The 84,713-nt window shown below is 40.2% G+C and carries 93 protein-coding genes and 5 tRNA genes; 23 read left to right on the forward strand and 75 right to left on the reverse strand.

Annotated elements, in window-relative coordinates; genetic code table 11:
• The first annotated feature begins 4 nt into the window (after positions 1–4).
• Positions 5–430 (forward strand): EamA family transporter, encoded by a 426-nt coding sequence (locus HYT61_02155; protein ID MBI2063024.1) that lies wholly within the window; start codon positions 5–7, stop codon positions 428–430.
• Positions 431–448: 18 nt separating this feature from the next.
• Here the strand turns inward: HYT61_02155 and HYT61_02160 are convergent, their stop codons facing one another.
• Positions 449–1,456: a rod shape-determining protein gene (locus HYT61_02160; protein ID MBI2063025.1), complete on the reverse strand. Its 1,008-nt coding sequence runs from the start codon at positions 1,454–1,456 to the stop codon at positions 449–451.
• Positions 1,457–1,603: 147 nt separating this feature from the next.
• On the opposite strand from HYT61_02160, the gene HYT61_02165 reads away from it, so the two are divergent.
• Entirely contained in the window at positions 1,604–2,476 is an 873-nt protein-coding gene (locus HYT61_02165) for a hypothetical protein (GenBank protein ID MBI2063026.1), read from the forward strand.
• A gap of 404 nt (positions 2,477–2,880) precedes the next feature.
• Here the strand turns inward: HYT61_02165 and HYT61_02170 are convergent, their stop codons facing one another.
• From HYT61_02170 to HYT61_02275, 22 genes are all read right to left on the reverse strand, one after another.
• Complete coding sequence (locus HYT61_02170) at positions 2,881–3,420, reverse strand: hypothetical protein (GenBank protein ID MBI2063027.1); 540 nt, start codon at positions 3,418–3,420, stop codon at positions 2,881–2,883.
• A 199-nt stretch (positions 3,421–3,619) separates the two neighbouring features.
• Positions 3,620–4,075 (reverse strand): 30S ribosomal protein S9, encoded by a 456-nt coding sequence (rpsI, locus tag HYT61_02175; protein MBI2063028.1) that lies wholly within the window; start codon positions 4,073–4,075, stop codon positions 3,620–3,622.
• A 131-nt stretch (positions 4,076–4,206) separates the two neighbouring features.
• Positions 4,207–4,548 (reverse strand): 50S ribosomal protein L13, encoded by a 342-nt coding sequence (gene rplM, locus HYT61_02180; protein ID MBI2063029.1) that lies wholly within the window; start codon positions 4,546–4,548, stop codon positions 4,207–4,209.
• A gap of 5 nt (positions 4,549–4,553) precedes the next feature.
• Positions 4,554–4,904 (reverse strand): 50S ribosomal protein L17, encoded by a 351-nt coding sequence (gene rplQ, locus HYT61_02185; GenBank protein ID MBI2063030.1) that lies wholly within the window; start codon positions 4,902–4,904, stop codon positions 4,554–4,556.
• A gap of 11 nt (positions 4,905–4,915) precedes the next feature.
• Complete coding sequence (locus HYT61_02190) at positions 4,916–5,659, reverse strand: DNA-directed RNA polymerase subunit alpha (GenBank protein MBI2063031.1); 744 nt, start codon at positions 5,657–5,659, stop codon at positions 4,916–4,918.
• A 77-nt stretch (positions 5,660–5,736) separates the two neighbouring features.
• Positions 5,737–6,372 carry a 30S ribosomal protein S4 gene (rpsD, locus tag HYT61_02195; GenBank protein ID MBI2063032.1) on the reverse strand — a complete coding sequence of 212 codons (636 nt, stop codon included), beginning with the start codon at positions 6,370–6,372 and terminating at the stop codon, positions 5,737–5,739.
• Between the two features lie 110 nt (positions 6,373–6,482).
• Entirely contained in the window at positions 6,483–6,923 is a 441-nt protein-coding gene (gene rpsK, locus HYT61_02200; GenBank protein ID MBI2063033.1) for a 30S ribosomal protein S11, read from the reverse strand.
• Positions 6,923–7,309, reverse strand: coding sequence for a 30S ribosomal protein S13 (gene rpsM, locus HYT61_02205; GenBank protein ID MBI2063034.1), 387 nt, complete (start codon positions 7,307–7,309; stop codon positions 6,923–6,925). Before rpsM ends, rpsK begins: the two co-directional genes overlap by 1 nt.
• A 5-nt stretch (positions 7,310–7,314) precedes the next feature.
• The gene (gene rpmJ, locus HYT61_02210; GenBank protein MBI2063035.1) at positions 7,315–7,428 is read right to left on the reverse strand and encodes a 50S ribosomal protein L36; all 114 of its coding nucleotides are present in this window, start codon (positions 7,426–7,428) and stop codon (positions 7,315–7,317) included.
• 133 nt (positions 7,429–7,561) lie between these two features.
• Complete coding sequence (gene infA, locus HYT61_02215; GenBank protein MBI2063036.1) at positions 7,562–7,771, reverse strand: translation initiation factor IF-1; 210 nt, start codon at positions 7,769–7,771, stop codon at positions 7,562–7,564.
• A gap of 109 nt (positions 7,772–7,880) precedes the next feature.
• Entirely contained in the window at positions 7,881–9,578 is a 1,698-nt protein-coding gene (locus tag HYT61_02220; GenBank protein ID MBI2063037.1) for a hypothetical protein, read from the reverse strand.
• Between the two features lie 60 nt (positions 9,579–9,638).
• The gene (locus HYT61_02225; protein MBI2063038.1) at positions 9,639–10,235 is read right to left on the reverse strand and encodes a hypothetical protein; all 597 of its coding nucleotides are present in this window, start codon (positions 10,233–10,235) and stop codon (positions 9,639–9,641) included.
• An 18-nt stretch (positions 10,236–10,253) separates the two neighbouring features.
• Positions 10,254–10,856 carry a hypothetical protein gene (locus HYT61_02230; GenBank protein ID MBI2063039.1) on the reverse strand — a complete coding sequence of 201 codons (603 nt, stop codon included), beginning with the start codon at positions 10,854–10,856 and terminating at the stop codon, positions 10,254–10,256.
• A gap of 14 nt (positions 10,857–10,870) precedes the next feature.
• Positions 10,871–11,590, reverse strand: coding sequence for a hypothetical protein (locus tag HYT61_02235; protein ID MBI2063040.1), 720 nt, complete (start codon positions 11,588–11,590; stop codon positions 10,871–10,873).
• 110 nt (positions 11,591–11,700) lie between these two features.
• Positions 11,701–12,684, reverse strand: coding sequence for a hypothetical protein (locus HYT61_02240; GenBank protein ID MBI2063041.1), 984 nt, complete (start codon positions 12,682–12,684; stop codon positions 11,701–11,703).
• A 14-nt stretch (positions 12,685–12,698) separates the two neighbouring features.
• Positions 12,699–13,151: a hypothetical protein gene (locus tag HYT61_02245; GenBank protein MBI2063042.1), complete on the reverse strand. Its 453-nt coding sequence runs from the start codon at positions 13,149–13,151 to the stop codon at positions 12,699–12,701.
• 2 nt (positions 13,152–13,153) lie between these two features.
• The gene (locus tag HYT61_02250; GenBank protein ID MBI2063043.1) at positions 13,154–13,375 is read right to left on the reverse strand and encodes a hypothetical protein; all 222 of its coding nucleotides are present in this window, start codon (positions 13,373–13,375) and stop codon (positions 13,154–13,156) included.
• Positions 13,368–13,664: a hypothetical protein gene (locus HYT61_02255; GenBank protein ID MBI2063044.1), complete on the reverse strand. Its 297-nt coding sequence runs from the start codon at positions 13,662–13,664 to the stop codon at positions 13,368–13,370. Before HYT61_02255 ends, HYT61_02250 begins: the two co-directional genes overlap by 8 nt.
• A gap of 15 nt (positions 13,665–13,679) precedes the next feature.
• Positions 13,680–14,156: a hypothetical protein gene (locus HYT61_02260; protein MBI2063045.1), complete on the reverse strand. Its 477-nt coding sequence runs from the start codon at positions 14,154–14,156 to the stop codon at positions 13,680–13,682.
• A gap of 146 nt (positions 14,157–14,302) precedes the next feature.
• The gene (locus tag HYT61_02265) at positions 14,303–16,018 is read right to left on the reverse strand and encodes an alanine--tRNA ligase (GenBank protein ID MBI2063046.1); all 1,716 of its coding nucleotides are present in this window, start codon (positions 16,016–16,018) and stop codon (positions 14,303–14,305) included.
• The gene (locus tag HYT61_02270; protein ID MBI2063047.1) at positions 16,018–16,182 is read right to left on the reverse strand and encodes a hypothetical protein; all 165 of its coding nucleotides are present in this window, start codon (positions 16,180–16,182) and stop codon (positions 16,018–16,020) included. The genes HYT61_02265 and HYT61_02270 overlap by 1 nt, the downstream gene beginning before the upstream one ends.
• Positions 16,183–16,186: 4 nt before the next feature.
• Positions 16,187–16,260 (reverse strand) — tRNA-His (locus tag HYT61_02275).
• Between the two features lie 637 nt (positions 16,261–16,897).
• Here HYT61_02275 and HYT61_02280 point away from each other — a divergent pair.
• The 3 genes from HYT61_02280 to HYT61_02290 all read left to right on the forward strand — a co-directional run bounded on the left by HYT61_02280 (position 16,898) and on the right by HYT61_02290 (position 17,296).
• A tRNA-Arg gene (locus tag HYT61_02280) sits at positions 16,898–16,969 on the forward strand.
• A 3-nt stretch (positions 16,970–16,972) separates the two neighbouring features.
• Positions 16,973–17,185 (forward strand): hypothetical protein, encoded by a 213-nt coding sequence (locus HYT61_02285; protein MBI2063048.1) that lies wholly within the window; start codon positions 16,973–16,975, stop codon positions 17,183–17,185.
• A 40-nt stretch (positions 17,186–17,225) separates the two neighbouring features.
• A tRNA-Pro gene (locus tag HYT61_02290) sits at positions 17,226–17,296 on the forward strand.
• A gap of 118 nt (positions 17,297–17,414) precedes the next feature.
• On the opposite strand, the gene HYT61_02295 is transcribed toward HYT61_02290, so the two are convergent.
• Positions 17,415–17,485, reverse strand: a tRNA-Gly gene (locus HYT61_02295).
• Between the two features lie 4 nt (positions 17,486–17,489).
• Entirely contained in the window at positions 17,490–18,242 is a 753-nt protein-coding gene (locus tag HYT61_02300; GenBank protein MBI2063049.1) for a helix-turn-helix transcriptional regulator, read from the reverse strand.
• Between the two features lie 163 nt (positions 18,243–18,405).
• On the opposite strand from HYT61_02300, the gene HYT61_02305 reads away from it, so the two are divergent.
• Entirely contained in the window at positions 18,406–18,594 is a 189-nt protein-coding gene (locus HYT61_02305) for a GIY-YIG nuclease family protein (GenBank protein ID MBI2063050.1), read from the forward strand.
• 58 nt (positions 18,595–18,652) lie between these two features.
• Here HYT61_02305 and HYT61_02310 read toward each other — a convergent pair whose 3' ends face one another.
• From HYT61_02310 to HYT61_02330, 5 genes are all read right to left on the reverse strand, one after another.
• Positions 18,653–18,979 carry a hypothetical protein gene (locus HYT61_02310; GenBank protein ID MBI2063051.1) on the reverse strand — a complete coding sequence of 109 codons (327 nt, stop codon included), beginning with the start codon at positions 18,977–18,979 and terminating at the stop codon, positions 18,653–18,655.
• 204 nt (positions 18,980–19,183) lie between these two features.
• On the reverse strand, positions 19,184–19,834 hold the full coding sequence (locus tag HYT61_02315) for a sigma-70 family RNA polymerase sigma factor (GenBank protein ID MBI2063052.1): 651 nt from the start codon (positions 19,832–19,834) through the stop codon (positions 19,184–19,186).
• A 225-nt stretch (positions 19,835–20,059) separates the two neighbouring features.
• Entirely contained in the window at positions 20,060–20,341 is a 282-nt protein-coding gene (locus HYT61_02320) for an HU family DNA-binding protein (protein MBI2063053.1), read from the reverse strand.
• Between the two features lie 72 nt (positions 20,342–20,413).
• Entirely contained in the window at positions 20,414–21,946 is a 1,533-nt protein-coding gene (gene rny / locus HYT61_02325) for a ribonuclease Y (protein ID MBI2063054.1), read from the reverse strand.
• Between the two features lie 201 nt (positions 21,947–22,147).
• Complete coding sequence (locus HYT61_02330) at positions 22,148–22,525, reverse strand: hypothetical protein (GenBank protein MBI2063055.1); 378 nt, start codon at positions 22,523–22,525, stop codon at positions 22,148–22,150.
• Between the two features lie 114 nt (positions 22,526–22,639).
• On the opposite strand from HYT61_02330, the gene HYT61_02335 reads away from it, so the two are divergent.
• Positions 22,640–24,217, forward strand: coding sequence for a 2,3-bisphosphoglycerate-independent phosphoglycerate mutase (locus tag HYT61_02335; GenBank protein ID MBI2063056.1), 1,578 nt, complete (start codon positions 22,640–22,642; stop codon positions 24,215–24,217).
• On the opposite strand, the gene mnmA is transcribed toward HYT61_02335, so the two are convergent.
• Entirely contained in the window at positions 24,210–25,286 is a 1,077-nt protein-coding gene (gene mnmA, locus HYT61_02340; GenBank protein MBI2063057.1) for a tRNA 2-thiouridine(34) synthase MnmA, read from the reverse strand. The genes HYT61_02335 and mnmA overlap by 8 nt on opposite strands.
• A 537-nt stretch (positions 25,287–25,823) precedes the next feature.
• Between mnmA and HYT61_02345 the strand changes: the two genes are divergently transcribed.
• Positions 25,824–26,021: a DUF1059 domain-containing protein gene (locus tag HYT61_02345; GenBank protein MBI2063058.1), complete on the forward strand. Its 198-nt coding sequence runs from the start codon at positions 25,824–25,826 to the stop codon at positions 26,019–26,021.
• 43 nt (positions 26,022–26,064) lie between these two features.
• Here HYT61_02345 and HYT61_02350 read toward each other — a convergent pair whose 3' ends face one another.
• From HYT61_02350 to HYT61_02360, 3 genes are read right to left on the reverse strand one after another with little or no spacing between them, the layout of a single operon-like run.
• The gene (locus HYT61_02350) at positions 26,065–27,345 is read right to left on the reverse strand and encodes a hypothetical protein (protein MBI2063059.1); all 1,281 of its coding nucleotides are present in this window, start codon (positions 27,343–27,345) and stop codon (positions 26,065–26,067) included.
• The gene (locus HYT61_02355) at positions 27,342–28,655 is read right to left on the reverse strand and encodes a lytic murein transglycosylase (protein MBI2063060.1); all 1,314 of its coding nucleotides are present in this window, start codon (positions 28,653–28,655) and stop codon (positions 27,342–27,344) included. The genes HYT61_02350 and HYT61_02355 overlap by 4 nt, the downstream gene beginning before the upstream one ends.
• 42 nt (positions 28,656–28,697) lie before the next feature.
• Complete coding sequence (locus HYT61_02360) at positions 28,698–29,123, reverse strand: hypothetical protein (GenBank protein MBI2063061.1); 426 nt, start codon at positions 29,121–29,123, stop codon at positions 28,698–28,700.
• Positions 29,124–29,171: 48 nt separating this feature from the next.
• On the opposite strand from HYT61_02360, the gene HYT61_02365 reads away from it, so the two are divergent.
• Positions 29,172–30,551 (forward strand): hypothetical protein, encoded by a 1,380-nt coding sequence (locus HYT61_02365; GenBank protein MBI2063062.1) that lies wholly within the window; start codon positions 29,172–29,174, stop codon positions 30,549–30,551.
• Between the two features lie 4 nt (positions 30,552–30,555).
• Here the strand turns inward: HYT61_02365 and HYT61_02370 are convergent, their stop codons facing one another.
• From HYT61_02370 to rocD, 16 genes are all read right to left on the reverse strand, one after another.
• Positions 30,556–31,338 carry a C39 family peptidase gene (locus HYT61_02370; protein ID MBI2063063.1) on the reverse strand — a complete coding sequence of 261 codons (783 nt, stop codon included), beginning with the start codon at positions 31,336–31,338 and terminating at the stop codon, positions 30,556–30,558.
• Positions 31,335–32,294, reverse strand: a complete 960-nt coding sequence (locus HYT61_02375) for a bifunctional phosphoglucose/phosphomannose isomerase (protein MBI2063064.1) — start codon at positions 32,292–32,294, stop codon at positions 31,335–31,337. Before HYT61_02375 ends, HYT61_02370 begins: the two co-directional genes overlap by 4 nt.
• A gap of 78 nt (positions 32,295–32,372) precedes the next feature.
• Positions 32,373–33,998: a chaperonin GroEL gene (gene groL, locus HYT61_02380; GenBank protein ID MBI2063065.1), complete on the reverse strand. Its 1,626-nt coding sequence runs from the start codon at positions 33,996–33,998 to the stop codon at positions 32,373–32,375.
• An 82-nt stretch (positions 33,999–34,080) separates the two neighbouring features.
• Positions 34,081–34,368 carry a co-chaperone GroES gene (locus tag HYT61_02385; protein MBI2063066.1) on the reverse strand — a complete coding sequence of 96 codons (288 nt, stop codon included), beginning with the start codon at positions 34,366–34,368 and terminating at the stop codon, positions 34,081–34,083.
• Positions 34,369–34,567: 199 nt separating this feature from the next.
• Positions 34,568–36,280, reverse strand: a complete 1,713-nt coding sequence (locus tag HYT61_02390) for a hypothetical protein (GenBank protein MBI2063067.1) — start codon at positions 36,278–36,280, stop codon at positions 34,568–34,570.
• Positions 36,281–36,359: 79 nt separating this feature from the next.
• Complete coding sequence (locus HYT61_02395; GenBank protein ID MBI2063068.1) at positions 36,360–37,343, reverse strand: hypothetical protein; 984 nt, start codon at positions 37,341–37,343, stop codon at positions 36,360–36,362.
• A 69-nt stretch (positions 37,344–37,412) separates the two neighbouring features.
• The gene (locus HYT61_02400) at positions 37,413–37,928 is read right to left on the reverse strand and encodes a hypothetical protein (GenBank protein ID MBI2063069.1); all 516 of its coding nucleotides are present in this window, start codon (positions 37,926–37,928) and stop codon (positions 37,413–37,415) included.
• A gap of 141 nt (positions 37,929–38,069) precedes the next feature.
• On the reverse strand, positions 38,070–38,372 hold the full coding sequence (locus HYT61_02405; GenBank protein MBI2063070.1) for a hypothetical protein: 303 nt from the start codon (positions 38,370–38,372) through the stop codon (positions 38,070–38,072).
• A gap of 60 nt (positions 38,373–38,432) precedes the next feature.
• Positions 38,433–39,503, reverse strand: coding sequence for a VWA domain-containing protein (locus HYT61_02410; protein MBI2063071.1), 1,071 nt, complete (start codon positions 39,501–39,503; stop codon positions 38,433–38,435).
• Between the two features lie 2 nt (positions 39,504–39,505).
• A complete protein-coding gene (locus HYT61_02415) occupies positions 39,506–40,255 on the reverse strand; it encodes a hypothetical protein (protein MBI2063072.1) in 750 nt (249 codons plus the stop codon).
• 80 nt (positions 40,256–40,335) lie between these two features.
• Entirely contained in the window at positions 40,336–41,547 is a 1,212-nt protein-coding gene (locus tag HYT61_02420) for a VWA domain-containing protein (GenBank protein MBI2063073.1), read from the reverse strand.
• Positions 41,514–42,620, reverse strand: coding sequence for a hypothetical protein (locus HYT61_02425; GenBank protein ID MBI2063074.1), 1,107 nt, complete (start codon positions 42,618–42,620; stop codon positions 41,514–41,516). The genes HYT61_02420 and HYT61_02425 overlap by 34 nt, the downstream gene beginning before the upstream one ends.
• 176 nt (positions 42,621–42,796) lie before the next feature.
• A complete protein-coding gene (locus HYT61_02430; GenBank protein ID MBI2063075.1) occupies positions 42,797–43,735 on the reverse strand; it encodes a hypothetical protein in 939 nt (312 codons plus the stop codon).
• Positions 43,726–44,871: a MoxR family ATPase gene (locus HYT61_02435; protein MBI2063076.1), complete on the reverse strand. Its 1,146-nt coding sequence runs from the start codon at positions 44,869–44,871 to the stop codon at positions 43,726–43,728. The genes HYT61_02430 and HYT61_02435 overlap by 10 nt, the downstream gene beginning before the upstream one ends.
• A 105-nt stretch (positions 44,872–44,976) precedes the next feature.
• Positions 44,977–45,837 carry a hypothetical protein gene (locus HYT61_02440; GenBank protein MBI2063077.1) on the reverse strand — a complete coding sequence of 287 codons (861 nt, stop codon included), beginning with the start codon at positions 45,835–45,837 and terminating at the stop codon, positions 44,977–44,979.
• A gap of 12 nt (positions 45,838–45,849) precedes the next feature.
• The gene (rocD, locus tag HYT61_02445) at positions 45,850–47,073 is read right to left on the reverse strand and encodes an ornithine--oxo-acid transaminase (protein MBI2063078.1); all 1,224 of its coding nucleotides are present in this window, start codon (positions 47,071–47,073) and stop codon (positions 45,850–45,852) included.
• Between the two features lie 331 nt (positions 47,074–47,404).
• Here rocD and HYT61_02450 point away from each other — a divergent pair, with 331 nt between their 5' ends.
• The 7 genes from HYT61_02450 (at position 47,405) to HYT61_02480 (ending at position 54,165) form a co-directional block, all read left to right on the forward strand.
• Entirely contained in the window at positions 47,405–48,742 is a 1,338-nt protein-coding gene (locus HYT61_02450; protein MBI2063079.1) for a GIY-YIG nuclease family protein, read from the forward strand.
• A gap of 326 nt (positions 48,743–49,068) precedes the next feature.
• Positions 49,069–49,404 (forward strand): phage holin family protein, encoded by a 336-nt coding sequence (locus tag HYT61_02455; protein ID MBI2063080.1) that lies wholly within the window; start codon positions 49,069–49,071, stop codon positions 49,402–49,404.
• Between the two features lie 11 nt (positions 49,405–49,415).
• Positions 49,416–49,625 carry a preprotein translocase subunit SecG gene (gene secG, locus HYT61_02460; GenBank protein ID MBI2063081.1) on the forward strand — a complete coding sequence of 70 codons (210 nt, stop codon included), beginning with the start codon at positions 49,416–49,418 and terminating at the stop codon, positions 49,623–49,625.
• A 107-nt stretch (positions 49,626–49,732) separates the two neighbouring features.
• The gene (locus HYT61_02465) at positions 49,733–51,544 is read left to right on the forward strand and encodes a peptide ABC transporter substrate-binding protein (protein ID MBI2063082.1); all 1,812 of its coding nucleotides are present in this window, start codon (positions 49,733–49,735) and stop codon (positions 51,542–51,544) included.
• Between the two features lie 141 nt (positions 51,545–51,685).
• A tRNA-Leu gene (locus HYT61_02470) sits at positions 51,686–51,769 on the forward strand.
• Positions 51,729–52,259, forward strand: coding sequence for a hypothetical protein (locus tag HYT61_02475; GenBank protein ID MBI2063083.1), 531 nt, complete (start codon positions 51,729–51,731; stop codon positions 52,257–52,259). The genes HYT61_02470 and HYT61_02475 overlap by 41 nt, the downstream gene beginning before the upstream one ends.
• A 148-nt stretch (positions 52,260–52,407) precedes the next feature.
• Complete coding sequence (locus HYT61_02480) at positions 52,408–54,165, forward strand: ribonuclease J (GenBank protein ID MBI2063084.1); 1,758 nt, start codon at positions 52,408–52,410, stop codon at positions 54,163–54,165.
• Positions 54,166–54,231: 66 nt separating this feature from the next.
• Here HYT61_02480 and HYT61_02485 read toward each other — a convergent pair whose 3' ends face one another.
• The gene (locus HYT61_02485; GenBank protein MBI2063085.1) at positions 54,232–54,498 is read right to left on the reverse strand and encodes a hypothetical protein; all 267 of its coding nucleotides are present in this window, start codon (positions 54,496–54,498) and stop codon (positions 54,232–54,234) included.
• 61 nt (positions 54,499–54,559) lie between these two features.
• On the opposite strand from HYT61_02485, the gene trpS reads away from it, so the two are divergent.
• On the forward strand, positions 54,560–55,543 hold the full coding sequence (trpS, locus tag HYT61_02490) for a tryptophan--tRNA ligase (protein MBI2063086.1): 984 nt from the start codon (positions 54,560–54,562) through the stop codon (positions 55,541–55,543).
• A gap of 112 nt (positions 55,544–55,655) precedes the next feature.
• Here the strand turns inward: trpS and HYT61_02495 are convergent, their stop codons facing one another.
• Positions 55,656–56,438 carry an HAD-IIB family hydrolase gene (locus HYT61_02495; GenBank protein ID MBI2063087.1) on the reverse strand — a complete coding sequence of 261 codons (783 nt, stop codon included), beginning with the start codon at positions 56,436–56,438 and terminating at the stop codon, positions 55,656–55,658.
• On the opposite strand from HYT61_02495, the gene murC reads away from it, so the two are divergent.
• The gene (gene murC / locus HYT61_02500; GenBank protein ID MBI2063088.1) at positions 56,437–57,789 is read left to right on the forward strand and encodes a UDP-N-acetylmuramate--L-alanine ligase; all 1,353 of its coding nucleotides are present in this window, start codon (positions 56,437–56,439) and stop codon (positions 57,787–57,789) included. The two genes, HYT61_02495 and murC, sit on opposite strands and share 2 nt — an antisense overlap.
• Before the next feature lie 2 nt (positions 57,790–57,791).
• Entirely contained in the window at positions 57,792–58,889 is a 1,098-nt protein-coding gene (gene ychF / locus HYT61_02505; protein MBI2063089.1) for a redox-regulated ATPase YchF, read from the forward strand.
• A gap of 84 nt (positions 58,890–58,973) precedes the next feature.
• Here ychF and HYT61_02510 read toward each other — a convergent pair whose 3' ends face one another.
• The 9 genes from HYT61_02510 to HYT61_02550 form a co-directional block, all read right to left on the reverse strand.
• The gene (locus tag HYT61_02510; GenBank protein MBI2063090.1) at positions 58,974–59,525 is read right to left on the reverse strand and encodes a YdcF family protein; all 552 of its coding nucleotides are present in this window, start codon (positions 59,523–59,525) and stop codon (positions 58,974–58,976) included.
• A gap of 367 nt (positions 59,526–59,892) precedes the next feature.
• Positions 59,893–60,753, reverse strand: a complete 861-nt coding sequence (locus HYT61_02515) for a class II fructose-bisphosphate aldolase (GenBank protein MBI2063091.1) — start codon at positions 60,751–60,753, stop codon at positions 59,893–59,895.
• Positions 60,754–60,882: 129 nt separating this feature from the next.
• A complete protein-coding gene (locus HYT61_02520; protein ID MBI2063092.1) occupies positions 60,883–62,094 on the reverse strand; it encodes a hypothetical protein in 1,212 nt (403 codons plus the stop codon).
• A gap of 902 nt (positions 62,095–62,996) precedes the next feature.
• A complete protein-coding gene (locus tag HYT61_02525; GenBank protein ID MBI2063093.1) occupies positions 62,997–63,980 on the reverse strand; it encodes a carbohydrate kinase family protein in 984 nt (327 codons plus the stop codon).
• A 4-nt stretch (positions 63,981–63,984) separates the two neighbouring features.
• Complete coding sequence (locus tag HYT61_02530; protein ID MBI2063094.1) at positions 63,985–64,620, reverse strand: ribulose-phosphate 3-epimerase; 636 nt, start codon at positions 64,618–64,620, stop codon at positions 63,985–63,987.
• Positions 64,617–65,609: a D-glycerate dehydrogenase gene (locus HYT61_02535; protein MBI2063095.1), complete on the reverse strand. Its 993-nt coding sequence runs from the start codon at positions 65,607–65,609 to the stop codon at positions 64,617–64,619. Before HYT61_02535 ends, HYT61_02530 begins: the two co-directional genes overlap by 4 nt.
• The gene (locus HYT61_02540; GenBank protein MBI2063096.1) at positions 65,609–66,061 is read right to left on the reverse strand and encodes an RpiB/LacA/LacB family sugar-phosphate isomerase; all 453 of its coding nucleotides are present in this window, start codon (positions 66,059–66,061) and stop codon (positions 65,609–65,611) included. Before HYT61_02540 ends, HYT61_02535 begins: the two co-directional genes overlap by 1 nt.
• A gap of 53 nt (positions 66,062–66,114) precedes the next feature.
• Entirely contained in the window at positions 66,115–67,089 is a 975-nt protein-coding gene (locus tag HYT61_02545; protein MBI2063097.1) for an FAD-dependent oxidoreductase, read from the reverse strand.
• Between the two features lie 42 nt (positions 67,090–67,131).
• Positions 67,132–67,524 (reverse strand): hypothetical protein, encoded by a 393-nt coding sequence (locus HYT61_02550; protein ID MBI2063098.1) that lies wholly within the window; start codon positions 67,522–67,524, stop codon positions 67,132–67,134.
• Between the two features lie 38 nt (positions 67,525–67,562).
• Between HYT61_02550 and HYT61_02555 the strand changes: the two genes are divergently transcribed.
• Positions 67,563–68,969 (forward strand): phospholipid carrier-dependent glycosyltransferase, encoded by a 1,407-nt coding sequence (locus HYT61_02555; protein ID MBI2063099.1) that lies wholly within the window; start codon positions 67,563–67,565, stop codon positions 68,967–68,969.
• A gap of 3 nt (positions 68,970–68,972) precedes the next feature.
• Here HYT61_02555 and HYT61_02560 read toward each other — a convergent pair whose 3' ends face one another.
• The 3 genes from HYT61_02560 to HYT61_02570 form a co-directional block, all read right to left on the reverse strand.
• Positions 68,973–69,593, reverse strand: coding sequence for a superoxide dismutase (locus HYT61_02560; GenBank protein MBI2063100.1), 621 nt, complete (start codon positions 69,591–69,593; stop codon positions 68,973–68,975).
• A gap of 5 nt (positions 69,594–69,598) precedes the next feature.
• Entirely contained in the window at positions 69,599–69,835 is a 237-nt protein-coding gene (locus HYT61_02565; GenBank protein ID MBI2063101.1) for a thioredoxin family protein, read from the reverse strand.
• Positions 69,836–69,898: 63 nt separating this feature from the next.
• Positions 69,899–70,804 carry a hypothetical protein gene (locus HYT61_02570; GenBank protein MBI2063102.1) on the reverse strand — a complete coding sequence of 302 codons (906 nt, stop codon included), beginning with the start codon at positions 70,802–70,804 and terminating at the stop codon, positions 69,899–69,901.
• A 111-nt stretch (positions 70,805–70,915) separates the two neighbouring features.
• Between HYT61_02570 and HYT61_02575 the strand changes: the two genes are divergently transcribed.
• Positions 70,916–71,302, forward strand: coding sequence for a hypothetical protein (locus tag HYT61_02575; GenBank protein MBI2063103.1), 387 nt, complete (start codon positions 70,916–70,918; stop codon positions 71,300–71,302).
• A gap of 35 nt (positions 71,303–71,337) precedes the next feature.
• On the opposite strand, the gene HYT61_02580 is transcribed toward HYT61_02575, so the two are convergent.
• The 4 genes from HYT61_02580 to HYT61_02595 form a co-directional block, all read right to left on the reverse strand.
• Entirely contained in the window at positions 71,338–71,682 is a 345-nt protein-coding gene (locus HYT61_02580; protein MBI2063104.1) for an RNA-binding protein, read from the reverse strand.
• A gap of 218 nt (positions 71,683–71,900) precedes the next feature.
• Positions 71,901–72,518: a DUF3105 domain-containing protein gene (locus HYT61_02585; protein ID MBI2063105.1), complete on the reverse strand. Its 618-nt coding sequence runs from the start codon at positions 72,516–72,518 to the stop codon at positions 71,901–71,903.
• Positions 72,519–72,669: 151 nt separating this feature from the next.
• On the reverse strand, positions 72,670–72,879 hold the full coding sequence (locus tag HYT61_02590; GenBank protein ID MBI2063106.1) for a hypothetical protein: 210 nt from the start codon (positions 72,877–72,879) through the stop codon (positions 72,670–72,672).
• The gene (locus HYT61_02595) at positions 72,876–73,724 is read right to left on the reverse strand and encodes a hypothetical protein (GenBank protein MBI2063107.1); all 849 of its coding nucleotides are present in this window, start codon (positions 73,722–73,724) and stop codon (positions 72,876–72,878) included. The genes HYT61_02590 and HYT61_02595 overlap by 4 nt, the downstream gene beginning before the upstream one ends.
• A gap of 88 nt (positions 73,725–73,812) precedes the next feature.
• Here HYT61_02595 and HYT61_02600 point away from each other — a divergent pair, with 88 nt between their 5' ends.
• Positions 73,813–75,684 (forward strand): 4Fe-4S dicluster domain-containing protein, encoded by a 1,872-nt coding sequence (locus HYT61_02600; protein MBI2063108.1) that lies wholly within the window; start codon positions 73,813–73,815, stop codon positions 75,682–75,684.
• A 2-nt stretch (positions 75,685–75,686) separates the two neighbouring features.
• Positions 75,687–76,124 carry a hypothetical protein gene (locus HYT61_02605; protein ID MBI2063109.1) on the forward strand — a complete coding sequence of 146 codons (438 nt, stop codon included), beginning with the start codon at positions 75,687–75,689 and terminating at the stop codon, positions 76,122–76,124.
• Positions 76,125–76,198: 74 nt separating this feature from the next.
• Here HYT61_02605 and HYT61_02610 read toward each other — a convergent pair whose 3' ends face one another.
• The 7 genes from HYT61_02610 to HYT61_02640 all read right to left on the reverse strand — a co-directional run.
• Positions 76,199–76,915 carry a hypothetical protein gene (locus HYT61_02610; protein MBI2063110.1) on the reverse strand — a complete coding sequence of 239 codons (717 nt, stop codon included), beginning with the start codon at positions 76,913–76,915 and terminating at the stop codon, positions 76,199–76,201.
• A gap of 88 nt (positions 76,916–77,003) precedes the next feature.
• Positions 77,004–77,444: a vitamin K epoxide reductase family protein gene (locus tag HYT61_02615; GenBank protein MBI2063111.1), complete on the reverse strand. Its 441-nt coding sequence runs from the start codon at positions 77,442–77,444 to the stop codon at positions 77,004–77,006.
• Entirely contained in the window at positions 77,444–78,178 is a 735-nt protein-coding gene (locus HYT61_02620; protein ID MBI2063112.1) for a thioredoxin domain-containing protein, read from the reverse strand. Before HYT61_02620 ends, HYT61_02615 begins: the two co-directional genes overlap by 1 nt.
• A gap of 76 nt (positions 78,179–78,254) precedes the next feature.
• A complete protein-coding gene (gene typA, locus HYT61_02625; GenBank protein MBI2063113.1) occupies positions 78,255–80,081 on the reverse strand; it encodes a translational GTPase TypA in 1,827 nt (608 codons plus the stop codon).
• A 217-nt stretch (positions 80,082–80,298) separates the two neighbouring features.
• Positions 80,299–82,428 carry a copper-translocating P-type ATPase gene (locus HYT61_02630; GenBank protein ID MBI2063114.1) on the reverse strand — a complete coding sequence of 710 codons (2,130 nt, stop codon included), beginning with the start codon at positions 82,426–82,428 and terminating at the stop codon, positions 80,299–80,301.
• 170 nt (positions 82,429–82,598) lie between these two features.
• A complete protein-coding gene (locus HYT61_02635) occupies positions 82,599–84,326 on the reverse strand; it encodes a hypothetical protein (protein MBI2063115.1) in 1,728 nt (575 codons plus the stop codon).
• Between the two features lie 22 nt (positions 84,327–84,348).
• A partial coding sequence (locus HYT61_02640; GenBank protein MBI2063116.1) for a hypothetical protein occupies positions 84,349–84,713 on the reverse strand: 365 nt, incomplete at its 5' end.

Consider the following 84,713-nt stretch of genomic DNA (forward strand, 5'->3'; position numbering starts at 1 on the left):
AAGAATGCCAGCTTGGTTGTCATTGGCGATGTTGGTAGCTATATTTTTTGGGGTTGTTCCGATTCTGAGTAATAAAGCGATACAGATACACGGTCCCATCGTTAATTTCTTGATTTTAAACGAAGTCATGTTTGTTTTGGCTTTAACCTGGCTTTTGTTTTCCGGATATCAAAACATATTTCTTGTGACTAAAAAGTCTCTAAGCTTTTCTTTGATTGGCGGTGTGCTGTCATTTTTTGGAGTAGCTTTAATCTACTCTATTTATGAAATGTTCCCCAGGGAATTATCGCTGATTGCAATTACGACAAGTTTTTCGGTGGTAATTTTGGCAATAATTAATAATTTTCTTGGCGAAAAATTATTTTTCCACCAGTGGCTCGGAGCGATTATCGCCTTTTTGGGCATAGTTCTGGTTAACTGGAAAAAATAAAGCGCGCAAGCGCTTTTTTTATTTTTTCGCCATAATATTCTTTTTGTAAACTTCCAAGTTGTCCAGCACGATTCCCGTTCCTTTGGCCACACAAAGCAGTGGGTCATCCGCAGTACGGGCCGGTACGCCAGTAATCCGCGTCATGAGGATATCTATATTTTTTAATAATGCTCCGCCTCCGGATATAACAATTCCACGATCCATTATGTCGGAACAAAGTTCTGGCGGAGTTTCTTGCAGAACATTTTTTACAGTTTGTACTATTTCTCGTAATTGTTCTTGCGTGGCATCTGTAATTTCATTTGAAGTCAACTCGATGGTTTTTGGATAGCCAGTAGTCAAATCACGTCCGCGTACATTAATTTTTTCTTCATTTGTTTGTTTTATTGCGTTACCAATTGCTATTTTTATAAGTTCTGCAGTTCTCTCACCTATTGCTAAGCCATGTTTCTTTTTTACATACTCAACAATTGCTAGATCTATTTTGTTGCCACCTACTCTAGCCGACGACCAAGTAACTATGCCTCCTAAACTAATAACCGCAACATCCGAAGTGCCACCGCCGATATTTAAGATTAAGTTGCCAATGGGGCTATTGATGGGTATTTTAGCTCCAATTGCGGCCAAAACCGGTTCCTTGACCAAGTATGCTACTTTGGCCCCAGCATTAATTGTGGCCTCAATTACAGCTCGTCGTTCGGTGGAGGTGATACCTGCAGGTACCGAAACTAAAATTTCTGGTTTATAAAATCCAAAACGTCCAATTGCTTTGTTTATAAAATATTTCAACATTGCTTCCGTAACCCTATAATCAGCAATTACGCCATCCTTAAGCGGTCTAGAAACAATAATACTATCAGGCGCTCTGCCTATCATTTCTTTTGCATAGTTACCAACAGCAATTATTTTATTGTCCAACACAGAAATTGCGACAACAGACGGCTCATTTATTACAAGTCCTTTGTTTGGCACGAAAACTAAAGTGCTAGTTGTCCCAAGATCAATACCTATTTTTTTGACAAACAATGGTTACGCAGTTAATGGCTTTTGTTTCCAAGTAACTAACTAGGAAACAGAAAGCAATAAAAAACCACAAAGAATAACAAAAGATAGCGATAAAAATCATTATTGACAAGATTTACAAAAAAATAATTTTAGTTTAAAATAAACGATATGAGTAAAAAAACTAAAAAGCTAGTCTTTTACATTGCAGTGCTTGTTTTTATTATACTTAGTTTTTTGGTAATGCTTTTTGCGTTTGGGTATAGATATGATTTTGTGCAGCACAGATTTTTTAAGACAGGGTCATTGGAATTAAAAACAAACGTGAGAGCGGAGGTATACATCAATGATAAATTAATTGGCAATACCTCATTTTTGAGCAATTCTTTTTCTAAGGGTCAGTTTTTGCCAAGAACATATAACCTGCGGCTTGAGAGCGACAAATTTCAGCCGTGGAAAAAATTGGTAAAGATTGAAGCTGGATTTTTAGTCAGTTTTCCGAAAATTGTACTTTTGCCGCAAAACTTTGAATCTGAAATAATAGCTTCCAGTTCAATAAACAATATAACCATTAAACGTTTTGATGCCGAAAATAACATTGCAATAATTGGTAATAAACAAAAGTTAGACTCCATTGATCTAAAAAGTGGAAAAAAAAATTCCATTAACATTTTGCCAAGAGTTAATCTGCCAGGTGCTTTAATAGTTTCTCCTGATGGGAACAAAAACGCGTGGATTGGAGAACGTGAAATTTGGGTTAGATGGGTTAACGATTCCAGTTATCAGCCCCTTAAATTGGCCGGAAATACGGAGTTAATTACTAGATTTTCACAAACCGTTGAAGATTTACAATGGTTTAAAGACTCGGAACATTTGGTAGCCAATGTAGGCGGTATTTTAAAATTTATAGAAATAGACGATCGTGGCGAAGTAAACATAAATGATATTTCCACTATCAGCGGGCCATTTTATTATGACCGTAATCAAGATGCGATATTCAAATTTGAAGGGAATAGGTTGATTAGGATTATTCTTACAAAATAACCACTCGCAACTGCAAAAATTACAAACCCAAACTTACCCCCGATTTTCTTACAACTTCATATCTGTCTACAAACATACGCAAAGCTCGCTAAATTGTCGGACACAAGTTGGTTCCCCTATCGGCTTGTTTTCTGCGCGTTTTTCGACCAGCCGTTGTGTTACCAGACAATTTTAACACTCGTTTTGCTAATTTGCTTCGCCCCGTAGCGAGCTTCGCTCTGCTACTAGGGTTAGTTGACATATGAATGACGAAAATCAGATGGCTTCGCTTGTTCCCGGTTTGTAATTTTTGAACTTGATGCTTCATTGCGTTAGTCACACGGATTAGGGTAGAGGAATTTATATTTTATAGCAAAAAAACCGAGTATTACTCGGTTTGGGAGCCTTTTATTAAAAATTACAGTTTAAAGGTTTACCCTTTCTTTTAGGTGTTTGATCATTCTTGTAAAAACGTTCGATACGGTCGTAGCTTCATCAATTTTTTCGAGTGCAGTATAAGCACTGTCGTACTTATCAAAAAATAATTGTTTCCGTAACTCTAAAAATAAACCCGAAAATACAATAGCCACAGAATACACACAAAATATGATAAGTACTACAAAATTTTCAGTACGATTTTGTTTTAAAATGGTAGGGAGAAAGAAAGACGGAATGAGAAAAAAGGAGAACAAATAACTCAACAAGCCATAGCCCCTCAATCTAATTTGATTATTTTTTAATTCTTGCAAAAGCCCGCACTCAAGCCGTACTCGGGCAGAAGGTTCAGCTAATATCTCAAAACATTGTTTTTTGGTGTAATCAAATTTACGAACTAAATAATCTTGTAACATACTTTCAACAGCCTCATCCAGCGCCATTTTTAGATTTAGGGTTTTTGTTTGCTGGTTTTTTAGTGTGGTGATTGCCAAAATATCCTGCCTAATCAAGCAAGATTCTTGTTCCATATTGTCCATTTCTGCCCCCTTTTTTTTAAAGACCCCAATATTTAACACAAGTGTAACACGAGAGCTGATAATAGTCAAATAATAAAAAACCCGACTCAATAGAGCCCAGTTGAGCCGGTTTAAAATTGTTGCGGTTAAAAGACCAAAGTTTGGCCCAATGCGGGGTCGCGACAATTCTGACTCGCAGGCTAGCGTTGACTTAACGCTTCGCCCATTGTGGGGCTTTTCGGGCTTTTTTGAGGCCGTATTTGCGGCGTTCTTTTTCGCGTGAATCACGAGTAAGATAGCCTGCTTTGCGGAGTTTTTTAGAAAAATTTTGATCAAACATAACTAATGCTCGGCTTAAACCGAACTTAGCCGCATCGGCCTGGCCATGTATGCCGCCGCCAAATAGTCGTATTGTGGCCTTAAACCTGCCAAGAGATTTTAGTTTTTTAAGTGGAGATTCAACTATGTTTTGCAGTTCCTGGACCTTAAAATATTCATAATATGGTTTATCATTAACTGTGATTAGTGCCTTATCCTCAGCAGTTTGAGCATCGGTTGATTTTTTGGTAAATACGCGTACTCTCGCGACAGCTCTTTTCCTGCGGCCTATGGATTCATAATATTTTTCTGGGCCGTTTTTTATTGTTTTTGTCGGTTCTGATTGCATTTCTGTTTCTTTCATTTTTATCTCCACATCTTTTATAATTTTAGGCTCACCCTTAAGAACGGTTTTTTTAACCGTTTTTTCTTTGACAGTTTTTGTTAGCTTGACTGTTTTGGTTGTTGTTTTTTTAAGCATTATTCAATTTCTAGATTCTTTATTATCTTACTTCTTAATTTATTTGGTGCAAGCATTCTATAAACCGCTAACCACAATACACGTTTCGGGTTTTGCTCAAATAGCGTTTTTAATTTTTTGGATTTCATTCCGCCTGGATAGCCCGAATAATGATAATATGTTTTTTGGTCAGTTTTTTTGCCCGTAAATTTAATTTTATCTATATTCGTGATTAAAACCTTTTCTGTTGGCAAAATATTGGGTTTATAATTGGGATTAATTTTGCCACGCAAAATAACGGCAATATTACTTGCCAAACGTCCTAATGATTGATTTGCGGCATCGATGTTATGTATGGCCATAAATTTTAACTTACCAATTCTATAATTGCCATTTTGGATCCGTCGCTTAAACGCGGTGGCAGATTCCTGATCCTGGTGTACCCCCCGCTTCTTTCGGCAAATCCCGGGCCAATTTCTTGGGTTAATTTTTTCGCGACAAGCGTTCCCACTTGTGAAGCAATTGTTTTGAATGCCGCAAGATTATTCGCTTTACCCTTTGTTATCAGCTTTTCTATAAATGGCCTTAAACTTTTTGCCTTGGCTTGTGTTGTTGTTATTTTTTTGTTTGTAATTAGGGCCAATGTAAGGTCACGCAATAATGCCTTGCGTTGCTTAGTTTCTCTCCCAAATTTACGATTTTTTTTACCGTGTTGCATGTGTTAAATTATTATTCTTCTGATTTTTTCTTGCGGCTCTTTTTGGGTTTTTCTTTTGCCGCTTCTTCCGTGGGTAATTCCACATTTTTAATTATAGTAAAATGCTCAACTAGTATTTGGGATGCTTTCTTTAGCGCTTCTTCAGGACTGATACTACCATCAGTTTCTACGTCTAGCAAAACTTTATTGTAATCAGTTCTTTGGCCTACACGGATGTTTTCTACGGTGAAATTAACATTTCTAATCGGAGTAAAAATACCATCAATTGCAATTTTACCAACACTCAACTTTTCTTTTTGTCTTTGTTCGGCTGGGACGTAACCGATACCCCTCTCAACAGTTATTTCCATTTCAAACTCTATTTTCTTATCGGTTACTGTCGCAATATGCTGGTTTTTATTTATAATTTCAACATCAGAGGTGCTTTTAATGTTAGCAGCTGTAACCTCACCTTCTCCCTTTGAACTAAGCACTAGCGTAACCGGTTCATCAGAAAATAATTTAAATCTTACTCTTTTTAAGTTTAATATAATTTCAATTACATCTTCTAAGACTCCTGAAATTGCAGAAAATTCATGGTCAACTCCTTTTATTTTCATAAAAGTTATTGCCGCACCGTCCAAAGATGACATTAAAACGCGTCGAAGGGTATTACCAATGGTGGTTCCATAACCCGGAAAGAGAGGTCCAATTTCAAAAACTGCCTGGTTGCCATTTTTGGAAACGACCTTTGGTTCTGTTGGTAGTTGAAACATGCAATTAGATTTTAGATTTTAGGTTTTAGGTTTTAGAAAATTATCTAGTACCTAATACCCAGCATCTAAGACCTTTTTTAGCGTGAGTAAAATTCAATTAATAGTTGTATGTCTTTTACTTCAAGACCGCTTTCTTGTATTGTTGGTAAACCTACGATTTTGATGGTCAGCGTATCTTTATCAAGTTCAATCCATTTGGGTGGTTCACATTTTTTAAGCCACTGTGCCAACGAAACAGAAAAATACTTTGTTTTTAAGCTGCCCTCTCTGACTTTCAATATGTCCCCGATTTTAACTTCGCAAGAAGGTATAGACACCTTTTTACTGTTAACTTTGATATGGCCATGATTTACGAGCTGGCGCGCTTGGTCACGCGACTGGGCCAAACCAGAGCGGAACACTACGTTGTCTAGTCTTGTTTCAAGTTTTTTTATCAGAGTATCGCCCGTTTCCTGTTTTGATTTAATGGCATCTTTTACCCAGTTCTTAAATTGCCTTTCCATCATACGGTAAGTATTTCTTATTTTTTGTTTGGCCTGTAGCTGGGAGCCGTATTCGGAAATGCGGTTCCTGAAACTTTTGCCATGCATTCCTGGTGGATACATCCTTTTTACAGTAGCTGATTTGGGAGAATATGAACGCTCACCTTTTAAAAAAAGTTTAGTTCCTAATCTTCGTTCTATTTTTTCTCGTGGGCCAGTATAGCGTGCCAAATTAGGAATTAATTTTTAATTTCCAATTTTTAAATAAATCTTAATGTTTTTAATTTTTAAACATTAGAAATTATTTATAAAATTATAAATTATAAAATTATGTTTAAAAGTTACACTCTTCGGGGTTTTGCCGCCCTTACTCCATTATGCGGCATGGGTGTGGCGTCTATGATTGAAGTGATGTTTATACCAGTGCTAGCGATACCACGTATTGCTGCTTCACGGCCAGGGCCAATGCCTTTTATTGAAACCTTTGCTTCCTGAAGCCCTAATCTTTTTGCTTTTTCTGATGCGTCCTTGCCAACAAGCGTTGCAGCATAAGGAGTTGATTTTCTTGCGCCCTTGAAACCCAGCATACCCGCAGAAGAAAAAGCAAAGATGTTACCATTCGGATCTGTCACAGACACGATGGTATTATTGTATGAAGAAGAAATATTGATTGTCCCTTTAAACACCTGTTTTTTAGATGACTTTTTGGCCGTTCCAACATCTGCCGTGTTTTCGGCAGTCGTATTCTGTCCAGAAGTTGTTATGATTCTTTTTTTACCCATTATGTTTTTTGTGCCGTTGGTTTCCTACCAGAACCCATGGTCTTTCTTACATTACCTCTTGTGGTGCGGGAATTGGTTTTTGTTCGGCCATGGATTGGCAGGCGCCTCGCGTGTCTTACTCCGCGCCAGACACTGATTTCTTTCAATCTTTTTATGTTTTCTGAAACTTCGCGTCGTAAATCCCCCTCAACTTTATAGTTGCGATCAATAATGCTTTGAATGCGATTGATTTCCTCCGAAGTTAGTTCTTTGGCGCGTTTATCTTTCGATACGTTTGCTGATTTTAAAATTATTCGACTATTGGTCGGACCAATGCCGTATATATAGCTCAATGAGTACTCTATTTTTTTGTTGTCTGGAATATTAATTCCTGAAATTCTAGCCATGATAGTTAGCCCTGACGTTGTTTGTGTTTCGGATTACTGCAAATACAATACAACTTGCCTTTGCGGCGTACCAATTTGCAATTATTACATATTTTTTTTACAGAAACTCTGACTTTCATCCCGTTAGAAGTCGCTGCTACGCAGCCTTACGCATAAGTTACAGCTGCACAATAAGACTTTTGATTATTTATTAGTTATGACTGCAAACCCGTTAGGGCGACTTCTAACGGGATTCATATTTGTGCTTATGGCTTACCTGCGGTAGATGATTCTTCCTTTTGTCCCATCGGGGCTTAGTTCCAGTGTTACTTTATCGCCAATTATCACCTTTATATGGTTCATTCTCATTTTTCCCGCTAAATACGCCAAAACTTCTCTACCATCGTTGAGTTTGACCTTAAATTTTGTGTCGGGCAAGGCATCTATAACAATGCCTTCTTCTTTTAATTTTTGATCACTCAAGCTTTTATTTAAATAAAGAAAAAACCAGATTTCACTTGGAAATCAGGCTATTCTTAACCTTATTCCATTGTTTTTAAGTCTAGCAGAACGCTATTTGCATGTCAATCCCCTATTCTTTTTCTATGCTTATTTTAATTCTTGTCTGATCCTTCGGGATGCTTTTGACCCAAAATGGCGAAAGAGTAATACGGGCTGATTCAACTTCTTTCATGTTTTTAAAGTAATCACGTATGGCATCTTCTTTCATTCCCTGTATATCTTTGAGTATTTTTTCTTGATCTACTTTAACGGCTGCTTGTCCGGAAACTTGCATGTCAAAAGTCATTGTTGTGTTGTCAGTATTATTTTGGGGGTTGGTAGAGTTAAGTGTCAGGTTTTTTTCCACTAGTTCCAAATTACCCTTTTGGGAGATATAGTTTTTAATTAATTCTAAAATGTCAGATTCGCGAAAAGCTAGAGTACTAGCTGTCCCGCCAACTGTTATTTGGAAGTTTTCTACCGCCTCACCAACTTTGGCATTTGATATTGGCGGATCAAATTTTATCATGATTGAATCCAGGATTTTTAGTTCGCCTGCCTGATCATTGAGTGATTGTAATATCTTTTCTTTAAGTTTTGCAGTAACAGCTTCCTGTCCCTTGATAAAATCTTCTTCGGTAACCACTTTTGAGAGTCCGATGACGCCGCCAGTCATTGGTTTTTCAGATTCAGCGTAGAAATCTTCAAACTTCGGTGTTCCTTCTAGACCGGGCACTGAAAAGGTGGTAGGAGCGATATTATATTCCGGTCCCGGCCTATCGGCATAAACTGCCGATTCAATCACGCCTTCTGTTGCTACGGTGCCCGTCTTGGTCGCGGCTGGTACGGTGATAGTCTGGGGGATTCTGAAAATCAAGCCATCTTGTGATTTAAACCTGGTAGTGGCAACAAGACGTTGGGTCGTGAACCCCTTGTTGTATATAGTGATTTTACCGCTTGCTTTTTGGGCCACATCTTTCTGGCCGGTAGCCTCGAATGTACCGGACTCGCTGTCCTTATAGCCAAAGCGCTGGCCGGGTATGCGATTAAAATCAAAATCTACTGATGTTGCCAAACTTGAGGCCGAAATCTTGAGTGGAAAGTTAAGGTCTTGTTTCTGGGGGCTGATTATTATTCGAGCGCTGCCAAGCGTAGTGTAGAGAACAAGAATTAAAACCAAAACCGCTCCGCTGGCTAGAAAAAATGGAGTTTTCCTGAAAATTCCCGAAGCTTTTATTTTTTTTATTCGAGCAGTGTCTTGATTTGTCCGCGCCCAAACGCTTGTTATGTCGCCGGCAATTTTTTCTTCCTTAATTCCTCTTGTAATCTCCACGTCAAACGGGTTTGTTGTTTCTTCTTTAATTTTTATTGGCCGTTTTGTTTCATACTCTGGTCTTACAATATCTTTTATTACTTTGGGCATGGTTGTTGTTTTAACGGCTGCCAATTGAATGTCTGGCTCCGATTCAGCGTATTGTTCTACTGTGGTTTGTTCTGATGTACTTATCACTGTTGGACTGTCGTGTTTTTTGATTTCCGGAGACTTAATCAGCTCTATCTTATTTTGTGAAGCAAATTGTTCAACGATAGGATCGCTGGTCATTATGCTGACATGTTTGCCGGATGAATCCGCCTCGCGCTTGATGGCGGTGAAATGCTGGGATTGTCTTGCAAGCTTGGAACCCTTGGGAAAAATAAAAATTACCTCTTCAGACTCTGTATTTTTGAACAAATCAAAAACCTCGTCAAAATTTTCATTTTTGAGGACATGGATTATTTTGGTTGACATTAGCCAACCTAATTATAACACTTTTAATATAAACAATAAAAAAAACCGCGTATATGCGGTTTAACTTTGTCCAATCAGTTTTTGGTCGGGTTTTTCCATATCGGAAATATCTTGCCTTAAAACTCCAACTGTTTTTCGGAATTCATAAAACGTTAGAGGCTCGTTGTGAAAAGATGTCCATCTTAAAAAGCATGACTTAATACGAATATAAATGAAAAAACAAACAAGGAAACCCATTGTTCCTGCAAAAAATTTAAAACCAAGATACCCAAGAGTATAAGTAGTATCACTTACTAACATCAATGAGCGTATAAATGACCAAAGAGAGATAGCCGATAACCCCAAGAGATTTAATTTTACAAAGTAGCGTAATGCCATGCTTAAAAGCAAAGATTTAAGAGTCATTTTATACACCTGCAGCTTCGTATTTTTGTTTTCCACAATGTCTTGGATTCTATAACTGGCTATGCCCAGTTTATTTACCAAAAAAAGTTCTACGGTACGTTTGGCTATTCCTCTGATATGCTCTAACTTAGTTTGTCTTTTTTGTTCCAATTCCGATTTTTGTTTTTCTAATTCAAGCCATTTTTTCTCTCGGGCTTCCATTAATGCCAAAGCCAACGGGTCCTGCTTAAACAAGCTTGTTGAGTTTTTCATATGATCCCCCTTTTATCCTTATTCAACAAGTTTCTGGCACTTGACTTCCAATTCGGCAATATTTTTTATACAGCAAGCGATAACTTTAGTCACGAGTTTGCCTAGCGGGGGTATGTTTGGATAAGAGTTCTTGAACAAAGTTTGTAAAACTTTACCTATTGAGTCTGTATTACAAACCCAATCATAAGCCACGGTAAGCATCGTCATGATTGTAAATGACATAAGCGGAATAACCGGGCTGATTAATCTGGATATTGCCATCCATCCGAGTAAGAAAGTTAGAGGGAGGGTTAACAAGGTAAATGGTTTTGTCATCCAATATATTCTTCTCCATTTTTTTAGGTCCATGATGACAGAACGCAATACTTTGATTTTTGAGTGAGTATCGTTCAGTACCCTATCAATATGTTGTGGTGTCATGTCTGCAAGTTCTTTTAAGTATTGCCTGCACAACTGATCAGGCAGGCTATTTAAATGGATAATATAATTTTTTTCTTGTTGTTCAAGCTCCTCTTTTTTTTCTTGCTTTTTTAACTCTAATTTTTTGATTTTTTCTTGTTCGGCTTCTTGTATGGCAGTGGCCAATACGTCTTGACCGATTAATCCAGTTTGATTTTCCATTTTCCCCTCCTTTTCTATGCAATTTGTAATGAGTTAAGCATGCTCTGGAATTTTTCCAGATTGAAAAGTTCTGCTTTTTCTGTTTTGACTTCCTTGGTTTCCAGCTCGCCATCCTTGACCCGCAAAAGCCACTCTCGGCTTAAAATAATCATCAGACCGTCAATGACTTTGCTTGGCCGTCTGAAGTCAAAATAATCCCGCAGTTCTTGATGGCTGATATCGTTTGACTCAACCCCGATCAACTGCCGGAAACTTAGCCAGCCGTCCTCGGTTTTCAAAATGTGATTCAGTTTTATGTCCATCCTGACGGTTGTCAATTTGGACATTGACCCGCAACAGCGAATACTAGTTTCTTGAACCAGGTGTTCCCAATGAGCAAATGAGCGCAGTACCGTCATCAATGTTGCATCGCGCGGTTTGAAAATTTCCGCGTATTTCTGCAAGTCGGCAATCAATGTGGGATGTGAAGGAAAACAAGTCGTTTCATCCCAGGCAGTCGGACAACTTATGAGTTCGTCATTGAGATGGCTAATTAATTTATGTTGAGCTTCAAGAGCAATGGCTACAACATTAAGAAAATCAGAATTTTTGGTCAAAAGTTTCGAGTTGCCGATGGCAATTTTTGCGCGTATGGAATTGATTAGTAGTTGTAACTTCTGCAGGCAGTCCGCATAGTCAATAAATATTGTGTTACCATGTTTCGTAAGCGCAAGTTCCTGGTTCACTACTGTCATTCTTGCTCCCAAATTTTCAAGGATCTTAGGTTGGTTTAACATAGCACAGATAATTGTTTCCGTCAAATTAAAAACTCTGGATTTCCAGAGTTTAAGTAAAAGAACAAAAATTAAATGGATTCTGCCGTTTGTGTCGGTTTTAGAGCAAGTTTTTCGGTGGTAGCTTGCAGGGTCTTGAGTTTGCCCATAATTCGGCTTTGGCCGGTTTGGAGCAGTTTCTTTAGGTCTGATGAAGCGATTCTGTAATTGTTAACCAAAGTTGCCGCATCTACCGCCGTTTCAATGGCGTTGAGCGAGGCCTGGAATGTCGCCACTACCGCATCCTTTGACGCGTACATTGACTGGTTCATGTCAACCATCGTCTGCGCCGAATCACGGATTACCGCAACCGGCCGGTAAATATTAACATAGTCAAAGTATTGGCCTACGCCGCGGTGGAAAATTTCCAGTCCGGCGGAACAAACCTTGCTTAAAGTATGTATCAGCTCTTCGCCGATGATAATGTTAGATAGTAATTGTTCCAACAACTGAATCTTGCGTTTCTCCCGCTCTTCAGGATCTAAGATGCTAAATTCTTTGTCCAGAAGGCGCGCTACTTCTTCATAGATTGGCACGCCGGCCCGTTCGGCCATATAATGCTGTAACTGTTGGGCATCCCAGTTTTCTTTTTGCGCCGTTGCGATATCAGCCGCCAGATTATCCAGATCTTCAGCTTTGGCTTGGGCACAGGCAGCAATGTTACGCAATGCGTCCTGCGTATTGTTGACGTTGGTGCGCATTAGTCGTTCAATTAGCTCAAGAACGTCGTATTCCTCGGCTATGAATTTCACCATGCCATCGGGCAGTGAGTCGTAGAATTTTCTGGGAATTATGAAATGCAATACCTGTGCCATTAAACTCCTTGTTCTGTCAGTCGGCAGGTCAAGAGCTTTCTTGACCAGTTTGTTGTTATTCGCCAGTTCTTCTTTGCTAGCGTTCAATGCCTTCATATTTTCTTTCAAAGACCTGTCGTTGGGTGATTGGAAGTTTCTCTTATAACTTGAAACGGAAAACTTAGAAGATTGTCTGTTGCTTGGTACAATCATGTTTGTCATGGTTTCCTCCTTTTTTAGTTCGGAAAATAATAATTATCTTTGCCGTATATTGATTTTAATTTCTTTGTATGAATACGATACCAGAAACTGTAAAGCAAAAATTCATCGTAGCTGTTGTTTCTAGTATGTAGGTTAACAAGGTCTATAGCCATCGTTATTAATCCTACCGGGTTGCTGATCACAAAAATAATTTGTATAATTGACCAAAACTTAGAGCGGTCGTAAATCTTTTCAGCCAATAATTCTTTTTCTCTTTTTTCCAGACTGTCTACTTGATTTTTAGACAAGCCCTCAAACTTGTAAGCGAGTACGTAAAAAATATTTAAAAATTCACTTTTTCTATTTTGTATTTGAGTAGCTTGTTTAGCAGTCCGATGTTTTTCTTGCAATTCCCCTAACTTTTTCAAGAATCTTTCTTTTTCAGTATTTGCAATTAATTTATTATCCATTGTGGCCCCATTATCCATGGCTATCTCCTAAAATATTTCTTGGCTATCAAATATACAGTTCCCACAACTACAGTCGGCAAGATAAGCCACGACGCGACTATCCACGCAATCCCGATCAGTCCGAAGGTGACTTTTAACGCCACATATCCGCCGATTGCCAATGCGCCAACCTTAGCCAATCCAGTCCATCGGTTTCTCGGAAAAGATATTGTCCAAGTTTCTCTTTTCGCCAGGTTATTCATCGTTTTTTCCTAGTTGATTCTTGTTTTTTACGTTTGCTAATATATTTTCTACTAACAGTTTTATGTTTGAAGTTGCTTGTTCGTGCGTGAAACCCATACTTATCAATTTGTCATATTGATCAAGCAGTTGTTCTTCAAAAACTTGATAATTAATTTGGGCATTGATTTTGGTTTGGATAAATTTACCCACAGCAAACATTCCAGCCGCAATTTTGATCAGGGGTTTAGCTTTTCTAAACAGCTGTTCCATATCAACGTCAGTTTTTGAAGTCGTGTTTTTTGGTGTCATGGTTCCCTCCTTTAATTAGTAACCGTCGTAGTCATATTCCCCATTTATGGCCTTATTTAATATTTCGTGGCAAATAAAATCCTCGCCGCACATTTTTTGTAGTTTTTTATAGATGCGGCAGTAATTAAAATTGGTAAACCGGGTTGCCAAATAAATCCACCCCAAGATAGGGACAAAACCAAATAGAATTTCCAATTTTGCCCGTGGTTTAGCTTTCGTAAGAATCAATTTGCTTAAAATTTTTAGTTTTTCAGGGGTATAGGTTTCTAACTGCTTACGGTCAAGACCATAAAAAGCATAAGCAAACCTGACAAAGCATATTGAAAAATTGATTCTTAAATGGCATAATTTTTCGGCTTTTTTAGCGGTTGGGTTTTGTCTCTGCATGTTCATTATTTCTGCCAGAAGTTGTTCTTCAGGTTTATTTGCAATCATTTGTTCTCGTTGGTTGGTCATCGTTTGTTCTTGGACAGTAGTATTAGCATCTGTCATAATTGCCTCCAAAGTAGAGATTTTTTGAGTATTTTAAAGGTTCAAAACTCACGGTTGAAAGTATAACTAAAACAATACAAGATGTCAAGTTAAATGGGGTATGGTAACAAAAAAACGGGTTTACCCGTTTTTTTTGATGAAAATTGTTAACTAATGTCTGCCCTTATCCGCCGAGTACCAGCGGAGATTGATTCTTCTTTTTTTATTTTAAATTTGCCGATTTCGCCGGTGTGAGCAACATGAGGCCCTCCGCAGAGTTCACGGCTGAATGGCTTATCATCGGAGCCAATTGTGTATACCTTCACAATCGGCGGATATTTGAGTTTGAAGAAAGCCAAAGCGCCTTTTTTGAGCGCTTCTTCGTATGGCATTTCCCGCGTAGTTACCGGGAGGTCTTGATCAATGGCTTTATTCACGATTTCTTCAACTTGTTTGATGTCTTCGCTAGTCATTTTGCGTGGGAATGTAAAGTCAAATCTTAAGCGTTCTGGGGTAATGTCAGACCCGGCTTGATGCACTTCTTCGCCCAGTACTTTGCGCAATGAAGCATGCAGAAGATGTGTTGCGGTATGCAGACGTGTAACCTTGGCCAATTCTTCCTCGCTGCCGGCTTTTAATTCCCCGGTGTCCAATATTAACCCATGTCCGCCAAATTTTTTTTCTGCGCCGGCACGTGATTTGGCCTGGTGTTTTTTAAATTCCTCATCAAACGCTTCACGAGTTAGATTTTTGGCTTTTCCTGAATCTTTAATGCTTTCGTAAGGTAAACCGTAACTCTCATAAAGTTTAAAAGCGGCTAACAAATCAACAATTTCTAATTTATTTAATTCTGCCAAACCACGCGACATCGTTTTCCAAAATTTTTCGGCTTCTTCTTTGAATACCTCCCGTATTTTATTCTCGTCCAAATTGGCATAGAAATATTTATATTCGTGAATGACAGAGTTCAATATCTCATAAAGATTGGCGGTATCATTTCTTTTTACTATGATTCGACGTATCAAACGTCTCAAAACATAGCCCTGATCTTTATTTGAAGGTAAAACTCCGTCAGAAATAAGAAAAACAACTGCCCTAGCGTGGTCAGCAATGATTCTCGGTAGCCCATTTCCAAAAGCAAAGAGGTCTGTTTCAAAAATATTTTTTTTGTTTTGGACTGCCATTGCCAGCCGCTCTAGCCCCATACCGGTATCCACGCCCCGCTTCTTTAGGGGTTCAAATTTAAAATCTTTTGTACAATTATATTCATTAAAAACAATATTCCAAATTTCAACACCTTTAACATATATTTCTGTTGTCGGTCCGCAGGGACCCTCGTCTCCGGTGGGACCCCAAAAATTATCACGCAATCCATTTATTCCTTTTCTCGCCTCTATTTTTATGTTTGGGTCAATTTTCTTCCAAATTTGTTCCGAATCTTTATCTGTTGGCACGGGGTCGGCTTTAATTTTTTTTAATTCAAATATCTCATGCGTGTCTGCTCCGCCAAATACCGAGATATAATCAATCTCTAACCCCATTTCCTTGGTGATAAATTCATGGGCGTATTCAATCGCTTCTTTTTTCCAGTAACCGCCGAAACTGAAATTCCCGAGCATTTCAAAGAAAGTAAGGTGCGATTCGTCCCCCACCTCGTCTATATCAGAGGTACGGATGCATTTTTGGATGGATGCGGCGTTGAGAGAACCAAAATCTTTCATCGGATCGGCTTCGCCGGTATAGTATGGTTTGAACTGCTGCATGCCGGCGGTAGTAAAAAGCACCGATGGATCATTCGGCAAAAGCGAGCTTGATGGAACAATCTTGTGTCCCCTATCTTCAAAAAACTTTAGGAATTTTTTGCGTATCTCAAGGTGTGTCACTATTTGTAATTAAACTTTTTAATAAATCGGCGTACAGTTTTTACAACAAGCAAAATAATAGCCAAAATCAAAAACAGCCACATCAACCAAATGGTCAAACTTAAAACCAGACCAATCAAAAATAAACCGATAAAAATTGTAATTAAAGTTTCTAAGATACCCATTTTTTGGGGGGATCTAGGGGATTCGAACCCCTGACCCTTCTGCCACAGAGAAGTGTGTTGCCATTACACCAAGATCCCCATGAATTTCTTATGTTCGACTTTGTCGTGGTGGATAAGATAGTGACAATTATGGCAAAGCCAAACCAAGTTTTCTATTTTATTGTTCATCCTATTCTCGTCTAAATGATGCACTGCTAAAATTCTCTTATCTTTTAACTTACAAAATTTACACGCCTGCTTGGCATGACTTCTTAAGAGAATATGTCTGTATCTATGCAGGCCGCCTTTCCAAAATGGATGTTTTTCTCCAGAGAAAAAAACATTTCTCCATATAGTCTGACATCTCTTTGTACAGAAAAATTTACCACTTTTCGAATGCCTTAATTCTTTAGGCATTTTCCATGCTAATTTATTGCATGTGGAACAATTTATAAATTTACCGCGACGTTGTCCTATCGTTTGGCATTTACGCGAACAGTATTTCCCGCCGCCAATTTTTAAGTGATATGGTTTGATATAGGATTTATTCTTACAAATGTGGCATGTGATGGTGGGCATTAACTAAATTATATCTGTTTCTGCCTATTGTTGCAAGACTGCTCTGTGGATTAAATCCTCTCTCTACCATTGAGCTACGGCCACCATACGGCAAAATTATAACAAGTTTTTAATTTACTTTCAAGCTGAAATGCGATATAATTAGCACTAATAAACACCGCCCGTAGTTCAACGGACAGAACGAGGGACTTCTAATCCCTAAATCGAGGTTCGATTCCTCGCGGGCGGACATATGAAAATTTGGAAATGGCTTTTATATATTACTAATAACGAGGAAAAATCACGGCACGAAGAGCTTTTTGATGTTGCCTTTTTTAGTCTCAATACCATTGCGGTTGTTTTTGGAATTGTTATGTTTATAATCCACAACGAACCACAGTGGATACCGATTCTTGTTATTGAGTATACTTGGGCATTAGATAGTATGAGACACAATAGGCCATAAATATTTAGAAAAGGGTATTCTACAAATTTATAAATTTATACGGGCCGTGGTGTAACGGTAGCACGAGACGTTTGGGACGTTTTAGCCCGAGTTCGAATCTCGGCGGCCCGACAGTTAAAATCGCGGGTATCGTATAGTGGCAGTACGGCAGTTTTCCATATGTTTTGGTAATTAATTTGCTATATAAAACAAAAGGCCTCCGGGGTATGGAGACCTTTTGTTTTATATGAGCGGGTAACGGGATTTGCACCCGTGTCTACTCCTTGGAAGGGAGTCATACTGCTGCTATACTATACCCGCAATTTTATTGCGATAACACACCATATATCCAACCCTTTATTCTCCTAAATAGTTTTACCCCAAAAGCAATATTTCCATTTGCCTTTATAGTAACATGAGCAGTACCAAAAGGCAGCTTTTTTCTTTTATAGATTTTTTTATTTTCTCTGCGATCTATTTGTACTTTTTGGAAGTTTTTATCAGACAAACCAGTTTCTTTTTTCCAGAATTTGATTGATTCATTAATGTTGTTATCAGGGTATAAATGAAGTCTTATGGCAAAGTTATCATCTGGCAAGCCGATTATTTCTTTAAACCATCTTATGGAGAGCCTTATTACTGCTGGATCAGCATTGATTACTCGAATAATATCATTATTTTTAGTACCCTCTCCTATATAAATGCCAAGTCCTAAAAGCCACAAGTCTCGGTTGCTAAGTTTTCCGATTTCTTTAGCGCCAGCTTCAAGTAATTCCTTAGTTTCTTGTACTTTACGATTGTGGCTTTTTTCGGCTGATTTCATGGGCCCGCGGTATATTCTATCTAAAACTTCTATGTTAGGAGTAAACTTACGATCTCTAAACCAGTCACTTAGAGTACTTTTTGATATTCCTATACTTGCCGAGATCATGTTATAGGAGTATCCCCTATCTCTTAGTTTTGTTGCCTGATTTTTAAGTTTATTAATTCTGGTCATAGCCTCATTATACCAGACTATAGTCACGGGTTCAATAAAATCGGAATTAAAAAGTGTGGCAGTTGTAGAATTTATCTGCATCTAATTTTCCCTTCAATCAAGCAGTTTATTCTCATTGCCCCCTACCCGCTCCCCCAGTCCAACTGGGACCCCCTCACCCACAGTTGGAATGGGGAGTCGAGTTTGACTCGCCTCCCCAACTATATAATTATATTAAGAATAAAAAGTCTGACTTTTTATTCTTATGAATAAGTATTACGTATACACATTGCTCTCACTTAAAGATAGGCGATTTTATGTTGGTTTCACCGCCAACCTAAAAAACCGTCTTCAGCAACACGCTCACCAAGATGCCAAAGCCAGAGAAGTGTTTCTCAAAAGTGGTTTTGGCAGAAACCAAATGAAGCAGGCATTAAAACAAACACTTTTGTAGCCTATTTCCTATACTCGCTCCACAATAAAAAAAAGCTGATTTTTATTAATCAGCCTATCTACTGCTTTGAGTTTTTACGACTCTTCGTCATCTGAAGTAATAACTTTAAATCACTAGTCGGCTCTTTTTTATACATTGAAAGCAACTCATTTCTTGTAATAATTTCTGCTTTATCACGAATAAGGTCATTGATGTGTCGACGAGTATACCAATCAACGCCGTTTTCTCTTATGAACTTTTTGTCACCTGGACAACTATTGAGTGCATAAAAACCTGGCTTTTCGAGAAAACTCTCGTGCCTAACTACAATACCGAGCACTCTTCCGAAAACACAAACAATATCCCCACGCTTTAGTTTTGTTTGTGAAGTAATCAGTGTTGCCACAAAAACTCCCTCATATGCATAGAACTGACTCCCAATTTAACTCATTTGAATTATCTCTGCAAGTAATTAATCCTAACTACTTCTATTGCCAAGCTAGGTATATAAAATAAGTCTGTAGCTGATTCCCAATAGGTTCTCCCTCGGGAATACTCGGGACAGGTAACGTCATCTACTAACCCGCTCCAAGAAAAATAAAACCACTTCTTAAGAAGTGGCTAGAGTCTGCAATTTTTGAAGGGCTTTATGGCGTTGGGATTTTACATTTCCCAATGAACACCCGAGTATGCGGGCGATTTCTTTATATTCAAATCCTTCTAAGTCGCGTAACGCTAGAGTTTCTTTATAACCCGGGGGCAAACCACGCATAAGTTTGTTTACAGATAATTTATTTGGCACGTTTTCTAATGTGCGATCAGGTTCGCCAATTTCACTTTTTCTGAACACACACCGATCGCCATGCGTAATAACTTCACCTCGCAATGTGCTTACTATTCTGCCTTCGTCTGTAACCTGACATTCTTGCAGTTCTTCAATTGAAAAAACGTAATATTTCTTGCGGCGGCAAGACATAAGAAAAACATTAACGGCAATTCTATGAAGCCAAGTATAGAAACCGGCGTTTCTTTTAAAAGTGCTTAGTTTGGAAAAGGCCAATATAAATGTATCCTGAAGAAAATCTTCAGAATCGTGCACGTTACCCTTTGTTAGTCGCATAAAAACCAAAAAAATTCTTTGCTGGTATTTCTCAAAAAGCTCGCCAAATGATGATTTATCTCCTGATAAAACTTTATCTATAATCTGAAAATCAGCCGTGTTATTGTTGTGGCTTTTTATTTCGTAATCGTTTTTTGGCATTTTGCCATCCTCCCCCAATTTGTTAAAAAACACTTCACATAGCTTAGCATAAACATTTTATTTAGTCAATCTTGTGCGGTAAATTAAAAACCGCTATTACGCGGTTTTTAATTTAATAATACCTTAGACCTGTCCCATTAGAGAGTCCGATATCGGAAACAGTGCTCATGTAATTCACCGGTGAGTGATTTGAGCGTACTCTCTAACGGGATCCAAAGTACTATTTTATAAAACTGCTTCTTTGAGCGCTTTAGCTGGAGTAAATTTGGCCTTTTTGGATGCTTTTACTTGAACCTGCTCTCCTGTTCTGGGGTTACGTGCCATACGGGCTGGGCGGTCAACAACCTTAAAAACTCCGAAACCGCTCAAATTTAATTTCTTGTCTCCGCTTTTCATTGCCTTAACGACTTCTTCCAAAACAATGTCCAGATATTCTCCGGCTTGTTTCTTGGAGACATTCCACCTGTCGGCTAAAGTTTGAACAAATTGATTTTTCTTGACTGGCATAAGACACCCCCTTTCTTTGATAGAGATGGTTTTAAAATCATCTCAAACTTTTAACTTTAAATTAAACTATAATTAGCGCGCATATTCAATAGCTCTTGTTTCTCTAATCACATTCACCTTAATTTCTCCAGGATATTTCATTTCCGATTCTATTCTTTTAGCGATATCACGTGCCAATTTCATGGCTGTAAGGTCGTCTACCTTAGTTGGAGTTACAAAAATTCTCAATTCCCGTCCTGCCTGGATCGCATATGATTTTTCAACGCCCTCAAAGGAACTGGCTATTTTCTCTAAATCCTCTAAGCGTTTTAGGTAAATTTCTACCGTATCGCGTCGTGCTCCCGGTCTGGCTCCAGAAATTGCATCAGCCGATTGCACTATTCTTGATTCAAGTGTTGAATACGGGTATTCCTCGTGGTGTGCTTCCATGGCCGCGACCACCTTCTCGTCCGTGCCAAATTTTTGTAAAAGCTTGCGGCCTATCTCAACATGTGTTCCTTGAACCTCGTGATCTACTGCCTTTCCTATATCATGGAATAAAGCGCCTTTTTTTGCAACCATTACGTCCGCGCCAATTTCAGCTGCAAGCATGCCTGATATGTGAGCCATCTCAATTGAATGCAATAATACATTTTGGCCAAAACTTGTCCTAAATGCAAGACGTCCAAGTAGATAAGTCAATCTGGGGTCAACAGTGCCAGCGCCCACTTCAAATAATGCCGCCTCTCCCGCCTGTTTTATTTTTTCATTTATTTCGGCTTTTGCTTTTTCTACCGTTTCCTCAATTCTGGCTGGATGAATACGTCCGTCAGCAATAAGTTTGTCTATTGTCAGTTTGGCAATTTGTCGGCGTACAGGGTCAAAACCAGAAACAACCAGTACTTCTGGAGTGTCATCAATAATTATATCAACTCCGGTTAATCGTTCAATGGTCTTTATATTTCTTCCTTCCTTACCAATTATTTTGCCCTTTACCTCGTCAGACGGCAAGGCCACAACAGTAGTCATAGCGTCGGAAATATGGGATCCAGCGTACCGCTGAATGGCAGAGGTCAAAACCTCCCGTGCCTTCTTATCCACCTCTTCTTTGTTGGATTGTTCAAATTTACGTATTTTTTCAACTAATTCGTTTTTGTACTCATCTTCGAGGTTTCTGAAAAGTATATCTTTTGCTTCATCTTTTTTAAGGCCGGCTATCTTTTGAAGTTCTTGATTTTGGGTTTGTAATTTTGTTTCTAACTCTATTTTTAATTCGCTGACCTCTGCAACTTTGGAGGTAACAATTTGCTTTTCTTTGTCCATATCTTTTGCTTTGGTATCAAGTTCTGCCTCACGTTTAGCCAGCATGTTTTCAATTCTTACCAATTGCTGATGTCGTTCTTCCTCTACCCTTTTGGCTTCTTCCAGAGTTTTTAAAGAATTATTTTTTGCTTCCAAAATTAAATCCTGAGCCTTATTTTTGGCTTCGGTTAGGAGATTTTCAGCACGAGTACGTGCTGAACTTATTTTCTTGTTTGTAAGAAGGAGACTAAGTAAATAACCTACCGCGAGACCAGAAAGTAACGCTAAAACCCCTCCAATAACGGAGTAGATGCCAATATTCATTGTGTTGTAGTAGCATAAACATTACGTATACGTAGTACGTAGCGAGTAATATGTAGAAAACTCCATATTACTTTCCGCTTGCTGCGTGCGTATTGCTTAGAAAGTTAAGTTTAAGATAAATAAGACCTGATTTAATTATAGTCTAAATAAACGCGGCCGTCAAACAAATGTAAAAGCGGGCTACTTGGCCCGCCCGAACTCCTAATCGGCTATTTTATGTTTTATTTTCTTACTTTCGTCTTTTTTAGAACAGGTAAGGCATTCCGTTGCCCAAGGAATTGCTTTTAGGCGTATTGTGGGAATCTTACTTTTGCAAGAGAGGCAGAAGCCATAGTTTCCATTTTTAATGTTCAAAATTGCCTGACTTATTTTAAAAATTTGCTTTGCGCAGCCATTGGCAAGGTGCAGATTGACTTCTTGATCCAAAATTGTGCTGGCAAGATCCGCGGAATCCCTTAGTCCATCTTCTCCGATGGCAACAAGGCCCCTAAGTGCTTGTTTTTGTCGGTCAAGGCATTCTCTTAATTTTAACCCAAGAAGTTCTTCCCGTTTCTTTAGAAAGCTTTCTGTTAAAGCCATATTATTCATCCTCCAAGTAGTAAAAGAACGCCTAATACCCGCCTAAATTGATAATAGTAAATCAAAACATATATGTCAATAAACAATAAATATCCTTTTTGTTATCATGGTGAGATGGCAGAAAATAAAAAACCACTAGTTTTGGCGATTTTGGACGGTTGGGGTTTCAACAAAAAAGAAGTTGGTAACCCGATTGCAATGGCAAACAAACCCACCCTTGATAGACTCGTCAGCCAATTCCCAATGTTGCTTTTGCAGGCATCTGGTTTGGCGGTAGGTATGACCTGGGGTGAATCCGGAAACAGCGAAGTTGGCCATTTGAATATTGGCGCAGGACGAGTTATTGAACAGTATCTTTCGCGCATTAACCGTGCGGTTAAGGACGGTTCTTTTTTTGTCAATGACGCATTAACCGGTGCGTTTGATCATGCCAGAAAAAACAGTGGACAAGTTCATCTTGTGGGACTGTTAACTTCCGGCACGGTGCATGCCGACTTTTCGCACATTGTTGCCTTGCTTGAGTTCGCCCGCCAAAAAACCACCCTGGATGTTTATTTGCATTTATTTTTGGACGGTAAGGATTCCGGTTTACAAGAAGCGCCAGCATTGTTGGAAAAACTAAGTTTAGAAATAACAAGCAAAGGTTGCGGCAAAATAGCAACTCTTATTGGGCGTAATTTTGCAATGGATAGGGACAATAATTGGGGCTCAACAGAGCGTTCTTATCGTTTATTGACTGCCGGCGAAGGCGAAATGAGTGATGACTATATAAAAACGGTAAAGAATTATTATGCATCGGGCAAGAATGATTCCACCATGGAGGCCATAGTCAATGCCAAGTCAGGATTTAAGATCATAAACGAAAACGATGCCGTTATTTTCTTTAATTTCAGGGAAGACAGCATGAGGCAAATTTTGAAACCGTTTGTTGAGGAGGGTTTTTCACTATTCCAAAAAAAGGACTTAAAGAATGTATTTATTTGTACCATGACCAAATATTCGGAAAACCCTATTGCTCATGTGGCGTTTGCGCCGCCAATAGTTATTAACAGTTTAGCAGAGGTGTTGGAGAATAACGGTATGAACCAGTTTCATATAGCCGAAAGTGAAAAATACGCCCACGTAACCTATTTTTTTAACGGTTTAAGAGAACAAGGATTTAGTAAAGAAGTTGATGTTTTTATTGAATCTGATAAAAATAGTCCGCAAGAACCCGCAATGAAAAGCAAAGAAATTGCTGAAAAAGTTATTGGGGAAATCAATAAAAATATTTACGATTTTATTATTTTAAATTTTGCTAATGCCGATATCTTAGCTCATACTGGTGATTTTAAAACTGTAACTAAGGGCATTGAGGCGGTTGATTCGGCGCTTGGTTTGGTTGTAAATAAGATTCTTGAATTGGACGGGGTTATGATCGTTACTTCCGATCATGGCAATGCCGAATCACTGGTTTACCGTAGTAGCGGTGAAGCGGAAACGAGGCACAATGATAGTCCAGTGCCGTTTTATTTGGTGGGTCAGCAATACCAAACCAATAAAACCACGGAAAGAATTGCTCAAGAAACAAGTGAGATAGCGGGCATACTCGGCGATATTGCGCCGACAATTCTGGAGCTAATGGGCATTTCCCAACCCGAAGAAATAACCGGGAAGAGTCTATTGCCGCTACTGGTAGCAAATACTACTTAATTATTCCTCCGCCTAGAGCTTCTTGACCACGATAAAATACGGCTGATTGGCCTGGCGTTACAGCTTTGGCGGGATTTTTGAAACTCACAGTCAATCCTTTACCATCGGCAGTAATTGTTGCCGGAAGTGATTTACTGCGGTACCTGATTTTAACAAATACTTTTGCGGGTAATTTGGGTTTGTCGGTGACCCAACTTAGTTTTGTAACTCGCGTATTTTTAGATAGGAGTTCTTTATCACCTGTTTGTTTGGCCACATAAATAATATTTTTTTTGATGTTTTTACTGACTACAAAATAAGGTCCTTGCCCGTCCTTTATGTCTAGACCGTGACGTTGGCCAATAGTGTAATAAAAAACGCTGTCATGCTGGCCAAGAATTTTACCTGTTTCAGACAATATAATATTTCCCGGTTTAGGCTTTATGTAATTTTTCAAAAACTCTTTCATATCCAACTGGCCCACAAAGCAAACGCCCTGACTATCTTTTTTATTGTGATTGGGCAATCCGAATTTTTTAGCTAATTTTCTGACTTCCGGCTTTGTATAATCTCCAATTGGGAAAAGGCAATATTTTAATCGTTTTTGTGTTAGCGTCCATAAAAAGTAAGACTGGTCTTTGTTTTGGTCTTTGGCAGTACGTAGCACGTAGTCCGCAGTATGTGACTTACTACGTTCTGTCTTTCTGATATAGTGTCCTGTCGCAATATAATCCGCTCCTTCGGCCAATGCTTTTTTGAGGAATAAGCCAAATTTGATTTCCTTATTGCACATTACATCGGGATTGGGGGTTGTGCCTGTGCGGTAAGAGTTAATCATGTAACTAACGACTTCTTTTTCATATTCTTTTGAAAAATCCCAAGTTTTAAACTCGATGCCGATTTTTGAAGCCACCCTCATGGCGTCTCTCCTGTCCTGTTCCCAGTTGCAGTAATTGGAAGCTGGCGGAGCCCATGGTTTAAAAAAGACCCCAGTCACATTATGGCCTTGTTTTTTTAAGAGTGCAGCCGCGACAGAAGAGTCTACGCCTCCCGACATTGCCACATAAACTTTGATTTTAGCTACTTTCATAATTAAATTATTTTACAACTTTTAATTAATTTTGTCACTTTATGCAAAATAAAACGGCTGTTTGCCGCTTTTTGTTACTCTTTCTGGTTGTGGCAGTTTTTTAAATGATCGTCTGTAGAGCCATGCCTTATATCCCTTCCACAAAGTCCGCACCTAGAACAGCAGGCCATCACGTGTTTAATCATATTACTACTCCTATGGCAACCGCACCAGCATTGGTGCGGACATGATCCAGTAGCACAAACTAATGATTCTTCAGACATTCATACCCCTGTTTTTTTAAACATCTTTAACTCCAGTTAAATTATAGTAATTTTTGGAAACAACAACAAGACCTTGCATTTCTTTTGGGTTTATGTTATAATGATTTTGGTCGAATTAAAACAGATTATATATAGTCTATTTGAACAAAATACAAATTATGAATCCCGTTAGAAACAGCCCTAGCGGGTTCATAAAGATAAAGTATATTTTTAACAAGCCAGTACGGTAAAATATAAGCCAAACTTATGTTTTACTGTTACTGTCTCTAACGGGATGAAAACTTTAACATGCAAGGATTTAGATCCTACTTTGGCTTGTGATTATAAAGCCACGGGTATGGATGAAACAGAGGTCATGCAAAACATGATGACTCATGCCAGAGAAGCTCACGCCGACAAAGTCGGCGGCCTGACAGATGAGCAAATGACTGATATGATGACGCCGCACATCAAAGATGAAGCTGCGATGTAATCTCAAATCAAAACCCGCCGATGAGGCGGGTTTTGATTTGAGATTACAAACTATTACCAATATCTGCAAAAAGATTTAAATTTTTGATTGCCTGGAATTTTTTTAAATAATTTAAGGTTTCCAGCCTGAATATTTTCGTGGTTTGCGGAAAATCTAATTGTCTGCTTAACCATGCCAGGCCATATTTATTAACCGATTTAATTACTCTGCCTGGCCCGCCATTGTAAGTAGCGGCTAACATTTCTTCGGTAATGCCAAAGGATTTTATAACATCCTGTCTTGTTGTTTTATCTGCTATTTCTTTCCTGTGGCTGTCAAAAAAAAGTACCATTGCTTTGATTGCGTTAATATGATTCGCCATACCCGAATTATAGTTTTTGATTAATTTTGCTTTTGGATATCTACTTACCATGTTGTCATATGTTGATTTAATAAACTGGGCCAATCCGGATGCTCCGGCCGGAGAGCCGGTATAACGGTAAGCAAGCTCTTGGTTGGCTCCGATTACTGCAAGTACGCGCTCGCTTAATTCCTGCCCGCCGTCTGTAGCACTTGAAAAAGAATCGGGGTCAACATGCTCAACAACGATGATGTTTCTTACTAAGTCTTTACTTATGTTTTTCGTTACTAATGTTCCGGGTAGGAATCGAGACGTAACTTTATCTGTTTCTAATTCTGCGAAAGCTTGGTCAATATTTTTCTCGAGGTATATTTTACCAGTCTCAATAGTTTCAACTATATGAAGCCGTTTGGAATAAGGGGCGTAAACTATATCCGTGTACTGACTTTTTGATTTTTCCGGCAAACTAGCGAGATATTTGCTAGGAAAAAGGTATTTATTGGCTACCACAATTAATTTTGGATGATCCGGTATCTCATAAAAAGTGTTAAAACTGTTCCACCATTTTACGTTGATGTTGATTTTTTTATCGTTATTAATCGGCGCAATGTAGCACGTCACGCAGGGTTCAAGCGTGATAACTCCGGTTTTTTTATAATTTTTAATATCTTGCTCCCTGACCCATACTCTTTGTTCAAAAATATCGCCGCTTTCGGTGTCTAATAGCGCAAACGCTATTTGTTTTCGTACCAGTTCGCTGGTTGGTTTTTTATTTTTGGTTTCAAAAATAAGAGGCGGCGACTTCCTCAATAAATCCATTCCTTCTTGGATTTTTTGTAAAATAGAAAAACGGGGCGCATGACCAGCAGGAAGTATTACGGCCGGTTTGTTTATAACCGTTATTTCTCCGGCATAATCAAAATTTATCCAGCCAAAAAAACCTGAAAGCATTACTGCCGCTACTAAAAAATAAAAATACCTCATAAATTTTGTTCAATAATTGCAGCTTTTCTTTGGACGCTATTAGCATAATTGACACAACCTGATTTTGTGCTTGCACTATTTCCGCAGTAATATCTTTTTGATGCGGCTATTTCACCGGCCCGAGTTTTACTGTCAGCTCCGTCGCGAGCAAGCTTGGCTGCCGCCGCAACAAATGCGTCTTCTATGCTCCAGGGATTCGCAGGATTATGACCGGTCAGTCTGGATACTTCTTCCCTATATCCCATCCAGGTAGACGGAATAAACTGGGCCGGACCCATGGCGCCTCCCCAACTAGAGCCGCATGAAATAGGGGTTTGAAAAGGATCTTTACCTAGTTCCGTGGTAATATTTAGAAATAAAGCAAGGTCTCTTGTTGGATGTATGCCCTTAGTGTAGATTTGGCCATTTGTAATCCTGCGCGTAGAACCGCTTGTCTTGTCGATTATATAACATTTCCCGACATTGCCTCCTAGCACGCTTTCCTGTTCAAGTTCAGCAAGTAAAAAAGCTGGACGGATGCCTGCTCCTATGGCGGCAAGATTACCATATTTGATTGCTTCTTCTACTGAAATGCCATTTTGTATCAAGTATCCAATCTGGTCTTTTATTGCTTGAATATCTTTTTGGGATTTTTTCACTAATTCCTGGTATTTTGACTCCTGACCCTTGGTATCTTTTAAGAGCTTGTTTTTTTGATTTTTTGTTTGATCTAGAGTATTCTTTTCCGCCTGTTCAAGATTTTTTAATTTTTCAAGATCATTTTTTTTACTGAGCAAAGCTTCCTCTTTTTGTTCCAGGTCAGCTTTGAGGTCTTTGGTGCCGACGATTGTTGTCCGTAAATTATTTTGAGTGTCCTGTAGATTTTTTAAATTATCAAAAAAATTGGAGAGCGTCGCGTGCTTGAGAAGCACCTCGGTGAGATTTTCCTGGTCAGCCTGATAAAGTATTCTGATATATTTAGCCAGAGCAATTTTGTGAGTATTAAGTTTGCCTTGAGCAATTTCAATTTGTTCCTGTGTGTTGGCGGTTTCTATGCCGGTCTGCACAATGGCTATTCCAAGGCTTTTGATTTCAAGTTGGACCTTGTTTATTTGGGCGTTAAGACTGCTTATCTCACCGGACAAAGTTCTTGCCTTCTGACTGTTTGCGTCAATCTGTCGCTGGTATTCGTCAATCTGGCGCTGTATTTCTTCAATTTGTCGATTTCGCGCGTCAATTTCTTCCTGTAAGTCGGCGCTGGTATCTGAAAATGGCCAAAAAATGGCCAATAGCAACATGATAACTGACAAAATAATAACCCTTTGGGTCATAGGGTTATTATAACAAATTCAGGATAAGTTTTTAAGTGTAAATTAAGGATTGATCACAATCTGACCGTTAACGGATGGTTTGAGGTGATCGTGCCAAGGACAAGTTTTGGCTTCGTTGAAAGTAAAAGAATACGACTCGCCGTTGTTTATGCCGTGAAGCGCGTCAAAGCCGGGGCAAATTTGGTGTGTCGGGTGCATGCCCGATGCTGGCCAGTGCGGAATACTATTGTCATTGATAAATTTAATCGTGTCACCAACTTTTATATTAATCGTGTTTGGAGTAGCCGTCCCGTTAGTAAAAGTGATAATGACGGTTTGACTTGATGGCATTATACTAACCGTCGGGGTGGTATTTGCGCTGGTCATAGGCATTTCGGTCGTATCCGGCGCGATTGTAGGTTTTTGCTTTAAAATTAAAACAGCCAATACTAGACCAATTCCTATCACAATTATTAGTGCAGTTTTCATTATTATAGATTAGCATGAAACAATACAAAATGCTAATCTGATTATACTGTGATTATAAAAATAAAAAAATATCTTTTTGGATCAATTTTCCGACGCGGCGCAACACTTTTGACGTTCTTAACCTTGGGCAGTTACGTCCTCGGATTGTTGCGGGACATATTGTTTGCAAGAGTTTTTGGCGCTTCGCGCTTACTGGACGTTTATAACGCGGCTTTTATTATTCCCGACCTTCTTCTAAATATATTTGTTGCCGGTGCCTTGACGGCGGCATTTGTTCCCATATTCACCCACCTTTATGCCCACAATGAGGATGCTGAAGCTGAAAAAGTCGCGACCACAATGCTGGTTGCCGCGCCGTTCATTCTCTTGATTTTAGCCATTCCGGTTTTTATTTTTATGCCGCGTTTGGCAGACATCATTACTCCCGGATTCGCTTTTGAGGATAAAGAATTGTTAGTGTTAATGGCACGTCTTTTATTGCTGTCACCTATAATTTTTGCCGTTTCCAATACGTTGGGCAATATTCTCATTTCTTTTGAAAGATTTTGGGGTTATGGGCTAGCGCCAATTTTTTATAACCTGGGTATTATTATCGGCATTCCGCTTGCCAAAATGTTCGGGCCACTAGGTTTAATTGAAGGCGTAATTATAGGAGCATTATTACATCTTGCTGTTCGTTGGACCGACATCGCGAAGAGCCGTTTTCAGTGGAGATTTACGACTCGCCCCGCACCACAATCTTCATGGATTTCAAGATTGTGGTGCGGGGTACAATGGCGCCATCCTGAATTCCGTAAAATTCTCAAGCTTATGATTCCACGCATGGCCGGTCAGCCGATTGAGCAAGTTACTTTTTTCATTTTTACAAATATAGCTTCAACATTGGCCGTAGGTTCAATTGTGGTGTTGAGTTTTGCCCGTAATTTTCAAAGCGTTCCAGTTAGCTTGTTTGGCATAGCATTTTCTACTGCTGTTTTTTCTTCTCTTGCCAAAAAAGCCGCCCTTGGAGATCGGGTCGGCTTTTTATACCATTTACGCGAAACTGCTAAAGTTTTGGGGATCATGACTGGCTTATCCGTTTTATTTTTCTTTTTCTTTGGGGAATGGGTAGTGCGCCTACTTCTTGGCGGCGGTCGTTTCCTTGAATCAGATGTGTTACGCACCGGCCAGCTCCTTGCCATCTTTGCTTTCGCAATCCCAGCCGAGAGCTTCATGCACCTCATCGCCCGCTCATTTTACGCGCTTAAGGATACCTGGACTCCGCTTTTTGTTACCCTGCCGGGCTTGGCCATAATTGCTATCTTGGCTAAATTACTGCTTCCCGTTATGTCACTTAATGCATTGCCGTTTAGCTATTTTATAGTGCTTACTGTTGAGGTGGGGCTATTAACTTTGATACTCTTACAGAAACTGCGCAGATTAAACTGAAATTTTAATTGGGATAAACAACGACAATGGTTTTTCTGCCAGTTTTAACGTATTCTTCCGGGTTTGCAACATCCCAGCCGTCACCTCCGGTAGGAGCATCGTGAATTGCATTAAATAAAACCTCGTCATCGTAAACATAATTCTGCCCTCGTTTTGTTCCTACGTCATTAGTAATAAAATCGCCGTCTTTGGTGACGCCTTTGATTACAAGCATATGATAAACAGGTCCAGGCTGGCGATAATAAGGATTTCCAGCCATTTGCCCGGCAAGTGGCACTATAACAGGCCTGCCGGCCAGAATATGCGATTTAATGGTTTCTATAGATATATCATTCAAGACATCTACCTTTTTATAACCAAAATATTCACGCAACATTATTGATGTTTCTTTTGCGGTGGTATGAAAGTAATAACCGAATCTCTTTTTCTGCCATTCAACCAGTTTGAGTATCTCTTTGTCTGCAATTTCGGGCGTAATCGTTTCATTTTTATAAAATTTGTCCACCAAAATCGCCGAAGTTTCTTCGCACGACTCTTGATAGGGCAAACTCCAGTCGGCATATGGTGCCTGTGGTGAAAACGGCACGGCAAGATTTATGCCAGCAAAATCAATAATGGTTCCTGAAGGTGAGACCAAAGGAGTTTGGGTTATAACAATTCTTGTTTCTTCTGGCAAACTTTGTTTTTTAACAAAATCACTAAAAGTCGGCCAAAATAGATGTTTAAAGGAAATAAACGCAAAAACCGCTAAGATAAAAATTGTGGCAAACAAGATGTATTTTTTCATTTTATTGGGTTTGTTTTTTTAAAATTTTCAATCATAGAAATATCACTGGGGTCTGTGCCGTAGTCTTTGGCAAGAAAGTACGAGGTCCACATGGCGGTCAGTACGCTAGCGAATGATTTGTGCCACAAAGACGGGCCGGTAACACTGGCCGCCAGAATAGTGAATCCCCTATCCTCAAAAATTTTCTTTGTTGCCGTTATTCTTTTTTGAATTTGGGGTGCATCGTCGGGGTCATCAAGAAAAATAAAAGCAAAATCTTGGTTTAATTTGCCGCTGAATCCTACCATTTCGTTATGATTTAGCTCCGGCACAAAATTATAAAATGCCGGAATTTTAGCCGTTTCATTAAAACTGATTTTCCAATACCTTGCCAATCCGGCATTTGTCCCTGAAGAATAAATGAGAGGCATTTTATCTTGTAATTTTTCTGCCAATTTTTTACCTATTGTTTCATAATCTTCAGTAATAAGAGATTCGACCAGTTCGCTCATATCATTCAGTATAGATTCTTCACCCATAGCTTTAAGTGTTGCTCTAATACTATAGCCAATCGCAAAACGCGGATTATTATTAATTGAAGGAAAATTAATGTATGGGACATTGTTTTTTTGCGCTAGTTCCAATAATTTGCCGCCCGTTGCAATCACAATTAAAGGCAATTTTCTCGCCAGAGCTTCTTCAAAACCAGATATCGTTTCTTCCGTGTTGCCTGAATAAGAACTCGCTATAACCAGATAATCTTTTAATTCAGTTTCTTTAATATCTGGTAATCCGTAATCCCTATGAATAATAATATCCAGCTTGGGCTTCCAGCTTTTGATAATTCCCGTCGCCAAATTAGACCCGCCCATCCCGCAGATAATGTATTTATCATGTTTCTGAAAACTGCCGGCGTTTTCAATAAGCGGTTCGTAATCTAGTTGTTGCGGCAAGTTTTTGATTATTTCTTTTAACATAATTTAATTTTATCAAAATTATTGAAAAGTAAAAGGGGCAACCAGTTGTCGGTTGCCCCTTAAGGGAAAATGCAGAAATTAGTATTCCGGTGATATCGGCGGCATTTTTTCTTCTTTGGGTTCAGGCAGGTCGGTTACAATAGCTTCTGTGGTTAATATCAGCGACGCAACCGAGGCCGCATTAGTAAGCGCTGTTCTAACTACTTTAAGCGGATCAATGATGCCCGATTTTATCATATCAACATATTCGCCTTTGTTGGCGTCAAAGCCTAGTCCCGATTGGAGCGACATGACTTTTTGGATTACTTCATTTGAATCTTTGCCGGCGTTTTCAGCAATTGCTCTCAATGGTTTTTCAAGCACCGCTTTGACAATAGCCACGCCCTTGGCTTCATCGCCGAATTCGGCAACTTTTGCCGTTTGCGGCGTAAGTTCTTTGGCTGTTTCAAAAAGCGCGATTCCCCCACCGGCGACAATGCCTTCCTCAAGCGCTGCGCGCGTCGCGGCAATTGCGTCCTCAATTCTGAATTTCTTTTCTTTCAGTTCTGTTTCCGTTACGGCGCCAACGCGTATTACTGCTACGCCACCGGTAAGTTTTGCCAAACGTTCCTGCAATTTTTCTTTATCAAATTCTGAAGTTGTCTTGGTGATTTGGTTCTTGATATTAACAACTCGCTTGTCTATTTCCTGTTTCTTTCCTTTGCCTCCAACAATGACTGTTTTGTCTTTATCGGCTACAACCCTATGAGCTCGCCCTAGCATGGCCAGATCAACTGATTCCAGTTTTATTCCTTTCTCTTCTGCTATTAGTTGGCCGCCTGTAACGATGGCGATGTCTTCAAGCATTTCCTTTTTGCGGTCGCCAAATCCCGGGGCTTTTAACGCTAGGGCGTTAAAATTGCCGCGTAGTTTATTGACTACGAGCGTGGCAAGGGCATCACCATCCACATCTTCAGCAACAATCACTAAATCACGCTTGCCGGCCTTAGAGAGTTTTTCAAGTAGCCCAATAATGTCATGGATAGACGAGATTTTTTTATCTGTTATTAAAATATACGGGTCTTCATAAACCGCTTCCATTCTTTCAGGGCTGGTTATCATATAGGGCGAGATGTAGCCACGGTCAAATTGCATTCCCTCCACTAGTTCGGTTGTCATATCAAATGTTTGTGATTCTTCAACAGTAACTACCCCGTCCTTACCGACTTTCTGAAAAACATCGGCGACTAGCTTGCCCAGTTCCGGGTCATTTGCCGAGATTGTTGCCACTTCCTTTATTTTCTCATACCCTTTTACCTTTACACTTTGGGTTTTAAGCTGTTTTGTAACCCATTCTACAGCCTTATCTATGCCGCGCTTGAGCACCATCGGATTAGCTCCAGAATTGACCGCGCTAAAACCCTCGGCCACGATCGCTTGTGCTAAAACTGTTGCCGTAGTCGTGCCATCACCGGCGATATCACCGGTTTTGGAAGCAACTTCCTTTATAAGTTCGGCGCCGATATTTTCAAATTTATCCTTGAGTTCTATTTCTTTTGCTACAGTTACGCCGTCCTTAGTGATGGTCGGTGTTCCAAAACCTTTGTCCAAAACGACATTGCGGCCTTTTGGGCCAAGAGTCACTTTTACAGCGTTGGCTATTTTATCAACGCCGCGCTTAAGAGCCTCGCGTGCCTGTTCTTTGTATTGTATCTGTTTGGGCATAGTTAATTTTTAATTTCCAATTTTTAATTTTTAAACATTAGAAATTATTTATAAAATTATAAAATTAAAAATTATAAAAAAATTATTCTATAATCGCTAATATGTTTTCTTCTTTTGCTATCAAGTATTCCTTGCTGTCAATTTTAATCTCGTCGGGTCCGTATTTGGTAAATAAAACTTTGTCGCCTTTTTTGACGTTCATTTGAATTTTTTTGCCACTCTCATCCATGCGTCCCGATCCGACTGCAATTATTCGGCCTTTTTCCGGTCGTTCCTTGTCTACGGTTTCAGGTAAAATAATCCCGCCCTTCTTTTTTTCTTCATAAAGCGGTTCTATTAGAACGCGGTCTCCCAATGGTTTAATTTTCATGCAAATTTGTCAAAGCGCGGTGGAGCGTAGCGGAACGAGCATCGGCTAACAAATTAATATCATCTGTTACCATGCTCGGCTTCGCTATGCTTGTCTGCGCGTGGACAGCTATTTAGCACTTAAGGCTCTAAAGTGCCAATACACTATAATTGCAAAAAACAAAAACCCCGTCAAGGGGTCTTATTTATTTGCTGCAGTTTCAAAAAATCCAGAATTTTTTCTTATTTTTTATTTTTTGTTCTGCAACTTTTGGAGTAAATTCTACTTCTCCTTTTATGAGATGTGCATTGTCCGGCAGTTCAATTTTTGCCAATATTTCAATTTCGTATTTTATCGGCTTGCTTGTCCAGACATTCCTCTTTTCGTCAGATTCTACCGGCAGTTCGTCCAGAGATAGATTACTGGCGGTAGCCGGTATTTTGGCGTCTATGTTTGGGGGTTTTGTGACGCTTGAGCCAAATATTAGCTGGATATTTAAGACAGGCGACTCGTTAGGCTTAACTTTTTCGGGGTCGGCATAGTATACATAAAGCGCGTTTCTGTCAGAAATTTTATTTAGCAATTCAACGCTTTCTGGTTTCGGTTTTAAATAAGGCAAGATTTTGGCTGCCAATTCATCGCCACTAGTGATATGTAATTCTTTGTCCAAATATTTCTGATCTAAAACCAGTAAATTCTTAGAAGTCCACTCTTCGTCGCCCACGGCAACTATAGAAAACTCCAGCGCTATCTTGTCATTTGCCCTTTCTGTTTTTACCAGTGTTGCTTTCTGAAGTTCAAGAGTTTTGTATTTTGGTCTTGTTTTTAATGTTATGCGTATATTTTCAACAACAGGATTCAAATCTTCTTCCGTAAGCATTTTGACGACAGAGCCTACGGTAGTTCCTGTTCCGGTGGCACCCGTATAGTAGATTTGTGCTAGGCCGGTAGTATCTATGCGAACTTCGGCGTCAACATCCAACAGCCTGTCTATCAACTGCACATCGCGCATTATTACCGACGCGATGTTTCCATTTGTGCGCGGTGTGTATGCAAAAAAATATTGGCTTACCATTTTTCTTGAAAAATAATTTTCTAAAACCACATCCATTTCAAAAAATTTTGGCATAATACCCAGTTTGGCAGCTTGACCATATGGGCTTTCAAGAAATACCGTTCCTAGCATCGGTCCGATCGGCTCAATAATTTTTGAAGATATGCTTTGTTGCGGAATTGATGCGAGGACCCTGGCTTTCCAGAACGGGAGTGCGGTAACACCCGCTGGATTGGCACGATGCCCCAAGGTAAATAAAAAGTTTTTATTTTGAGGAAAGGCCAGTGTTACTGTTCCGCCACCGCACGATGCACTACTACCCCAGTAATCACAAAAAGCGTACATTTCGCCGGCGTTAATTTCGTTTATGGCCGGCTCTAGAGTTAAAAAGCGCGTGGATGGCGGTTCTTGGATAAGTTTGTTCGGTAGTCTGACAACTTCCGGTCTAAACCCGACCATCAGTTCAATCGGCGTAACCAGAGCATAAGATTTTTTTTGAAACGTTGGCGCCGCGGCTATGGCGCCGATAACCCTGCCCTTAATGTATAAAGGGCTTCCGGACATGCCCTGCAAAACAGCGGCTTCTTTTATAATTTCATTGCCGTCACTGTCCTTAGGACCGCCTGAAAGTAAAACTAAAATATAATAATGGTCGTCCCAAGTGCTGTGTATGTCTACGACGTCAAAATCAAATTTTTCAGCTTCTATACCGCGAAATACGGTTAAACCGTAACCCTTGTCACCCGGTTTGATCTGGTTTAAGGGCAAGATTTCTTGTGCTTGAATAAAAGGTGAAAATGACAAAAATAGAATTAAGATAAAAGCTAAAAATAATAGCAAGAATCTGTAGAAACTTGCTCTCAAAGACATTGTTGGCATTTCATATCCTTGTTTGTGAATGAACCAATATGGTATAAAATTACTCCCAAGATTCAGTCTTGTCCAGCCGGCATGTTTGTTACCGAGTTAGCCCTGAGTCTTTCTCGATTGCAAATTCCGACAGACCCAGAGAATTTAAACGTTCATTGTAGGCAAGGACTGTTCTTGCCTCTATTGAGTGCGGATGAAACTCCAGTTGCAGGTTGTTAAATACTACTCGTCCTCCGGCTTGATGTGTGGCCGGGTTGTTCGCGATACGTTTTGATTGATATTTTTGCGCCGAATATTCAAGCCAATCGCCAAATTTTGTATTTAAAATTATTTCACAGGTTCCGCTTAAATTTGAGGTCAATCTCCGTTTTGTTTCGATGCAGTTTTTTATGTTCCAATAATAAGAATAATCCAATACCCATCCGTTTTCTTTCATAAATTCACTTACTATCTCGGCATTCTTTAAATATATGGGTATCAAGTTGGCGTATGTCTGCGCATTGTAGATGCTTTTAAAAGGTATGTTCAAGGACCGTTCAGTTACGAAATGATTAGTGCAAATTTTGTCAGGGGCTATGCGATCGGTTCCTCGGCGGCGCATTCCCAACAAAAACAGTGTTCCCAAAATTAAAAATCTGTTTAACCAAATCCGGTCGTATTTTGTCACAACCAAAACATCAAGATCGCTAAGCTCGTCGGTATTGTTCATGGCTAGCGAACCGGATGCGAAAATGGCCCGTACGTATGGAATCAGACGCAACCATCGGACGGTACGCCTGGCCATATGCCATTTGCGCGCGGCAATCTTTTCGCGTTTCAGACGTAATGGCAGCAGATATTCGCGATCAAATAAAAAATAGTAGCCGTCCACGCAACTGACGATCTGCTCAATAAACAATTGGTCGAGTTCTTTCTTTATTTCAACATAGCTACAAGGCTTTGAAACTTCTGAACTGTTGAGATGCTTGAAGACTATTAAACGAGCAAAAATCTCCTCTGCCTTCAGAGGAAAATCAAAAATATCGTAATAGGCCAATGTTGCAAGGATATTTTTTTTAAGTTCTGGCACCATCAAAACACTATCAAATAAACGGGTCAGTTTCAAAATTGTAAAAATAAAACCGCGTATCGGGCGGTTGTGCTATTTGGTTTTTTTGATTTTGAAAACCACTTTGGCTTTTTGCGGGTCATATTTTATTTTTTTTGAACGTTTGGTCCAAAAACGGGAAGTGGCCGGTTCAATATTGTATGACTGGTTACCGTCTAAATTAACCGGCTTTGGCGCTTTGCTTTTTAAAAATATAGTCCCCAAAAATGGTTTAAAGCGATTCGGAATTTTTAAAGGAATAAATTTGTAATCTATTTTTTCAACCGTTTCCACTTGAGGTATCCCATTGTTACTAAATACGTCAAACATCTCATAACGGCCTTCCGGAACTAGCCATACCCAGTTCTTGGGTTCCAATACAATATAATATTTGTCCAAATAAATATAATGCGTGTGCTCCGGATAAGGAGTATGCCTGACGACCAATAACCACTTAAACTTTCCGTGCGGTTTTGGCGGATTAACAATTTCCTGTTTTTTTGCAAAACCACTTCCAACGCTAAACAAAACAATCCAAGTCCAAAAAAACAAAAAAGGCATTTTTTTCATTTTTCACCGCGTTTTTTAAAAATAACTTTGTAAGATCATTCTTGCACGATTAGGATTACCACGCAAATTATTGTCGGAAACCTAAATAAAAAGCCCGTTTTTACGGGCCTGTCTAACAACTGTCGTCTGGCACCAGATTTTTCAGCTCTGGCACTTTGGCTTACACTTGCAAAGTTCTTTCTTGCAGTGGTTGGTACACCGTGGATCTTCGCCTGCCGGTGGCTTGCATTCCGAATTTGGCGGGTTGCTGGGATTATTTTGTCCCCAGCATACACAATTGGCTTTTTTGCCGTTTCTTTGAAAATTGTGGCATTCAGCCACACCGTCTGGCTGCGCTTGAGCGACTTCTTTTGATTGAGGCGATTGTCCCTGTAAAATCATTGAACCGACAATCGTGCCGGCAAGAAACAATATCATAACAGACACATTTATTCGTTGTCTCATGCTCCCCTCCCTTTGTTATAAAGAACTGCGTGAATTAAACATAACAAATCTATTTCAAGTTTACAAGATTTTTATTATCAGCAATAGCAATACGACTCCGGGTAAGGCCAAAATTTCCCACCAGACATTCTTACTTTCGCTGAAAGCAACCAGGCGCGGTGTAAAGGTGCGGTTTGTATTAACCGCATTTTTGAGAAAACCTTGAACACCGCTGACTGTGGCGGTGGAATCAATGGCGTAAAGCTCGCCGCCTGTTTTTACCGCTATTTCGTTCAGGCGCTGTGTTTTAAGACCGGTTTGAATGGTTGTTTTTACGGTTTTGTTGTAATCGTTTGGGTCGTAAGCCTCGATAACCGTCTTTTTGCCGTTTTTTGTGCCTACACCAATTGAATAAATTTTTATTTTTCTTTTATTCAACTCTCTAATTCCTGGATTCAGATTTCCCCCGTCGTTATCATCCCCATCGCTGAACAAAAACATGATCCTGTTATTTTTAAACCATGAACCGCCGGTAGAACCGGCGCTCTTTTTAAAAAAACCGTCCTGTTTATCCATGGATTTAGACACGTGTTCAATCGCGTTTGCCATATTGGTATTAAGCTGCGAATCTTCCTGATAAACTGACGGGTGTGAAATTTCCGCCAGTTGCGACCTGAAAACATTAAAATCATCGGAAAGCGGCATCCGCCAGACGGAATGTGTTCCAAAGATAAATAATGTTACCCTATCTCCCTGTTTAAGCGTGCCGCCGTCAACAAATTCGGCAATTGATGCTTTCATAATATACAGCCGTGTTTTTTCCCCAATATCATCTGTTTTTGTAGAAAACGAGTGATCTACGATAAACCCAACATCAATGTTACCGCCTGGAGTTAATTTTACGCCCTTGTTTATCCTTGGGCCTGCCAAGGCGATTACAGATAGGCCGCAAACGGCCAATACCACAATCAGGGACAAATCTTTGCCAAAAAGTTTATATTTTGAATACTTTGACTTTTTGGGTCGATAAATAACCTTGAGAATTAAAGTGGCGATAATTATCGCCACCAGCAGCCTCAAAAGATTAAAAAAAGAAAAATAGATTGGTTCTGAAAAATACAAATTTTCAAGCCAGTATTGAATGTAGCTCATATTCAACCCTCTCTTCTTGTTCCGGGCTTATTGTTCGGGTTGGGCTTATCTCCGCTTTTTCTATCCAAATCCAATGTGCCCTTACCGGGAGCCTCGCCTTCAAGATCACCGGGGTTTTTGCCTTTTTTGCCGCCCTCGCCAAGCATTATCCTAATCTTAATTGGTTTTGGTTCCAGCGCGCGTGCCGCTGCTGACGGGTCAGTAGTCAAGTCGTAATTCCACTTGGGCGGTAATGTTGAGAACGGATCTTTTTTCACGGCCTGTTCGTAATCATCTTTAGTGGAAGCAGACATTTTAATCGCTTGTTCTTGCATTGTTTGGCGTGTTTTTCCGCCCATTCTTAAGGATTGTTCGTAAAGTCCCTGCGCAAGACGCCACTTTGAATTGGATCTCATGTAATAAGACCTATAATCGTCGTTGTTGCTAAGTTCTTGTATAACTCTTTCGTAGTTTCCCGTTAAGTAATCGTAAGCCGATTTGAAATATTGGGCATCTTTGAAAAAACGTTTATTGATCTGGCCGTCCAATCGCAGTGGATGCAATTTTTTATTTAACTCGTAAAAATTTTGAAGATTTTGCAAATTTTCCCTTGCGGCTAATTGATCGCCGCGCGAAACTGCCCCACTGAAAGCATCGGCAGTTCTATAAAATTCTTTGCCGTTAAAAAGAAAAGCCTCCACAAAACAAAAAATAAACAATATTATGGTTGCCAAAACAATCCGGCCGAATGTAAATCTTCTGATTTTTTCCATTTTGACCTGCCTCTTCAATTGGAAAAGAACGTTTATGTCAGATTATAACTAAATTAAAAAGCTGTCTAGTGACAGCTTTTTTACACCACCCTCTGGAATTTCCAGAATATCAATCTGGTCAATATCGCAAGGGCGTAAAATACAAGCGAAACAACCAGCGGCAAACGATAGATATGCTGTTCAACGGTAAGACTTTTTACCGCGATTACTGCGGGGTTGAGCCGGTCGAGACGCTGACGGATCTGGCCAAGAGACGGTCGGTTTGCGGCTATAAAATACTCGCCGCCGTATTGTCTTATCTGCCTTAACAGTTGTTCCGGTAGTTTTACCTGCGGTGCGTCATCGCTTCCGTGGATTTTTCTTTCCGCGTCTTTGTCGGGGTCTATATAAACAAGAAACGGAACAATGCCTCTCTTTGCCAGCTCTTTAAGCTGTGGCTCCGGGTCTCGGCTGGAGGCGCCATCCGTAGCTATTATAATTGATCTTCTTTTGATTGAAGGATTTTTCTTAATTTCCTGGGTAATTTTAGGGTCGCCCTTTTCGTCAAAAAGTTTACTTCCGGCTTCAAGACCCAGAAAAAGATCAGACTCGCCGCCGAATGGTTCTGCCATGAAATCTTTTACGATGAACATCCCTTTGTAGAAATCGATTCTTGGCGTATCCGGATCGGCAATAACCAAAGGACCGTTTTCAACGCTGAAAAGAAGACTGTCGGTATCTGTTGTAAAGTCCGCTATTCTGTAAGGATTGGAGGCGTAAACGATAAAGGCTGCCCTGTCATTTTTGTCCCCGCGTTCGGCAATTAATTTCAAAATGAAGTCGCGCACGATTTCAGCCCTGCTTATCTGCTGATTTTTAAACTTGAAACCCATTGAAACAGAACTATCCTCAAGATAAATTATTTCCCTAGATTGAGTAGATTTTACCTCTCTGCTCAAAAGAACATAAGGATCCGCAATGGCCAGCAGGAGACAACTCGATGCCAGTAGAATAAATGTTGTCGGGCTAAGGTCCAATACTCGGTGCCAAAATCCAGGTTTGTCACGCGACTCAAAACGATATCCAGAATGTTCGTAATAACTTTTTTCCCGCCTTTGACGAAAGTAGGGCCACGATATTTTTAACAAAAGAGCCGCTCCCAGTAATATCGCGGCCCAAACTGTAAAATTCGCCTGCTTGAACTGAACAACAGTCCAGTCGGTATGTAAAAAATCGTAAAAATTAACCCCAATCAATTCACGGAGTTCGTAATAAAAATTCATTTGCCCCTCCGGAATAATTTTGTAAGCCATTCAGCCAATTCCCGCTTTCTTTCGTGTAACTTATACCTGAAAATCCTGACTGGCCTCAATTCATTGGCCCCATATTTCAATAATTTTATTTCTTGTTCTAAAAATTTTACATTAGTTTTTTTATGGGTGAACAACATGTCATCGTAAATTTGAAGGTTTAAGCTCAATAAACGCAGCAACTCATTTACCCTGCTTGAGGGTTCCATTTTAAAAATTTTGGCAATTACTTCTTTGGTCGTGTCGGCTTCTGATAGGTCTGGGATGGATGACAACAATAATCGTCGCAGTTCGTTATACAGATGTCCTATTGCTTCTTCTGTTTTATCAGAACTTGAATCTGTTTTTACATAAACCAGTAACCTGTCAAGGATATTGCAAAATTGTTTTAATGCTTCTTTGGGAACAAGCCGTTCTTCATGTGCGGCGATTTCTACGCCAAGATGCGCAGTTTTGGATATGCCGGTTTTCCTGGCGGCGTAAACAATCGGTTTTCTGAACAATAAGAATAAAACCGTGCTGAACATAAAAGCTAACCCGCCCATTAAACCTTTAAATATATTCTCCTGTCTTTTAAAAGATCCGAAATCAATTTGGTCCATAATGTCATTGGCGTCCTTAATCAGAACGCTGTCGTAGCGCAGTTTAACGCCGGGTGTTTTAAATTCTTTTGTTTCCAAATTTTCCAGTGTTTTGCCGGCCTCTTCCTTTACATAAAAAAATGTTTGTTCCGGAATGATCATCTCGCCTTTTTTTTCACCAATGTGTCTAAGATAATAAATTAAATCCACGTAATTTTCTTTTTTGTATTTGCGCTGATTGCGCAATTCGAGGTTGTAACCCTTTGCCGGATCAAGCTCAAAGGGACTGAAAGACATATTTTCAGGTTTGGCTAGATCGAATAAAGGCCGATAACCGTCCAGCCAACGGACTGTGTAGATTAACTGTATTTCTTGCCAGTTTGTAAAAGCCGTCATTGAAACCCGCGGAGGGTCAATAATGACCGGCATTTCTTCTTGGGCCAATAATGCTCTGGCGAATAACATGAATGATAAAATCATTACTTTTCTGAACATCCTAATCCCCAATTTGTCAAAGTTCTTTGTTGCAACAAGGATAAATAAAATATGTTTAACCGTCAACCCCGTTAGAAGTCTCACTCGTGCCGAAAGCACGAGTCTGTTTGACCTCGGCGAGGCTACTTCTAACGGGGTCAATCCTTCTCAAATTAAAAAGTCGAGGTAAACCTCGACTATTTATATATCTGTTTTCTTTGTAACAAAAATTGCGCCAATTCATTAAAATGATTACCAAAATTTAAAATCGTTGAATCAACACCAGATTTTTTAAGTTTCCTTCTGAACTCTTCCCTTTTCTCAACAAATCCTCGCCTGATATTGACCGCGTTTTTACTTTTAATTTTTTCAAAAGCACCTGTTTCAGCGTCTTTTACCAAAACTGTACCGGAGCTGTTTTGCCAAGAAAATTCATTCGGCTCGTCAAGAAAAATGGCAATCACGTTCCAGTTGTGTTTGGCAGACAAAGCTTCCAAGAGTTTAAAATCAATTTCAAACCTTCCGCCAACTTCGTCCGTAAAATCGGACAGTATTATTATGGAACATTGGCGTTTAAATCTGGCTACTAGCCAGGTCAGGATCGGATTGATGCCAGATTGGTAAGTTGAGGGTCCATTCTTACTCTTGGCATCAGCAAATTCACTTTCTTTTTCCAGCAACATTTTCATGGCAAGAAATATTTCTCCCTGACCGAGTTTGGGCCGCAGATAAAATTCTATTTTGCTTGAAAATGCCACAATGCCCGCCGGATCATGAAAATAATTTGCCGCCAATCCCAGGGCGCCAACCAAGTGGAGCATGAGCTTGAACTTGGAATTTTCTTCATTGAAGCCAACAAACACCGATGGCGAAAGATCAGCCAAAATTATAGCCGGGGCGTTCTTGGTTTCTATCCTATCAACCTTATAAACTATCTTCGGCCATGTACGCATGCTTAATGACCAGTCAATGTTTAGCATTGGTTCACCTGGACGCCATGCGTTTATGCTGTGCATTTCATAACCCGCACCCTTAAAAGGACTAGCATGCTCCGCCATCAGGAGATTTTTAACCTTTCTTCTGAAAATCTCTTGTTTAATCTTCATTAATTCGCTGAATAGTTTTTCTATCTCCATTTTGGCTGTTCCGTCATTGCCAAAATTTCTTCAAAAACAATTTCTTTGGTGGTGGTGTATTCTTTGCCCGGCGCTAAAACTAATCTGTGGACTATCACATTCCCAGCAACTTCTTTAACGTGTTCGGGTCTTACCTCCATACTGCCATCAAAAAATGATCTAACTCTTGCAGCAGCTTCAAGATGAAAATTAACTCTCGGACTGGCGCCGACTGCAACGTTTTCTTTAAGGAATTTGCCAAGCAGAGTGTTTGGGTCAGTAACTTTTGGATTGGGGTCGGTATTACGCAATAAACGTGTCAGATAATCGCTGGCCATGGAGGAAGTCTCAACGTGCATATTGATCCAGTGAGCACAAGCCAAGACTTCTTGCAAATCGGTGACCTGTTCAATTTTCTTACCGATTACAGTGGCAGCCCTGATTTTTTTTTCCTCTTCCAGCGTGGGCCTATCTATAGGAATAGTTAAAGTAATCCTATCTAATTCGGCCATAGGGTTAGGATATGATCCCTCTTCTTCTCCAAAAATGTTTTCTGTAAGTAAAACCATGAAGAAGCGTGGCGATTTAATGTCATTGTAATCTCCTGATAGCGGAAACAGGGGAAGTGTCGGCATAACCTGTTCACTATCGTCTATGTAATCACTTTTCGGACTTATTGCCCTTTCTTCCATTGCTTGTATTAGAGCGGACTTTGTCCTTGGCGGCATGCGGTTGCCTTCGTCTATTAATATAATGTGGTTAAAAATCGGGCCGGGTTTGAATTGCACCCTTCTTTCGCCTTTTGCATTTTCTATCATGACTTGGCCGCCTAAAATATCATAAGGAAGAAGATCTGGAGTGCCTTGGATGACTTTGAAATTTGCCTTGATAGATTTAGCCAAAGATTTTGAACCGTCAGTTTTTCCGATTCCGGTGCCACCCCTGAACATTATGTGTGGCTGGCCAACAGATTTGATGCTTCCTATCTCATCTGAATAAGGCACAAGTATAAAAAGGTCTTCGGTCAGTAGTCCCAATGGCTTTTCAAGGCCGATAAGCCATCGGATTGTCTGTTCATAAATTTTGTTTCTTACGTTCCTGATGTAGTCTGCTGTAATTTGACTCAAATCAATACCTTGCGGCAAGTTATAATTCATAAATCCTCACTTCTTTTTAAAGTTCTTAGTTGATTGGATAATAGTTGAGACCCATAATTCAGTCAATGGTTCAGGGTTAAATAAAAAGCCCTCTTTTGTGAGGACTTATTGTGTGTTTGCAAGTTGTGCCATTAGCTTTTTAAGTTCTGACGCGGGCACAAGAAAAAGTGTATTCCACGGCTTCTGGATTATTTTACCTTTTCTAAACTCCAGTCCGCCGGGCAACTCGTTTGAGTTGATGCCCACTATTTCATTTCTATTATTGACCGTGGGGCCGCCGCTTAGGCCGCTAAAACCCCTATCTACGGCAAGCCTATGCTCTTCCGTTGTATTTATTTGAGTAAATATGTTCGTGGCTTCGGCTAATATTTTTGACGAACCGCGTATGGTTTTATTTTGCATCAAAACGTTTAGATTAGTTATTTTTCCTTCCAGACTGTCATATACGAATTCCCCGTTGTTTCCTAATATATCATAATAATTACGGTATATCGGCAAAATTTCTTTGCCTTTTTGATGCATTGTTGGATGCGGGTGTATACCCCTTACAAAAATTTGGTCGCCAACATTTACTTGCTCGGCTATTTTATACGGTTCCGGAAAAGTTGTCGGGTCAAAATTTCCGCTTATTTGAATAACCACCAAATCGGTAATTGGCGGGAGTTTCAAAAGAAAACCGTCGTATACTCTACTGTTGAAAAATATTTTGCACTGGCCGTCGCTTTCACTGCCGACAAAATGTTTTGCTGAAGCAAAGCGTCCCTTTTGCTTGTCAACCAAAAAAGCGGATGCTGAAATAAATGGCGCGCCGTTCCTCTCCCTTATAACCAGCGCCTCTCTAACGGTAGAATTTTGCTGATATCGTCTTGCTTCCTGATAAATATTCAATTCATTTGCGGAGGGTCCGCAACCATAAATACTTAGGAAAATAAGCATAAATAAAAAAAATGCAATTCGTGTTTTCACTTTGCCAGCCTCCTATTCATTTAAGACCGACTCAATTTTTGGCAACGCCCAATCTATTTCTTCTTTGGTAACTATCAATGGCGGGCTGAATCTCAACGTATGTTCGTGGGCGATACCGCACAAAATTCTTTTCTCTAGTAGTCTGCCGCGATAATAATCAGTTTTAAGTAACGGATGCAGTTCCACTCCTATCAAAAGGCCTGATCCCCTGACTTCTTTTATAGTGTGACTTTTAAGTTTTTCAAGTTTTCTTAGAAAATATTCTCCTACTTCCCATGCTTTTCTGACAAAAAAGGGGTTCTCTTTTAGTATATCAAGGACTTCACAAGCTACGGCACAAGCCAGAGGGTTGCCGCCAAAAGTACTTCCATGACTGCCGGGGTCAAGAACACTCATCACATCTTTGCGTCCAACCACTGCAGAAATAGGCAAAAGGCCGCCACCAAGCGCTTTGCCGAGAATTAACAGGTCTGGCTTTGCTTCAAAAGCCTGATGGGCAAACATCATTCCTGTTCTGCCAAACCCGGTTTGAATTTCATCCAATACAAAAAGTGTGTTGTTTTTTTTGCATACACGTTCCGCTTGCGTTAAATAATCGTCAGGCGGAATATTGATGCCGCCCTCGCCCTGAATCGGTTCCACTATAAAGGCGGCTGTGTTTTTGTTTATGACACTTTCCAAAGCATTAATATTTCCAAAAGGAATGCTTAAGCATCCTGGCAATAATGGCCCGAAATCCTTGCGATAAGCTTCTTCTGTTGACAGAGATAAAACACCCTGGGTCCGGCCGTGAAAATTATTATAGCAGGAGATGATTCCAGCAGAATTGCGGGGTACGCCTTTGGTTCTATATGCCCACCTCTTGGCAATTTTCATCGCAGTTTCTACCGCTTCAGCGCCGGTATTCATTGCTAAAACTTTATCCATTGAACAAAATTCTGCCAGCTTGCTGCAAAACTTAGTGTATGGTTCAGTATAATAACTGCCGGTAACTAATGCTAGTTTTTGAGCTTGATTGATGAGGACGGACACAACGCGATCATAATATTCTCCGCTTCTGCCGAAGATAACGGCGGAATAACCAGCGATCATGTCAAGAAAATCAGTTTGATTTTCGTCGTTTCCCAGCCGACAACCCTTTCCTCTGTCCAAAACCAAAGGATAGCGTGTGTAATGATGTGCGCTGAATCTTTCCGTTAATTCAATGGTCTCCTCATTTGTCAAAGAACGTTCCATTTTTATCCTCACATCCCCATAAATAACTATCTAAAAATACGTTTGAAAAATACCAAGAAATATAGTAATGTGTCAATCCCGTTAGAAGTAGCCCTAACGGGTTCATGAACCAAAGTTGATGCTTAATAATACTAGTGCAGTGACCATAAGTAAAACTTATGTGTTGCCGTTACTACTTCTAACGGGATCAAGGTGGATCCCGAACGAAACAGCCTTTGCTGACAATAAAATAGGGTTACAGTGGCTATCTAAACGGGGATTAATAAACCCGACTTGTTAATAAGGCACGGAAATGATTTACTCGTGTAAATCATTTCCTGTCTCGTACGGGATGGAAATTAACCTAAAAACAATTCCCAAGACCGCTGGCGTGTATTTTTTCCGTGATAAACATGGCAATTTGTATATTGGCAAAGCGGTCAACTTAAAAAATAGGATTAGTTCATATTTCAATAAGCAGCCAAAAGACCCGCGTATCTCCAAAATGTTAGAAATGGCGGAGAAAGCCACGTTTAAAAAAACTGATTCCGAAATTGAAGCTTTGATACTTGAATCGCAGCTTATTAAAAAATATAAGCCGCCATTCAATGTAATGCTTCGTGATGACAAACAGTATTTTTACGTCGGATTTACCAAAGAAAAATTTCCCAAAATTTTTTTATCCCATCAAATACAAAACATCGGTCCGTTCACTGACGGCAACGCTTTAAAAGTAGCAATGCGTTTGTTACGCCGCTTATTTCCTTATTGTACCTGCGGGCAGGCGCACAATAACTTTTGCTTGAATTATCACATCGGTAATTGCATAGGGTTTTGCTGTCTGAAAAGTCAGAACCCGGAATCCAAAAAACAGAATCTAGAATTATATAATAAAAATATAAAAGCCATAAAAGAAATTTTAACCGGCAAACGAGATGTTTTGATTAAAAAATTAAAAAAAGAAATGTTGGGATTGGGCAAAAAACATGATTTTGAAAAGGCCATTGAATTCCGCAACAAAATCCAAAAACTGGAAAAGGTTTTTGAAAACGCCCAAGTTCTGCTTAATTCTAAATACACGATACTAAATACAAAAAAAGGGTGGAAACTGAATAATCCATTCGCTGAGCTTCAGAACGTTCTAAATTTACCACATCAGCCCAAAAGGATTGAGGGTTATGATGTTTCTAACATTCAGGGTAAGTTTGCCACTGGTGCAATGGTTGTTTTTATCAATGGCCATCCGGATAAAAGTCAGTATCGCAAGTTTAAAGTTGGGTCTGAAAGCGTGCCTAATGACATTGCCATGCTCAAAGAGATATTAACGCGGCGGTTTAATCACTCAAAGTGGCCGTATCCTGATTTGATAATCGTAGATGGCGGTAAAGCGCAACTTAATATTGCGGCTAAAATCATCTATGGTCATCGCAAGACCATAGATCTTGCGATGACGCAAAATCAGATTCCAATTATCGCTCTGACTAAAAATGTCAAACATCGCGGAGATCATATTTACACAACCAATCCAATAAAATTGTCTGCCAATAATTACGGGACAAGTAAAAAAACGGCTATGCCGCTTGAAAAATTACCCAAGTCTGTTAAAAATTTAATTTTGCAAATTGATTCTGAAGCCCATAGGTTTGCAGTCAGTTATTATAGAAAATTACATCTAGAGTCGGCAAAATAAAAACGGCCCAGTTTTGACACAAAGTCTCTGCTGAACCGCTGCGTGTTGTATTATGTTGCCGGGACGCACTTACACGCCGTAGCGCCCTCCGCTTCGGGGTTTTTCTCCCCAGGGTTTCCGCCTCCCCTTCATCATAAACCTGGCATGGCCAACAACCTTTCTTTGTCTCGTTATGGTCACGGCGTGACCATAACGGCCTCCTAATTAAGAACAATGTTTCGCTAGGCCGGAAACTTTCAGCCTATACGTATATTATACTCCTAAACAAATAAAAAGTCAAGGTTTGCATATGAATGGTACGATGCTATACTGGTAATTGCCTTAATATGGCTATTTTTATAAGGCTTTTTGCTAATATACTGGGTCTGTATTTAGCCAATCTCTGGGTAAGCGGTTTTGGTGTAATTGACGGCTGGCAAGCATATTTAATAGCCGGAATTACGCTTGGCATTCTTAATTTAATTGTTAGACCGATATTAAAAGTAATAACTTTCCCTTTGATTGTTATTTCACTGGGACTATTCTTGATTGTAATAAATGCCATAATACTTTGGCTGACAGCACAACTCACAGGCTATATAATTATAGAAAGTTACGTTTCCCTATTGTGGGCCACGATAGTCGTAGCGGCAGTAAATTTCATAGCTCATTGGCTAAAGTAGTAAATTCATAAATGCTAATTACCATTATTCAACTGATTCTCGCCGTTCTCTTAATTGCGGCAATATTATTACAACAGCGCGGTACCGGTCTCTCCGGCGCTTTTGGCGGTGAGGGAAGCGTTTATTCCACGCGCAGAGGTATAGAAAAAACACTTTTTGCTTCAACAATTATTGTCGCTATTTTATTTTTTGGTGTTTCAATAGCTAGGCTATTGCTCTAAATCGAGTTTTTGTGCTGAGTTGCGGGAACTATTTTTTTATTTAACCCAGACCTTGTCACAAAACCGTTAACCCAATTAACGACTATAACCAATTAGATAATTTTTTCGTGTCTCCAAAGAAGGAAAAAGACAAAAAACTATCGAACAGAATGAGTTGGCCAAAAGAGTGGTTATACTCCATTTTGCCTTCTAGAAAACAGCTCAGGCATTTACCCAAAGTACTTTCTCCAAAAGAAAGAAAAATTATTCTTGTTTTGTTTGTAATTACAATAGGGTCTCTAGTGGCTATGCCCCTAGCTGCATTTTATCATTTTACAAAACCAGTTCCGTCTTTTGGCGGTAGTCTGACCGAGGGTATTATAGGTGTGCTCAAGTATCTTAATCCGCTTCTTGCCCAAAACAATGACGCAGATAGAGACTTGGTCAGTTTGGTTTTTGACGGCTTAATGCGTTATGACGGCCAAGGAAAAATTGAGAATGGACTCGCACAATCTTATGAAATATCTACAGACGGACTGACTTATACTTTTAAATTACGTGACAACCTCAAGTGGCATGATGGCAAACCTCTTACATCTGATGATGTAGTATTCACAATCCTCACCGCGCAAAACGCTGATTACGGCAGTTCACAAAGAATCATCTGGCAAGGGATTGAAGTAAGCAAGGTGGACGATCAAACGGTAGTTTTCAAATTAAAAAATAAATATGCCCAATTTTTAAACAACACCACACTGGGAATTTTGCCAAAACATATCTGGGAAAATGTAAAACCAGTCAATTTTAGTTTGTCGGATTTTAATATAAAACCCATTGGTTCAGGACCGTACAAATTTTATAAGATTAGGCGAGACAGTTCTGGTAATATTATATATTTTGAATTAGCTCCATTCGAAAAATATTATGTCGGCAGACCGTATATATCCAGAATTACTTTTAAATTTTATCAATCTGATGAACAACTTTTAGTCGCATACGGCAATGGAGAGGTTGAGGGTTTGGGCTTTCTTTCGCCGCAAAAATTAAATTCAATCAGATTTCTAGGTCAGTTAAAAATTAGAAAACTTCAATTGCCAAGATATTTTGCGATATTTTTTAATCAGAATCGAAGTAAATTGCTAACTGATAAAAATTTGCGGCTTGCTTTAAGCTACATGACCGACAAGGAAAAACTTCTAGAAAACATACTGGAAAATAACGGCATGGCCATCAATTCACCAGTGCTTCCCGGCATTGTTAACATACCCGATAGCATAACAAAATATGATTTTAATCTAGAGACGGCTAATAAAATTTTAGAAGATGCGGGGTGGAAATATCCCGCCAGTTCTTCAGCTGATATTAATATTCGGGAAAAATCCCCTCCCCCGCCAAAAAACAAAAAAGAAAGTCCGGGGGAACCGACAAAATTGGAAATTAAACTGACCACATCTGATTGGCCAGAGCTTATTGCTGTTGGAAATGAAATTAAAAAACAATGGGAAGTCGCTGGCGTGCAGGTTTTATTGGAAATTTTGCCGTTGCCAGAGCTTCAGCAAGCAATAAAGAGCCGTGAATACGACGCATTGCTTTTTGGGGAAGTTTTGTCACTGGATCCTGACCCTTTTAGCTTTTGGCATTCTTCGCAAAAACGAGATCCAGGGCTTAACTTAGCGTTATATGACAATAAGGATGCCGATAAGTTGCTGGAAGAAGCCAGACAAATTCTTGATGATTCCGAGCGCTTGTCAAAATATGATGATTTTCAAAAAATTGTGGTCAATGATGTCCCTGTAATATTCCTTTACAGCCCGGATTATCTATACGCGCAACCTACCAAGATAAAAGGAAATGAAACAAAATTAATTTCTGTACCCTCTGATCGTTTTGATACGATTAATAAATGGTATATAGAAACAAAAAGAATCTTAAGGAAGTAACTAGCAACTAGCAATAAACTACGAAACTATTGACTACGGTTGCTAGTTTTGCTATAATGAAATTTCATATTTAGAAACTCGTCATTTTGGCTCAATGTGCTAAATTACATGGTTTTTAATCTTTTTAATTTAACCACTCAAGCTCGGGTGGTGGAATTGGCAGACACGTTAGCTTCAGGAGCTAATGGACGCAAGTCCGTGGGAGTTCAAATCTCCCTCCGAGCACAATAACTTTTTGAAAAAACAAGAAAAACCCAAAATAGTTTTATTTGATTCTTACATCAAAACTGTCAAAAACAGTATCGGTTCAAATTTATTTCGTAATTTTTATTGTAAAATTGGCAGTAAAACAGTAGACGTTCTTGAAGACGGTAATCTGTCATGCGCAAAATTTGTTTCCTCAATTCTTTATCTTTTTAAATTAATTTCCGATATGCATACCACTGTTTCTGGAACTGTGGCCGATCTTCAAAAATCAGGCTGGATTCAAACTGCAAAGCCGAGAGTGGGCACGGTAATTGTTTGGGAGGCCAAAAAAGTCAAGAACGGAAATTTTCACAAGCACATCGGATTTTATATAGGTAATAAACGGGTCATAAGCAGTAGTTACGAAAAACACCAACCGATAGTGCATCATTGGACTTACGGGACTAAAAATAGCAAGCCGGTGCGTAAAGTGGAACAAATATTTTGGAATAAAAGTTTAATTAAATAGAAGTCTTTAAAAAATGAGTGAAGAAAATATAACACAATTAACATCAGTAAAAACTCAAACCGATAAGCAAACGGGTACACAAAGGTCAGAATCTCAACGAGTGAGGCCTAGGCGCAGCAGAGCTCCACGATACAAGGATCGGAGGGACTTGCCGCGTTCCAGACGCCTTGCGCCTATTGAACGTCCACAACGTCAGGAAAGCGCTGGTTCACCGGATGAAACTGTCAAGATAATTCCCTTGGGCGGCCTTGGCGAGGTTGGCCGCAATATGTGCGTACTGGAATATAAAAATGACATCATGATAATAGATGTTGGTTTTGGTTTTCCGGAAGAAGATATGCCGGGTATTGATTATACCTTACCGAATATTGCCTACTTGGACGGTAAGCAAGACAGGATAAAAGGAATAGTATTAACACACGGCCACATGGACCACATTGGCGGCTTGCCATACCTGATTACACGGCTTGGTAATCCCACAATCTATGCGGCAAATCTTACGCGCGGACTAGCTATTAAGCGCCATCAGGAATTCCCTCACCTTCCAGAACTGGACATAAACCTTGTCCACCCAGGAGAAATAATTCATTTGGGTGAATTTGAGGTTGAATTTTTTCATGTCAATCATAACATTCCCGACGATACGGCGCTCATCATCACTACACCAGCAGGTCGGATTGTCCACACTGCTGATTTTAAATTTGACCCCCAGCCACTCAATGAAGAACCGGCCGATTTGAATTTTATTAAAAGTATCGGTGACCGTGGGGTTTCAACTTTGATGATTGATTCAACCGGCGCTGAAAAAGACGGCAAATCAATTTCTGAAAGCATAATTCAGGAAAATTTAGAGAAAATTTTCATTGAATCAAGCGGCGGTGGTATGATTGTCGCCGCTACCTTTTCTTCAATCATTAATCGAATCCAGCAGTTGGTAACGTTATCGGAAAAATACGGCCGCAAAGTTATATTTGATGGTTTTAGTTTGAAAAGTAATGTTGAAATAGCCAAGGAATTTAATCAGATTAAGATTAAGAAAGAAACCCAGATACATATTTCGGAAATAGACAGATATCCGCGTTCCAAAATCACACTTGTTGGCACCGGCGCGCAAGGAGAAGACCGCGCTGTTTTGATGCGTATTGCTTCCGGCGAACATCGCTATGTTAGGTTGCAAAAAAAAGATGCGATTATATTTTCGTCATCTGTGATCCCTGGAAATGAAAGGACTGTGCAGCGGCTAAAGGACTTGCTTTATCGCATGGGCGCCAGGGTCTATGACTATAACATGATGGATATCCATGCCAGCGGACATGCTTACCGCGACGATTTGAGGCAGATGATGAGTCTAATAAGGCCCAAGACCCTGATGCCGATTCATGGTCAATATTCAATGATGGTTAATAACGGTTTTTTGGGACAAAAAGAAGGAATAAAAGAAGAAAACACAATAATAGCTGACAACGGTTCCATAATTCATATTCTGGACCCCAAGTTTATTGATCGCAAGATACCAATTAACTGGTGGTTTGATAAAAAAACAGTTCCTTCAGACAGTATTATGGTAGACGGTCTTGGTATCGGGGACATCGGCAATGTCGTTTTGCGCGACAGACAGGTATTAGCAGAGGACGGAATGTTTGTGATCGTGGCCCTTATTGATTCTAAAACTGGCCGCGTCAGGGGCAGTCCCGACATTATTTCACGCGGATTTGTTTATCTAAAAGAAAACAAGGAACTTTTGATGCAGGTCCGCAAAAAGGTAAGATTTATCGTAGAACGTAAAACCATGCGCCCAATTAATTGGGTAGATCTTAAAGATTTAATAAGAGACGAGGTTGGGCTTTTCTTGTTCCAAAAAACCGAGAGACGGCCAATGGTTTTACCGGTGGTAATTGAAATTTAAAAAAACCGCTTGAAAAAGCGGTGTTTTTGGGACAGATATTCTCAAAATATGAAATAAAAGTTATAATCAGTTTGATTGCGCTGAATCAGACTGTTCATTTAATTTACAACAATTATTTGAATCGGCATGTTCACCCCAGCCCTTATGTATATCATGGAAACGTAAGCCATGTCTCATTCTCCAATGGAATTTATGTCCGTCCTCACATATTGAACACCTTCTGGGACACATGCAAGTTACAATAATCGGCGAGTCGCAACCAGGAATTTCGCATTTAAAATACGGGTATTGAAATTGCTGGAATTGATCTGGTTGGCCAGTCTGTTGATCCATCTAAATATCCTAAAATAACCTGAAAAAGATCCGACTCATAAACTACTACTAACTATATAATATGTCAAATAGAATCTTCTCCGGAATCCGTCCCTTAGGCAAACTACATCTGGGCAATTATCTTGGGGCAATAAAAAATTGGCTGGAACTACAAAATTCACCTGAAACCGAGCGAGCAATTTTTGCAGTAGTAGACTACCATGGCATTACTACCCCGTTTGACCCGAAAACTTATCATCAACAAACAATGGATGCTGTTTTGGATTTTCTTGCCGCGGGTCTAGACCCCGATAAATCACTACTCGTCCTTCAGTCGCACATTCCGCAGCATACTGAACTTGCTTGGATTTTTAATACAATTACTCCCATCGGCTGGCTGGAACGTTTGCCGACATACAAAGAAAAACTGGCAGAAACTGATAGTAAATATAATCATTTGGGACTTCTTGCATATCCGGTACTGATGGCCGCGGATATTTTAGTTTATAAATCAAATCTTGTGCCGATTGGAGATGATCAAAAAGCCCACATAGACATAACAAATGAAATAGCAAAAAAGTTTAATCATATGTTTGGTGAAACTTTTGAACCGGTTAAATCACACAAAGCTGAGGGCGAGCGTATTAAATCGCTTCAAGACCCAACCAAAAAGATGTCTAAATCAGGTGACGAAGGCATTGCTCTAAATGATTCAGCAGACACAATTCATGAAAAAATAAAAAAAGCCGTAACCGATTCCGGCCACGAGGTTATTTTTGACCCGAGTAAAAAACCGGCAATTTCTAATTTAATTACTGTTTACCATTTGCTATCTCAAAACAGTATTAGTGAGATTGAGAAAAAGTACGGAGACAAAACCTATGCCGAATTTAAAAATGACCTTGCCGAAGTTGTAGTAAATTTCCTTAAGCCGTTTCAACAGAAACGCAAAGAGCTAGAAAATAATTCGGCTTATGTTGAGAGGATCTTGCAAGAATCTGAAGAACGTGCTAAAATAATAGCATCTAGCACTTTGGCAGAAGTCAAAGAAAGGATGGGACTCTAAACATGGAAACGGTGTTGTTGGTTTTATTTATTTGGTTTTTCTTATCAATTCCAACCGCTTTAATTTGCGGCAAATTATTAGCCAAAACCCACAAACATTATCCGTTGGCGGACTAGAACATTTTGAGAAGGTTTTTAATTAAAGTTTTTGTATCTTGTGGTCCCTTAACCTTGAAACAATCAACGCCAGTACGGGAAGCGGCATAATCATTCCCGCCAGGGAAAAGAGCATCGCCCACAAACAACATCTCGCCAAATTCAATTCCGAGATGTTTTTTTATTTGCTTAATACCGTATTCCTTGTCAATTCCCTTGCGTGTTACGTCAATTGAGGTATATCCCGCCGCCCTTACTTCAAAATCCGGCAGATAACTCTGTAGCATTTCGGCTATTTTAAGTTTTAGTTCGCCCTGTTCCTCTTTCCACTCTTTTTTAATGTCTAATGGGGCATTTTGACCAAGAGCTGAAAAAGTTATTTCGGATCCTCTGTCTTCCACAACTTTCTGGTACACATCTTCGGGGTGGTAGTTAAGTTCAGCAAATACTTTATCAAAAGCGTCAAATATTTTTTTCTTTTCTTCTTCGGAAAAACTCAACACATAAACTTGTCGCCAATCACCGGTATCATATTTATAAAAAGAGGTAGCGGTAGTAGGGAATAAAAAAAGATTTATCAATTTATCGCCTGTGATATTTAGTTTTGACAGAAGCTGTTTTTGAAACATCTCGTACTTGCCTCCTCCAATTATTGCCACCAATTTTTTATCAAGCAATTTTTCAAGCAATTCCGCCATTTCTGAATCCATGTCCGACTTACTTTCCGTAAGGGTTCCGTCCAAATCAAAAATAACCAGTTTCACTTTTTTGTACTTTTCGTTTATTCTTTGGAGGGACATGCTATTTAGAAAATTCAAACACATCTATATGATTGGCATAAAGGGCACGGGAATGTCTGCCTTGGCTGTAAACTTCAAGCATATGGGTATCGAGGTTATCGGCTCTGATTGTGCCGAATCTTTTTTTACGGATAAATTGCTAAAACGCCAAAAAATAAAATTTTTATCACCTTTTTCTGCAAACAATATCCCAGACAATACTGATTTGGTCGTCGTCTCTACGGCATATAATAACAAAAATGTTGAAGTTAAAGAAGCGGAAAAGCGCAAGTTACCCATACTTATCTACCCTCAAGCAATCGGTCTTTTAACAAAACAATTGCCGTCGGTTGCCGTTTGTGGAAGCCACGGCAAAACAACGACTTCCGGAACTTTGGGCTTCCTACTTAGCAAAACAGCCTATAGGCCAATTATAAATGTGGGTTCAATTGTGCCCCAATTGCTTAAATATAAAGCGTGCAGACCGAAGCTCCTGATTTTTGAAGCCGATGAGTATCAAAATAAGTTTGAATATTTTTATCCTCAAACCGTAATTCTTACAAATATTGATTACGACCATCCAGATTATTTCAAAACCCCGGCACATTACAAGTTGGCATTTAAAAATTTTATCAAAAGAATCCCCCGCACTGGCCTACTGATTTACTGCGCGGATGACAAAAATTGTCGTGATGTCGCCCGCCTTGCCAAATGCAAAAAAATAAGCTACGGCTTCTCAGATCAGGCAGATTTTAAAATAAAAGTACTGGAAATATTATCCAACAGAATGGGGTTTGCGGTTAATGGCATCGGCCGGTTTGATTCTCAATTGATCGGCAACCACAACAGTTTGAATCTGACAGCGGCAATTGTCTGTGCCACTCATTTGGGTATTAATAATAAAACAATAAAAAATGCCATTACAAATTTCACTGGCACAAAAAGACGGCTTGAGATTGTTAAAAAAATTAACATTAACGGGAATGCCTGCGTCGTGATTGATGATTACGGCCACCATCCAACTGAAATTAAAGCCACAATCGCCACGATTAAAACCGCCTACCCCGATAAAACTCTTTGGACTGTCTTTCAGCCACACACATTTTCAAGAACCGAAGCCTTGTTTGATAACTTTTCCAAGTGTTTTACCAAGTCCGACAAAACCGTCATACTTGATATATATGCATCCAAACGTGAAACTGAAGGCAAAGTTAATTCACGAGACTTAGTTAAAAAAATAAATTCGTTGAATGTTGTTTATAAGCCAGATATTGTCACGGCTGTAAAATTCCTTAAAACCAAAATAAAAAACCCAAGCATTATCCTTACTCTCGGAGCAAGCAATGTTTGGGAATTAAGCAGTCTTTTATAAATATGCTATCTATTGGAATAGTCGGCCTTCCAAACGTGGGCAAAAGCACACTCTTTAAGGCGCTGACTAAAAAACAGGTTGACATACATAACTACCCTTTTACCACAATTGATCCAAACGTGGGTGTGGTTGGCGTACCCGATGAACGACTTGAATTATTGGCTAAAATGTCCCATTCAGCAAAAATCGTGCCGACAGCAATTGAGTTCATAGATATCGCCGGACTTGTAAAAGGCGCAGCTGCCGGAGAAGGCTTAGGCAACAAGTTCCTTGCCAATATACGCGAAGTAGACGCCATTGCCGAAGTGGTAAGGGTTTTTGAAGATGAAAAAATAACCCATGTTCACAAAAAAATAGATCCGACTAACGATATAGAAATTATAAATACCGAACTAATGCTTGCCGACTTGGAAACGGTCAATAAGCGTCTGGACAAAACAAAAACAAACGCCCCTGAAACGGTTATTGAAACATCGGCTTTGCGAAAATTAAAATTAGGCCTGGAATCGGGAATATTGGCAGTAAATATCACGCTTGAAGATAAAGAAAAAGAAACAGCCCGCGAGCTAACTCTGCTGACAAACAAAAAATTTATTTATGTGCTTAATGCTTCTGAAAAACAACTGAAGAACGGGTGGCAACCATCCTTCGTTAAAACTTCGGAGGGCAAGCCCGACGAAAAACTCAAAAAAGTAATAGGCGATAACGATTACGTGGTATTGACCAGCACTTTTGAGTTATTGCTTTCAGAATCCGCACCTGAAGAACAAAAAATATTTTTAGAAGAAGTTGGGCTAAAAGAAAGCCGCCTGGATGAGTTGATTAAAAATGCCTACCACACTCTTGGATTAATTACTTTTTTAACAACCGGCGAAGATGAGACACGTGCCTGGACTTGCCAAGCCGGCACCGCGATACCACAGGCGGCACGGGCAATCCATACCGACTTTGAGCAATTATTTATCCGAGCCGATGTAATAAACTGGCAAAATTTGCTTGCCGCAGGTTCATGGAGTAACGCACGCCAAACCGGTAAAATTCATACTGTCGGCAGGGATTACATTATTCAAGATGGCGATGTCGTAGAGATAAAAATCTGAAACAATACCAAACTTTACGAACCCCTCATCAAAATCATCCCCCGCTAGGGGGATTTTAATTAATAAAAAAGCCGATTATTTCGGCTAGATACTATTGGAACGATGGATGCGGTAACGATGTTCGCGCTCTGCCAGACCAAGAAATGGAAATTTGAGAGCTAGTTTATTATAAATTAAATTACGTGCTTGTTTAAATGTATCAGCACGTTCCCAGTTGGCCGTTTCTACAGTTATATCATCAATGCTATCTACAAAACTCATCAAGAAATATCGAGCCAGCATTATGACATTCGCTGCTCGAGTTGCCTCACAAAAAATCGTAATCCTAATAGTGTCTGGGAAGCCATGAAAATCCATATGCTCTGATGCTTTTTGAATATTTTTAAAAGTAGTGTAGGAATTTGTTTCGAGCATTACTACTTCTAAACCGATTTTACTTTTAACATAATCGTGCATTAAATCAGCTTCAGAAACATTAGGAGAAGTTTTCTTTTGAGTATAACCACCACAGAAAACTATGGCATAAGGTTTATTTTTTTGAATAAATCTTACAATACGATCAAGATATGATCTTAATGGAGTATCTAAATGACAACCATAACCACAAATGACAACAACATGCTTCTTTCCGGTCATTCTGGGCCTCCAATTGTGAAAAAACACTAACTAAATCATTATACGGTAATCTCCTAGATTTGTAAATAGCCATGCCATCAAATTTTTTATTTTTTGTTCCTGGAAATATAAGCGAGCTATAGTGCCTTTTGTAAATCAGCCAAGCGAAACCCCTGTCTAAGAAATCATTCATGGCAGGCTTTGGTAACAAATAAGGCGAGCGAGCAGCGGAAAGCCGAGACCGCAAACCCGTAAGCCCGGCCCTAAAGCGGGGTTAGTTTGCGCTTGCGCAAACTAAGGTTGAGGAAAGCTCGGAAGGATTCCGCGTTGCGAGCGAGTTATATTTGTCAAAGCCGAATGTTGATTTCGTGATAGGGGTTGAGCGGGATTAGATTTTTCCCACGGACCCGAAGAGTTCCAGATATTTTTTAATCATTCTCTTCATCTCTTCATAAGATGGCTTGAGGTATTTATAGGGCGTGGTTTGGGTGGGTTCTTTTTCAAGTTCTTCATGCAGGGTGTCACGATAAGCTACGCGAAGTTCAGTGTTAATATGAACATTGGCGATGCCATTTTGTATCGCCATTTTTATTTCTTCAACAGGTAAACCAGAGGCGCCATGCAATACCAGCGGTACTTCTGGAACGACTTGAGTAATTTTTTTAAGATGTTCTATGTCCAAATGCTCTTCCTGCTCTGTAACAATGCCGTGAATATTGCCAAAAACTACGGCTAGACGATCAACTCCAGTAAGTGTAACAAAATCCTGCGCTTGTTCGGGTTGTGTATAATCGAAAGGACTTATTTCAATCGCGGTTTGTACTTCAGAGCTTCCCCGCAGATAGCCAAGCTCGCCCTCCACCGCAATTTCGGAATTGATTGATTTGGCGTATTCTTTAACTTTTTTAGTAAGCTCTATGTTTTCTTCAAGTTTCAGCTTGGATGCATCTATTAATACCGTATCGTAACCACTGTCAATGGCGGCTTTGGCAGTTTCCCAGCTTTTATGATGGTCAGAGTTCAAAAAAACCGCGTGGCCTTCTTTCTGATACGATTCCACTAAAGCCACAGCCTGTTCTCGTCCAATAAAATCAGCTTCGCCCTCTGAAGTTCCGACCATAATCGGTGATTTCATTTCCGTCGCTGCCTCAACAAACGCCTTAAGCTGATCCGCCGTGGAAAAATTAAAATGCCCCAGCGCCCACTGGTCTGCCATTGCTTCTTGAAAATATTGTTTTAGAGTCTTCATGTATTTTATATTGCTTACTCCTCAGGGCAAGTCCTTTGTTTTTCGTCATTCATCCCGTTAGAAGTCGCTGCTATGCAGCTTTGCACACAAATTACAATTTACACAACAAAACTTTAAATTATTTGCTAGCTACGACCGCGAACCCGTCAGGGCGACTTCTAACGGGATAAATCCTTCTATTATATTTTTTTCTACCAACTCCTCAATCTTATCACGTCCTAGATATTCAATGAAAATTTTATTCCATAAAGCCTCCTGCTGGTGATAAAGATATTTTATCTCGCCTTTTTTGACCAATGACATCACCAAATCTATCAAGTCAAAACTTATCAATTCCTCATCTGTTTTACCACTAATACCATCAGAAAAAAAGTCACCAACAAAATCTAATCCCTGCCAATAGCCAAATGCTTTGCCCCCAGCACCAAGAAATGTGCCAATTTTACCCAAATCTCCTTCGGCTTTATACCAATGTTCCGCTTCAGGGTTAAAATGCGGCTCCAAAAGACGAAAGTCATTTGGGTCATCTTTTGCCAGATATCTTTGCACTATTCGCAAACTATTTTCGTTCGGTAATGGCGCCTCACTTACATCACCGCGCAAAAGCGATTTTAATTTAATGGTAAAATCGGCCTCGCTGGAAAATTTCCTGAATAATTTAGAATAAAATGGCACTTCGTTTAAATAGTGAAGAATAAGAGTGAAAAGTCTTAAGGTTTCACCGGGAGTATCAATTTTGAGTGGTATTACAAAAATAATCCCCAATTCTTTGAGATGGCTAACGTTGTGATATTTTTTCTCCAGAAATTTTTCGGCAACATCTAACCATTGCGGCTCAAGGACCCTCAATTCCACTTCACGTTCTTCAAAATCACCGGCAGTTAATTCATTATATGCTTCATCAAAAAACTTATGCATCCAAGCCTCATCTTGAGCAAAACGGAGCGCGCTAAAAACCTGCTCAAAACCCTGTTTCTTAACTAATTCAGCAACAGTCCCATAACCAAAATGGTTAAGAAGATTTTGCGGCGTAAACTTTTCGAGCATCTGGATTGCTTTTTCTTTTTTAATGAAGAACCCGGGTTTCGGCTTGTTGAGAGCAAAAGCTGTTTCGCAAATTTTTGCACAAACCAACGCGGTTTTTGAAAGATCTGGTTTACCCAAAAAATTATACAAGTGTTCATCCATGTGGGTTAGCCGTTTGATAAGAATATTATAAACATCCCCAGTACTGCATGAACCCAACGATAATCCCAATTCTTCCAATGTTCTCCTGGTTAAAATCGTATTTTCCTCGGCTATTCGTTCCATAACACCACTTTTACCAGTCAGTTTATTCATCTTTTGCTCCAAATCTAAAAGCACCTCCGGTGGGGTACGTAATATGCGAGCAAGTTTTGTATGGACTTCTGACATGTGTTAATAATTCTTATTTTTCAACGTTTTTTTAGCATTTTTACTTTTAAAACTTGACAAACACAAGGCAACTTTGCTATACTTAAGGTAAGGCTTAGAGATGAAGAGGTGAGGTTGTGGGATAACCCTCAACCGACACCATACTTTCGGTGTCACGTTAATTTCCCTCTGTCTATCTTTACACGTGTCTCCGGGCAGTAGGGATTTGAAACCGATCTCCATTTCTAAGCCCGGCTCTTTTACCAAATCTGCGAACACCGCCCCTACATTCCCGCCTTTGTTGCGGTGATCCAAGTAAGTCATTCGGGGAGGTTCGCATCAAGCTGGCAGTAGCTCATTTGGAAGTTTAAGTGTTGGGTGCACCCGATACTGCAGTTACTTTCAAGTAAAGTGCTGCCTGCAAGTTTCGGAGACCGATCCGGCGGGTTCTCGATTGTAAGGGCAACAGCTACCGGACGATCTTTGGGAAGCCCCGTTCCAGAGAAACCGACATAGAGGGGTGTTAAAACGGTCCTTGTCAGTTCCGCCTAGAGAACTGGCCGTAGCCTGGGGTAACGCACCCCAGGCTTTTTTATTTTAAAAAATTCTCTTCCAATTATTATTCCCAAGGCCCAAGGCCGTTTCTTTTAAATATCATAAACTTGTTTCAAATTACTAGAAGCCGATACCAATCAGCAATTTTTATCACTTTTATAATTGCTAAGGAGAGGATGTTATTTACCGGCGTAGGCGGACACTTTTTGTGAAAAATCCCAGCAGGGTGGATTGAACAAAAAGAGTCCGCGTAGCCGGTAGGTAAAGTGTCTTACTACATCCTTGAAACGAATTTATGATATTTTTATTTCAACCAACGGCCATGGGCCCCAATCATCTTTTTTAAGAATCCCCTCTTTGCTCCCCACTTTCGTAACAACCGATGACGAATTGGCCGTAGCAAACTGCATCGCCTTTTTGATGTCCCCGCTTCGCATATATTCTGCCACAAACCCAGAATTAAAAGCATCCCCCGCCCCCGTGCGTTCAACAACCGGCGAATCAGGCACTCCCGCACTATATGTAACACTACTTTTAAATACTTTGGAACCGTTATGTCCATCAGTCAGTATAATCATGCCGCAACAGGTCTTGGCCAACCTATTAAATGTTTCCGTTATATCATCGGGATTTGTGCCAACCAGTTGTGCGCCTTCTTCTTTATTGACTGCAAAAATATCAATATGTTTCAAAAACGGTTCTAATTTTTCAAAACCATGTTCTAGTTCTTTACCGCCAGGATTACAAGCAATTTTAATTTTATTTTTGACAGCATGATTAACTAAAGCACCAAAGAGGTCATAATGCCCGCCCAAAGAATCAATATAAAACCAGTCTGCCCTGAGCCTACTAAAGGGTATTTCCTTAACATTAAAATGCTGGCCCTCGCCTTTGTAACTTAGTATGGTGCGTTCTGCGTCAGGGTGGACAAGTATTGTTGAATAAGCGGTAAAACCATCGGCATGTTTTTGAAAAATTGGCCCAACTTTTTCTTTTTTTAATTCAGTCAAAATTTCCTCTCCTGCCATGTCGTTGCCTACAACGCCAACACAGGCAGTTTTTAATCCCTGTCTTCCAAAGGTAACCGCGGCATTAGTCCCGCCACCGCCAGTAGTAAAAATAATTTCTTTTACTTCGAGTTTGGAACCAAGCGAAAAACATTGTTCAACGCCAGTTGGAGAATCGGCATGTTTCCTCACCTCAACATTTTCCATTTTCAGGAAAACATCGCGTGTGGCCGAACCTACCACTACAACATTATATTTAGAATTAAACATTTTATTATTTTGTTATTTCTTTTAGTTTTTTTATAGCTTCGGCTTGATCTTTGCCTTCCCAAATATAACTTCCCACCACAAACATATTCACACCCGCTTCAATCAATTTGGGTGCTGTTTCAGGCGTTATTCCCCCGTCTACTTCAACTGTCTTGTCGGGATAATAAAAGTGAAAATCTTTAATTTTGTCTATCACAGTATCTACGAACTTGCCGCCATAGAATCCCGGCTCAACAGTCATAAAATGTACAAAATCAATTTGATCAATAAAAGGTTCGATTTTAGCAATTGGGGTTTGCGGATTTAGGGCAATGCCAATAGTTTTGTCTGCTTCCTTTACGGCATCAATGACTTCTTGAGACTTGTTTGTCGCTTCAATATGAAAAATGAACTTGTCAGCCGGAGTTTCAAGCCAACGCACTATGTGGTTTTCCGGTTTAGAGACCATAAGATGCACCTCAAATTTTAAATTAGTATCAAGCGACTCCATTTCTTCAAAACCTAGTATGGTCATGTTTGGAACAAAAATGCCATCGGCAATATCAAGATGAACCCTTTCGGCATGTGCCTCCATCGCTGCAATTTTTTCCAGCAGTTCCTCCCTGTTTTTTACAAGAATTGCCGGTATGATTTCAATCATTTAACTAAATTAGGCGGCGTCCTGCCTTCCAACGCCTCTATTATATTGTCTGCTGCAAGTTTTGACATCTTATCGCGAGTTTCTTTGGTTGCTGAGGCAATGTGCGGCGTTAATATTACATTATCAAGTTCTTTAAGTTCAGACGTAATTTCAGGCTCATGTTCAAAAACGTCAATTGCGGCCCCGCGAATCAAACCTTTCGACAAGCTTAGGGCAAGCGCTTTTTCATCAATTATTGGCCCGCGTGAAGTATTGATCAAATAAGCAGATTGTTTAATTTTTTTTAACCGCTCTTCGTTTATGAGGTGATGTGTTGAATCTAAAAGAGGTACGTGAATTGATACAAAATCGCATTGAGGCAAGAGGTCATCAACGCTAGCAACATAAACCGCACCGTATTCTTTTTCAAAATCGGAATTCTGGTTAGGGTCATAGTATAAAACTTTCATGTCAAATCCCTTAACAGCATGGTGGGCAACGCGAGAACCGATGCGGCCCAAACCAAGCACTCCAAGAGTTTTACCGGAAACATCTGTGCCAAGTAACAATTCCGGCCCCCAAGCACTATATTTACCGTCACGCGAAAACCTATCAGCTTCGGCAATACGGTGGGCAATTGCAAGCATTAATGCAAAAGTGTGTTCGGCGACAGTATCAGTCAATACACCGGGTGTGTTTGTTACCATAATCCCTCGCTGTTTTGCGGCTTCAAGATCAATATTATCAAAACCGACCGCATAGTTGGCGATTATTTTTAGCGTGGGCAAGCCGACATCCATTACTTCGGCAGTAACCTGGTCGGTTAAAATTGAAAGTAAGGCATCAAAGGGTTTCCCTTCGCTCTGAGCTTGCCGAAAGGCGGCAACCATCTCTTCTTTGGTCGCCGCTCTTTCTCTTGCCGCTTCATTAACGACGATATCGTAACCCTTGTCACGTAGTGTTTTAAGGCCGACTTCCGGAATTGGTCTTGTTACAAAAATTTTTGCCATTATTTTTCTAAGTCTTTTATTTTATTTACCCTTCTGATATGTCTCTCCTCGCCAGAAAATTTAGTTTCTAAAAATGTTTTCACTATTTCTTTGGTCAATTCTTCATTGATATAATCTGCCGATACCGCTAACACATTGAGGTCCTCATCCTTTACCGAAGCTTTTACTTGCTCGGCGCTTGAAGCCGTACCGGCACGCACGCCTTTGATTTTATTAGCCGCAATCGCGACCCCAATTCCGGACCCGCAAATCAAGATGCCTTTAGCGTCTTGACCCTGAGCTAGTCGAAGGGTTACCTTTTCTCCGACTGATTTTGAAAAATCCGGATAATCGTCATCTTTGTCATATTTAAAAGATCCTGCATCTTCAAACTCATATCCCCAATCCGAAAGGCAAGACTTAATCTTTTCTTTTAACTCATATCCACGATGATCGGCACCGAGATATACCAAGTAGAAAGTAGAAAGTAGAAAGTAGAATTTGATTCTAGATTCTATTTTCTAGATTATGTTTGTCTGTTTAAATACTGCACCGCGCTTAGTAGCGCTACGCAACCTTGCCCGGCGGCAATAACTATCTGTTTGAACGGAACATCAGTAACATCTCCGGCGGCGTAAAGACCGGGGATATTTGTTTCGCAGTTTTTATTAACAACTATCTCGTAGAATTTGTTTTTTTCTACTTCCGGCGGGACTAAACCGGAATTAGGTATCATGCCGATATGTATAAAAATACCTTCAGATTTTATTTCCTGCGCGGCACCATTTTTGTCAGTATATTTTAGCCCTGTCACAAATTCTTGGCCCAAAATTTCTGAAGTATTGGCATCATAAATTATCTCAACATTTTGCTTAGTTTTCAAATTGTCAATTAGGACTTGATCACCCTTAAATTCCGGGTTCTTGTTAATCACATAAACCTTGCTGGCAATATCAGCCAGCATCAAAGCTGATTCAAGCGCGGAATTACCGCCACCGATTGTAGCTACTATTTTACCCTTAAATAACGGCCCATCACAAGTTGTGCAGTAACTCACACCCTTGTTGCGGAATTCTTTTTCGCCAGGCACATTTAATTCGCGTGGATGAACGCCCGTCGTTACAAGGACGGCCCTTGTAGTATAGTCGTACTTGACCTTCGGGGCTTCTTGACTATCGGTTAATTTTTCTGCCGCCATTTTGAGTCCTGCCCCAGTTTTTGTGGTTATGCAAAATGTCCCATCGGGCATTTTGGTTATTCTCTCCACCTCCACGCCCTCTTCAATCTCAACCTTATACGAGTCAAGATGCGCGCGGAACTGTTGAGCAAGGGCTATACCGTCTGTTTTAATAATCCCCGGCCAATTAGCTATTTCGCCTGATGTAGCCACTTCACCGCCAAAATCCTTGGTGATTATCTTAAAATTCAAATTCCGTCTCGCAGCGTAGATTCCGGCAGTTGTAGCGGCGGCAGACCCACCGATTATAATCAGATCAAACATAAGAAAATTATAACATGTGTTTGAAAAAAATAAAAAAACAGGCTATGGGCCTGTGGGTTGGTGTGTATTAAAATCTTGCCAAAGTTCTTCCTCTTCTTTAGAACACCCTTGGAAACTGAAGGACATTGAAGCACCGGCAAATGCGTACAAAAGAATAAAAACCAACCATAAGTCGTTAGAAATGGGAAGCGTTGACACAGACAGTGGGGACACACTGAGTCCAAGAAGTAGAGCCAAAACCATAAGAAATAAGATGCCAATTGTTGCCCCGATAAAAGCCCGCTTGATTTTGGTTCTCTTTCTAATAGACACGAGCTGTTGACCATATTTTTCTTCGAAAAGTTTATTTTTCTTTTCTTCTCTTCTACATTCAACTAAATTCAATCCGCACTCTGGACAAAAATCTTCAGGATTCCCGCTTTCAATATCTTCCATGCTTCCCATCTCCCATATTTTTAAGCTACTATTGATGTATGGCTGAATACAAGAAAGTTTATCTTATAATTTTAATAATTACAAGCCTGGCCACTCATTTTTTGTTTTTCGGCCAGCCGCGGGAAACGGTGTTTGACGAGGTGCATTTCGGCAAATTTATCTCGGGATATTTCACCCATGAATATTTTTTTGACATTCACCCTCCGCTAGGCAAGCTTCTGATTTCCGGGGTGGGCTATGTGTCTGGTTTTGAGCCGGGTTTCAGTTTCGCCCAAATCGGCCAGCAATTCCCCGATAACACTTATCTCTGGCTACGTCTCTTGCCTACTATTGCCGGCATGCTCCTGCCAATTGTAGTCTATTTTCTGATTCTGCAACTAGGAATGTCGCGACTGGCGGCATTTGTAGGCGGAATGCTTGTTGTTCTAGAAAACGCCACGTTAGTCCAGTCGAGGTTCATCTTGCTTGATTCTTTACTGCTTTTATTCGGTTTCTCGGCTCTGTTATTTTACTTTTTCTACCACCCACCCGCACAACATCGCATGTCGTACAAGTGGGGGTATTTGCTTTTAAGCGGCATTTTGAGCTCATTGGCGATTTCGGTTAAATGGACCGGCGCCTCTTTCTTGGCAATAATCGGCATGCTCTATCTAATTGATTGGCTTAATTCAGAAAAAAAACTAATACATTTAATAAGGGGGGTGGCATTTTTGTTTTTTGTGCCAGTCGTTATTTATTTTTCAATTTTTGCTTTACATTTTTCACTTCTAACCAAATCCGGCCCCGGCGACGCCTTCATGACTCCAACATTCCGCAAAACTCTTACCGGAAGCACAGACAGTAAAAACCCGGATCTTAAGCCACTCAATATTTTTGAAAAATTCAAAGAACTTAATTTTCAAATGTATAGGTCCAATGCCGGTCTGGCTGCAGGCCACCCCTATTCCAGCAAGTGGTACACCTGGCCGTTTATGATTAGGCCCATATACTACTGGAACCAAAGTCCAAATGACAAAGTCCAAATGACAAACGGCGGCCAACAATCTAAAATATATTTTCTGGGTAATCCTGTCATCTGGTGGACATCTACAATAGCCATGTTTTTCTTAATCATCAGCCTAATCGCGCAAATATTTAGACGAGCACTATCAAAAATCATCAAAATGCGGATTCCGGTTTTGCTTGCTGGCGCATATTTTTTAAACATATTGCCCTTTGTCGGTATAAGGCGGGCAATGTTTTTGTATCACTACTTAATCGGTTTAATTTTTGCCATAATCGCTTTAGTTTATCTATTAGATCGGTTGCCAAATAAAAAAAGAGCTTTTATCGCTCTTTTGATCGTTAGTATCGCGGCTTTTGTTTTTTTTATGCCGCTAACTTATGGCCTACCGCTCACTGAAAAATTATACAATCTACGGGTTTGGTTACAAACTTGGCTATAAAATTCAAAAACTCACAGCCCTGGCTTTTTTATAAGCCTCTTCGGTAATTTCCCAATTCAAGTTTTTCCAAAATGCGGCAATATAAGCCTTGCGGTCTGAACCATGATCTATGAAATAAGCGTGCTCGTATACGTCTAAAGCAATGATAGGAATACAACCCCAGACGGCATGGTCGTGCGTGTCACCGTTGTATTGTTTGAGGTTTTTCTCATGTAAATCCCAAACTAGCACTGCCCAGCCGCGCGCAGCCATGGCACATTCGTTGAAGTATTTCTGAAAATTTTCAACCGAGCCCCACTTATCCGATATTGCCGCCGATAATTCCGGCGCTTTTTTGTGGTCCCCATCACCGCCAAGCGCGCCAAAAAACCACTCATGCAGATAAATACCATTGACGGCAAAACTCTCACCAAGCTTCAGCGCTCTTAATTTGCTGTAAGACGTATTCCCACCAGGAGCCGTACCCCCTATAATCTCGCCTCTTAGCTTAACTAGTTCCTCACCAACCTCATTGGCTTTGTCGACGTAACCCTTATAAAGTTTGCCGTGGTGGATTTCGTTGGTTTTTTGGGAAATGCCTTCTAAATCCTTATCAAATGGCAGAGGTTTTAATTCATATGACATGGTTTTTATTTTAACTTGAGTGATTCACTAATTTTTTCACGGTCAAAACCGATTATAATTTGTCCGTTTATAATTATGACGGGTACGCCCATCTGGTGGGTCTTGTCTAACATCTCCTGGCGTTTGGCCATATCGTTAGCCACATCGTGTTCAGTATACTCTACATTATTTTTCTTGAAAAATTCCTTGGCCATTTTACAATACGCGCACCATGGGGTTGTATAAATTTCTACCGTGTTCATATTTTAATTATACCAAAATTTTAATCAACAGCAAGGATTTTTTAGGATAAATAAAAAGCCCGCTTATTTATGCGAGCCCGATTGTTGACTTTTTAAGTGTAATCTCACCAAAAAAAGATTATCGCGAATTTCTTTATTATCAGGAAACCTTCGATTAAGCTCTTCCAATACGGGCAAAACTTCATTATCCATACGTCCGGCCTGTTTAACCAGAATATCCTGAAAAACAAATTTTTTATCCATTTCAACGTCCTTGGCCCACCAGTAGCCAGAATTGCAAGCCATTGCCTGCCTTAGCCAGCGGAAAACATCTTCTTGTTTAAAGTCATCTCCCAAGATCTCATAAGTCTTTGATTTCCAGGCAATCGCCCATCTTTTATAAAACCCCTCGTAAGCAGCCTTATTAAGAAGGTGCTTGCTTAAAGCAAAGACGTATTTGGCAGAGCACAATGATCCATCAAGTTCCATTGTCCTTTTGAGGATTATCAAACTTTCCGCAGTCTCACGGTCAGATTCCGCGTAGGATTTCAGGCCAGACTCAAATTTCGCTATAAAACCGGCGTAACGGATTTTTATCATTGCCCTAAGGAAAAGATTTTTAACGTCATTCGGATTGCCGGCAAGATTTTCTTGAGTTAATGCCAATCCCGCAAATACTTCTTCTTTAAACTTTTCCACCAAATATTGGGCATGCGTGTTTTTACGAACTGTGTCTATGTCCGCACTTTCAGTTCGTAATTGTGAGGGTAGGACTTTAGACAATTCTTGCCATAAAATTTCAGCTAACAATTGGCAAAAAAATGGTTCTTTAGGAAAAGCGGCTCGAAGTTCTTCCGCTTCTTTTCTGGCTTCCACGGTTTTGCCTGAATAGTAGAAAAAAAGGGCAGAATCTATTTTTTTATCTCTTTCTGACTCATCAGGCACAGCATTTGCCAACCCGGCTGAAAAAATCCAAATGAGCAAAAGCAAATAAACCCTCACAACACCCCCCTATTTTTAATGAAGCTATAATATATATTCTATACTAAAAGTTGTCATCAGTCAATTAATATATCTTGGGCTAAGAATTAAAATTAACTTATGGGTTTTATAATAAAAGCCGCGCTGGGACTATTAACGATCGCTGTTACCGGAGGATTTCTGATTAATGAAATTCCGTCTTGGAAACAACGGGTAATAGAAGTAATGAATCCAGCCGCAAAAGAGGCGCGTCTCTTGGGAGAACTGACAACTAATTTTGATGAACTTGAAAAAAACATTGGGGACGGCAAGAATAAAGACTTATTGGACAAATCACGTGGCATTTTGCAAGACATAACCAACTTGAACCAAAAAAATTCCGGAATAATCAAGCAGCAAGTCGGAAAAATTATAAACGCACTTATTGACCGCACGCCATATCCGGCGGATCATCTTTCTCCTGCGCAAAATACTGACACTCAAGTCTGTCCCACTCCAACAATCTAAAAACCCCTTTCGGGGTTTTTAGATTGGGTAAGCGATTAGTAATCGCGTCCGCCACCGCCGTAACCGCCTCGGCCACCGCCGAATCCGCCACGGCCACCGCCACCAAACCCGCCAGTGCGCGGAGCGCGCGGCTGCATCGGTCTGGCTTCATTTACGACTATCTGTCTGCCATCCAAATCCTGGCCATTGAACATTTCAACAGCCTTGGCGGCCTCTTCATCCGTGGACATTTCCACGAAACCGAAGCCCTTGGAACGACCAGACATTTTGTCGGTGATGACTGCGGCTGATTCCACTGTTCCGGCTTGGGAAAAGTGCTGTTTCAGCTGGTCATCAGTCGTGCTGTAGGACAAACTGCCTACATATAACTTTTTAGCCATTTACTCGTGCAAATAGACAAAAGAACGCGGATTCCCTTAAGAATCTGCGAAAATGAGTGAATTCGCACTATTTTAACTGTAGGAAGACCTATTCCCTAATGCCCAGCTTACGGTTTCCCTACAGCAAATGGCTATGAGAACACACACCTACAATATATTAAGTATAGCAAAATACGATTTTAAAGTCAAATTTTGCTAGTTAACATAGAATACGTAAGTTATTTTTTAGAACGAAAATCACCGAAACCGAAATCCGGTACATTGCGTTCGAGACCGGCAATGTTGCGATAAGCATTAACAAAAGAACGGATTTGCAATTCGGTTATCTGGTCTAATTTATCAAGTTTAAAAACATGCTCCCAAGCAACAATGGCAATCGGCGAATCGTTGGCCACACGCGGAGTCATAATAATGCGAAACCCGTAATCCTTGGCGATTTTGGCCAACGCTTCAATTTGTTCCGGCGCTAAATCCGGCTTATAAGCAAACCAAATATGGCCATGTTCAAGGTTGTGTATCAACTGCTCATCCGGAAATTCTTTATCATAAATTCCCGTTTGCACCGCCGCGGCATAGTGCCAACCGCCGCTGGGCGGATTGGAATTATAAGCGGAATGCGTCGCGCCTATGTCTATGTGTTCGCGCGATTGGGCCTCATAAAATTGCCCGGGAACCGGAGCCGATTCACGCATTACTAGTTTATAAATCCCCGATACGGCCAAAAATAAAACAACAATAAAAATGCCTCGGCGTAGAAGTTTTTTAATGTTCATATTTTTTTGCCTGATGGCTGTTTCTTTTTCTTTTTGCTCTTTTTTGGCAAAATATTCGTTCATCCTGTACGAGACAGGAAATGATTTATTGAGTAAATCATTTCCGTGCCTATTAATAAGTTACTTTTCATTAATCCCACCCGGATAGCCATTGTAACTCATCTTTGTTATTGGCAATGGCTATCTCGTTCGGGATTCATAATAAATTATTGTATCATAACTCTATGTTTTTGAAAATTTTAAAACTTTTTAAGAATGCCGAGATTTTTTTCTTGGTTTTATTCCACCATGACCATTTGCCACCAAAAAGCATATCTAAACCAATTAACAACAAAACTGAACCGGGTGTAAACGGGGTTAATAAAATTATTAAGCCCAAAATTATAAAAATTGTTCCCCAGAATTTTCTATTGAGATTCTTCATTGATTTACGCAGGCGTTGAAAATCCTCACTTGCTCATTGTATTGGTCAACTAAGCTTTTAAGTTGGGCGATGAGTCCGTTTATCTGGCTGACGATGGCATTATATTCATTTGCCTTTTGGTTATATGCTTCGCGATTACCTTTTCCTTTTAATTGTTCGAGTTCTGTTAAAATAGCATCGGCTTTAACTTTTAATTCAGCAATTTGCAATTCAAATATGTTTATTTGGGCTTTGAGCGTTTCGTCAGCTTGTAGACAAGCGGACAATGGTTTTGCAAATGCTTGCACCGCAAGCCAAGTCTTGCGCCCTTCAAATGTTCCCTGCATTACTGCTACTCCAATCTCACGAAAACGGTTATTTAAGATATTGGCACGATGTCCGGGGCTGTCCATCCATGCCTGTACCAACGCTTGGTCATTTTCATAATTACCAAGAGCCAAATTCTCACCTACCACTATGTATTGGTAGCCCACGCCGTCTAAAAGTGTGCTTATATTGTCTCCAGTAGGAGAAATGTGTTCAAAATATTGGCGATTGAACATATCTTCCACTTTTAGCCGTGCGGCGGTATTCAAATGTGGATTTTCAAGAAGAGCGAATAAACCGGCATTTGCCCTGTGGATATTGGTCCATTTGGTAACTCCTCCACGAGTAAGATACGCTTGCTCCGATTCGCGTATGGCCCTCAAGGGCGGCGGGGTTAGTATTTCTTTTTTGATACCCTCTAAGGCAATATTTGTGCTCTCTTTTATATTCGACAGCAGCAACAATGGACTATCTTTTATTAAAAACCAAACAACAGCAGCAATGGCTAAAATTAAAACGATGATTACAATTTTTCTCATATATTAATAATATATCTGATAATTGACTGTACACCAAGCAAGTGCTAAAACTAGTGTAAAATTTGTACTTTTACAAAGGAAATGGTCAATGGACAGGATTGTATTCATCGGTCTAGCCGTTATCAGCTTATATTTGTTCTGCAGGACTATTTACCGTCGTCTTTTCAGCAGGGCTCATAAATCCTGCGGACTGCCGCATGACAAAATAGGGAAACGGTTGTGGCGGGTAATATTGGAGGTTTTTCTCCAATATAGGGTTGTCAAAAACAGACCCCTGGTTGGTATACTTCACGCCGCGGTCATGTGGGGATTTATTGCTTTCGCGTGGGTAAGCATGGAACACCTTTATCTTGGCGTTATCGGCCTCAAGCAGGCTGAACCGATAGATGGTTTGTACCCCGCATTTGCGGCCGTATGGGCATTTGTAGTCATCATTGCCATAATTGGACTTTCTTTCCGGCGATTCGTTTTGAGACCCAAACCGTTGGGAAAAATTTCGCTAACTTCTGCCATCGTCGCGTTTTTAATCTTAATTCTTATGCTCACATACCTAATAAATTGGGGCATACTGCCTGTAGAAAGTTCCGCTTGGAAAATGACCTGGTGGATTCACACAGTCTCATTTTTCTCAATGCTTGTGATAATCCCAAGGTCAAAACATCTTCATCTATTATTAGCTCCGGTAGCGATATTTTTCCGTTCCGAAAAAACAAGTGCGATGCGGCCGCTATCCGAAAACGATAACGATGATGACTTGGGAATGGTAAATTTTTCAGACCTGTCTTTGAAAGACGTACTGGATATCAACGCTTGCGTAGAATGCGGGCGTTGCACCCAAGTTTGCCCGGCAAATGTTTCCGGAGGCTCTCTTAGCCCCAAAAAAATTATCCTGGACCTGCAAAAAGGATTATTACAGAATGGAGAAGTTGTTGCGGGCACAGAAGAAACAAAAAGCGGCAAAAGTTGGATAGCAGACAACGATCTTTTCCAATGTTTGTCATGCGGAGCATGCGAATCCGTCTGTCCGACTGGCATTGAACATGTAAGCAAAATTTTAGACTTGCGCCGAGGTCTTGTAAGCGAGGGACGTGTTGAAAATGATAAAATAACCAAGTTGTTCACGACAATGGAACGTTCACCAGGTAATCCATGGGGTGTCTCCCACGACGCGCGCGAAAAACTGATTTCGGCCAAGCAATTTCCTATTTTTGACGGCTCACAAGAATTACTATTTTGGTTGGGTTGCGGTTTGAGTTATGACACTCACGGACAAGCAGTAGCTACAGCCATGAAACAGGTCTTGGACAGGACTAGCATTTCTTGGGGGGTATTGTCAAAAGAATATTGCTGCGGAGAACCGGCTCGAAGAGCCGGTAACGAATACCTTTATTCACAGCTAGCCGAACGACTCATAGGAATACTTGAAGAAAAAGGCGTAAAAAAAATCATATCTTGCTGTCCTCACTGCACGACAATATTGGATAAAGACTATAGGCAAATTGCGTCTTACGCGGCTTTAGATATCCGGGTAACACATCATTCTGAATTTATTGCGGACATGCTGCCAAATCTTACTCTGGAACAATCACCACGGAAAATGAGTTATCATGACCCGTGTTATCTGGCCAGAGGACTTGGCATAACGGATTCACCGCGCGCCATACTTCGCGCTTGCGGCATCTCAATACTCGAACCAAAAAATCACGGTCAAAATACTTTTTGCTGCGGAGCCGGCGGTGCGCAACTTTTTATCGCTGACGACCTCAAGAGTAAGGATCGTGAAAGAATAAACCACAAACGTTTCGCTGAAGTAAAAGGGACAGGAGCATCCGCCATCGCGGTTGCCTGCCCTTATTGCCCGATTATGCTTCGCGATGCCGCTAATCATAGCGGATGCGAAATGGATATATTAGACATCGCTGAAATTACAGCTATGCACTTAAAAAAGGAGGTGAAATAGCCATGAACGAAAGGGTTATTTATTCAGGAAATGTCCTGGAAATAGACGGCGAAATATACCACCATCACCCCAAAGGTGGAGGACTGGTTTCAAGCACTGCTAAAGTAGATTACACGGTTTACATCGGTCCCGGAGTTATTGTTTCCGGCAAAGCAGTTATCCTTGATAAGGTTCATCTTGAGGGTTTTGTTCGTGTTTCCGGCAATGTCCGTATTGAAAATTCCGTATGCGCCCGCGATCATGTATCTTTTTGGGGAAATGCGTATATTTTAGGGAATGCGATGTTCTCCGGTAATGTTAACGTCCACGACAAATCTGAAATCAAAGGAAGCGTGTGGATATCGGGTGATGTCCTAGTAACCGGCGAGTCAAAAATTTCCGGCCGCGGACAGCTTATCGGCAATCGTTGGATACACGACAAGGAATTAGTACTTACTTAATTTTTAAACAAATTGCTAATTTATAAATTTAAAAGACACATTCAGTGTCTTTTTTAAGTAAGTAAACAGAAGCATTAAGCTCCAGCTAAGGTTTCTAGTATATAATTACGCTCCAGAACTAATTCTTCCGGTTTCAAAACGCCTTCTACGATAATCGGCACACTGGTATCTTGAATGCTTTTTATGATTTCGGCCTGTTTGTTTTGGAACAACGGTTCATGATAACCCGTGTAGCCGCTTAGATGGATTTGGACCACCTTGTCGCCAAGCTTTTCATAAAATTCAACCGTCAAAGCGGTACTTGGATCATTGGTATAAGCATGGTTTACATCCAGAACCATTTTAAAATTTCTGAACATTAGAGTTAAAAGCTGAATACTTTTAGGCAATTTAAATGATTTCTTGCGCTTATCCATATTCTCAAAAGCAAAAGGAAAGTTCTGGGTTAAAAAAATTGAGAAATCTTCAACCGTATCAGGATGAAAGACAATCAAATCTAGAGGTCTGATCAAATTCAGAATGCTTAACCAATTAAAAACATCGCGCGTTTCACTGTTAAAACCGTAGTTAAGCACCGGCGCATGAAAACTGACATAGTCAAAATCTCTAAAATCTTGGGCTGTCAGATTTTTAAATTCTCCGTCTAAAAAATCTTTAAATTTTACAAACCCCAGTTCTACTACGCGACAGCTGGTTGATCTTAACAGGTCTAGGCATTGAATTAAATTAAGGCCTGATTTATAAAGGCAACCCGTTGAAAACCCAAGACGTATGTTGGCTAGTTTTTCCATAACCCCCAATCCTCCGATTTTTAAATAACGCTTTTTTAGAATACCACAATTTAAAACAAACCGCAAGAGAAGTTTAACAAACAATTCGTTAGTTTACTTTTAAGTCCCGCCAAATTTTCATGAACCAAAGCGCCAAAACAAAAAGCAGGGTTGAGGTGATCGCGGAAATAACGCAATAAAAACAGATTGCCTTGATGATAAAAAGCTGAAGAAACAAGAGCCAAAGAGTAGCTAAAAAACCGGCAATTGGTAAGTGGACCAATATGCGCAAAACTTTTTTATTCCTGGTATCAAGATATAAAATCGCGATAACGAGAATTACAAGGTAGTAAATAGCTCCCAAAAGAGAAATTGGAACTCCTGCAATAACTGCGTAACTGCTTGAGATTACCTTGTCGCAACCGGTAAAAACATAACACGGCAAGATGCCGTTATTGTAATGCTGTATTGTAAGATATGCCGCATCAAGAAAACCAACCAAACTAAAAATGATAAAACCTGCTAAAATCCATTTGGATAATTTGGACATTAATTTTTATCCGTCTGACTGGCCTGTTCAATGAGAGATACGAATTCGTCGTAATCTCGCGGCTGTATTTTTTTGCCGTTCAAAAAGAAAGTTGGGGTCGCATTTACTTTATTAGCCACACCGGAATCGTAATCTTTTTCAACATCTTCCTTAACAACATCGCTATCACGATCGTTTTTAAATTGCTCTATATTAAGACCTAGCGTTTCAGCATATTGTAAAAATATGTCTTCAGCGTCTGTTCTACCAGACCAATCGTTTTGATGGACAAAAATCATGTCAAACATTTCCCAGAACTTACCCTGCTTGCCGGCAGCTTCAGCGGCATACGCGGCGGGCTTGGCATTTGGATGTTGTTGCAAAGGAAAATGCCTGTATGCGAATTTAAAACTATCGCCGTGCTCATCCATCAGTTTTTCAACCAATGGAAAATAGGCGCCGCAAGCAGGACACTGGAAGTCTCCATATTCAATCAGGGTTATTTGGGACTCCTTATTGCCTTCAACCCAATCTTCGGCGGTAACACCGCTTATAATCACCGCTTCCTGTATATCACCCGGATTATTTGAAAGTTTTGTCAAACCCCAAACTGCCCCAATGAGTACAACAAAAATACCACTCCACATTAAACCCCTCTTCAGTCCGCGAGTTTTTTGACTGCGAGCTTGCTGGCCTCGTTCCGCATTTTTATTGAGATCATACTCTTCTTTTTTTGTAAGATTTTGATCGAGCATATGATTATTTTATATATTCAAATTATAGCAAAAAATTATAGTTTTTTGCAATAAACATAGATCTTGCCAATTCAAACTAGTCGCCCCGACGCGCTTTGGAACGATCAATTTTAGTGAGAAGCTGCTTGCGGAGACGAACACTGACGGGGGTGATTTCAAGATACTCGTCTTCAGCCATTACTTCCAAACCGCGCTCAATGGTCAACGGCAGTGGCGGTGTAAGGTCAATGGCTTCATCCGATCCCGAAGCTCGCACATTTGTAAGCTGTTTGCCCTTGGTCGGATTAACATACATCTCCTCTCCCTTAGAGGTATTGCCTATAACCATACCCTCGTAGACCTCTGTTCCCGGCCCTATGTAAAGAGCGCCACGCTCCTGAAGACCCCAAAGGGCATAGCCAAGTGTTTTTCCATCGGCCATTGAAATCATAGAACCAACCACACGCTTGCGTATATCGCCAGCATACGGTTTAAATCCAATAAACCTTGAGGAAAGGATGCCTTCGCCCTTGGTATCTATAATAAATTGATTTCTATAACCCAAGAGTCCTCTAGTTGGTCCCTCAAATGAAATTCTGATCAACTCGTGCGTATTAGATAAATTAGACATAACGAATCCTCGCGTGCCAAGCCGTTCAATGATAGTGCCCTGATATTCAGATGGCGTATCAATTATCACCTCCTCAAACGGTTCAAGCTTAACTCCATTTTCCTCATGAATTATAACTTGCGGCTGTGAAACCTGAACTTCATAGCCGGCACGGCGCATATTCTCAAGCAAAATTGCAATGTGCAATTCGCCTCGGCCACGTACGGCAAAACTATCCGTAGAAGAAAAATCAATTTGAAGTCCGACATTTACCTCAACCTCACGTTCAAGATATTCACGCAGTTGTCGGGAAGTAACAAATTTGCCTTCGCGTCCGCCAAACGGTGAGTTATTGATAAGAAACATCAGCTTAATTGTCGGTTCATCAACCGCAATGGCCGGAAGCGGTTCGGCATTTTGATCACTGGTTATAGTTTCACCGATATATATATCAGGCAAACCGGCAATCATAGCAATATCTCCGGCATCGACTCTTTCTAATTCTTTTTTCTGCAATCCCTCAAACGTAAAAACCTTGGTAATTTTACCGGAACGAGTGTCTATCTGACCAGTCTGGTTGTTAATTTTTTTAATAAAAACCTGCTGGCCAGAAAAAACCGTCCCCTCGTATACGCGCACCACCGCCAGCCGGCCCAAAAAATTATCATAACCAAGATTGAATGGCTGCATTCTAAGAGGCTTATCTGCCAGCTCGTCAGATGAAGCCGGTTTTACATGCTCAAGTATCGTATCAAGAAGCGGAGCAAGATCAGAAAATTCATCCGTAAGTTTTTTCTTGGCAACACCCTGCCGGCCTATTGCATAAACAATTGGAAAATTAGCCTGCTCATCGTTGGCACCCAGTTCAAGAAAAAGCTCCAGTACCTGCTCCTCGCATTTAATTGGATCTGCGGCTGGTTTGTCTATTTTATTTATAATAACTATCGGACGCAAACCAAGCTCTAATGATTTTTTAAGCACAAAACGTGTTTGCGGCATCGGCCCTTCCTGCGCGTCCACCACCAAAAGTACCGAATCTATGGAACGCAGGACGCGTTCAACCTCTGAACCAAAATCGGCATGACCTGGAGTATCGACTATATTTATCTTGGTTACGGGACGTCCTGAACTTGCCGAAGGATATGAAATCGCCGCGTTTTTTGAATAAATCGTAATACCGCGCTCAAGTTCAAGCGCGTTTGAATCCATTGATACACCTTCGGCAAAAGCTCCGGTCTGACGCATAAGAGCATCGGTCAGGGTTGTTTTGCCATGATCAACATGGGCAATTATTGCAATGTTTCGTATTTCCATCCCGTTAGAAGTCGCTGCTTGCCCCGTAGCTCACCAAAGGTGACGGTTCGGGGCTGTGCAGCCTTATACATAAGTTGTGGCTACACAACAAGACTTTTGATTATTTACTGGTTGTGAACGCAAACCCGCTAGGGCGACTTCTAACGGGATAAAATGAATAAAAAAGGCCGTACGGCCGTCTAATTTAAGTTAATAATAGTATAAAAAGTTTTTTATGTCAAACTCTTAACTTTGGTTCAACACGTTTCAAGAGAACGGCATTTGTTGCAACTATTATGGATGATGCTGACATTAGAAGTGCAGAAATTTCCGGTCTTAAAGACCAGCCGAGTGAATTATAAAAAATACCGGCGGCAACAGGTATGGCAAGCATGTTATAAATCGCGGCCCAAAATAGATTTTGTTTCATCTTGGTAACCGTCGCTTTGCTCAAACGAAAAGCCGCTACAATATCATAAGGATCTGACTTCATAAGCACTATGTTGCCGGCTTCAATTGCAACATCAGTGCCGGCACCAATGGCAATACCGATATCAGCTTGGGCAAGAGCTGGCGCGTCATTAATACCGTCCCCCACCATTGCCACAAATTTGCCTTCATCTTGCAATTTTTTGACATACTTAGCTTTGTTTTCCGGAAGCACTTCCGCAAATACACGATCAATCCCAACTTCTTTTCCGATCCCTTCCGCAACTTTCATATGATCGCCCGTAATCATCACGACTTCCATGCCTAGGTTTTTAAGCGCGGAAACAGTTTTTTTGGAATTAATTCTTGAAGAATCAGCCGCAGCTATGACTCCGGCAAAAATTCTATCAACGGACAACAAACTCAAAGTTTTCCCTTCCTCAGCAAGACGGCCAAGAACATCTTTCATTGGTTCAATGATAATACCATTGTTTTGGAGCAGTTTTTCATTACCGGCCAAAACGATTTTGCCGTCTATTTTTGCCTTAAGCCCGTGGCCGGCAATAGACTCAAAATTTTCTATTGGCTCGAGCGGCAAAGCGTTACGCCTTTTAGTCTCTTCGAGAATAGCTTTGGCAAGCGGATGATTAGAACCGGCCTCAAGACTGGCTTCGTATTTAAGTAATTCCTGTTCACTGAAATTATTAAATGCCACGACATCAGTAACTTTCGGTTTACCTTCTGTGAGAGTTCCGGTTTTATCCAAAATAATGGCATTGATCCGCGAAGTATTTTCAAGAGTAGCCGCATCTTTTATAAGAATGTTGTATTTGGCGCCTATACCCGTGCCTACCGCGACAGCAGTAGGAGTGGCGAGTCCAAGCGCGTCTGGGCAAGCAATTACCACAGTTGATACAGCAAAAGTAAGAGAAGTAATGAGACCGACCCCGGCGCCGAAATACCAGCCTAAAAATGCTGCTAACCCCGAACTGATTGCAACTATAACCAACCAACCGGCCGCCTTATCTGCAATACGCTGACCCGGCGCTTTGGAATTCTGGGCAATCTCAACCATTTTTATTATCTGCGCCAAAACCGTCTCTGAACCAACTTGTGTAGCTTTGAATTTTACAGTACCAGTTTGATTTACCGAACCTCCTATAACCTTATCGCCAATTTTTTTAGCGACCGGAATTGACTCACCCGTAACCAACGATTCATCAATAGACGATTCACCTTCGGTTATAGTGCCATCAACCGGAACTTTATCCCCGGGACGCAAAACTACGATATCATCATGGACAATCTCGGCGCTTGCAATGGCAACCTCTTTGCCCTCGCGAATTACATTTGCCTGCGGTGGCACCAGGTCAAAAAGCGCGCGCAAAGCATCAGAAGTGCCACGCCGCGATTTCATTTCCATCCAATGGCCGAAAAGTACGAACGTGACAAGAAGAGCGGCGGCCTCATAGAATGTTTCTGATTCTGGCCGGATAAATGTTAGCAATACACTGAATAAATACGCCGCTAAAACACCCGTAGCGATCAATACGGACATATTGAGTTTACGCGCTTTGAGAGAATAATAAGTGCCGGTGATAAAAATAGAACCCGTCCAGAAAACAATAGGTGTGGTTAAAATTAAGAGCAACCAATTTATAGGAATCGGCGAAGGCAAAATTACCCCCAGGACTTTTTCACCGACTGGCGAATAAAGAAAAATTGGAATTGAAAGCAAAAATGAAATCCAAAACCGACGGCGCATATCTTGCTCCATTTTCTTTGCCATTTGAGGATTAGTCATTGCAGCCTCATGGTCCTTGTGGCTCAACTCCGAAACATCATATTCCGTTACGCTTCCATCAACTTCCTTTTGGATAAGATCCATGCCACATCCAGGACAACGTCCGGGAGTATCAGATTTGACCTCTGGGTGCATCGGGCAAGTATAAATTGTGTTGTGCTTGTTGTGCTCCATGGACTGCTACCATACCCGGTCTAGGACCTCGTAACTGGGGGTATTATAAGGCTTTTTGAGGGTCTTTTCCAGAGACAATTTGAGGGGTCTCGGTCAAGGGTAAATGAAACAAATGAGACATAAAAGGGGTACTACTCTAATCGTTCTATGTCCTTGCTCAAATATTCGTCTATTTTATCCAGAGTATCCGCTATTTTTTTAACAGCAACATTAATTTCTAATTCTTTTGTTTCAAACGACGCACCTCTTTTTGTTACTTCTGTGATCTTGTCTAAGTCCTTTTTAATCACGCTGAAAGAATTCTTTAAATCCCGGCTAATAATCACCGACTCTCTGTGCGCTTTGGTTAAATGCAATAATGTTTTTCTATAGAACCATAGAGCCGCCAAAATAACCGCGGCCACCAGAACGATAAGCAGTTCTTTTAAAGTAACATCCAGACCAAACAATGAGATTGTGGGCTTTTCTACAAAAGATATTTTTGCCGGTTCTGTCGGCAAACTTTGGGCGCCTCTTTCGTCTTTTGCCTTAACGCTTACAAAATAATCTCCTCTTCGCAATTCTCTATCAAGACGAAATTCCCACTCGCCTTGAATATTACTTTTCGCCTCATCTTGCAGAACTAAAAACTTGTTTTTATCCCCAATCGTAACAACAACATTTGCGCTTGGTACTGCCAAACCCTTAATCACCAATGACTCTTCTGAACCAATTACTACCTTTTTGCTTATGGAAGTGATTGTTGGCGTTTCAATGGGCAAAATCTCAATTTTTACATTATCTTCAATACTATTGCCCGCCTTATCAAAAACTTTCACTTTAATCAAATACTCCCCGGGTTGGCGAGGTAAAAGTGTGTATTCATAAGCATTGATAGTAACCGGCGCTTCTGAATTAACGATAATCTCATCGTGGCTTATACCGGAAAGAGAATCAGCGGTTTTAAATGAAAGTTTGGGCGCCGGATTATCGCTGATTAAACCGGTTTTTACATCAATTTTGAAAGGAATGGGGGGTTGAGTATCAATCGCAATTCGATAATGAGCGGTTGGTCCCCAGCCGTTATTATTTTTAAATCTGATGTGAAAATAATAGATGCCGTCTTTGTCAATCGCGGAAAATGTTTTGTTCTCAAACAGACCCTCAACAACTGGCGAAACTATAAAATTAGGATTTGTGTTCAGGGCCGTATTTAGGCCGGAAATATCAGGGGGAAGATCCCAAGAGGGAGTAAATTGAGAAACAAAATTATACCAACTGCCGGAATCGGGATATAACGATATCTTAACAACGGGCAGTGCTGGCAACCCGGAAACAACAGTCGGTTGCCTGGTAATTTGAGTTGGCGTCGATATCGGCGCTGGTATTGGCGCCGGGACAACGGTAACGGAGGAAATTGTAAAGCGTGCTCCGTTTGCCTTAGACAATACATTCGTCCCACTACCATCGGCTACGGTTATTGCGGCGTCGCTAAACAAAAACTCACCGATTCCTGCTCCCTTGCTGATAAAATTTATCTTCAGAACCTGCAAAGACGCTCCGGAGACGCCATTAAGCGCACCGCCGATAAATTCAATCGTTCCGTCCGTGTTGGAAAACTCCGGCTCCTGAAGCCAGAAATTAAATATGGAGCCATCTTTGGAAATACTCTTTACTTCCAAAACGTCCTGCGAGAATTTTATTTTTGCCTGGGCGGCATTTATTGATTCGTCAGACGCATCTATCTTTATATTTACGCTGAACTCTTGTTTTAAATTAAATTGCCCGGTTGATGGCGTAGCATTAAAGTCAGCCGCCTGAACAAAACTGACGGATAAAAGCGCAAAGAATGTTGAAATGATCAGAATTTTTCTTAACATAGATTTATTAAATTATACCACATTATCTGTTCCCAAGCTGAAAATTAGTTAAAAAGACGCTGAAATCGGATACGTCCACCTTGCCGTCGCCGTTCAAGTCGCTTTTTGCTTTAACAAACTCATCTTTGGCTGACCAGTTATTTAAAAATATACTCCAATCCTGAATATCAATCTTGTTGTCACCGTTAAAATCAATGAGAGCGAAAGAAAAAGACGACACTCTTAACATTTTTGACTCTGACATTTCGCTTACCTTTTCGTTTTCAGAACCAACCTGTCTGACTTGGACTTTATAGCCCCCTAGCGCCACCTGTTCGGTGTCAATTAAAATTCTATATAAACCGCCTTCTTCCGCTTTAACTTCTCCTGTAACTTTGCCGTCAAAGA

This window comes from Candidatus Yanofskybacteria bacterium (assembly GCA_016181175.1).
Taxonomy (GTDB): Bacteria; Patescibacteriota; Minisyncoccia; order 2-02-FULL-40-12; family IGHO2-01-FULL-4-A; genus 2-01-FULL-44-17.

Coding starts and splice junctions, on each gene's coding strand:
- HYT61_02155 (MBI2063024.1), top strand. CDS start 5: ATGCCAGCTTGGTTGTCATTGGCGATGTTGGTAGCTATATTTTTTGGG.
- HYT61_02165 (MBI2063026.1), top strand. CDS start 1,604: ATGAGTAAAAAAACTAAAAAGCTAGTCTTTTACATTGCAGTGCTTGTT.
- HYT61_02170 (MBI2063027.1), bottom strand. CDS start 3,420: ATGGAACAAGAATCTTGCTTGATTAGGCAGGATATTTTGGCAATCACC.
- rpsI (MBI2063028.1), bottom strand. CDS start 4,075: ATGCAATCAGAACCGACAAAAACAATAAAAAACGGCCCAGAAAAATAT.
- rplM (MBI2063029.1), bottom strand. CDS start 4,548: ATGGCCATACATAACATCGATGCCGCAAATCAATCATTAGGACGTTTG.
- rplQ (MBI2063030.1), bottom strand. CDS start 4,904: ATGCAACACGGTAAAAAAAATCGTAAATTTGGGAGAGAAACTAAGCAA.
- HYT61_02190 (MBI2063031.1), bottom strand. CDS start 5,659: ATGTTTCAACTACCAACAGAACCAAAGGTCGTTTCCAAAAATGGCAAC.
- rpsK (MBI2063033.1), bottom strand. CDS start 6,923: ATGGGTAAAAAAAGAATCATAACAACTTCTGGACAGAATACGACTGCC.
- rpsM (MBI2063034.1), bottom strand. CDS start 7,309: ATGGCTAGAATTTCAGGAATTAATATTCCAGACAACAAAAAAATAGAG.
- rpmJ (MBI2063035.1), bottom strand. CDS start 7,428: ATGAAAGTCAGAGTTTCTGTAAAAAAAATATGTAATAATTGCAAATTG.
- HYT61_02220 (MBI2063037.1), bottom strand. CDS start 9,578: ATGTCAACCAAAATAATCCATGTCCTCAAAAATGAAAATTTTGACGAG.
- HYT61_02225 (MBI2063038.1), bottom strand. CDS start 10,235: ATGAAAAACTCAACAAGCTTGTTTAAGCAGGACCCGTTGGCTTTGGCA.
- HYT61_02230 (MBI2063039.1), bottom strand. CDS start 10,856: ATGGAAAATCAAACTGGATTAATCGGTCAAGACGTATTGGCCACTGCC.
- HYT61_02235 (MBI2063040.1), bottom strand. CDS start 11,590: ATGACAGTAGTGAACCAGGAACTTGCGCTTACGAAACATGGTAACACA.
- HYT61_02240 (MBI2063041.1), bottom strand. CDS start 12,684: ATGACAAACATGATTGTACCAAGCAACAGACAATCTTCTAAGTTTTCC.
- HYT61_02245 (MBI2063042.1), bottom strand. CDS start 13,151: ATGGATAATGGGGCCACAATGGATAATAAATTAATTGCAAATACTGAA.
- HYT61_02250 (MBI2063043.1), bottom strand. CDS start 13,375: ATGAATAACCTGGCGAAAAGAGAAACTTGGACAATATCTTTTCCGAGA.
- HYT61_02255 (MBI2063044.1), bottom strand. CDS start 13,664: ATGACACCAAAAAACACGACTTCAAAAACTGACGTTGATATGGAACAG.
- HYT61_02260 (MBI2063045.1), bottom strand. CDS start 14,156: ATGACAGATGCTAATACTACTGTCCAAGAACAAACGATGACCAACCAA.
- HYT61_02270 (MBI2063047.1), bottom strand. CDS start 16,182: ATGGGTATCTTAGAAACTTTAATTACAATTTTTATCGGTTTATTTTTG.
- HYT61_02285 (MBI2063048.1), top strand. CDS start 16,973: ATGAAAATTTGGAAATGGCTTTTATATATTACTAATAACGAGGAAAAA.
- HYT61_02300 (MBI2063049.1), bottom strand. CDS start 18,242: ATGCAGATAAATTCTACAACTGCCACACTTTTTAATTCCGATTTTATT.
- HYT61_02305 (MBI2063050.1), top strand. CDS start 18,406: ATGAATAAGTATTACGTATACACATTGCTCTCACTTAAAGATAGGCGA.
- HYT61_02315 (MBI2063052.1), bottom strand. CDS start 19,834: ATGCCAAAAAACGATTACGAAATAAAAAGCCACAACAATAACACGGCT.
- HYT61_02320 (MBI2063053.1), bottom strand. CDS start 20,341: ATGCCAGTCAAGAAAAATCAATTTGTTCAAACTTTAGCCGACAGGTGG.
- rny (MBI2063054.1), bottom strand. CDS start 21,946: ATGAATATTGGCATCTACTCCGTTATTGGAGGGGTTTTAGCGTTACTT.
- HYT61_02330 (MBI2063055.1), bottom strand. CDS start 22,525: ATGGCTTTAACAGAAAGCTTTCTAAAGAAACGGGAAGAACTTCTTGGG.
- HYT61_02335 (MBI2063056.1), top strand. CDS start 22,640: ATGGCAGAAAATAAAAAACCACTAGTTTTGGCGATTTTGGACGGTTGG.
- mnmA (MBI2063057.1), bottom strand. CDS start 25,286: ATGAAAGTAGCTAAAATCAAAGTTTATGTGGCAATGTCGGGAGGCGTA.
- HYT61_02345 (MBI2063058.1), top strand. CDS start 25,824: ATGAAAACTTTAACATGCAAGGATTTAGATCCTACTTTGGCTTGTGAT.
- HYT61_02350 (MBI2063059.1), bottom strand. CDS start 27,345: ATGAGGTATTTTTATTTTTTAGTAGCGGCAGTAATGCTTTCAGGTTTT.
- HYT61_02355 (MBI2063060.1), bottom strand. CDS start 28,655: ATGACCCAAAGGGTTATTATTTTGTCAGTTATCATGTTGCTATTGGCC.
- HYT61_02360 (MBI2063061.1), bottom strand. CDS start 29,123: ATGAAAACTGCACTAATAATTGTGATAGGAATTGGTCTAGTATTGGCT.
- HYT61_02370 (MBI2063063.1), bottom strand. CDS start 31,338: ATGAAAAAATACATCTTGTTTGCCACAATTTTTATCTTAGCGGTTTTT.
- HYT61_02375 (MBI2063064.1), bottom strand. CDS start 32,294: ATGTTAAAAGAAATAATCAAAAACTTGCCGCAACAACTAGATTACGAA.
- groL (MBI2063065.1), bottom strand. CDS start 33,998: ATGCCCAAACAGATACAATACAAAGAACAGGCACGCGAGGCTCTTAAG.
- HYT61_02385 (MBI2063066.1), bottom strand. CDS start 34,368: ATGAAAATTAAACCATTGGGAGACCGCGTTCTAATAGAACCGCTTTAT.
- HYT61_02390 (MBI2063067.1), bottom strand. CDS start 36,280: ATGCCAACAATGTCTTTGAGAGCAAGTTTCTACAGATTCTTGCTATTA.
- HYT61_02395 (MBI2063068.1), bottom strand. CDS start 37,343: ATGGTGCCAGAACTTAAAAAAAATATCCTTGCAACATTGGCCTATTAC.
- HYT61_02400 (MBI2063069.1), bottom strand. CDS start 37,928: ATGAAAAAAATGCCTTTTTTGTTTTTTTGGACTTGGATTGTTTTGTTT.
- HYT61_02405 (MBI2063070.1), bottom strand. CDS start 38,372: ATGAGACAACGAATAAATGTGTCTGTTATGATATTGTTTCTTGCCGGC.
- HYT61_02410 (MBI2063071.1), bottom strand. CDS start 39,503: ATGAGCTACATTCAATACTGGCTTGAAAATTTGTATTTTTCAGAACCA.
- HYT61_02415 (MBI2063072.1), bottom strand. CDS start 40,255: ATGGAAAAAATCAGAAGATTTACATTCGGCCGGATTGTTTTGGCAACC.
- HYT61_02420 (MBI2063073.1), bottom strand. CDS start 41,547: ATGGCTTACAAAATTATTCCGGAGGGGCAAATGAATTTTTATTACGAA.
- HYT61_02425 (MBI2063074.1), bottom strand. CDS start 42,620: ATGTTCAGAAAAGTAATGATTTTATCATTCATGTTATTCGCCAGAGCA.
- HYT61_02430 (MBI2063075.1), bottom strand. CDS start 43,735: ATGGAGATAGAAAAACTATTCAGCGAATTAATGAAGATTAAACAAGAG.
- HYT61_02435 (MBI2063076.1), bottom strand. CDS start 44,871: ATGAATTATAACTTGCCGCAAGGTATTGATTTGAGTCAAATTACAGCA.
- rocD (MBI2063078.1), bottom strand. CDS start 47,073: ATGGAACGTTCTTTGACAAATGAGGAGACCATTGAATTAACGGAAAGA.
- HYT61_02450 (MBI2063079.1), top strand. CDS start 47,405: ATGGAAATTAACCTAAAAACAATTCCCAAGACCGCTGGCGTGTATTTT.
- HYT61_02455 (MBI2063080.1), top strand. CDS start 49,069: ATGGCTATTTTTATAAGGCTTTTTGCTAATATACTGGGTCTGTATTTA.
- secG (MBI2063081.1), top strand. CDS start 49,416: ATGCTAATTACCATTATTCAACTGATTCTCGCCGTTCTCTTAATTGCG.
- HYT61_02475 (MBI2063083.1), top strand. CDS start 51,729: ATGGACGCAAGTCCGTGGGAGTTCAAATCTCCCTCCGAGCACAATAAC.
- HYT61_02485 (MBI2063085.1), bottom strand. CDS start 54,498: ATGGATCAACAGACTGGCCAACCAGATCAATTCCAGCAATTTCAATAC.
- trpS (MBI2063086.1), top strand. CDS start 54,560: ATGTCAAATAGAATCTTCTCCGGAATCCGTCCCTTAGGCAAACTACAT.
- murC (MBI2063088.1), top strand. CDS start 56,437: ATGCTATTTAGAAAATTCAAACACATCTATATGATTGGCATAAAGGGC.
- HYT61_02495 (MBI2063087.1), bottom strand. CDS start 56,438: ATGTCCCTCCAAAGAATAAACGAAAAGTACAAAAAAGTGAAACTGGTT.
- ychF (MBI2063089.1), top strand. CDS start 57,792: ATGCTATCTATTGGAATAGTCGGCCTTCCAAACGTGGGCAAAAGCACA.
- HYT61_02510 (MBI2063090.1), bottom strand. CDS start 59,525: ATGACCGGAAAGAAGCATGTTGTTGTCATTTGTGGTTATGGTTGTCAT.
- HYT61_02515 (MBI2063091.1), bottom strand. CDS start 60,753: ATGAAGACTCTAAAACAATATTTTCAAGAAGCAATGGCAGACCAGTGG.
- HYT61_02520 (MBI2063092.1), bottom strand. CDS start 62,094: ATGAATAAACTGACTGGTAAAAGTGGTGTTATGGAACGAATAGCCGAG.
- HYT61_02525 (MBI2063093.1), bottom strand. CDS start 63,980: ATGTTTAATTCTAAATATAATGTTGTAGTGGTAGGTTCGGCCACACGC.
- HYT61_02530 (MBI2063094.1), bottom strand. CDS start 64,620: ATGATTGAAATCATACCGGCAATTCTTGTAAAAAACAGGGAGGAACTG.
- HYT61_02535 (MBI2063095.1), bottom strand. CDS start 65,609: ATGGCAAAAATTTTTGTAACAAGACCAATTCCGGAAGTCGGCCTTAAA.
- HYT61_02545 (MBI2063097.1), bottom strand. CDS start 67,089: ATGTTTGATCTGATTATAATCGGTGGGTCTGCCGCCGCTACAACTGCC.
- HYT61_02550 (MBI2063098.1), bottom strand. CDS start 67,524: ATGGAAGATATTGAAAGCGGGAATCCTGAAGATTTTTGTCCAGAGTGC.
- HYT61_02555 (MBI2063099.1), top strand. CDS start 67,563: ATGGCTGAATACAAGAAAGTTTATCTTATAATTTTAATAATTACAAGC.
- HYT61_02560 (MBI2063100.1), bottom strand. CDS start 69,593: ATGTCATATGAATTAAAACCTCTGCCATTTGATAAGGATTTAGAAGGC.
- HYT61_02565 (MBI2063101.1), bottom strand. CDS start 69,835: ATGAACACGGTAGAAATTTATACAACCCCATGGTGCGCGTATTGTAAA.
- HYT61_02575 (MBI2063103.1), top strand. CDS start 70,916: ATGGGTTTTATAATAAAAGCCGCGCTGGGACTATTAACGATCGCTGTT.
- HYT61_02580 (MBI2063104.1), bottom strand. CDS start 71,682: ATGGCTAAAAAGTTATATGTAGGCAGTTTGTCCTACAGCACGACTGAT.
- HYT61_02585 (MBI2063105.1), bottom strand. CDS start 72,518: ATGAACGAATATTTTGCCAAAAAAGAGCAAAAAGAAAAAGAAACAGCC.
- HYT61_02590 (MBI2063106.1), bottom strand. CDS start 72,879: ATGAAGAATCTCAATAGAAAATTCTGGGGAACAATTTTTATAATTTTG.
- HYT61_02595 (MBI2063107.1), bottom strand. CDS start 73,724: ATGAGAAAAATTGTAATCATCGTTTTAATTTTAGCCATTGCTGCTGTT.
- HYT61_02600 (MBI2063108.1), top strand. CDS start 73,813: ATGGACAGGATTGTATTCATCGGTCTAGCCGTTATCAGCTTATATTTG.
- HYT61_02605 (MBI2063109.1), top strand. CDS start 75,687: ATGAACGAAAGGGTTATTTATTCAGGAAATGTCCTGGAAATAGACGGC.
- HYT61_02610 (MBI2063110.1), bottom strand. CDS start 76,915: ATGGAAAAACTAGCCAACATACGTCTTGGGTTTTCAACGGGTTGCCTT.
- HYT61_02615 (MBI2063111.1), bottom strand. CDS start 77,444: ATGTCCAAATTATCCAAATGGATTTTAGCAGGTTTTATCATTTTTAGT.
- HYT61_02620 (MBI2063112.1), bottom strand. CDS start 78,178: ATGCTCGATCAAAATCTTACAAAAAAAGAAGAGTATGATCTCAATAAA.
- typA (MBI2063113.1), bottom strand. CDS start 80,081: ATGGAAATACGAAACATTGCAATAATTGCCCATGTTGATCATGGCAAA.
- HYT61_02630 (MBI2063114.1), bottom strand. CDS start 82,428: ATGCACCCAGAGGTCAAATCTGATACTCCCGGACGTTGTCCTGGATGT.
- HYT61_02635 (MBI2063115.1), bottom strand. CDS start 84,326: ATGTTAAGAAAAATTCTGATCATTTCAACATTCTTTGCGCTTTTATCC.